Genomic DNA, 100981 nt, shown 5'->3' on the forward strand with positions numbered 1-100981 from the left:
TGGCGAGCGATCGTTTGAAAGTCGCTAGAAACCGTACTTTAGCAGCCGCTTAAATTTTAAAAACAGGAAAAATGGTCCGAAAAACCGTCTACACTTTTTTAAAAGGGCGATTTATGAAATTGATTCAGTTATATTAAATCTATTAAAGACTATAAGAAATTTGTGTATGATTCTGAGTTAAAGGATACTACTGAACCTGATTATAGTGAAGATAGAGAGTTTATTTGGAGTGTCACTGTATATGATGTATTAAATAATAAAGAGTTAAACAAATTAGTAGAATCATTGCATTTATTAAAATATGACGATTACGAAAAAGAAATTTATCTCCGAAGAAAAAAAATGAAAGATTTGCAATATTTTAGACTAGAAATAAATCATACTGGCGGTGGTATTCTAGCACGTATAAATTTCAAAAAACATTTTTATTTTAAAAAGCTTGAAATCAAATATACCCAAATTACCAATCAAACAGTTGCCATTGAATATAAGTTTAGTTTTATAAAAGCAATTGAAAAGTCAGAACGAAGGAAGTTTATATATGACAATATAAGTAACACTTATTTTACAGATTTCACTTCACAATATGATAATAGTAAAATTAAACACACAACTCCCAGTTATATACATCAAATAGAACGAGACTATTTAAGAGACATTTTTCAAGGTTTTATTGTTAAAAAATTATATTCGAATTTTGGTAAAACTTATAAATTACCATTGGGCTATACTTGTAATTATAAAAAAGACGGAAATAAAGAAGAAGAATTTAAAAATCCATTTTTAATGTTATCAATGTATAATAAAGAAAATGATTATTATATCCTAGTTGACATTATAGAAAAAAATACTCTCTATCAATTTTTTAGCAATAAAAATATACCAGACATTCCATTTTTAGATTTCTTTCAATATTTCGGGAATGAGTTCTATTACTATTTATTCAATGAGATAGAAAATACTGAGTTAAATAAGAAAGTAACTAAATATCTTTTAGGAAACTACAAAATAGTTAAGAAAAAAGATTATCTTTGGTTAGTAAATAAACTAAGGGCTTTAAGAGACAGCAATTTTAAACCACTAAACGATGGTTCTGAAAAGAAAAAGTGGGAAGTTCGATGGAGTGGAGAGATTGAAGAAAAAGAGTTTTTTACTGGAGATTTAATTACTCAAAAATACACTAAAATTTATGAAGAGTATTATGAATATATGAAAACCTTATACAGTGCTCAGAATGACTCAATAATTTTACATGTAGGGTTACTTACATTAATATCTACCGTTGTAGGAATAATAATTACACTAGTATTAAATTGACAAAATTCATTAATCCTTTAAGTCACATCTAAATGATGTGACTTTTTCTTAAATATTCGTGAAAGATTCTTCCTGACAGTATTGTAATGATATTCAGAAAGTTTTAAATCAATTTTAAGCTTAAATTCTTTACTGTCTGATTTCATTTTATATTCCTTTCTAATTTAGTAAATCTGAGTCTAAATTTACTTAATACAAAAACCTTTTTTTGATATTCGATTCTAAACAAAGGATTCGATAAAATTTAGTTATTAAAACTTATCTCCGAGAACTTCTATATATGACCATGAAATATATTTAGGTTGGATTCGTAAATCATTTTCTCCAATAGCTGGCAATCCTTCAATACCAGTTGTAATATTAATTTCGGTTTCTACACTTAGAGGATCAATATTTACATCCTTTTGAAGTTGTCTTGTATCAATAATGATGCCGTCATTATTCTTCACATTGATTTCAATAGTAATACTTGTAATGGTAAGATTTGTTCCGTTGTAAATATCAAAGAATGCCTCTCCATGTTCTAAAATGTGTTCATTTGTTTTTAATTTTGAGTATTCTTCTTTAGGTAAAGAAATATCGTAAATTTCAGAAGTAGCACCATCTTCATCTATATAAGTAGAATCACTTACAGAACTTTCGATAATAAATATGAACACAAAAAACATGCATATTATTAAGAAAGAAATTCCTACAATATACCATCTATTATGCGATAGTGGTTTCTTTATTCCTGTAGGATTGAAATTTGAGAAATCACTTCTAGGTTTATTTACTAATTTTTCTTTATAATGTAAGTTTTCCTTTCTAAGATTACGCATTCGTATCTCATCGTATTCAGTTCTTCTATAAGTATCAGATAAAACTTCATATGCCTCTTTAATTAAAATAAATTTTTTATCATCCACATTGGATAAATCAGGATGATACATTTTACTTAACTGCCTGTATGCCACTTTAATAATTTCTGGACTAGCTGTTGGACTTATTTGCAATACATCGTAATAGTCAACAAATCTCACTATTCATGCTCCCGTCTTTCTTTACTCAATACCATCTGTTTATAATATTCCATTTCAGATATTAGCATTGGTTCATGTGGTTTTTTATCAAAAACTTTATCTTGTGAGTTTTGAAGAATAATCATAAATAACAGTGGTAGGAGTAAACTTTTTAAAAGTATGTGTGGATCTTCTATTAACGATAATTTTTCACTGCCAAAGAAAACCATATGTTTTCTTGATAATGAATCTACTACTTTGTTTAAATCCTCTTTTTTTAATTCATACATCAAGTCATGTGCATATTTTCGTCTGATTTTATTGAATTCTCTATATGGTGCTATTTCATCTTTTGTAAATATACCGATAGCTACAAGCAAATCCAATTTCTGAGGGTATTGCATTCTGTTTAGATCGAAAACTGATGAGTCAAAGTATACAGTACTAATTAATCTTTCAATTTCGGTTTCAATTATTAATTGCCCTTTTAAAACTATCGTAAGTATAGATTCTTCTTTGTTGATAAGTTCATAGCTCCTAATCATAGCTGCAACAGCTTCTTCGTTAGAAATCATTCAACTTCCTCCTTAAATTCACTTTACATTTATACATAATTTTAACAGAAATTAGATTTATAAAACAAAAATAATCAGAATAAAAAAATTTATTATTGATTATTTGTTGGATAAAGGGAAGAACAGGTAAATATTTTACTTCCTGTTATATAACGAAACGATTTCGTTAGATTTTCAATTGAATAATTTAATGTTTATGAAATCCTTTATATAAGGTGCTTTAAGCTGCCTTAAATCTGAAAACTAATATTTTACAATATTTAATTGGTATTTATAAAGGTAGTATAATACAGCCTTTACTCGCATTGCATCGAGACTGATATCGAATGCTTTTATATAAAATCTTTATAAATAAGCATTTGAAACTTTTCTAAATACATAAAGAATTGTATGCTTTTAAATTTAATTCAGAATTTTCTATAAAGTGTGATAACATTACTTTTAAAAGGGAGGTAATATTATGTTGAAGGTGAAAAAAGTTTTATGGATATTAATAATTTTTATATTAGCTTTTACAATTCTAAATCCTAGTGTGTTTGCTAAAGGTAAAGAAGGCTTGGCGCATGTTGTTGAAGAACATACACAAAAAATAGCACAACTAGAGAAGGCAATAAAAAATTTAAGCGGTTCTAATGAAGATAAAGAGCAGTTAACACCAGAAGTTAAACAAGCGCTACTTAAAGAGGTTGGAAATATAATTAAACGAATGGACGATTCGAATAGGCCTGATGGAAATGCTGTTGATGTAATGAAGTATGAAATAGAAGAAATTGAGGATGAAAAAACTCTAAAAATATATACTGAAGGTTCTTATGATTGGACTACTGTTGGAGTTTATGACAATCCTGATGGGGCAGGGAGAAGTTTTGCAAGAGGTATTGTATTTAACTTTGATGGAATTGCTAAGATGTACGGAGTAGATTTAAAATATGAATTCTATGAGAATGGTGAGAGGATCACTGTATTCACTAACTTAAATTAAAGGAAGGTATTTTCAGAGGACTGTAATAGTCCTCTTTTTTTATACATAAAAATTATAAGAAATATAATATATTTAAGTTACACAACAAACTTCAATTAGATTGTGTCCAGAAGTTTCAACTTAAATACTAACAAAAAAAGTATCAAATATAACTCGAAACATATGCTACAAAAAGTCTATAAGTTGGTCTATAATATAAAGTATAGAAGATAATTAACTTATAGACAGGAGCGGATATGATGTCACTTATAGGATATGCAAGAGTATCGACAACTAGTCAAGAAAATGGATTAGAAACACAAAAGGCGTTGTTAGAAGAAGCGGGAGCAACTAAAATATTTCATGAGAAGTTAACGGGTACTAGCACAAAGGAAAGAGCAGCATTGAAGGAATGCTTAGATTATTTAAGAGATGGAGATACATTAGTGATAACTAAGATTGATCGGCTTGCACGTTCTATATTCGATTTAAATCAGATTGTAGATCAACTAAAAGATAGAGGTATCAACATAAAGTTTCTAAAAGAAAACATGTTATTCGAAGCTATTGGTCAATCTAACAGTTTAGGTACATTATTATTTAATATATTAGGTTCGTTCGCACAATTTGAGAGAGATTTGATAGTTGAACGGACAACGGAAGGAAGAGTAAGAGCAAAAGCACAAGGTAAACATATGGGAAGGAAGGCAAGCTTCTCTAAAAAATCAATGCAGAAAGCCTTAGAGCAATACAAAAACAGAGAAGAAAATAAGATGAGTGTATCTGATATCTTAAAATTAAATGGAATACCTAAAGCAACTTTCTATATTGAATTAAAGAAACATGACATTAAAGGATAGTAGCAAAGTAAAGGAGCAGTCAACTGACCGCTCCTATTTTATTTATCAATGAAATTACTTACTAAGCCTATAGTTTTTATATGTTATTAGTGGTATTCAGTATTGGTCTTTTGGTATTTGAGTTTAGAATTTTAGAATTTCAAAATTGAATCGGCAATAGTAGTTAGATTCAAATAGCTTAAGATATTTCTTTTATATCTTATATTAACCGCTTCTATGTGTGATCTATTCAAATATAGATTAAATTTTTAATTATCCACTCCATCTAAAACAGATAACAGTCTAGCGATTTAAGAAATTGTCAATTTAATAATTGTAAGAAGCAAATTTTTAAAAGTCCTTTAACCATTGTTCTTTAGAATGTTAAAAAATTTAAGAATGACTTATAGCTTAATTCTTCTTGTAGAATGAAAGGTAACGTAAACTTGCAGTAGTATAATAGTAGAGATAATTTAAATTCCCTCCGAATTCTAGATTTATTCGTAAGGAAATAGTTAAAATCAAAGTTTTTTTTGGAGTATCGACATGCGTTAAAGCCTTTGTACAAGGGGGTTTAGGAATGTCCTATATTTTTACATATTGAAGAATATTGAGTTTTTGAGAGGTTCTATTAATTTAGAGCTTCTTTTTTAATTTTTTTATTTGTTGGGATTGATCATGTGTTGAAAGTAGGAGGGTTTTATATGGGGAGGGGTAGAAAGCGATACTAAACAGTTTTTTCAAGCTGATAGGGGCATACCTGGCATAGAAACACACTAAAATTAAAGTAAATACGATTGGGAAAACTGAGAATATAAATAGAAAGCATAGACTTTTGATTTATTGATAATTTTAGTTTTTGAAATTGAGGAATTATGAGCAAATGGAATTAAATGCAGAGATGAAGAAAAACTAAGTCTTAAGCAATCGGAAACGGTTGCTTTTTATTGTTATAATAGGTGTAAAGCACTTATTGATAAATGGGGAGGGAATAGCATATTGAGCAAAAAAGTAGTCTTGTACACGAGGGTATCTACAAATAAGGAAGAACAAAAGAAATCTATTGCTAATCAAGAAGAAAGATACATTGATTACTGTAATTCAAGAGGTTATGACTTAATTAATATATATGCGGATGAAGGGTTAACAGGTACGAATGCTAGACGTATTAAATTTAAAGAAATGTTGTTAGATGCTGGATTGGATTATGAACGTAATGATCTAGGAACTGACATTTTTAGAGTGAGTAAAAGAAAACCGAAATTTGATTATATTCTTGTAAAAGATGCTACACGTTTTTCACGTTCTACTGAAATAGGAATCAGTGTAGTAGGACTTCTTAGAAGAAATGGTGTTTATGTAATTTTTGAAAATAGCGGTTTTACTACTGATGCTGAAGACTGGGATTTTAGAACAGGGTTGCTTTTTACAATTGCACAAACAGAAAGTTCCAACATGAGTAAGAGGATCAAGTTCTCAAAAAGACATAACGCTGAAAAAGGGAAGTATGCTCCCGCAAGAGTTCCATATGGATATACTAGAAATGAAAAAAATGAGATTGTAATTCATAAAGAACAAGCAGAAACAGTAAAATACGTTTTTGAACGTTATCTAGATGTTGGTGGTTCAATCATTTCTCAAGAGTTGAATATTAAAGGTGTTTTAAGTCAAACAGGTAAACTTTGGACTGATGATAAAGTAACTCGTATAATTCATAACCGAATTTATACTGGAACGGCTATAGTTGGAAAAAGCTATAAACAAAATGTAACAGATACGCAAAGGAGTAAAAATAGTGTCGATCAGTATATTGAAATTCCTAATGCGGTAGAACCAATTATAACAATTGAACAGTATGAAGAAGCTAATTTAATTAGAGAAAAGCGAGTGAACAAGAATAAAAAGGTTGGCAGAAAGCCAGCTAGAAATGATATTTATAATGAGAAACTGTTTTGTAGCAATTGTGGAAGCAGATTTGTCAGGCATCAGGGTTTTGGCGGTAAAACAAACTACATCTGCCAGAACAGAAGAAAGGGACTTGGTTGTAGGGTTAGAGGAATTTCAATTCAGAATTTAAATAACAGTTTAGCGGAGGTAGATTTAAAGTATTTATCTAATGCTATGGGGGATTCTTTCTATTATAAAGAGTTGCTCAATCTTTTGGCTAATCAAAAACTGAAATTGGCTAATACTAAGCTTGATATAAGAAAGCAGATCGATGTATTAGAAGACGAAATAGAAACGATATCAGATAAATTTGCTTTCCTTAAAGATACGGACAAAATGCATGCTAGGCTCGTAAAGAAAGTTGAGGATAGAGAAAATCAAATTACTGAACTTAATCAGCAATTTGGAAAGCTTAATATAGAATCTATAGAATATATTTTAGACAGAGTAGAAGAGAAAAAAATGATGATTGAACTTCTATCGACTTCTAAGTCTATAATAGTAGAAGATAAATTGAAGTTACTTCATAGAATTGAAATCGGTGATTATGAATTAGGCTTTCGATTTGCAATTCCTTCATTTGAGGAAGAAGTAGATTTATATAATAAGCTTTTTCCAATGTCTCCAATTAATTTAGCTATTCCATTTAAACCATTTACAGCAAGCTTCAGAAGGAACCATAAGTCTGCTAGAGAATACTGGGAAGAGTTAAATGGAAAAAGTTAATCAAAAGATCACTTTTTTAGAAGAGTGTTCAGAGAGATTTATTTTGTTAGACTTTAACTTTAATGCTGATTTTAAAAGAAGAGATTGGAGTGAGAAATTTGCCCAAACGAATTTCGGAACAAAAGAGCGAAGATGGAGCAACAGAAAAAGATAAGCGAGATTATTATAAAATAGCAGGTATAATAGTAATTTTATTAGCCTTTATATATCCTTTAGTTGTTCCAATTGTCTTTCCCTTCCTATCTAAATTTTATTCTAGTAATATGACGCTTAACCAATTGGCTGAAATAGGTAGTTTTTTAAATGGGACAACTGGAAGCCTTTTACTTTTGGCAAGTATTCTATTTATTCTTTCCACAATCGAGATACAACGAAAAGATCTAACAGTTCAGATGAAAGAACTAAGTTTAACGAACAAAACATTATCGCAGACTATGGAAGCACATGAAACGTCTAATAATATGTTTGGAGTGCAACAGTTTGAAAATACTTTTTTTAATCTCGTGGCTATGCATGGAACCCTTATTAATGATTTGAAAATGGAAGATGGAAGATATACTGGAAGAGAAGTGATAAATCAGCATTTTAGTAACATAAACACACAATTCAAGACTGCAAGTCTAAAAAGGTACTTTCACGATTATGTCCCAGAATTTTTATTTAAAGAAAATAAAGAAAGTATTTATTTAGAGTTTATTAAGACTATTGAGATTATCTATAAAGAAAACAAACGTAATTTTCCAATTCCTATAAGATCAAATATAGTTGACTTAGAAAGCCACGAACCCCATAAAGTTTTTAATCAACAACTAGAGTTTTTTGCTGATTACACGGATATGGCTTTACTCATGAATGAAATACCTCAGAATGAAATAATACAAGATTACAAAACAACTTTTTTGAACAATGGAGAAAACACATATAAAGTAGATGCTGTAGTTAGAACCAAAAATTACGATAATGGTATACTATCGAATTATTTAAAAAGTACATTTGCTATTTTAAAGTTTGTTGATCAAGCTAAAGCGGTTGATGATAAGGAAACATATATCGAATTTTTTGCTTCGCAGCTATCAGATCAAGAAAATTCTATCTTATTGTGTTACTCTAAAATTCTTAAGGATAAAGAAGTACAGGAATATTTTAATAAATATGCAGTCTTAAGATCTTCGAATTATGCAGATGGAGATATATTCTCTAATCAACTACTTAATTACACTTCAGCGACTCGCTGAAGTGTTTTTTAAAATTATAGGTTAAATAGTTGCAATTGCCTTCTTACTTACAGATGGTTCAAGGCCAAGTTGAATCTTATCGAATGGACTTAAAGGTAATTCCGACTTTGCCGCAGCTTGTATCAGCAGGTTATTTAAAAACTGGAGAAACCGATTGTCCAAATGGCGACGTGATAAGTATTGCAGTTGATGGGGTGGTGACATCTGCCAAACCTTAAAGAACGTGGGTTTACTTTACTAGAAATGTTGCTGGTGCTTACTGTCTTAATGACGATTGTTTCCATTCTGATTCCAAGCTACCAGGCTTTCACTACTCAAAAAGAAGAACAACAATTTTTTGATATTCTTCAACAAGATATCTATTATGCACAAAGTCAAAGTTATTCTTTAGGGAAAACGTCAAAAATTATTTTCAGGGAAGAGAAAGGGACGTACGAAATATTTACAGATCTTCAAATGGTCGTTGTGTCCAGAAAGATGCCAGTGTCGGTGTCTTTGAAGAAAACGAGTAACCTCACTGAAATTTATTTCAATTCAAATGGCTCAGTCGTTCAGTCTGGGACGTTCCGTTTTGCGACGAGTCGCGGAGAAAAGGCATTGGTGGTTCATCTTGGAAGAGGGAGAGTGGTGTTTTCTGAATGATAGAGGAGTTTCTTGGGCAGAAACTATGGTTAGCCTATCCATCGTATTCATCATTTTTGGTAGTTTACTTCCAGTGATGATAGGGGTTCAGCAAAGTCTCCAGGTAAAAAAAGAACGCGTTAGCGCTTATGAAACCTTACATGAAGCAGCAAGAGAAATCTCGACGGGTGTAATTCAAGGGCAGCGCGTCGTTAATGGCATTGTCTATAGTTGGCAAGTAACGGATCAGTTATGTGTTGATTATGCAGATTATAAAGGAGAGCGTGAACAACTATGCATCGATTAGTTCGGCTAGATGAAAAAGGATTTTCATTTTTGACAGCTATTTTTGATTTGCTGGTATTGCTGTTGATGCTGCCGCTAATTGTGTTGTTTTTCGGCTTCGCTATTGGTTTTGCGAAAGACTTGGATCCTCATAGAGCAGAATGGCAGCTTTTCGCGATTGATTTACAAAGTTATTTAAATCGTAGTGACTCGATTGAAATTATCAATGGAGGCAGTGGGATTCGTATTGCCCAAATGGGGGAGGAATTTGACATTGAACTCTACACGGATATGATTCGCAAACAAAAAAATAGAAAAGGTCACGAGGTGATGTTAACTCGTGTTCGTCAGAGTCACTTTTCGCTGGTCGGTAACAAGCTGAAGGTTCAGACCGAATTCTTGAGCGGAAACACGGAAGAGGCTGAATATGTTTTTACGCAACCTAAAAAATGAAAAAGGGGCTGTTTATCCAATTGCAATCGTCTTTTTCATGTTTGCTTTGCTGCTGTTATCTCATACCTTAGCGCTCTATTCCATCCAATATAAAACGTATGATGGTTTGGAAAATGCGCATAGACATGCTACGATACAACTACTAAAGGAATTTGAGCAAAATAAAATACCTGAGTAGAGGTAAGTATCGGGTGGGTAGGATGAACAGAATATATATGATTGGATTTATGGGCTGCGGAAAAAGCGCGGTCGGCAGAAGGCTAAGCTTTCTGCTAAAACTGCCCTTCTATGACATGGACAAGGAAATTGTTCGTCAGACAGGCAAAACGATTCCGGAAATCTTTGAAGAGCATGGCGAAGAATATTTTCGGGAACTAGAAACGCAATTTTTGCAAAATTTTAAAAATGATCATTGCATCATCTCTACAGGTGGTGGCGTCACCATGCGAAAAGCTAATCAAAAAATCATGAGAAACACAGGCTTGGTATTGTTTTTAGATGCGCCGTTTCGGGAAATTTGGCGGCGTATTCATAGGGATCCGAACCGTCCGATTGTCCGCCAATCGACTCGCGAAGAAATTGAGGAATTGCATAAAGCCCGCTATCGTGATTATAAGCAGACGGCGCATATCACGATTCGTACCGAATTTCGAACGTTACGACAAATTACACAATACGCTTCTTTTCAAGTAAAACGTTTAAAAGGCGAATGATTTGATTTTAATTAATCAAATCATTCGCCTTTTGTCCTATTAAAGAAAAAAGATTGCGCTTTCTGACGATCAATGTTAGGATATATTCAAAGTTATACTATTCTGTATAACGGTTTGGACCAATCAATTTTGATTTGGGCGGATGATTGTACGAGGAGAGAACGCGGAAGCGTCGCCGAAGGAGCAAATAACAGAAGTTATGAATCTCTCAGGCAAAAAGACTCGGACAGGACGCATCTCTGGAGAATGCTGCATGTCAGCTACCAACGAGGAAAGCCATTACGGTAAACTTTCAGGTTCCAGGACAGAGATTTCCCTTTATAGGGAAATCTCTGTCCTTTTTTCGTGCCCAGATGTCTCTTGGAACTGGCCGATAGGAAGTTGAGAAATAAGGAGGAAAATCATTGGCACAGTTAAAGCGTACACCTCTGTTTGAAACGTATTCGAAATATGGTGGCAAAACAATTGATTTTGGCGGTTGGGAACTGCCCGTGCAATTTTCGAGCATTAAAGAAGAACATGAAGCAGTTAGAACAAAAGTAGGTCTTTTTGATGTGTCACATATGGGTGAAATTTTTGTCACAGGAGCAGATAGTTTAGACTATCTTCAACACCTTGTCACAAATGATGTCTCTAAAATTCAAGATGGGCAAGCGCAATATACAGCAATGTGTTACGAAGACGGTGGCACAGTAGATGACTTGCTAATTTATAAGTTAGCAGATCAACATTATTTATTGGTTGTGAATGCCTCTAATATAGAGAAGGATTTTGAATGGATGGAAAAAGCGAAAACGGGTGACGTTATATTGGATAATGCCTCTGAACGCTATGGTTTATTGGCTCTGCAAGGTCCTTTAGCTGAAAAGGTACTTCAGCGTTTAACAGAAGAAAATCTTTCAGCCATTAAACCTTTCCGCTTTAAACAAGATATTGAAGTTGCGGGACAACAAGTGATTTTGTCGCGCACTGGTTACACGGGCGAAAATGGTTTTGAACTATACGCAGCTCCCGAATCTCTACTTGTTCTTTGGGATGAAATTTTGTCTGAAGGTGAACCAGAAGGTATTGTGCCTGTAGGTCTTGGTGCACGTGATACATTGCGCTTTGAAGCCTGCCTTGCTTTATACGGCCAAGAATTGACTAAAGACATAACGCCACTAGAAGCCGGTATTAATTTTGTTGTGAAATTGAAAAAAGAGCAAGATTTTATTGGTAAAAAAGCATTGACTGTTCAAAAAGAAGCAGGAGTGCCACGTAAATTAGTAGGTATTGAAATGATTGACAAAGGCATTCCGCGTCATGGCTATACGGTATATGCAGGAGATCAAAAAATTGGTGAAGTGACAACTGGTACTCAATCGCCAACACTTAAGAAGAATATCGGGTTAGCGCTAGTTTCAAGTGACTATGCTGAACTCGGAATTGAATTAGAAGTTGAAATTCGCGGCAAACGACTAAAAGCAACAACAGTACAAACGCCATTTTATAAACGATCCAACTAAATTTAACTTGAAAAGGGGACAGCGCTCAATGAAACATCGCTATTTACCAATGACGGCTCAAGACGAAAAAGAAATGCTGGAAACGATCGGCATCAACTCAATTGATGAATTATTCTCGGACATTCCAGAAAACGTGCGCTTTAAAGGTGAATACAACATTAAGGCCGCCAAATCAGAATCTTCGTTAACGAAAGAATTGGCACAGCTTGCTGCTCGAAATGCTGATACGAACCGCTATGCGTCGTTTTTAGGTGCAGGCGTCTATGACCATTACAAGCCAATTATTGTGGATCACGTTATTTCGCGCTCTGAGTTTTATACAGCATATACACCGTATCAGCCAGAAATCTCACAAGGGGAATTACAAGCTATTTTTGAATTCCAAACAATGATTAGTGAATTGACGGGCATGGATATTGCTAATTCGTCCATGTATGACGGCGGTACAGCGCTTGCCGAAGCGGGTATGCTTGCTGCAGGACACACAAAGCGCAAGAAAATCCTTGTGTCACGTGCAGTTCATCCGGAATCACGTGACGTTGTCCGTACGTATGCTCTTGGTCAGTCGATCGAAGTTATTGAGATTCCATTAAAAGATGGTCATACAGATTTAGACGCATTACAAGAAATGATGGATGAAAACGTTGCAACAGTGATGATTCAATACCCGAACTTTTTCGGACAGGTTGAAAACTTGAAAGAAATTGAGCCGATTGTTCACGCATCAGGCGCATTACTAGCTGTTTCTTCAAATCCATTAGCGCTTGGTGCATTAACTTCACCAGGTCAACTTGGGGCAGATATCACAGTAGGAGACGCACAGCCTTTTGGTATTCCTGAAGCATACGGCGGACCTCATTGTGGCTATTTCGCTGTAACAAAAAAATTAATGCGTAAAGTTCCAGGCCGTTTGGTCGGTGAAACAACAGACGAAGAAGGTCGTCGTGGCTTTGTTTTAACATTGCAGGCACGTGAACAGCATATTCGTCGTGATAAAGCGACATCAAATATTTGTTCAAACCAAGCGTTAAACGCATTAGCGGCTTCTGTTGCTATGACCGCACTTGGCAAAGTGGGGACGCAAGAAATTGCAAAACAAAATATTAAAAAGACACATTATATGAAACAACAATTGAAAAAAGCAGGTCTTGAAATTGCATTTGAAGGCGCACACTTTAACGAAGTCGTGGTTAAAACCGAAGAACCTGTTAAGCAGTTAAATGACCGCTTATTTGAAAAAGGCATGATCGGAGGCTATGACCTTGGGCTCAGCTTTGATGAATTTCAAGATCATATGCTAGTTGCGGTTACAGAACAACGAACTAGAGAAGAGATTGATGCATTCGTACAGGAAATTGCTGCAAAAGTGAAGGAAGCGGGGGCTACTCATGCATAAAGATAACCAAGCGTTAATTTTTGAACTGACTAAAGAAGGCCGCGTTGGTTATAGCTTGCCAACACTTGATGTACCTGAAATTGACTTGAGCGAATTATTACCGAACGATTTAATTCGGACACAAGCAGCAGAACTACCGGAAGTGTCAGAACTGGATATTATGCGTCACTATACAGCGCTATCGAACCGTAACCACGGGGTGGATTCTGGATTTTATCCACTAGGATCTTGCACAATGAAATACAATCCGAAAATCAACGAAACTATCGCTCGTTACCCAGGATTTGCTAATATTCATCCATTACAAGATGAGAAAACTGTTCAAGGTGCTCTTGCGTTGATGTTTGATCTTCAAGAGCATCTAAAAGAAATTACGGGTATGGATGAAGTTACTTTGCAGCCTGCTGCAGGTGCACATGGTGAGTGGACAGGATTAATGATGATTCGGGCTTATCACGAAGCACGTGGGGATTTTAAACGCACAAAAGTTATTGTTCCAGATTCAGCGCACGGCACAAACCCGGCGTCAGCAACTGTTGCCGGATTCGAAACCGTAACGGTAAAATCTAGCGATAAAGGTCTCGTAGATTTGGAAGACTTGAAGCGCGTTGTTGGGGATGACACAGCGGCATTGATGCTGACAAATCCGAATACGCTTGGCTTGTTTGAAGAACAAATTTTGGAAATGGCAGCTATTATTCACGAAGTCGGCGGTAAGCTTTATTATGACGGCGCTAACTTGAATGCAGTTATGTCAAAAGCACGTCCAGGAGACATGGGCTTTGACGTGGTTCACTTGAACTTACACAAAACCTTCACAGGACCCCACGGTGGTGGTGGACCTGGATCTGGCCCAGTTGGTGTGAAAAATGACTTGTTGCCATACTTACCAAAACCAGTATTAGTGAAAAAAGACGATGCTTATACGTTCGATTATGACCGTCCAGATTCAATCGGCCGTGTTAAGCCGTTCTACGGAAATTTCGGAATCAATGTGCGTGCTTATACGTATATTCGTTCTATGGGACCAGACGGCCTGAAGGCTGTAACAGAATACGCGGTATTAAATGCCAACTACATGATGCGCAGATTGCAGCCGCATTTTGATTTGCCATACGACCGTCATTGCAAGCATGAATTTGTTTTAAGTGGTCGTCGTCAAAAGAAACTGGGTGTTCGCACATTAGATATGGCGAAACGCTTACTTGACTTTGGCTATCACCCACCAACAATCTACTTCCCGTTAAATGTTGAAGAAGGCATGATGATCGAACCAACCGAAACAGAATCGAAAGAAACATTGGATGCTTTTATAGACGCGATGATTCAAATTGCGAAAGAAGTAGAAGAAAATCCAGAAATCGTTCAAAATGCACCACATACGACGGTGATCAATCGTCTAGATGAAACAAAAGCAGCACGTCATCCCGTGCTTCGCTACACGAAAGTCGAGTAAATTTTAAAAAGAAGGAGTTGTCTTAAAAGGTCGTGAAAAACGACTTTTTGAGTACAACCCTTTTTTCCTGCTGAAGAACAGTGTGTCAGCCGCTTTTTGTCTCACCCAGTCGAACCGTTTTCATTGTCATCAGCCATGTTGACTCTAAAAATAAAAAAAGCGTTCATTTCTATAAAATGGAAGAAAAAGTAGCACTTGCAGATAGATTGATGAGGTAGATTGGTGACAAATGTAAAATCAACGTAGAAAGTGCCTTCGGTCCCATCAAAAGCAATCGCCCATTTTGGAAATCTCATCTAAAAAATCCGGCAAAGTCGAAATCACCTTTAAGTCCAGTTGATAGGATTTAACTTGCTGTTGAAGCATCTGCACAAATGCTTCACACCCTTTTTCATCTACTGCTGATGATTGTTTCGTAACGCTTGGAATAGCGGTCGCAATTAGCACCGTAATCATCATCATATCTGAAGGTGATTTTAAAAACAGGCAGAGACTTAGGAGCCAGCCCTTTCTTTGCTTCTGACTATATAAGGTACAATCCCTTAAATAATTGCCTGGCCGGCGGGTGAGCTGCTTTCACAGCATATCCTCGTCAATATCTGTAATAAATATAAAAAGGCCTTCCAGCGATGTGGAAGGCCTTTTTAATGATTAGACTTTGGCTTTTATTTTGCCAGTCCATTGTTTGAATCCGCCTTGCAATTGGAACAATTGGTTATAGCCTTTTTTCTTTAGGAAAATGGCGACTCGTCCGCTGCGAGCTCCGTTCTGGTCGTATAAGTAGACCGGCTTGTCTTCGCGAATTTCCTTATAACGCTGGCGCAATTGTGATTGCGGAATATTGCGAGCTCCAAGGATATGACCTGCTGCAAAATCCTTTGGCTCGCGCACGTCGATTAATTGAGCTTTGCGGTAGCCTTCAATAAACTGTTCCTGTGTCAAGTTAGTGACAGTTTTTTTAATGCGAAAATAAGTAATCACCGCGTAAATGATGATGGCTAACAGTATTGCGATCGTAATATACAAAAATTCCAATGGTCTTGCCCCTTTCTACTCTTCTTTTATTATAAGAGAAGAGATGACGGATATTCAATGCCAATGTTACACTAATTATCGGAAATAGGAGGCGATCTTGTGAATTATCCGAAATGGGTTTTTATAAATTCAGGTGCGGGCACCCCTTCTTTTAATATGGCGCTCGATGAATCCTTGCTGACTTGGCATAGTGAAGGGCTTATTCCGCCGATCATTCGTTTTTATGGTTGGCAACCGGCAGCTCTTTCAATTGGTTACTTTCAAAAAGTAGAAAAGGAAATTGATATGGATGTTGTTAATCGATTAGGACTTGGTTTTGTGCGTCGTCCAACAGGGGGCAGAGGTGTACTTCATGAACATGAACTTACATACAGTATCATCGTCAGCGAAGATTATCCACAGATGCCAGAAACTGTTACAGAAGCTTATCGTGTACTGAGCGAAGGGTTATTGGAAGGCTTTAAAAACTTGGGGCTCGATGCTTATTTTTCGGTACCGGATACAGCTGAAAAGCGCGCTGACTTAAAAAAACCAAAATCTGCAGTTTGTTTTGATACGCCGAGCTGGTATGAGATGGTCGTCGAAGGTAAAAAAGTGGCAGGAAGTGCACAAACACGTCAAAAAGGTGTTATTCTACAGCATGGTGCGATTTTAATTGATTTGGATACCGAGAAACTGTTATCTGTTTTCAAATTTCCGAGTGAAGAAGCAAAAGAGCGCATGCGCATGAAGATACCTGAAAAAGCAGTGTCGATTAATTCACTACGAAAAACGCCAGCAACTGCTGAAGAATGCATTGCTGCCTTTAAAAAAGGGTTTGAGCAAGCTTTGTTTATCGATTTAGAGCCCTATGTGTTGACTGAGCAACAATTAGCAGAAGTCAAGGCTTTAGAGGAAAAAAAATACGCGAATCACGAGTGGAATTTCCGAGTGTGAGGTCTTTTGGCTCATTTTACCGAATTTAAAAGCTCGAAACCTTGGTAAATATAGCTTTATAAACTAACAGAATTCTATAAAAAAAACTTGTTATTGAAAATGAGTTTCAACATGTAGTATGATGGGAATCGAAGTAATACTATATATAGTATCCGACTCCATATAACATAAAGGAGGAATTGTCAAATGGTTTCCGCCACACAACAATCCCAGTATTCATTAAATGCATCAGCTTTAAACGAAGATATCAAAACCTTTCCGCAAGTACATGCCATCACTTCAGATATGAAGTTAACGCACAAAGGTGTCTCGCGTCTTGTTATGATTGATCGTTACTCTTTCAAAGATACAGAGAAAAAAACGCTCAAAGCGGGAGATTTTGTTGTATTAACTGTTAAAGAAGATCCGAAATTCCCAGCTCGTGGGCTAGGTTACATCGTTTCGATCGATAAAACTACGAACAAAGCGAAAGTTTGGATTGAGGAAGATTACAGAAGTGCAATCGACAATCCAGAAGAACAAGTAGCAGGCATTGTCAATCGTCCGATCGACGTGATTGAAAAGCCAATGGAAGTGTACTACGAGCAAATTGCGAAACGCAATGCAACAGGCCTTGCCTCAGTAGAAACAACTTCTGAAAAACGTCAAGAATGGTTTGAGAAATTTTATCAGCAATTGGTTAGCTTGAAATTCATTCCAGCTGGACGTGTTCTTTACGGAGCAGGAGCGGATACAGATGTAACGTATTTCAATTGTTACGTAATGCCGTTTGTTGCGGATTCACGCGAAGGTATTTCGGATCACCGTAAACAAGTGATGGAAATTATGAGCCGCGGTGGCGGTGTTGGTACGAACGGTTCGACTCTTCGTCCACGGAATACATTAGCACGTGGAGTTAACGGCAAATCATCAGGTTCTGTATCTTGGTTAGATGATATCGCGAAATTAACACATCTTGTTGAACAAGGTGGATCACGTCGCGGTGCGCAAATGATTATGCTTGCAGACTGGCATCCAGATATTGCGGAATTTATCATTTCAAAAATGCAAAACCCTCGTATTTTGCGTTATTTGATCGAAAACACGCAAGATGAGACGATTAAAAAACTGGCTCATGATAAATTGAAATTCAAACCGTTAACAGCCCAAGAAGAAGCGATGTTCCAAGGAATTTTGAACTACCGCACAATTCCTGGCATGGGCGGATTTAATGAAAAAATCATGCGTGATGCTGACACGAAGTTACGTGACGGTGGAACGTACTCTGTTCATAATGAAGAATTCTTAACCGGTGCAAATATTTCCGTTACGCTAACGAGTGATTTCATGACAGCTGTCGAAAATGATGCAGATTTTGATTTGCGTTTCCCAGCAGTCGAGTCGTACTCAAAAGAAGAAATGGCGATTTATAATGAGAAATGGCAAGAAGTGGGCGACGTTCGTGAATGGGAAAGTATGGGGCATGGTGTCCGCGTTTACCGTACGATGAAAGCTCGTGAGCTATGGAACTTGATCAATATTTGTGCGACATATTCAGCTGAACCAGGTATCTTCTTTATTGATAATGCCAATGAAAAAACCAATGCTGCAGCATACGGTCAAAAAGTTGTTGCGACAAACCCTTGTGGGGAACAGCCGTTAGCACCTTATTCGGTTTGTAACTTGGCTGCGGTTAATTTGGCGCAATTTGCAGATCCAAAAACGAAAATGGTTGATTTTGAAAGCTTGAAAGAAACAGTTCGCGTCGGTGTCCGCATGCAAGATAATGTTATTGACGCAACGCCATACTTCCTCGAAGAAAACCGAGTACAAGCACTTGGTGAGCGCCGTGTAGGTCTTGGCGTTATGGGATTAGCAGATTTGCTAATTTATTGCGATAAAGAATACGGATCACCAGAAGGCAATAAACTTGTTGATGAAATCTTCGAAACTATTGCTACAGCAGCATATGAAGTATCGACAAACTTAGCAGCAGAACGCGGTAGTTTCCCCTTCCTAGTTGGTAAGACGGACGAAGAGACAGTGGCACTTCGCAAAGCATTTACTGAAACTGGCTTTATGCAAGGTATGCCAGAACATGTTCGCGAAGCAATTCTTGAAAAAGGTATCCGTAATTCACATCTGTTGACGGTTGCGCCAACAGGGTCTACAGGAACGATGGTTGGTGTTTCAACGGGACTTGAGCCGTATTATTCATTTACTTACTACCGTAGCGGCCGACTTGGTAAATTTATTGAAGTCAAAGCTGATATCGTTGGAGAATATTTGAGAAATAATCCTGAAGTAAGCGAAGAAAACCTTCCAAAGGCATTTGTAACGTCAATGGACTTGGCTCCAGAAGCGCATGCTGATGTTCAATGCATTATTCAACGCTGGATTGATTCGTCTATCTCAAAAACTGTCAACGCACCACGCGGTTACACAGTAGAACAAGTAGAAGGCGTTTATGAGCGTTTGTATAAAGGTGGAGCAAAAGGCGGTACGGTCTATGTTGATGGCAGCCGTGATTCACAGGTTTTAACATTAAAAGCTGAAGACAATAACTTTGAAGAAGAGCAACAACCAGAAGAAACTGGCAAGCGTCCGATCGTTTTAATCGATACCATCCAGGATCTCCGTTCAACTAACGTTACTATCGGTTCTGAAGTGGGCGATACATGTCCAGTTTGCCGAAAAGGAACAGTAGAAGAAATGGGTGGCTGCAATACATGCACCAACTGTAACGCTCAACTTAAATGCGGATTGTAAAAATAATGAACGCGGTGGCTAACAAGCTACCGCGTTTTTTTATATTCTGTACCAAAACGCCGCTCTGCTGGTCTGTCTTATGCCCGTCGGACTTACACGGGTGCTTGAGCTTTTCTAAATAGTTGCTCGATTGTTCCGATATGTTAAAATAATTAAGAATGTAAAAGGGGAGGGGAAAGTTGAATGCGCGTGCTGATCTTGAACGGTCCTAACTTAAATCGTTTGGGCAAGAGAGAGAAAGAAGCTTATGGAACGTTTACGCTAGAAGAGTTAGAACAAGAATTAGTGGAATTTTCTAACCAACATCATATTGAATTGATTTGTCGGCAGTCGAATCACGAGGGAGAATTGATTGATTGGATTCACGGAGCAGGAGACGATGCATTATCAGGAATTGTATTGAACGCTGGTGCCTATACGCATACGAGCATCGCTATTCGAGATGCGATTGCCGCAATCAAAGTCCCTGTTATTGAAGTACATATATCAAATGTCCACAAACGTGAGGAGTTCCGCCATCATTCATACATCTCCCCAGTTACTTTCGGACAAATTGTTGGCTTTGGTCAGGATGTCTACAAATTAGCACTACAAGCATTGATCTTGAAACAAGAGAGAGGATGAAGATGTTGAAAATTCAAAAACTACGTACGGAAATGAACAGCCGAAATATTGAGGCACTGCTTATTACCAGTTCTTTTAACTTGCGCTATATTACTGGATTTACGGGAACAGCTGGACTGGCAATCGTGACACAGGAAAAGGCGGTTTTTATTACTGATTTTCGTTACACTGAGCAAGCCAATGATCAAGTTGAAGATTTTGTTGTTGTCCAAGCAGAAAAAAACTTGACTGACGAGGCAATCAAAACGGTTAAGTCGTTAGCTATTCAAACACTAGCTTTTGAACAAGATCATATGACTTATGCAACAGCTATGCAGTATAAATCCAAGATGGATATAGAATTACAACCTGTCAGCGATTTGGTTGAAAAAATTCGGATGGTCAAAACACCAGAAGAAATCACAATTTTAAAAGCAGCTGCTAAAATTGCAGATGATGCTTTTGAGCATATTTGCGGATTTATTCGTCCAGGATTGACAGAACTTGAAGTTTCTAATGAACTGGAATTTTTCATGAGAAAACAAGGAGCGACATCATCAAGTTTTGATATTATCGTTGCGTCTGGACTTCGTTCGGCATTGCCTCATGGCGTAGCTACAGATAAAATTATTGAAAAAGGTGACATGGTTACACTTGATTTCGGTGCTTTATACAATGGCTACATTTCAGATATTACCCGCACGGTTGCAGTCGGTCAGCCTTCAGAAAAAATGAAGGAAGTCTATGATGTGGTCTTGAAAGCACAAGAACTAGGTGTAGAGAAAATTGGTCCAGGTATGAGTGGGATAGAAGCGGATGCTATCGCACGAGATTATATTAAATCTAAAGGCTATGGCGACGCATTCGGCCATTCAACGGGTCATGGCATCGGTTTAGAAGTTCACGAAGGTCCGGGATTGTCTTTTAAATCAGAAACAATTCTTGACCCGAACATGGCTGTGACAGTAGAACCGGGAATTTATCTACCGGGAATTGGCGGAGTGCGCATTGAAGATGATATACTGATAACCGAGTCAGGAAATGAACGGTTGACTAACTCCACAAAAGAGCTACGCATTTTATAACAAACGGAGGAACTACTATGATTTCAGTAAACGATTTTAAGACAGGTGTCACAATTGAAGTAGACGGCGGAATTTGGCGCGTTATGGAATTCCAACATGTAAAACCAGGTAAAGGCGCAGCATTTGTGCGTTCAAAACTTCGCAACCTGCGTTCTGGAAGTGTCACTGAAAAGACATTCCGTGCAGGCGAAAAAGTCGCGAAAGCACAAATCGATAATAGCAAAATGCAGTATTTGTATGCTAATGGTGATATGCACGCATTTATGGATATGGAAACATACGATCAAATTGAATTGCCTGAAAAAAACATTGAATACGAATTGAAGTTTCTTCAAGAAAATATGGAAGTTCAAGTTATTCAATTTCAAGGCGAAGTATTAGGTGTTGAATTGCCGAATACGGTTGTTCTAGAAGTAGTTGAAACGGATCCAGGCATTAAAGGAGATACGGCAAGCGGTGGATCAAAACCAGCGAAATTGTCAACTGGCTTGTCTGTTCAAGTGCCGTTCTTCATCAACGAGGGCGATCACTTGATTATCAACACGACAGACTCGTCATACGTATCAAGAGCTCAATAACAAGCGGAAGGCCTCTATTGCTAGAGGCCTTTTTTTAAAAAGTCAGCTTAGCTATTTCAAAATAGAACGAAAAAGTCTAAAATAGAATAGAAATCAATTAACTACATATTAGGGGAGTAGGATGAATATGAAAATTCAAGAAATCCGCGAAATCATCAAATTGGTAGATGGGTCATCAATTGAAGAGTTCTCTTACGAATTTGAAGGCGTTAAAGTGAAAATGAAAAAAAATGGTTTGGGCACTGCTCAACAAACGCTTAACTCAGTAGCACAAACACCTCAACAACCAAAAGCGGTAGAAGCACCAAGTGCATCTGCACCGACAAAAGAGTCAGAAGCAGAAAGACTGGTATCACAAGAAACACCCGAAATTCCCGCTAGCAGCGATTCAGCGTATCACAAAATTCTTTCACCAATGGTCGGTACTTTCTATGAATCTCCATCTCCAGAGGAAGCGGCTTATGTACAAGTAGGATCTAAAGTTACTGCCGATCAAGTAGTGTGTATTGTTGAAGCGATGAAATTATTCAACGAAATCGAAGCAGAAGTGGATGGGGAAATTGCTGAAATACTTGTAAAAGATGGTCAGCTTGTCGAATACGGCCAACCTTTATTCCTCGTGAAAGCAAACTGAGGAAAGGGGAGATAGCGATGAAAAAAGTATTAATTGCAAACCGTGGGGAAATTGCGGTCCGGATTATTCGCGCTTGTAAAGAGATGGGCATTGAGACGGTCGCAGTATATTCAGAAGCAGATAAAGAAGCGCTTCATGTGGAACTTGCAGATGAGGCTTATTGCATCGGTCCAAAATTATCAAAAGATAGTTATTTGAACTTTTCAAATATCATGTCAGTTGCTAAGCTAACAAATTGTGATGGCATTCATCCAGGGTACGGATTTTTAGCTGAAAACGCGAGTTTTGCTGAATTATGCGAAGCTTGCGATATGATGTTTATCGGTCCAACAGCCGACGCTATTTCGCGTATGGGTACTAAAGACGTAGCCCGTGAAACGATGCGCAAAGCCGGTGTCCCTGTTGTTCCAGGTTCCACTGGTATTGTAGCTAGTGAAGAAGACGGCTTACGGATTGCAGATGAAATCGGATTTCCGGTCATCATTAAAGCAACTGCCGGCGGTGGTGGAAAAGGAATTCGTGTGGCCCGAACGCGCGAAGATTTTGTTGCAGGTCTGAAAATGACGCAAAAAGAAGCAGCAGCTGCTTTTGGCAATCCAGGCGTTTATATCGAGAAATTTATCGAAGATTTCCGTCATATTGAAATTCAAGTGTTAGCGGACTCACATGGCAATGCCATTCATTTAGGTGAGCGTGACTGTTCAATTCAGCGCCGCATGCAAAAATTAGTTGAAGAAGCGCCTTCACCGGCTTTGTCTCCTGAGTTGCGCGCAGAAATGGGCGATGCTGCAGTAAAAGCTGCTTTAGCCGTCAATTACCGTGGTGCTGGGACAGTTGAATTTATCTTTGACGCAGTTAACCAGAAATTTTACTTTATGGAAATGAACACACGCATTCAAGTAGAGCATCCAGTAACAGAAATGATTACAGGAATTGATTTGATTCAACAGCAATTAAAAGTTGCTTCGGGCGAAAAACTAGCTTATAAACAAAAAGATGTCGTTTTTAAGGGCTGGTCAATCGAATGCCGTATAAATGCGGAAAACCCAGCGAAAAACTTTATGCCTTCAGCAGGCAAAGTAGAGATGTACCTGCCCCCAGGTGGTATGGGCGTAAGAATAGATTCGGCTATGTACTCGGGATACAGCATTCCCCCGTATTATGATTCCATGGTTGCTAAACTGATTACTTTTGCTGATACGCGCGAAGAAGCGGTAGCGAAAATGAAACGCGCGTTAGATGAGTTTGTCATTGAAGGCGTGTTCACGACGATTCCATTCCATTCAAAATTAATGGATCACGAAGTATTCAAATCAGGCGATTTCAATACGAAATTCCTGGAAAAATACGACGTATTGGAATCTTAAAGGAGGAGCTTTGCAAATGGCAGAAAAAACAGCACCTTATGTACGGATGAAGTCTCATGGAGCACAAAATTTAGGTAACATCGAAGTGGCTCCAGAAGTTTTGGAGATCATTGCGAGCATTGCAGCGACAGATATTGAGGGTGTTGCAAGCATGCGTGGTAATTTTGCTTCTGATGTAGTTGAGCGGTTAGGCAAGAAAGTTCACGGCAAAGGCATCAAAACCGACTTGTCTGAAGAAGGACTAGCGATTGATGTTTATTGCGTCATTAACTATGGTGTATCAATTCCAAAGACAGCTTTAAAAATTCAAGAGCAGGTTCGTCAAACGCTTGAAAATATGACGTCGCTTCAAACACAAGAAGTGAATGTGCACATTACAGGCATTAACTTCGAGTCTCAAGCAACAGAATAGACAGCGAGGCTGTCCTGAAGCGCTAGCATTGGCTTCGGGACAGCCTCGTCTTTTTTGTCTGCTAAGCTCAGAATTTTGTTGTGTTGAACTATTGACCGAACATTTCAAACATGGAAGTTCAGTCTGAAAACCTGTATAATAAGAGGTAATTAGCTGTGAAAAGGAGACCGGACATATTATGAAACGACACGAAGCACGCGAAAAAGCGCTTCAGACCTTATTTCAACTTGAAGGCACTGAACTGACAATTGATGAGGCTATGGACCATGTAATGGCTGGAGAAAATGATAACTTCTATAGTTTATTAGTTCAAGGCACTTACAGCAATATGAAAAAAATTGATGAAAAATTAGTTGGACATTTGGAAAATTGGTCGTTAGAACGGTTACCAAAAATTGAACGAACAATTCTTCGCATGGCAATCTTTGAACTAGACCACATGGAAGATGCACCTGCACGTGTCATCATGAACGAAGCGATTGAACTGTGCAAAACTTTTGGAGACGATAAATCGAGCCGCTTTGTTAACGGCGTTCTTTCGAAATTTACAGACGAAACAGCAAATTAATTGGAGGAGTTAATATGACTGCAACATTGATTGATGGAAAAGCGGTAAGCCAGAAAGTTAAAATCCAGGTAAAAGAGCGCGTGGAAAAATTGGCACAGCAAGGCATCATCCCAGGACTTGCCGTTATATTGGTGGGAGAAAACGCCGCCTCTCTTACATATGTAAAAAACAAGAAAAAAACGTGTGAAGCACTTGGTATGCGTTCAGACCTTCATCAATATCCAGATACATTGACCGAGCAGGAACTGCTGACGAAAATTGAGGAGTTAAATCAAAATCCAGAAATTCACGGCATTCTTGTCCAACTGCCCTTGCCAAAACAAATTGATGAATTTAAAGTTATTTCAGCAATTAGTCCAGAAAAAGATGTCGATGGCTTCCACCCAATTTCGGTCGGTAATATGATGATTGGTAAAGAAGCTTTCCTACCGTGTACACCGCACGGCATAATGGAGCTACTAGCTCATTACAATATTGATCCAGCTGGCAAGCATGCAGTTGTAATTGGACGTAGCAATATCGTGGGCAAGCCAATTGGTCAGCTATTGCTTCAAAAAGATGCGACTGTGACTTACTGCCATTCCAAAACCAAAGATCTAGCGAGCATCACAGCACAAGCGGATATTTTGATTGCTGCTATCGGTAGAGCCAAGTTTATCGATCACACATTTATCAAACCAGATGCAGTTATTATTGATGTAGGAATGAACCGAGATGAAAACGGTAAATTGTGCGGGGATGTTGACTTTCAAGATGTTCAAGAAACAGCTGGCTTTGTAACTCCAGTTCCTGGTGGTGTCGGACCGATGACCATTGCGATGCTGATGGGAAATACACTACAGTCAGCGGAAAAAGGGTTATCAAAGACAAAATAAGCATAAGCATGTAAAATAAAGAGCAATAGGGCTGTTTTTCGAAAGAAAGACAGCTTTTTAAATTCACAGATAGGGGTTGAAAGTGTGTCAACCGACCCGTACTTAAGTGTCAAAGCCTTAACCAAATACATAAAAAAGAAGTTTGATGCCGATCCACATCTTCGCGATGTTTACGTCAAAGGTGAATTATCGAATGTTAAAATCCATACGAGCGGCCATATTTATTTCACATTAAAAGACAATGCCACACGATTACCAGGCGTCATGTTTTCAGCAAGTGCTAAGTCTGTTAAATTCAAGCCCGAAAGCGGCATGACAGTATTGATCCGTGGAGACGTTTCAGTTTACGAAGCATCGGGTCAATATCAATTGTATGCACAATCTATGCAAGTAGACGGCATTGGTGATTACTATTTAGCTTTTGAACAATTAAAAGAAAAGCTAGCCAAAGAAGGCTTGTTCGATGCACTTCATAAAAAACAACTGCCGCGTTTTCCGAAAAGAATTGCAGTAGTGACCGCTCAGACGGGAGCTGCTGTGCGCGATATTATTATTACCTTACATCGTCGTTATCCTTTAGCAGAGGTGGTATTGTATCCTACACTCGTACAAGGGGCAGGTGCAGTCCAATCCATAGTTCAGTCGATACAGGCGGCCAATACAAGCAATTATGACGTCTTAATCGTTGGTCGAGGTGGCGGTTCTATCGAGGATCTATGGGCTTTTAACGAAGAAGCAGTGGCGCGTGTTATTGTCGCTTCGAAAATTCCTATTATCTCAGCCATTGGTCACGAAACGGATACTACGATTGCTGATTTTGTGTCAGATCTACGAGCACCGACACCGACTGCCGCTGCCGAACTAGCCGTACCAAGTCAGGCAGAGCTGCTTGAGAAAATATCAAGCTATCGCAGTCGGATGTACCGGACCGTTTCTATCACGATCAGCCAGCAACAGAAAATGCTAGAACGATTAACTTCATCGTTTCCACTAGCTTACCCAGAACGTCTATACCGTCCATTTATAGAACGTATAGAGCGGGCTACGGACTCTCTGCAGCGTGAGTCTTTACAATATGTGAGTCGTTCAAAAGAACAATACCGCACGTTCGACCACCGATTAAAGTCGCGCATGCCCCTGCAACAAATTCGTCAGTCGGAGACAGATGTAACGGAACTTGGGAGAAGGCTTGATTATCAAGTAAACCAATTGCTAAAAGATCGCCAGCAACAGCTGTCCTCTTCTATTCGGACATTGGATGCGCTAAGTCCACTTAAGATTATGGACCGTGGCTATTCGATTCCTTATATAGAAGGAGCTGTAGTAAAAAGTGTAACGCAGGTAAAAAAAGGTGACAGTTTGACGATCGCAATGCAAGACGGTATGATCCAGGCAACTGTCAATGAAATAAATCCAGCAAGTAAAGGAGACGTAAACGATGGCTGAAAAGAAAATCATGTTTAACGATGCAATGGAACAATTGGAGGAAATTGTTCGTCAACTCGAACAGGGAGACGTTCCACTTGAACAAGCGCTTACCCTTTATCAAAAAGGGATGGAACTGTCAAAAGTATGCCACGATAAATTACAGAATGCAGAAAGTCAATTGGTGACAATGATGAAAGACGGCAAGGAAGTGCCAATCGACATAGAAATGGGCGGGAATGCCAAATGAATTTAACTGAATTTCGTACGCATTACGAACCACTTATCCAACAGGAAATGGCTCAACTAATTTTATCATTGCCGATTCCCGATTCGCTAAGAGAGTCGATGCATTATTCGTTGCAAGCAGGAGGAAAACGAATCCGTCCAATTCTTTTGCTGGCAGTTCTTCATGAGTTAAGCGGACAAGAACATCCCGATGCACTTAAAGTAGCGGCTGCAATTGAAATGATTCATACGTATTCATTGATTCATGACGATTTACCAAGTATGGATGATGACGATTTAAGACGGGGCATGCCAACAAACCATAAAGTATTTGGAGAAGCTGTAGCTATTCTTGCTGGAGATGCACTTTTAACTTATAGCTTCGGTATTGTTGCAAGGTTGTCGAACGTTTCAAGTGATGATAAAGTCCGTTTAATTGATTTGATGAGTGTTTCTGCGGGGGCTGAAGGAATGGTCGGCGGACAAGTATTAGATATTGAAGGTGAAGAAAAACAACTAACACTTGAAGAACTAGAGCAAGTACATCGCTTGAAAACGGGTGCTTTGTTAACGTATAGCATTTTAGCGGGTGGTATTTTAGCACAAGCTTCGAACGAAGAAATGGTAGCACTCAGTCAATTTGGTCAGCATCTTGGGCTTGCGTTCCAAATTCAAGACGATATTCTAGATGTTACGGGAACTTCTCAGGAACTTGGAAAAACTGCTGGAAAAGACGAGTCGAGCGATAAAAGTACCTATCCAGGCATATTGACATTGCCAAAAGCAAAGGAAAAGTTAGACTTTCATGCTTCTGAAGCGATCAATTCACTCGATAAGCTGATGGGAGAAAAAACATTGCTGTTACAACTGACAGACTTAATTGTTCAAAGAAAAAGCTGATTTCTAAGGCTCTGGTTTGTACAATCGCTGTAGACTGATATAATATGAACAGACAGTCTGAAGGAAAATTTTAAAAAAGGTGCGTGATGGCAATGGATCTACAATCGATTACTGGTCCATCTTTCTTAAAAGAGCTGAACACAAAACAGCTTGAAGTATTAAGTGAAGATATAAGACGGTTTCTAATAGAGAATTTATCAAGAACAGGTGGGCATATTGGTCCGAATCTTGGAGTAGTGGAACTAACGGTTGCGCTACACAAAGTATTCGATAGCCCATCAGACAAATTTATTTGGGATGTAGGGCACCAGTCATATGTCCACAAAATTTTAACAGGAAGAGCTAGCCAATTTGACACACTGCGTCAATTTAAAGGTCTTTGTGGATTTCCGAAACGCAATGAAAGCGACCATGACGTATGGGAAACTGGACATAGTTCGACGTCTCTATCAGCTGCAATGGGAATGGCAGCTGCTCGTGATATCAAAAAAACCGACAATTATGTAGTTCCAATTATTGGTGATGGAGCATTAACCGGTGGAATGGCTTTTGAAGCATTAAATCACATTGGTCATACGAAGACCGATATGATCGTTATTTTAAATGACAATGAAATGTCTATTGCTCCAAATGTTGGAGCAATGCACAGTATGCTTGGCCGTATGAGAACAGCTGGGAAGTACAACAAAGTCAAGGATGATTTGGAATATTTACTAAAAAAAGTACCGGCAGTCGGTGGCAGATTAGCCGCAACTGCTGAACGCGTAAAAGATTCTTTGAAATATTTAGTAGTTTCAGGAATGTTCTTTGAAGAAATGGGCTTTACGTATTTAGGGCCAATTGATGGACATGACATAGAAGAACTGGAAGAAAACTTACGTTACGCGAAGAAAACCAAAGGACCGGTTTTACTTCATGTCATAACGAAAAAAGGCAAAGGCTTTTTACCTGCTGAACAAGATACAATTGGAACATGGCATGGTACGGGTCCTTATAAAACGGAGACTGGTGATTTAGTAAAATCATCTTCAAAAGCGCCTTCATGGAGTGGTTTGGTAGCAGAAACTGTCCGTAAACTAGCACGCACAGACGAGCGCATTGTCGCAATTACACCGGCTATGCCAGTTGGTTCGAAATTAGAAGGATTCGCTTCTGAATTTCCTGACCGTATGTTTGATGTCGGAATTGCAGAACAGCATGCGACAACGATGGCGGCTGGACTTGCTACACAAGACATGAAGCCATTCTTAGCGATTTATTCAACGTTCTTACAACGTGCATACGATCAAGTCGTTCATGATATTTGTCGTCAAAATTTAAATGTCTTTATTGGAATTGATCGCTCAGGTCTTGTTGGAGCAGATGGTGAAACGCATCAAGGCGTTTTCGATATTGCATTCTTACGTCATTTGCCGAACATGGTCATTATGATGCCAAAAGACGAAAATGAAGGACAGCATATGGTGAAAACTGCTATTGATTATAATGGTGGCCCAATTGCGCTTCGTTATCCAAGAGGTAACGGCTTAGGTGTACCAATGGATACAGAACTTCACGCGTTGCCAATCGGTTCGTGGGAAGTGTTACAAAAAGGAACAGATGCTGTCATCTTAACGTTCGGTACGACCATTCCAATGGCTATGCGCGCAGCAGAACAATTACTCGAGCAAGGCATTTCGGTGGAAGTGGTAAATGCACGTTTCATTAAACCGATGGACGAGGCAATGCTCCACGAAGTCTTTAAACGTGACATTCCGGTCGTAACGATCGAAGAAGCGGTACTTCAAGGTGGCTTTGGTAGTGCCGTGTTAGAATTTGTACAAGAAAACCAGTACCGCGGATCGATTATTGACCGTTTAGGAATTCCGGATCACTTTATTGAACACGGAGACGTTGCTGAACTTATGGACGAAATTCATTTAAATAGCGATGAAGTCGTGCGTGTCATTAACAAGCGTGCGCAAGCCAAAAAGCAGGCAGGTTCGATTCCTCTATGATCAAGCCCAAAAAAGAACGTATAGATGTCTTGTTGGTTGAACAAGGCATCTGTGAAACACGTGAAAAAGCAAAACGAGCCATCATGGCTGGTATTATCTATTCTGGATCTGAACGCATGAATAAGCCTGGTGAAAAAATTTCAGTAGAATCTCCTTTGCAAATGAAAGGAAATGATTTGAAATATGTTAGCCGAGGCGGTTTAAAGCTTGAAAAAGCTTTAGAAAAGTTTGACTTATCAGTTGCCGACAAACTGATGCTTGATATAGGCTCTTCAACAGGGGGCTTCACTGATTGCGCTCTTCAAAACGGCGCTAAGCACTGCTATGCACTTGATGTTGGTTACAATCAGTTGGCATGGAAGATTAGGCAGGATGAGCGTGTGACTGTCATGGAACGCGTCAATTTCCGCCATTCCAAACCAGAAGATTTTAATCAAGGTCTGCCGGAATTTGCTACAATTGATGTCTCGTTTATTTCTTTGCGCATTATTTTTCCTGTGTTAAAACAAGTTTTGGTCCCAGGGGGCGACGTCATCGCACTGGTCAAACCTCAATTTGAAGCAGGTAGAGAAAATGTTGGGAAAAAAGGCATTATTCGCGACCCCCAAATACACCGTGATGTGTTAGTTAAAGTCGGAAAATTTGCAGTTGAAGCCGGTTTTCATGTGAAGAACATGTCGTTCTCACCGATTACTGGTGGAGAAGGTAATATTGAATTTTTATTTCACCTTCAATCGGCTATTGAAGGCACTGATATAGCAGGGGTTTCTGAGCAGTCCATCGATGAAACTGTCAAGACAGCACATGAATTACTATAAACACATTCCAAAAGGAATGTGTTTTCTTGTCTTGTGTATGAAATAGAGTTAGAATATTAGGTATATGGAATAATTATTCATTCAAGGGGGCACAACATGAATAAAGGACAGCGTCACATTAAAATACGCGATCTTATATCAAATCGCGAAATTGAAACACAAGATGAGTTGGTAGAACTACTAAAATCAGCGGGCTATGAAGTGACACAAGCAACTGTTTCACGTGATATAAAAGAATTGCATTTAGTAAAAGTACCGCTTCAAGATGGGCGTTACAAATACAGTTTGCCAGCTGATCAACGTTTTAACCCAATGCAAAAACTGCATCGTGCATTGACAGATGCTTTTGTTAGCATTGACGGAGCTAGCCATTTCTTAGTAATGAAAACTTTGCCAGGTAATGCTCATGCAATTGGCTCACTCATTGATCATTTGGACTGGGAAGAAATTCTTGGAACAATTTGTGGGGATGATACATGTCTTATTATTTGCCGAGATACCGAACAGCGTGAAATTTTAAAACAACGTTTAATCGAAATGCTTTAAGAAGAGGTGAGCGGATATGCTTCGGGAGTTAGATATACGCAATTTTGCTATTATTGATGCTTTGACAGTTAGCTTTTCTGAAGGATTGACTGTTTTGACTGGAGAAACCGGAGCCGGTAAATCCATTATTATCGATGCGGTTCATCTTTTAGCAGGTGGACGAGGAAGCCAAGAATTTATTCGTCATGGCGCTAAAAAGGCAGAAATCGAAGGCTTGTTTTCATTAGAAAATGAACAACACCCGGTATTTCGCAGATTAGAGGAATTCGGTATCACTTGGAGTGATGGCGATATTTTGTTGCGCAGAGAATTAAATGATAAAGGCAAAAATGTCTGTCGAATAAATGGTAAACTCGTTACCATTTCTATTTTACGTGAAGTTGGAGCTTCTCTAATTGATATTCACGGCCAACACGAAACACAGGAATTGATGGATGAAAAACAGCATCTTTACTTGCTCGATCAGTTTGCCGGTAGAAGCTTAGCGAAGTCAAAAGAAAGCTATAGCCACACATTTGATAAGTACACAAAATTAAAGCGAGAGTTTTCTTCTTATACTGAAAATGAGCAGCAAATTGCACAGCGTATTGATTTATTGACTTTCCAACTGCAAGAAATCGAAGCAGCGGAGTTGGTTATAGGAGAAGAAGAGGAATTTATTCAAGAACGTAAAAAATTACAAAATTTTAATAAGATATACGAGTCAATTTCTGCGGCGCACGAAGCAATTCAAGGAGAAAGCAAAGGACTGGATTGGATTGGATCCGCTATGTCTGAACTTGAACATGCAGCAGCAGTAGATGAAACTTTTATAGGGTCCTCTGAAACTTTATCCGGTGCTTTTTATTTAATCCAAGATACCGGTACGGAAATCAAGCGGATTTTAGATGATATGGAATTCGATCCGGGTAGATTAAATGAAATCGAGCAACGTTTAGCTGCTATTCAATCGTTAAAAAGAAAATACGGGACTTCTGTAGAAGACATTTTGCTGTATCATGAAAAGCAGACAGATGAATTGGATAAATTGGTTAACCGAGATCAGCGTTATCAATTAGATCAAGAAAAGTTAAAAGAATTAACTGAGGATTTGCGTGTGGAAGCGGAAGAGTTAACGATTCTTCGCAAAAAAGCAGCGAAAAGCCTAGGCAAAGCGATTATGGAGCAGTTAAAAGAATTACATATGGCAAAGGCATCGTTTGAAGTAAACTTTACCGTGTTGCCAAGCGGTCGATTTGATCGTCATGGTCATGATGCAATTACTTTTTACATTTCAACAAATCTTGGCGAACCGTTGAAACCTTTAACTAAAGTAGCATCGGGTGGGGAATTGTCCCGTATGATGTTGGCACTAAAAACCATCTTCTCTAAGCATCAAGGCATAACTTCCATTATATTCGACGAAGTGGATACAGGTGTTAGCGGTCGAGTGGCTCAGGCTATTGCTGAGAAAATTGCTGCTATCTCAGTCGATTCTCAAGTGCTTTGTATTTCCCATTTGCCTCAAGTAGCGGCGATGGCAGATCAGCATTTGTTTATTGAGAAAAAAGTCGACAAGCAACGAACAACCACTGCGGTGACCGAGCTTAATGGAAGAGAGCGAACGGAAGAAATGAGTCGTATGCTGTCAGGAGCTGAAATAACAGATCTGACTTTGCAACATGCGGAAGAATTGTTATCACTCGCGGCAGACCGTAAACTATTGATGAAATAAAGTTATAAAGACAGCCAGTAAGGGTAAAGAGAGTCAATTAAGAAGAAAAACAATCCTGCTAGAGTCAGTCACCAAGGAGAGAGAGTCGAATGAAAAAAATAAAAATCGCAATTGCAGATGATAATCGCGAATTGGTCGGACTGATGGAAGATTATTTAAATGCACAAGCTAACATGGAAGTAGTAAAAGTTGCTTATAACGGCAAAACTTGTATCGAAATGCTCCGAAATCACACAATTGATATCTTATTATTGGATATTATTATGCCTTATCTAGACGGCATAGCTGTTTTAGACGCTATCAAAGAAAATGAAGATTTACAGGGAATTGATGTAATTATGCTGTCTGCTTTTGGACAGGAATCGATCATGAGCCAGGCTGCGGAGTACGGAGCTTCCTATTTTATTATGAAACCTTTTGAGGTAGAACGCCTTGCAGTCCAGATTAATCATATTATGAATGCACGAACTGGTAGATCAAAGCAAACTGAAGACAAGCGAACGAAAGATGATTTGATTACGAATATGGTGAAAGATATTGGGATTCCACCTCATCTTAAAGGCTATCTTTATTTAAAAGAAGCCGTTTCGTTAGTACTGGAACAACCAGAAATATTAAATAAAGTCACTAAAGTATTATATCCGGGAATTGCTACTAAATTTGACACGACGTCGTCGAGGGTAGAAAGATCGATTCGCCATGCAATTGAGCAAGTCTGGAATCGTCATGAAACGGTCGATCATATCTCGAAAATTTTCGGCTACAGTGTAGCGCATTTAGAATCAAAACCAACTAATTCGGAATTTATTGCAATGGTCGCAGATAGTTTGCAGCTGAAAATGCGAGACGATTTATAATCGGAGAATTTATCGAAACTTTCTTGTCGCCAAAATGGCGGTAGGGAAGTTTTTTTAGTTAATTCTAAGCACATTTATGGTGTTTGTTGGAGTGAATTGGTAGGTTTAAAAAAAGCACAATAAAGGAAAAGGATAAGACATCGTTTTAAAAAAAAGAGAACTTTCTGAATGATTAAGAATGACGAGACCGGAAAATCAATGGAATGAAAAGAGGCGAGCGCAATTGCAATTGATTCGGCAAATTGATGACTATTTTTTAGGTAATGGTGAAGGAACTGTCACCGACCGGCTGTATTTTTATGGTGTTTATTGCGTTAGCATGTTGATTGCATTTTTTACGATGGCGTCGCTTTAAAAACCTACTATGATCCAATAGATAATCGACCGATGAGACTTTAATTCATCGGTTTTTTTGTTTTAAAGCTTACAATGTATTTTTTTACATAAGGAAGTATACGAAAACAGCAAAACCAAAAAAGTCAGTAAAACGGCAATGCTGTTAGTTTGCCCTAATAAATGATAAAATAGTGATGGAACTGCAAAGAAACGGCTAGTAGAATCGATAGTAAATTCGGTTTTACTCGTTTAGTGGATTTCAGAAATGGAAGAGGATGATTTTATTGTCTGAAGTCAAAGTGTATGCACACCGAGGCGCTTCAGGATATGCACTGGAAAATACATGGGACGCTTTTTTAAAGGCTTGTGAATTTGGTGTTGGGATTGAGCTTGATGTACAAATTACGAAAGACGGCGTTGTTGTTGTCTTTCATGATGACAACTTGCGGCGACTAACTGGTTTTAATGCGGATATTGAGGCACTTGCTTACGAAGACATAAAAGATCTTCGTGTCGGCAAAAAATGGATACGTCCATTTCAGCATTATCAAATCCCATTAGCGTATGAAGTGTTTCAATGGGCAAAAAAAAAGAACATTCCATTGAACGTTGAGTTAAAAGCATCATTTGTGAAAAATCCAAAAGGACCACAAATTCTTGCAGCTATGTTGGAAGGGATTAGGGATATCCATTTGTCTTCGTTTAATCCGCAATTGCTGGAAGAAATGAAGAAATTGATGCCTTCTACTGAAATGGCTCTGATTATTAAAAAGAATAAACAGCTGCCTTACGTGAAAGAAATGGAGTGGGTCGACAGTATTCATCTTCATAAACGCCTTCTTAATAAAGCTTTATGGGCCGATGTCCTAGAGTTGGACAAGAAAGTTCGGTTGTACGGAGTTTTAGGGTCGGAGTCGCTTATCACTCAACTTAATTCACAAACGGTTGGTATTATTACCAATTACCCAGATCGTGTTAAAAGAAAAATTGCGTCTCCCCTTTTTGGGTAGACGCAATTTTTTTATTTCTGGAATCTTTTTGAAACGGTCCCTTTTTTTCGATCGCGATTCAGTAGAAATCCGGCAAAAAAACCGATTCCTAGAACGACAAAAAGAGTGCCGAATGTAAACTGGAGCCAAAGAGCCGGAAAAGGCTCGAGCAATTTATTAAATAACGTATCACGCATTAATTTAATGCCATATGCCGCCATAATTCCAGGAATCAGCAAGATGATAAATGCCACTAGACGACCCATAATTCCACATCCTTCTGCTTCTATTGTTTCTAATTCTATTAAAGTTGTCAAGAAAACCTTCCTGATGTACGCTTAAAATATTATTGCAATTACTTGCATATTGGTGGAAGGGAGTTTGAATGAAATTGCAAACAGTATTAATTGTCGGCGGTGGTGTTGGAGGATCTGCTATTTTAAAGACTCTTCTTGAAACGGATTATTTAGACGTACATGGCGTCGTTGATTTACACATGGATGCGCCTGCTGTTTTAACTGCGCGGTCTCACGGTATTTCGGTTGCGGAGGATTACCGGAAATTCAATAAAGCGGATATTGATATTGTCTTTAATGTCACTGGAAGTGATTCTTTTTATCAAGAGCTAAAAACGTATTTTTTGAAAAAGACGGTTATCGTTCCTGGCAGTCTTGCAAATGTATTGGTTCGTTTGTTGGAAGAAAAAGAGCATTTTATTAATCGGTTAAGTAAAGAAAGTCGTAGAGAAAAAATCATTTTCAATTCAATAGAAGAAGGCATGATTGGTATTGATAAAACAAGCCATATTACATTTATCAATAAAAGTGCAGCGCGAATGCTTGAAGTGACAGTTGATGAAACACTCGGGAAGCATATTCACGAATTTATTTCCTTGAGTGAATTGCCAAGAATCTACGAAACGGGTCGCACCGAATTGAACAAAGAACTGCCGTTAGAAAATGGTTCGAGAATTGTTACTTCCCGGTTCCCAATGATTGGTGATGATGGAGAGATCATCGGTGCCTTTGCGGTGTTTAAAGATATTACGGAAGTGGTTGCGTTAGCAGAAGAAATAACAGATCTGAAAGAAGTGCAGACCATGTTAGAAGCCATTATCCAGTCGAGTGATGATGCTATATCCGTAGTAGATGAAAAGGGCAATGGATTGCTTGTAAATCCAGCGTATACACGAATTACTGGCTTGCAGATGAAGGATGTTATCGGTCAGCCGGCATCGGCAGATATCTCTGAAGGAGAAAGCATGCACTTAAAAGCACTGCAAACACGCAAGCCTGTACGCGGAGTTAATTTAAAAGTAGGTCCGTCAAACCGTGAAGTTATTGTTAACGTCGCACCCATTATCGTCGACAATAAGTTAAAAGGCAGTGTTGGCGTCATTCACGATACGACCGAAATTCGCTCCCTAATGAAAGAGCTAGATCGTGCTCGAAGTATTATTCGTACACTGGAATCGAAGTATACCTTTGATGACATCATCGGGTTGTCGTCAGAAATGCAATTATCTCTTCAACAAGCAAAATTAGCCGCACAAACTTTAGTGACCGTATTATTGCGCGGTGAGTCGGGGACTGGTAAAGAATTATTCGCACACGCCATCCACAGCGCTAGTGAGCGGAAATACAACAAATTCGTCCGCGTCAATTGCGCTGCGCTTTCAGAGGAACTGTTAGAAAGTGAACTTTTCGGTTATGAAGAAGGAGCCATTCCAGGTATTAAAACAGGAGAAAAGCGCGGATTGTTTGAAGAAGCCAATAATGGCAGTATCTTTTTAGATGAAATTGGTGAATTGTCATCGATGCTTCAAAGTAAATTGCTACGTGTACTACAAGAACATGAAACCTTGCGTATAGGTGGGAGTAAACCGATTCCTGTTAACGTGCGTGTGATTGCGTCGACAAATGCAAACATGGAAAAAGCATTGCTTGAAGGGAAGTTTCGTGAGGATTTGTATTATCGGTTAAACAGGATGCCGATTTTAATTCCGCCTTTGCGTAATCGAAAGCAAGACATTCCGAGAATTACTGGGCGTCTATTGTTGAAGTTAAATCAGGAGTACGGGCGCAGTGTTGAATCGATTTCTGACAAAGCCTTACAGTATTTGCGTGTCTATGATTGGCCAGGTAATGTCAGGGAACTGGAAAACGTACTGAGCCGTTCGATGATCTTCATGCAGATGAACGACCGTGTATTAACTGAAGAACACATCCCACTTAGTATGCTACGAGTTGCAGAAGCGAAAAACGAAGTACTCATTCAATCCTCCATGCCTTTGCAAGAACAATTGGATACTGTTGAACGAGGAATTTTACATCATGCTTTGAAACAGGCTAACGGCAATAAATCCAAAACGGCAAAACAATTAGAAATCTCTCTCCGAACCTTGTATTACAAATTAGAGAAATACGGGTTAATGCAATAGTTTTGCAAATTATTGCAGGGTTTTGCAATTAATTGCAATGTTTTACGTGCTAAAAAGCAAATAAAACGCTTTCATCTCTTATATATGACCATTTGTTCTGTTTTAATTAAGAAGAATGAGGTGAGCGGTAATGGCCACATTAAATCAGTTATTCGAGATGGTTTCGGATGAGTCTAATCATACGGTGGCTGTTGCAGCTGCTGCTGATGTGTCCGTTCTCAAAGCCGTAAGTATGGCTATCGAACGCAATATGGCTCATTTCCAACTATACGACAATGAATTGACTATAACAGCAATGCTAAGGGAGCATTTTCCTGAGCTGCTCAATCACCCTAAAGTTCAGTTGTGTCACGTTGATAGTTTGGAAATGGCTGCACAAGAAGCTGTAAAGTCCGTATTCAGGAATGATTCCGATATCTTGATGAAGGGTCAGATTGCGACAGCGGTACTGTTAAAGGCCGTACTAAATCCAACCTATGGTCTGCGGACGGGCTCGGTCATGTCTCATGTAGCTGTTTTTGAAGTCGCCGGGTTTGATCGGTTGATTTTTTTGACAGATGCAGGCATGAATATTAGTCCTGATTTACCTCAAAAAGTACAAATTATTCAAAATGCTGTTCAAATCGCGCGTTCAGTAGGTGTAGAATTACCAATCGTTGCACCACTTGCGGGGGTAGAAGTAATTAATCCGAATATGCAAGTGACACTAGACGCTGCAGCGCTTACTGCGATGAATCGGCGTGGCCAAATCAAAAATTGTATCGTAGACGGGCCATTTGCTCTCGACAATGCGATATCAGTAGATGCGGCCAAACATAAGCGAATAGCAGGAAACAATGCCGGAAACGCCGACATTTTACTTGTTCCAACTATTGAATCCGGAAATATCCTGTATAAATCGCTGGTCTTTTTTGCAAATGCCAAAGTCGGCAGTATTGTAGCTGGTGCTAAAGCGCCAATTGTTTTATCGTCGCGTGCTGATAGTGCAGACAGCAAACTGTATTCATTGGCTTTGGCCATTTGCTCATCATTAACGCTAAGAACATCTACTAGGGGGAATTAACAATGGAAATTTTCAACAGAATGGAACAACACGATTACGAACAATTAGTATTTTGCCAAGATAAAAGCTCGGGCCTTAAAGCTATTATTTGTATTCATGACACGACTCTAGGACCGGCACTTGGCGGTACGCGCATGTGGAATTATGCAACAGAAGAAGAAGCGATTGAAGATGCCATTCGTCTTGCTCGCGGAATGACTTACAAAAATGCTGCAGCAGGCCTTAACTTGGGTGGCGGAAAAACAGTTATTATCGGAGATCCATTGAAAGACAAAAACGAAGAAATGTTCCGTGCATTCGGACGTTTTATTCAAGGATTAAACGGGCGTTATATAACTGCTGAAGACGTTGGAACAACTGTTGCGGATATGGATTTAATCCACGAAGAAACAGATTTCGTAACAGGAATCTCGCCAGCATTTGGTTCTTCAGGTAATCCATCACCTGTTACAGCATACGGCGCTTATATTGGAATGAAAGCCGCGGCTTTAGAAGCATTTGGCGACGATTCTTTAGAAGGCAAAACAGTTGCAGTTCAAGGTGTTGGGAACGTCGCGTACCCACTTTGCGAATATCTTCACAAAGAAGGTGCGAAATTAATCGTTACAGATATTAACCAAGATGCTGTAAATCGGGCAGTAGAAGCATTCGGCGCAACAGCAGTTGCACCAAATGACATCTACTCACAAGAAGCAGATATTTTTGCACCGTGTGCAATGGGCGCAATCATCAACGATGATACGATTCCTCAATTAAAAGTAAAAGTAGTTGCTGGCTCTGCTAACAACCAATTAAAAGAAGAGCGTCACGGCGATGAGCTTGAAGCACGTGGTATCGTATATGCACCTGACTTTGTTATTAACTCAGGCGGTGTTATCAACGTTGCAGATGAATTATATGGTTACAACAATGAACGCGCGATGAAACGCGTTGAAACAATTTATGACAGCATCACGAAAATTTATGCAATTTCTAAACGTGATAACGTACCGAGTTACATCGCTGCAGACCGCATGGCTGAAGAGCGAATCGAACGCGTTCGCAATTCAAGAACTCAGTTTCTTAGAAATGAACACAATATTTTAAGCAGAAGATAATAAAGTAGAATAATCGAAAGAATTTTTTCTTCTATTCCGTTTCAGCCGCATGCTGCATGGCTCCCGTAAGAAGTCAGGCAAACTACGCCTGGCTTCTTGCTTCGTTAAGTCGGTTGTCGGAGATGGAAGAAAAAATCTATTAGTATAAGAAGAAATGAGGGAGCGACGTGCAAAGGCAGTCGAATCGGATCCTGGCCATTAATCCTGCCTCTACATCGACAAAAATTGGTGTTTTCGATAATGATATTTTGATTATGGAAAAAATGATACGCCACACCACAGAAGACCTAAGTAAATTTTCCAGTATTAACGACCAATATCTATTCAGAAAAAATACGATTTTGGAAGCGTTGGACGAAGAGGGTATGAATGTTTCTAATTTAGCCGCAGTTTGTGGCAGGGGCGGGTTATTACGTCCCATTGAAGGTGGAACTTATGAAGTTAACAGTGGAATGCTAGAAGATTTACGCGTAGGGTACTCAGGACAGCATGCTTCTAATCTAGGTGGCATTATTGCATTTGAAATTGCGGATGCACTGAATATACCCGCATTTATAGTAGATCCGGTCGTTGTTGACGAATTAGAGCCACTTGCACGTGTATCTGGATTTTCGTCAATTAAAAGAAAATCTATCTTTCATGCTCTCAATCAAAAAGCGGTTGCGCGTCGATGTGCTGAAAAAAGAGGACGTCGATACGAAGAGGTCAATTTAATTGTTGCGCATATGGGAAATGGCATAACAGTTGGCGCTCATCACAATGGTCGCGTTATTGATGTCAACAACGGTTTGCATGGTGATGGTCCGTTTAGTCCTGAACGTGCTGGAACGGTCCCAACAGGCGATTTGGTCGAACTATGCTTTTCTGGACATTACAGCCACCAAGAAATCATCAAGAAATTGGTGAGACAAAGTGGGTTATTCGCCTATTTGGGAACAAGTGATGTGGTCAAAGTAGAGCAGCGTATTGTTTCGGGAGATAAAAAAGCCGAATTGATCTATCACGCGATGGCGTATCAAATTGCGCGAGAAATTGGCGCAATCAGTGCGGTCTTAAAAGGCCAAGTAGATGCCATCATTTTAACGGGTGGCTTAGCATATGGCGAGAGCTTGGTAGAACTAATATCGGAACGGGTAAGTTGGATTGCCGATGTCGAAATTCAACCCGGTGAAAACGAACTTCAAGCATTAGCTGAAGGTGCAGCACGGGTATTAAATGGAGAAGAACGCGCAAAAGTCTATCCGTTTTAAGTAGTGGACAACAATGTAGCAAGAAATTGGAATAACGGTAGAACAGATAAAGGAGGATACAGCTATGGCTCAAAATTATGATGTTGTTATTTTAGGCGGTGGAACCGGCGGTTATGTAGCAGCAATACGCTCTGCGCAACTTGGATTGAAAACAGCAATCGTTGAAAAGAGTGAACTGGGTGGGACTTGCTTACATAGAGGTTGTATTCCGAGCAAAGCATTGCTTAGAAGTGCAGAAGTTTATTCGACGACTAAAAATCATGCAGCTGATTTTGGTGTTCAGACAGGTGAAGTTACACTAGACTTTGGACGTGTTCAGCAACGCAAACAAGGCATCGTCGACCAATTGCATGCAGGCGTGCAAGGATTGATGAAAAAAGGGAAAATTGATGTCTACGAGGGTATCGGTCGAATTCTTGGACCTTCTATTTTCTCACCAAATGCTGGAACCATTTCTGTTGAAATGAACAATGGTGAAGAAAATGAAATGTTAATTCCTAATAATGTTATTATCGCTACAGGTTCACGTCCGCGTACTTTGCCAGGATTAGCTGTTGATGGCAAGTTCGTTATGACTTCAGATGAAGCCTTGAAGATGGAAACTTTACCACAATCGATTCTAATTGTTGGTGGGGGTGTTATTGGTATCGAGTGGGCTTCAATGCTTAACGATTTTGGTGTGGACGTAACTGTTATTGAATATGCAGACCGTATCGTTCCAACAGAAGATAAAGATATCTCTAAAGAGATGTTGAAACTTTTGAAGAAAAAAGGCGTTAAGTTTGTGACAAGCGCAAAAGTAATGGCAGATACATTAGAAACAGGTGAAAATGGCGTTACCATTCAAGCAGAAATCAGTGGCAAAAACGAAAGTTTTTCTGCTGAAAAAATGCTAGTATCAGTCGGTCGTCAAGCAAATGTTGAAAATATTGGCATTGAAAACACGGACATTATTGTTGAAAAAGGGTTTATTCAAGTGAAGAAATCTTTCCAAACGAAAGAATCTCATATTTACGCAATTGGTGATGTCATTGGTGGTCTTCAATTAGCGCACGTTGCTTCACACGAAGGCATCACGGCAATCGAGCACATTAAAGGCAATAATCCACATGCAATTAACTATGACTTAGTGTCACGTTGCATTTATTCCAATCCAGAAGCAGCAAGTGTTGGTATTACAGAAGAGCAGGCAAAAGAAAAAGGTCATGAGGTAAAAGTTGGTAAATTTTCGTTCAAAGCAATTGGTAAAGCATTGGTTTACGGGGAATCTGATGGTTTCGTTAAAATTATCGCAGACAAAGAAACGAACGACATACTTGGCGTGCACATGATTGGGCCGCATGTAACCGATATGATTTCGGAAGCGGGTCTTGCAATGGTGTTAGATGCAACTCCGTGGGAAATTGCTGAAACAATTCATCCACACCCGACACTATCAGAAGTAATAGGCGAAGCGGCTTTGGCAGTTGATGGAAAAGCAATTCACAGTTAAAGGAGGAAAACATAATGGCTTCTAGACATGAAGAAATTGGTTTAACAAATGAAGATTTACTCAAAATGTATGAAACAATGTTGATGGCTCGACGTGTAGATGAACGGATGTGGCTATTAAACCGCGCAGGAAAAATTCCTTTCGTGATTTCGTGCCAAGGTCAAGAAGCAGCACAAGTAGGCGCTGCTTTTGCTCTTGATAATTCAAAAGATTATATCGCTCCTTACTATCGCGATATTGGTGTCGTCCTTCATTTTGGAATGACACCAAAAGATTTGATGCTGTCTGCTTTCGCTAAAGCAGAAGATCCAAACTCTGGTGGGCGCCAAATGCCTGGTCATTTTGGGCAAAAGAGTAACCGTATTTTGACAGGCTCTTCGCCTGTTACGACACAATTGCCTCACGCAGTGGGCGTTGCTTTAGCAGGAAAAATGAAGAAAAAAGATTTTATCACGTTTACGACGCTGGGTGAAGGATCTTCCAACCAAGGGGATTTCCACGAAGGCATGAACTTTGCCGGCGTTCACAAGTTACCAGTTATCATTATGGTCGAAAACAATAAATATGCAATTTCGGTGCCCGTTGAACGCCAGTTAGCTTGTAAAAACGTATCGGATCGAGCAATCGGCTATGGTATGCCAGGTGTAACAATCGATGGCAACGATCCGATTGAAGTATACAAACATGTTAAAGAAGCTGCTGATCGCGCACGCCGTGGCGAAGGACCAAGCCTGATAGAAACAGTTTGCGAACGAATGACAGCGCACTCGTCAGATGATGATCACCGCCAGTATCGCTCTGCGGATGAATTGGCTGCACAAAAATCAACAGATCCAATTTTGACATTTGGTGCTTATTTGAAAGAAAACGGTGTAATGAACGATGAACTTGAAAAAGAAATTAATGATCGCATCATGGTAATTGTCAATGAAGCAACGGATTATGCAGAAGAGGCACCATATGCAGAACCAGAGCACGCAATGAAGTATGTCTATGCCGAAGAAGGAGGAGACGAATAATGGCTATTATGTCTTATATTGATGCCATCACGCTTGCCATGAAAGAAGAAATGGAACGTGATGAAAACGTCTTTGTTCTCGGAGAAGATGTCGGTAAAAAAGGCGGCGTTTTTAAAGCGACTCAAGGTCTGTACGATCAGTTCGGTGAAGACCGTGTCTTAGATACACCTCTTGCAGAATCAGCGATTGCCGGTGTCGGCATTGGTGCAGCGATGTACGGATTACGCCCAATTGCAGAAATGCAATTTGCGGATTTCATCATGCCCGCTATCAACCAAATTATTTCGGAAGCTTCACGCATTCGTTACCGTTCAAATAACGACTGGACTTGTCCAATCGTTTTCCGCGCACCTTTTGGCGGTGGTGTTCATGGCGCACTTTATCATTCGCAGTCAGTAGAAGCAATATTCGCTAATCAGCCTGGGTTAAAAATCGTTATCCCGTCAACTCCATACGATGCAAAAGGCTTGTTAAAAGCAGCAATTCGCGATGAAGATCCGGTTATGTTTTTTGAGCACAAACGTGCATACCGTCTAATTAAAGGTGAAGTACCAGAAGAAGATTACACAATTGAAATTGGTAAAGCAGATGTGAAACGCGAAGGTGAAGATATTACAGTCATCACTTATGGTTTAGCAGTCCACTTTGCACTTCAAGCAGCAGAACGTCTAGCCGAAGATGGTATTTCTGCGCACATCCTTGATTTGCGCACAATTTATCCATTGGACAAAGAAGGCATTATCGAAGCTGCGAAAAAGACAGGTAAAGTTCTTCTAGTTACAGAAGACAATAAAGAAGGAAGTATCATCGGAGAAGTAGCAGCGATCATCGCTGAAAACTGCCTATTCGACCTAGATGCTCCGATTAAACGTCTAGCTGGACCTGATATCCCAGCAATGGCATATGCACCAACAATGGAGAAATTCTTCATGATCAACCCAGACAAAGTAGAAAAAGCAATGAGAGAACTAGCTGAATTTTAAAAAGAAAAGCGTAAGCGCCCATCTAGATTCGACGGGCGTAAGACACACTGGCGAAGCGGCGTTTTTTGCCGCACAGCCAGAGTGGCTTATGACCCTAGAATCTGGGCGCTGAAGCTAGACAAAAGAAAAGTTGAACCGGCCGCAAAGTCAGAGTGGCTTATGACCCTAGAATCTGGGCGCTGAAGCTAGACAAAAGAAAAGTTGAACCGGCCGCAAAGTCAGAGTGGCTTATTACTTAAAGAGTAAGAAACATAAAACCGAACAACAAGTAAAGGAGGAATTCCCTTGGCTATTGAAAACATCAAAATGCCCCAGCTGGGTGAAAGTGTCACAGAAGGCACCATTGAAAAATGGCTTGTCCAGCCAGGTGATCATGTAAATAAATATGATCCACTCGCTGAAGTTAATACAGATAAAGTGACAGCGGAAGTTCCATCATCGTTCACAGGAGTTGTTAAAGAATTAATTGCTTCAGAAGGTGAAACTCTAGCAGTCGGTGAAATTGTCTGCACGATTGAAACTGAAGGCGGCAACTCTGCACCTGTAAAAGAAGAAAAAAACGCACCTGACGAACAATCAGCAGCACCGTCAGCAGGCAAAAAAGAAGAAACAAAAACGGCAGCTCAACCTGCGAAACCAGCTGGCTCAAAAGGCCGTTATTCACCAGCTGTCTTGCGCTTGGCTCAAGACAACGATATCGACTTAACGCAAGTGGACGGTTCAGGAAACGAAGGCCGTATTACGCGTAAAGATTTAATGAAGTTGATTGACAGTGGAACTATTCCAAAAGCTGGAGATGTGCCTGCAGCACAGACACCAACGCAACAAGAACAACCGGCAGCTCAGCAAGCAATAGCAACTCCAGAAGCACCAAAAGCCGCACCTGCTCCAATCGAAAGTGCTCCGGGAGATATTGAAATTCCAGTCACGGGTGTTCGTAGAGCGATTGCAGCAAATATGCTGAAGAGTAAACACGAAGCACCGCACGCATGGATGATGATTGAAGTGGATGTTACGAACCTTGTTCAATACCGTGATTCGATCAAAGGCGAATTTAAGAAAAAAGAAGGCTTTAATATTACGTATTTTGCTTTCTTCGTAAAAGCTGTATCACAAGCTTTGAAAGAATTCCCAATGATGAACTCGATGTGGGCTGGAGATAAAATTATCCAGAAAAAAGATATCAATATTTCAATTGCAGTTGCTTCTGACAGTGCTTTGTTTGTTCCGGTTATCAGAAATTCTGATGAAAAATCGGTTAAAGGCATTGGCAAAGAAGTAAACGAATTGGCATTAAAAGCACGTTCAGGCAAAATAAAATCAGTTGATATGCAAGGTGGAACATTCACTGTAAACAATACAGGATCATTTGGTTCTGTTCAGTCAATGGGCATCATCAACCATCCGCAAGCAGCAATTATGCAAGTTGAGTCAATTGTTAAACGTCCGGTTATTATGGATAACGGAATGATTGCAGCGCGTGACATGGTGAACCTTTGTCTATCACTCGATCACCGTGTACTTGATGGTCTTGTTTGCGGTCAATTCTTGGCTCGCGTGAAAGAAATATTAGAGAATATGTCAAAAGAAAATACATCTGTTTACTAAGAAAAGCTGGAGTCTTCGGACTTCAAGCTTTTTTTGCTTTAATGTCGGCGTCGAGTCGGTTAAAATGGAGACAGATAGCCTTTGAGGAGGGAATAGTTTGACAATCGAATCGATGAAGAACATACAATTTCCAAAGCGTACATATAGTGAATGGCAGCATGCAGCTGTAAAAGCGATTAAAGGCAAACCTTTCGAGAAAACGTTGAAAACTTCAACAATCGAAGATATTACACTTGAACCGCTATACACCAAAAACATGCTCGATCAATTAGGGAGTTATGTACCGGCACAAGTTGGGGCTATCCAACATGGCAAATATCAGCCGAGTTGGTTGGTGGCACAAGAAGTGATGGCCGAGTCGGCAGAACAATATTTAACTTTGGTGAAAGACGATATACTTCGCGGAAATGAAACCGTTGTCTATACAGGATTCGGCAAATTTGATTGGACAGATGAGCAATTGAGTGAGTTGGCAGAATTGATCATCGAGAAACCGTTGTACTTTAAATTGACAAGTGACGATCAAGACATTTTGCGTGTTTTTGATTTTGTGGCACCGGAACAGCTAGCACACGTACAAGGTGTTGTTTTTTCTGAAGAAGCTGTGAAAGCCCCAGAAAACGTTCGGACTCAATTGGTAGATACCATTCCAATTCATCATGCTGGAGGAACAGCCGTACACGAACTAGGCGTTGCACTGAGTATTCTGTCAGAACGAATGGCAGAGAGTGATTTTTCGGAAACTGCTAAAAATACGTGGATTCGCTTTGCTGTAGATACACAATTCTTCCAAGAAATCGCAAAGTTGCGTGCATTCCGTGTATTATGGCAAGCTTTCAGTTCTGCTTTTGGAGAAGAAGCGCCGATGATTCCATTATTTACAGAAACGTCTGTCCGTTCTTACTCAAAGCTAGATCCTTATGTGAATTTATTGCGTGCAGGAAATTCCACATTTGCGGCTGTTCTTGGTGGAACAGATGCGCATACGGTCCATCCGCATGATTTTTTGACCAAACCGGATTTATCAAGTAGACGTATCGCGCGCAACGTCCAATTGGTCATAAAAGAAGAGGCTCATGTGTCTCATGTGGTGGATCCTTCAGCCGGCTCGTATTTTGTTGAAACTTTAACGAAAGAGTACGTAGAAGCTGGATGGAATTATTTCCTGGAAATCGAACAAGCAGGTGGCTATTCCGAAGTTATTAAATCAGGCTGGTTGACAGACGATATTCAAGCAAAATGGGTTGATCGAGAAAACAATACCGCAACGCGTCAACAGTCGCTGATTGGCACGAATATTTATGCCAATCCACAAGAACCCGTGAGAGACTCGAAAATAGGTGACAGTCACTTGGAATACATGACAGCTAAACGTTTGGCAACACCATTTGAAAATCTTCGTGCACAAAGTAAAGTAGTGAACTTGAAATCTGCAATCATTCTTCTCGAGCCAGTAAAGAACATAAAAGCACAAGTTGACTTTGTTTCAGGCTTTTTAGCAGTAGGGGGAATAGAGCCTCTAGTAAGTTCACATTTAGCGACGGCTAAAGAAATTAATCAATTTTTAGCAAATGAAGCGATTGATTATGGTGTGTTGTGTGGATCAAAAGAGGCAGTTGAGGCAGTTGTAACTGGATTGGATACAAAGGCGAGTATTGATCTCGCAGGTAGGTATCCAAAAGAACAGCTATCAGAGTGGGCACAATTTGGTATTAATGAAACGCTCTATTCGGGTAAGCATATGACTACAAAACTCGACAAAATTCTCGCTTTAGGAAAGGAGGCGTTCTAATGGCTAAACCCGATTTTTCAAAAGTAACGCTTGATCAATTAGCTACCGCGACTCAAACGGTCGAACAACAAAGCGTCTTTACAACAAATGAAGGAATTGCTATTAAGCCAGTTTATACGGCAAAAGATATCGATTTTCTAGAAGAAAGCATGCCAGGATTTGCTCCAAATGTTCGCGGTCCGTATCCAACGATGTACGTTTCGCGTCCTTGGACTGTGCGCCAGTACGCTGGATTTTCAACTGCAGAGGAAAGTAATGCCTTTTATCGTCGCAATTTAGCGATGGGGCAAAAAGGCTTATCCGTTGCTTTTGATTTGGCGACACACCGTGGCTATGACTCAGACCACGAGCGCGTTGTTGGAGACGTTGGTAAAGCAGGCGTTGCCATTGACAGCGTTGAAGACATGAAAATTTTGTTTGATGGCATTCCATTGGATCAGATGTCAGTATCTATGACGATGAATGGTGCAGTTGTGCCGATTATGGCGTTTTTTATTGTCGCAGCTGAAGAACAAGGTGTATCTCCTGACCAACTAGCGGGGACAATTCAAAATGATATTTTAAAGGAATATATGGTACGTAATACGTATATATATCCGCCAGCCATGTCGATGCAAATTATCGCAGATATTTTTAAATATACTTCAGATCATATGCCAAAATTTAATTCAATTTCGATTTCTGGTTATCATATTCAAGAAGCAGGCGCAACGGCAGATCTTGAACTAGCTTATACACTAGCAGACGGGCTTGAATACGTTCGGACAGGACTTGCGGCAGGCATAGATATCGATCATTTCGCACCGCGGTTGTCATTTTTCTGGGGCATTGGCATGAATTATTTCATGGAAATTGCAAAAATGCGTGCAGGACGAGAAATCTGGGCAAAAATGATGAAAACTTTCGATCCGAAAAATGACAAGGCATTGGCTTTGCGGACACATTCGCAAACATCAGGATGGAGTTTGACTGAGCAAGATCCGTTTAATAACGTCACACGCACATTGATCGAAGCCAATGCAGCGGCAATGGGTCATACGCAATCGCTTCATACGAATGCACTCGATGAAGCCATTGCCTTACCGACAGATTTTTCTGCAAGAATTGCCCGCAATACACAATTATTCCTTCAAGAAGAAACGATGATGACCAATGTTATCGATCCATGGGGCGGTTCTTACTACGTTGAAACCTTAACGAATGAATTAATGGAAAAAGCGTGGGAATTGATAGAAGAAGTTGAAGAACTAGGTGGAATGGCGAAAGCTATCGAAACGGGTTTACCTAAAATGCGTATTGAGGAAGCCGCAGCGAAAAAGCAGGCGCAAATCGATTCCAATGAAGAAGTCATTATTGGTGTCAACAAGTACCGTCTCGATCAAGAAGATCCGATCGATATTTTGAATATCGATAATACAATGGTTCGTAAAACGCAGATTGAACGATTAGATCGGATGAAAGCTGAGCGCGATAGTGACAAAGTTGCAACAGCTCTAGAAACATTGACCAAAGCAGCACAAAGCGGGAAAGACAATATTTTAGCTTGTGCCATTGAAGCGGCACGTCACCGCGCATCTCTTGGTGAAATCTCCGACGCCATTGAAAAAGCATCCGGAAGGCATAAGGCGGTGATTCGTTCAGTGAGTGGGGTTTATAGTTCAAATTTTTCAAATCAGCAAGAAATGGAAATCGTCAAAAAAATGACAGAAGACTTTATTGAGAATGAAGGGCGTCGTCCACGTATTTTAATTGCTAAAATGGGCCAAGACGGCCATGATCGCGGAGCAAAAGTTATTGCCACGGCATTTGCTGATTTGGGCTTTGACGTTGACATTGGCCCATTATTCCAAACACCAGCCGAAACAGCGCAACAAGCAGTGGAAAATGATGTTCACGTTATTGGTGTGAGTTCACTAGCAGCTGGACATATGACATTGGTTCCAGATTTAAAAGCAGAGCTTACGAAAATTGGACGAGAAGATATTTTGATTGTTGTTGGGGGAGTTATTCCCGCGCAAGATTATGAGTTTTTGCGCAACAATGGAGCTAGTGCTATTTTTGGTCCTGGAACAGTCATCCCAGTAGCGGCACAAAAAGTTATCGAAGAAATTTACGTGCGTTTAGGTTATGAGGAAGTGGCAGACTGATGAGCCATGAAAAAAATTTCAGACGTGTCATGGAAGGTGTTCATGAAGCGCATGACGGCATGAAACCTTTGCCACGGAAAAAGTTCAAGAAACCGGATACTGGAAATTTGGATATTGAAACCATTGCACGAGGCGTACAGAGCGGATCGCGGCTGTATCTTGGAAAAGCAATTACCTTACTTGAAAGCTCAAATCCAGAACATAAACAAAACGGTCAGGAATTGCTCAACCAATTGCTGCCGTTTACAGGCGACAGTCTGCGTATTGGCATTACCGGCGTACCCGGAGCTGGGAAAAGTACCTTTATTGAAACCTTTGGTGAAATGCTAACAAGTCTTGGCCACCGTGTTGCGGTACTGGCGATTGATCCAAGTTCATCGCTTACTGGTGGCAGTATTCTCGGAGACAAAACCCGTATGGAGGAGCTAGCGCGAAATCCGAATGCCTTTATCCGGCCGTCACCTACAGCCGGCACGCTTGGTGGTGTTCATAAAAAGACGCGCGAAACGATGTTACTCTGTGAAGCGGCAGGATACGATATAATTTTAGTGGAAACAGTCGGAGTTGGTCAAAGTGAAACTTTAGTTCGTGGTATGGTCGACATGTTCTTGTTATTAGTGTTGACAGGTGCTGGGGATGAATTACAGGGGATGAAAAAAGGGATATTGGAATTGGCAGATGCGATTGTCGTCCATAAAGCGGACGGAGATAATGTCCGACTGGCAAAACGAACAGTGGCAGAGTACAAGCAAATGCTGCATTTTCTGCAGCCGGCAACTGAAAGTTGGACAACTAGACCGATTGCTGCTTCTTCTGTAGAAAGTACGGGTATTCCAGGCGTTTGGGAAATGATTCAGGAATTTGAAATAGCAGTAAAAAATAGCGGGTTTTGGAAGCGGCGTCGTCAAGAACAAACAAAAGATTGGTTCCGTTCGATGATTACAGACGAGTTACATAGTCGCTTTTTTGACGATGTGAATCGCCGTCAATTGGTGACCGTGTTAGAAAAGCAAGTATTGAGCGATGAATTGACTGTAGCGCAGGCAATCGTCCGGCTTTTTGAGTAAGCTTTTTTTGCAAGTCGACAGAACAACTGCTATGATAAAAGAAGCAATAATAAGGAGTGGTATTTGATGAGCATGGATTTTAACTTCCTAATGAACGATATAGCAACACAAGCTCGCCAAGAATTGATTGATGGTGGATATACACAGCTCGAAACAGCTGAAGCTGTAAATGAAGCATTTTCACAAAAAGGAACTAGTCTTGTCATGATTAACTCGGTATGTGGATGTGCAGGCGGCATTGCTCGTCCAGCAGCGTTGCATTCGATTCACTACGATAAGCGTCCAGGTAGTTTGTTTACCGTTTTTGCTGGGCAAGATAAAGAAGCAACTGCTCAAGCACGCGCAATTTTCGGTGACGATCACTTACCGTCTTCGCCATCATTCGTTTTTATGAAAGACGGAAAAATGGTTGACGAGATCGGCCGTCATGAAATTGAAGGACATGATCCTATGTCTGTTATTACGCATATCCAAGCGATATTTGAACAGCATTGCGAAGAAGTTTAAAAAAGGTGCCTCTTTATGGAGGCATCTTTTTCATGTCTAAATTTGGAGGGGACAATGAAGCTAAATTTTAAGCCTTATTCAATTGGTTATCGTACGTTGAAAACCGCGCTAGGTGTAGCCGTTGCTATTTCGTTAGCTCAATTGCTCCAGCTTGATTATTATGTATCGGCTGGAATTTTAACGATTCTTTGTATACAACCGACGAAGAGAAAGTCGATTCGTGCAGCGTTTTCTCGGTTTATCGCCAGTTTGATTGGTATCCTTTATGCGTTCATCTTTTTTGAAGGGATTTCTTACCATCCTGTTATGATTGGTGTTCTCATTGTCCTCTTTATTCCTTTGTTGGTAACCTTACGTTTTCAAGATGGTTTTGTGTCAAGTGCCGTAATTTTGCTGCATATATACGATGCCAAAAATCTAGATATGGATTTGCTGACAAATGAATTGATTCTGATGCTTGTGGGTTTTGGTACAGCGTTGGTCGTCAATATGTACATGCCGAGCATTGAAAAAAAGCTGAAAAGCTATCGTTACGAAATTGAAAATCTATACGCCTCTATTTTTCGTGAAATTGTTATTTATTTGAGGGAAAGAGAATCTGTATGGAGCGGCAAAGAATTGATGGATGCCCGAAAGTTACTGGAAAAAGCAAAAGCGTTGGCGTATCAAGACGTTGAAAATCACATTAGACGCCATGAAAACAAATACTATCATTACTTTGAAATGCGTGAACAGCAACTTGAAATTATTGAGCGAATTTTACCGAAAATTACAGCGTTGCCAGTAATCGTGGATCAAACAGATTTGGTCGCTGACTTTCTGCAAGATTTGTCAGAGCACGTTCACTCAGGCAATACAGCGTATCGCTATATATCTAAATTAAATAAAGTCAAAGAAAACTTTGCTGCACTGCCACTACCTGACAGTCACGAAAAATTCCTCGCCATGGCGGAACTTTACCAAGTGATTCATGAAATGGAAACGTATTTGGAAATCAAGCAATCCTATAAAGGCTTTCAAACAAGAAAAACAGAAGCAGCCGGCTAACTCTATTCGTTTCCCAAAAATGAAAATCAAAAAGACAGCAAGAGCGATTTAGCTCTTGCTGTCTTTTAAAATCCATTAAAGAATAAAGCTCAAACCAAACATAAAGCTTGATAGTAGCATGATGCCAATCATCGCATAAACGATAAACTTGCGAAAAGCTGCATTTCTCATTAGTGGTAAACTCCTTTATCAATCAAATCCTTGAGGAAATCATATCATATATTGAGTAGAAGTTGAAGAGACACGCTACGGTTTTCCAAATATTCGCTAACAACTAGAGTTTTTAACAGCGAATCTGTACAATAAGAGAGAAGATAAAAAAGGAAGTGAAACTAGGATGAAAAAAGTAGATCATATCGGAATCGCAGTGCGGGATTTGAATGCTGTCCTTCCTTATTACACGGATACACTCGGACTGTCACTGATGAAAATCGAAGAAGTAGAGTCTCAGAAAGTACGCGTCGCATTTATCGATGCGGGAAATGTCAAACTAGAATTACTGGAACCGATGGATGAACAAAGTGCCATTTTCAAATTTTTAGAGAAAAAGGGTGAAGGCATTCACCATATTGCATTTGGTGTCGTCAATATTGAACAGCGAATGGAAGAACTGCGTGACAAAGGTGTCCAACTACTAAACGAACAGCCAAAGCCGGGTGCAGGTGGAGCAATGATAGCCTTTTTGCATCCGAAATCATCAAATGGGGTATTGTACGAACTTTGCGAAAAAGAGTGATTGGGAGTGGGGAAATGGATATTTACGAGAGAATCAATGAATTGTACGACCGTAAACGCGAGATCGAACTTGGTGGTGGCGAAGAGCGCATCAAAAAGCAGCACGATAAAGGCAAGCTGACAGCGCGTGAACGAATTGATTTATTAGTCGATGAGGGAACATTTGTTGAACTGAGCCCGTTTGTTGAACATCGCACAACCGATTTCGGTATGGCAGAAGGTCCTGGTGAAGGGGTAGTCACGGGGTACGGTAAAGTAAATGGCAGAGCGATTTACTTGTTTTCGCAGGACTTTACTGTTTTTGGTGGAGCTTTAGGGGAAATGCATGCGAAAAAAATTGCCAATGTCATGGATTTAGCTGCGCGAAACGGCGCACCTTTTATCGGGTTAAACGATTCCGGTGGTGCACGTATTCAAGAAGGTGTCTTGTCCCTAGATGGCTATGGCCAAATTTTTTATCGCAACTCGATTTATTCTGGAGTTATTCCGCAAATCTCTGTTATTATGGGACCTTCTGCAGGTGGCGCAGTTTATTCGCCAGCGATTACGGACTTTGTGTTTATGGTCGATAAAACGAGCCAAATGTTTATTACTGGACCGAAAGTCATTGAAACCGTTACTGGTGAGAAAATTTCCTCTGAAGACCTTGGAGGATCGAAAGTACATACAGCAATTAGCGGCAATGCGCACTTCCGTGGGGATTCAGAACAAAAAGTGCTGGAAATGGTACGTCAATTGATTAGCTATTTGCCGCAGAATAATACGGAAATGCCTCCACGTCTGGATGGTGGAGAAGAAGATGATTACCGTCCAGATTTAGCTGACGTCGTCCCTTTTGAAGCGATTCGGCCATATGACGTGCGTAAGGTAGTTGAGCAAGTTGTCGATAAAGACAGTTTCATGGAAGTGCAACCAGAATTTGCGCGTAACATTGTTATTGGCCTGGCACGCATCAAAGGGGAAACGGTTGGGTTAATCTGTAACCAACCGAAAGTCATGGCAGGCGGGCTTGATATCGATTCTTCTGATAAAGCAGCCCGTTTTATTCGCTTCTGTGATTCGTTTAATATTCCGCTGATTACATTTGAAGATGTTACAGGATTTTTCCCAGGTATTAAGCAAGAACACGGCGGTATTATCCGTCACGGAGCGAAAATTTTATATGCTTATTCAGAAGCAACTGTGCCTAAAATGACTGTGATCCTAAGAAAAGCATACGGCGGTGCTTACGTTGCACTTAACTCTAAATCTATCGGTGCAGATTTGGTTTATTCATGGCCAAATGCAGAAATTGCGGTTATGGGTCCAAATGGCGCAGCGAATATCATTTTTGCACGCGAAATCGCGGCAAGCGACAACCCAGAAGAAACGCGTGCAGCAAAAATTGAGGAATACCGTGTTAAGTTCGCGAATCCTTATGTTGCGGCTGCTCGTGGCATGGTCGATGATGTTATTGACCCACGCGAAACGCGCATCAAATTGATTCAAGCATTAGAAATGATGCGCAATAAAAAAGATACGCGTCCTGCAAAAAAACACGGCAATATGCCGCTGTAAGATATAGAAGGAGTGTTTTAGATGAATAGCGAAAGATTAATGGATGAATTTTTGGAATTGCTTCAAATTGATTCTGAAACAAAACACGAAGGCGTCATTTCTCTAATTTTAAAAACTAAGCTTGAAGCGATGGGTTTTCATGTTGTAATAGACAATACAGCTGAAGTTACAGGTCATGGTGCAGGTAATATTATTGCTACACTGCGGGGAACATTAAGTCATGTTGCGCCTATATATTTCACAGTTCACATGGACACCGTTACACCGGGAGTAGGTGTTAAACCTGAAATTCGTGACGGCTACGTTTATTCAGACGGCACGACGATTTTAGGTGCAGATGACAAAGCAGGTATTGCTGCTTTGTTTGAAATGATCCGGGTGCTTCAGGAACAGCAAATTGAGCATGGCGATATTCAATTGGTTATTACAGCTGGAGAAGAAAGTGGCTTGGTCGGTGCGAAAGAAATGGATCCTTCGCTATTAATTGCAAAATACGGCTATGCCGTAGACAGCGACGGTAAAGTTGGGGGTATTGTTACAGCTGCACCAAACCAAGCGAAATTGTGGACGACCATTTATGGGAAAACAGCACATGCTGGAATTGCACCAGAAAAAGGAATTTCAGCTATTAGTATTGCTGCAAAAGCGATTGCTAAAATGACCTTAGGCCGTATAGATGAAGAAACAACAGCAAATATCGGACATTTTGAAGGTGGCGGTGCTACTAATATTGTTTGTGATGAAGTCCATATTTTGTCAGAAGCACGTTCAATTAGCGAAGACAAACTAGCTGCACAAACTATCCACATGGAAACTGTTTTTGAACAAGTAGCAGAAAACCTAGGTGGACGTGCAAAAACAGAAGTTAAACTAATGTATCCAGGATTCTACTTTGATGACATGGATCCAGTTGTTGAAATTGCTCAAAAAGCAGCAGCTAAAATCGGTCGTCCGTCGCCAATCCTAACAAGTGGAGGCGGTAGTGATGCTAATATTTTCAACGGTTTTGGTGTCCCTACTGTTAACTTATGTGTAGGCTATGAAGAAATCCATACAAAAAATGAACGGATGCCAATCGAAGAACTTGAAAAATTGACGGAATTACTCGTTGAAATTGTTAAAGAATCAACTACCAACTAACTAATAGAAGCTTCACAGAAAAGAGAGAACAGGATGTATGTTCTCTCTTTTTTTGATACACTGAAAAGAAAAGAAAAGTGGAGAGCGCTTTATGGCTAGCCGAGTTATTTTTCATATTGATATGAATAGTTTTTATGCTTCCGTTGAACAATCACACAATCCGGAACTAAAAGGCAAAGCGATTGCTATTGCTGGAAATCCCAAAGAACGTAAAGGCATTATCGTTACGTGTTCCTACGAAGCGAGAGCCTATGGCATTTACACGACGATGCAAGTACATGAAGCCAAACGTAAGTTTCCTGGACTTTTAGTATTGCCACCGAATTTTGAACGTTACCGGACAGCCTCTAAAGCAATGTTCGAGATTTTGCGTTCCTATACGGAGATGGTCGAACCCGTATCGATTGACGAGGGCTATGTGGACGTCACGGAATTGACACAACAACAGCATGCACTTGAAATTGCTAAAAACATTCAACAACGTTTGCTTGCCGAATTAGACTTGCCTTGCTCTATTGGCATTGCTCCTAATAAATTTTTAGCCAAAACGGCTTCCGATATGAAAAAACCGATGGGCATTACGATATTGCGAAAACGCGATATTCAAACTTTACTATGGCCAAATCCCGTCATTGATATGCATGGTATTGGTGACAGTACAGCAACGAGGCTAAAAAATTTGAAAATCGAAACGATCGGTGAGTTGGCTCTAGCAAATGAAGGGTTGATTAAAGAAAAGATGGGTAAAAATGGAGTTCGCCTGCAGGCACGTGCCAATGGTATCGATGACCGTCAAGTTGATCCCGATTCGATTTATGATACAAAAAGTGTGGGTACGTCAACTACCCTACCGGTAGATGAAACAGATGAACAAAATTTAAAAGCCTTATTTCGTCAGCTCAGTGAAAAAGTGGCTAACCGTCTAGAAGCTAAAGAATTAGCGGGTCCCACCGTCAGCATTCAAACCCGCAGCTCTGATTGGAAAAACAGAACGCGCAGCGTTACGCTAAACAACACGGTTTGGAAAGCCGATGATATTCACCGCAATGCATGGCAATTGTTTACGAAGCATTGGAACGGTGAGCCTTTGCGGCTGATTGGCGTGACGGTGTCGAATGTGGCTGCTAAAGTCGATATGACAGAACAATTGTCGATTTTCAATTTCCAAGAACATGCTAAAGAAGAACCCATCCTCGATTTGATGGCTAAACTGGAAAGTCGTTTTGGGAAAAGTGTCTTAACACGAGGAACAAAAATAAAAAAAGCAAACTACGATTCCCAAACAAGCTTTAGTAAAGATTTTCTTGACGATCATGAACATGACAGAAAGTAGGAGACATATGCAATTATTATTTCTTGGTACCGGTGCTGGAATGCCTTCTAAACAACGTAATACTTCTGCATTAGTACTAAAATTGCTGGAAGAAAGGGGAACTGTTTGGTTATTTGACTGCGGAGAAGCGACGCAGCACCAAATTCTCCATACAACCATTAAGCCGCGCAAAATCGAAAAAATCTTTATTACTCATATGCATGGAGATCATATTTTCGGCTTGCCTGGCCTTCTTGGGTCTCGGTCATTCCAAGGAGGGGATGAAGCACTTGAAATTTATGGTCCCTCGGGAATTAAAGAATACATCGAAATGACGTTAAAATTGAGTCGTACGCATTTAACTTACTCGGTTGTTTATCATGAATTAGTAGAAGGTTTGTTATTTGAGGATGAGCTAATGACAGTAGAAACCCGGTTGCTAGATCATGTTATTCCGTCCTATGGTTTTAGAATTACCCAAAAACCATTGCCGCCGAAGTTACTTATTAACAAAGCACTAGCTCTTGGTGTTCCAAAAGGTCCGTTACTAGCGAAGTTAAAAAATGGGGAAGATGTGGAAACCCTTACTGGTCAATTAGTCCGTAGTGAAGATGTAACTGAGCCAGAAGAGCGAGGATTTGTTGTTGCAATTCTGGGAGATACGCGGTTTTGTCACGCTGCTGTCGAGTTGAGTCAAGGGGCTGATGTTTTAGTGCATGAGGCAACCTTCGATGGAACTGCTAAAAAGATGGCTGGCGAATATGGCCATTCAACCGTATATGATGCTGCTAAAACAGCTCGTTTAGCTGGTGCTACTACATTAATCATGAATCATATTAGTGCACGTTTTTTACCAGAAGACGACAAATTTTTGTTGAAACAAATGAGGGAAATACAGCCACATGGATTTATCGCTCACGATTTTTTAGAGTTGGAATGGCTACAGCACGCTAAAAAAATTAGGAAAAAACAGCCAAGTCATTCCTAGGGAATGGCTTTTTTTGGTTAATGATAAAATTATTTTTGGAAATAATAGAACATACGTTCTTTTTGTGTTAAAATAAAGTTACAGTTGTATGAGGGCGGTTTGGCCATTCCCGTTGAAAGGGGGTGGTATCATGACCATCACAGAATCATTCGGTCTCGTTTTTGCGAGTATCGGATTAACGATCAGCGCGTTAACACTTGTCGTTTCCATGATTTTGGTCATTAACAAAAAAAAATAACCGTCCCATGTGGCGTGGAATGACGGTTATTTTTAAGCCTATATTCCAGCCAACCGCTCTCGTGGCGGCATACAGCTGGCCGAATGCGAAAGCATTCGGTTTTTTACGTTATCTTAAGTATACTAAATCTGAAGTATTTTGCAACCGCCTTATACCCAACCACGTTCATACGGCACTGGAGCGGTGATTTCCGCTTTAAGTTCTTTAGCAGCAGTATATGCCCAATAAGGGTCGCGAAGCAGCTCACGTGCCAGGAAGACCATATCTGCACGCTCATTTTGGAGAATCTCTTCTGCTTGCAACGGACTAGTGATCAAGCCAACTGCACCAGTCGCAATTGGTGTGAGCTTTTTGATGGTTTCTGCAAATGGTACTTGGTAGCCAGGGAATACCGATATGCGGGCTGGTACCACAGCACCAGAACTAACATCGATTAAATCGACGCCTTGCTGTTTCATCCATTGCGACATTTCTACATATTGCTCTGGTGTCATGCCCCCATCACTGTAATCGTGCGCAGAAATTCGAACGAATAGCGGGCCATTCCATATTTCATTGACAACATCTATGACTTGTTTCAAAAGACGATAACGGTTTTCAGCGTTACCGCCGTATAAGTCGCTCCGTTTATTGATTAAAGGAGACAAGAATTGGTTGATTAAGTATCCATGTGCTGCATGAATTTCGATGACATCGAATCCGGCTTTTTTCGCGCGGATCGCTCCGTTTTTAAACGCTTCAATTGTTTCTTCAATGTCTCTTAAAGACATTTCTTTGGGTGTTTGATAGCTGTCATCAAAAGCAATAGCACTTGCAGAATAGATAATGCCGTCAACTGTTGCTTTTCTACCAGCGTGTGCCAATTGAATGCCAGTTTTGGCACCGTTTTGTTTCATCAACCGGACAACTTCTGCTTGTCCATCAATCTGGTAATCATTCCAAATGCCAAGATCTCTTGATGAAATGCGACCTTGTGGTTGAACTGCTGTTGCTTCTGTAATAATGAGACCGACGCCTCCGACTGCACGACTTGGATAATGAACGCGGTGCCAGTCTGTTATTTTGCCATCTTCTTGATCGCTTTGGTACATACACATCGGTGCCATAACGATACGATTTTTAAAAACAGTTTCTTTGATTGTAAATGATTCAAATAGCTTTGCCATGGAATGCCCTCCTCATATAGATACAACTACAAATTATACAGCAGCATTTATTTAAATTCTTTTCCAAGCGCTTGAGATCGTTGGGAGGCTTTCGTGACACATTGTCCGACAATGTCTTTAAAGTTATTTTCTGCCAGTGAGTTCAGACCTGCTGCAGTTGTGCCGTTTGGACTGGTTACTTTTATTCGCAACTCAGCAAAATCTTCTTGTTGCAGCATTTCAGCAGCACCTGCAAAAGTTTGGCGTACTAGTTTTTTTGCATCGGCAGGGGACAATCCATTTTCAATAGCCGCTTCAGTCATTGCTTCAGCAAAATAATAAATATAAGCTGGTCCACTTCCTGCAACTCCAGTAACGGCATGCAATTGTTCTTCTTCAACGACTGTGACACCGCCAATCGACGACAGTAGATCTCGTAATTCATGTTGCTGTTCCAGCGAAACGTGTTTGCTCCATGCGACGCCGGTCGCCGATTTCCCGATTTTCGCAGAAGTATTTGGCATTGCACGTGCGACTGGAAAATCTCCGACATGTTTTTGAATCGTTGCGATTGAAACGCCTGCTGCGACAGACAAGATAACCGTGTTCCCCGTCAATTTTTCTTTAATTCCACTGAGTGCTGCTTCTACATCTTTTGGTTTCATCGCAAGTAAGACGAAATTGGCATCTTTTAATTCTGTTTGTTCCTCGCAAACGATATTTACACCATATTCGTCACTTAGAAATTCAAGTCGGTCCTGATCTGATCGGTTCATCACCGAAATTTCTTCTGGTTTCATAATTCGCTTATTGATCCAGCCATGAATCATGGATTCAGCCATGGATCCGGCTCCAACACAGACAATTTTCATTGGTATCACTCTCTTTCCTCATAATAAAAAGCGCATTCGTCCCTGTTTATACAAGGACGAAAACGCTTTGTTTCCGCGGTACCACCTAAGTTTGCCATGAAGACACCACTCAATATCCATAACGCGGACAGACGGCCGTGTTTTCACGGCAGCTCAAAAGCAGGTTCTACAAAGGAGAGGGGGCGTGCATTTCAGCTAAAGCAACACTCTCTTGACACCTTCACTTTGTGTACTAATCTTTATCTTCGCTCACATATGTTAATAAATTATAGAGGATAGCTTGACTCTTTGTCAAATAGCGTAAAGAAGTGACGATTTCAAATTTTCCATGTATGATAGATGAATAGTGATTCACTTAGAGGAGAGGGTTAATTTGACTTTACATAAGATTATTATTCCGACACCGTTTGCTGTAGGAGATGTTAATTCTTACTTGATACAAGGTGACATGCTAACTTTGATCGATGCCGGACCTAAAACTCCCGAAGCTTGGCTCGCTTTAAAAGCGGGACTTAAAGAATTTGGTGCAGAACCAAAAGATGTTGACCAAGTTGTACTAACGCATCATCACCCGGATCATTCGGGGTGGGTAGACGGCTTTGAGAACGCGAAATTATACGGACATCCTTATAATGATCCTTGGCTTCGCCGTGACCAAGATTTTTTTGATTACCATGACGCATTTTACTTGGAAAGATTAAAGGAAGAAGGAGTTCCAGGCGATTTGCATTTTTGGGTTAAAAAAATGAAACGGCCCTTAAATTTAATGGGCAATCGTCCACTAGATATGTTCATTAATGAAGGAGATACGCTACCAGGACACACTGAGTGGCAAGTTCTTGAAACACTGGGACATGCACAGAGCCACTTATCATTTTGGAATGCACAGACGCGTGAAATGATTGGAGGCGATCATGTGATCGCGACTGTATCTTCCAATCCATTAATAGAACCACCACTAGATCCTGCACTCGGCCGCCCGAAATCGTTGCTTCAATATAATGCTTCGCTCAGACGCTTACTAAAAATGCCGATTGATGTGATTTACAGTGGTCATGGTGAAGAAGTACGCAATGTCAACGAATTGATTACTTCTCGTTTAACAAAGCAACATCAACGTGCCATGAAAACGCTTGGCATTATTGGGAAAGGTCAGTGCACGGTTTATGAACTGACAAAAGAACTGTTTGCTCATGCTTACGAAAAAGAATTAGGACTTACCTTATCGGAAACCATTGGCCAAATTGACTACTTGTTAGAAGACGGTTCCATCATAGAGCAGTTGAGTAAAGATGGCATTTTCTACTACAGTAAAGTATAGCTCGGCGGATAATTGCAACTATTTCGTATAACAGGTAAAATTAATTGAACAGTGTAGACATCACGAATTTACAGGAAAAGGAATGGGTAGCTTTGAAAAAATGGAGTTTATTTTTAGCTAGTATCCTGCTACTTGCAGCATGCTCAAATGAAGAAACTGAACCGGCTAAAACAAAAGAAAAAGACGAACCGGAGATGGCAGTCGAACAAAAAAGTATGACAGAAGAAGGATTTATCACTCAAGTCGATGGAGAAAGCATCCTTGTCAATAATATCTATTTCAGCATTCCTGAAGATGTTAACGTTCAGTTAAGTGATGGCGCTAAAACGACTGAAGGTGTAATTCGTGATATTCGTACAGGGATGAAAGTTAGCATGGACTATCAAGGTCCGCTTGCAGAGTCTTTTCCTATGCAAGGAGAGGCGGAAACCATTACGATTCTAACGGACGAGGATTCTGTCAAACAATCAGAAGCACTTGAAGCATTTATCAATGGCGAGCAATTGCCAAAATTGATTATGATGGGGCAACCAATTGTTCGCGACAACGAAATCGGATTTTTGTTCAGCAATATGGAGGCAGGAAAAATGTCTGAAGTGCGTATCGATCTTGATACGCATGAATATACTATAAGTGGAGAACTAAATGAGTAATCAAAAAGTAGCTGCGGCTGCTTTTTTTTTTTGAAAATTTCTGCTCGTATGTGTTGCACTTACTAAATATCCATGATATTATGTGTATATTAATATAATAAGTTGCATAAAAATACATTGGAGGTTTTCATATTGACTAAAAAGATTGTACTCGCATACTCAGGTGGATTAGATACATCGGTGGCCATCCCGTGGCTCAAAGAAGAAGGCTACGACGTTGTCGCTGTGTGCCTGGATATCGGGGAAGGAAAAGATTTGGATTTTATTAAACAAAAAGCGCTTCAAGTGGGAGCGGTTGAAAGTTATATGATTGATGCAAGAGACGAATTTGCAGATGAATATGCATTAATCTCGTTGCAAGCTCATACATTGTATGAAGGGAAATATCCATTGGTGTCTGCCTTGTCTCGTCCACTGATTTCAAAAAAATTAGTTGAAATTGCAGAAGCAACTGGATCAACTGCAGTAGCACATGGGTGTACGGGCAAAGGCAATGATCAAGTACGTTTTGAAGTTTCGATCAAGTCGTTAAACCCGAATCTTGAAGTTGTAGCACCAGTTAGACAATGGGGATGGTCACGTGATGAAGAAATCGCTTATGCAAAACTGCATAATATTCCAATCCCAGTGAATTTGGATAGCCCATTTTCAATCGATCAAAATCTATGGGGACGTGCCAACGAATGTGGCGTATTGGAAAACCCATGGACTACTCCACCAGAAGAAGCTTATGACATTACAAATTCTCTTGAAACAACACCAGATACAGCGGATATTGTTGAAATCGAATTCGTTAACGGAGTTCCAACTCAATTAAACGGTATTTCGTACTCATTTTCTAAATTGATCTTAGAACTAAATGAGATTGCTGGGAAACATGGTGTCGGCAGAATTGACCATATTGAAAACCGTTTAGTCGGGATCAAATCTCGTGAGGTATATGAAGCTCCTGCAGCGATGACATTAATCGCAGCGCATAAAGAGTTGGAAGATATTACGTTGGTGAAAGAAATGGCTCATTTCAAACCAGTAATCGAGAAAAAATTGACTGAATTAATTTATGAAGGTTTGTGGTTCTCTCCGTTACGTGTTGCACTTGAAGCGTTCTTAAAAGAAACGCAAGTGTTTGTTAACGGAACTGTGCGTGTGAAGTTGTTTAAAGGTCATGCCATAATCGAAGGACGTAAGTCAGCAAATTCACTTTACAATGAACAATTAGCGACGTACTCGACAGATGATACATTTAACCACGCGTCTGCAGTTGGCTTTATTGAGTTATGGGGTCTTCCGACAGTTGTGAACTCTATGGTCAACAAAAAAGAAGTGGCAGTTCCTGAAGACTTAAAAGAGAAGGTGAAAGCATGACCAAACTGTGGGGCGGCCGTTTTCAAAAATCGGCCGAACAGTGGGTCGATGAATTTGGTGCTTCCATTGCTTATGACCAAAAGTTGGTCATGGAAGATTTGGAAGGCAGCACGGCGCATGTAAAAATGCTGTCTGCTTGCGAAATTCTTTCTAAAGAAGATGCAAAGCTTATTTTGTCTGGTCTTGCGACACTTAAACAAAAAGCGCAAGACGGGGATTTGGAGTTTAGCGTATCAAATGAAGACATCCACTTAAACTTAGAAAAACAGTTGATCGATGAAATAGGTCCAGTTGGCGGTAAATTGCATACAGCCAGAAGTCGGAATGACCAAGTAGCGACAGATATGCATTTGTATTTGAAAAATCGTGTTGGCGAAATTATTGATGCCGTTACGGCTTTCCAAGATGCGATTGTCACGCAAGCGGAAGCGCATGTGGAAACGATTGTCCCAGGTTATACGCATCTTCAACGTGCACAACCCATTTCTTTTGGTCATCACTTGATGACGTATTTTTGGATGTTGCAGCGCGATAAAGAACGGTTAACAGAATCGTTGAAACGCATCGATATTTCACCGCTTGGAGCGGGAGCGATGTCGGGAACAACTTTTCCGATTGACCGCGAAATGTCAGCAAAACTGCTAGGATTTTCAACTGTTTATCAAAATAGTTTAGACGCTGTCAGTGACCGTGACTTTATTTTGGAATTTCTTAGCAATTCGTCGATGTTGATGATGCACATGTCGCGTTTTGCGGAAGAAATTATTCTATGGTCGAGTGAGGAATTTCGTTTTATCGAGTTAGATGATACGTTCTCTACAGGATCAAGTATTATGCCGCAGAAGAAAAATCCCGATATGGCAGAATTAATACGTGGAAAAACGGGACGTGTTTACGGCAATTTATTTGGCTTGCTGACGACATTGAAAGGCCTGCCACTGGCTTATAACAAAGACTTGCAAGAAGACAAAGAAGGTATGTTTGATACGGTCCATACCTTACTGGGTTCTTTGCCGATTTTTGAAGGCATGATCCGGACCATGACAGTGCGTACAGAATCTATGGAAAAAGCGGTACACATGGATTTTTCGAATGCTACCGAATTGGCGGACTATCTTGCTGCCAAAGGGATGCCGTTTAGAGAAGCGCATGACGTGACCGGGAAACTCGTTTTCACTTGCATTCAGCGTGGATATTTCTTAAAAGATTTGCCACTTGCTGACCTTCAACAAGCAAGTTCGCTAATCGATGAAGACATTTACCATACCTTAAAGCCGAGAACTGCAGTCGAGAGAAGAAACTCACTGGGAGGCACAGGTTTTGAACAAGTACATCATCAATTGGGACTTGCCAAGCAACTCATCGGGTAAACAGTCCATTCCCTATAGAGCCGCTAGCGATTGGTACTCGCTGTCGGTCCATAGAAGTCGATTTTCCTCTTCCCCTTGGAAAATCGGCTTCTATTTTTTGTGTAATACGCGTATTTTTGGAATTAGGCGGGTTTTTTAAAGAACGGAAAAAACAATATGCTCTAGGAATATTTTTATTGAAGATTGTCGCATTCCTCGGTGTGTTGCCTCCGCGCATTATTAGTTGGGTAGTAATGAAGAAACTCTAACACCCGAATATTTGGTGTGACCAAAATACTTCATAAAGTAGCTGTATTTTTACTTACTATGTAGTAAATTACATAAGTATAATAGCAAAAAACCAAAAAACGCTAACAACAAAAAATCAGAATTACTTGCGAATAAGACGAGAGCTTGCTTACTTTTCTTAGAAGTAAGCAAGCAGCAAGTAATCTCGTGGAAAAAATAGAGGGTTGTAATAGATTATTTGTCCACAAAGATTTCACAGGTGCTAGAGCAGTGTTTCATCTTTAAATTTGGTAAGATGAGAAGAACACAGGAAGGAGAATTACTAGTGGCATCTGATATTAATTTATTTTTGGCTTTTGGTGCTGGCTTTTTAAGTTTTATTTCGCCATGTACATTGCCCTTGTATCCTGCATTTTTATCCTATATAACGGGTATGACGATGGATGAAATAAAGAACGATAAAAAAGTTATGCAACGACGAGGGATGTATCATACTCTATTTTTCTTACTAGGATTTTCAACAATATTCATTGCACTCGGTTTCAGTACATCGTTTTTCTATGAATGGTTTGTCCTTTATGATGACTTGATCCGTCAAATAGGTGCTATCTTTATTGTTCTATTTGGGTTGATGATTGTGGGTGTCTTTTCACCGAAATTCCTTATGCAAGATCGCAAGTTTTCGTTTAAGAATCGTCCGTCTGGATTTTTAGGAACATTCGTTATCGGGTTAGCGTTTGCTGCCGGATGGACACCGTGTACGGGGCCTATCACTGCAGCTATTTATGCTCTTGCTGCCACTAATCCAGGATCTGGTGTTTGGTATATGTTGGCCTATGTTCTTGGCTTTGCTATTCCGTTTTTCGTCTTATCGTTCTTTGTCGCCCGCATGGGTTGGTTACGTAAGCATAACCAAAAAATCATGAAAATTGGTGGCTATGTTATGATTGGTGTGGGCATACTATTGTTTTTTGATGGTATGACGTATCTAATTCGTATTCTAAGTCCAATTTTTGGTGATTTCCAAGGGTTTTAAATTGACGTTAGGCAGGTGGAAATGATGGAAACCATTACAAAGATAGAAGAATATCAATCTAAAATTAGTGAAGAACAGTCATTTTTACTTTTTGTCAAAACAGACAATTGCTCAGTTTGTGAAGGCTTACGTCCTCAAGTTGAAGATTTTGAAGATGATTATAAAACGCCTTTCTATTTGGTCAATGCTGCCGAAATGCCAGAATTGGCAGGACAGCTGATGCTTTTTACAGCACCTGTCGTTTTATTGTTCCGACAAGGAAAAGAAATAAACCGTTTTGCACGATTTGTGCCAATCGATGAGTTACGTCACCGATTAAATGGGTTGGAGGAGAGTTTAAATGTTTGATCAAATCCCTGCCGAAGTGTATTTGATCGTTTCAACGGTCGGTGCTTTTGCGATGGGTTTGCTGGCAATGTTTATCCGTACAAAATCGGCAAAAAAACCGGCGACGGTCAAGAAAATCATTTTGCCGCCATTTTTTATGTCAACCGGTGCATTGATGTTCATCTTTCCGTTTTTTCGCGTTCCGCCCATGCAGATTCTCGAGGCGCTAGCAGTAGGCATTCTTTTTTCAACTGTCTTAATATGGACTTCCCGATTTGAAGTCCGTGATGGAGATATTTACTTGAAAAAGTCAAAAGCCTTTGTCTTTATCTTGTTCGGGCTATTGCTAGTACGAGTTATTGGGAAAGTCGTTTTGAGTTCGAGTATAGACATTGGCGAACTAGCAGGCATGTTCTGGATTTTGGCCTTTGGTATGCTTTGGCCGTGGCGAATTTCAATGCTTTGGCAATATAAAAAAATCGCAGCAAAAAACAAAAGCGCTATTCCCACTTAAGGGAGTAGCGCTTTTTACTGTTCAAAATATTGTTCGTACGGACTTACATCAATTTTAAGTTCTGCTAGTTTTTTTCGCAGAAATTTATGATCTCGCTTTGGGGTTGCTAGGATATACCCACGGATAATATGCTCGAGTTTCATTTTTTTAGCTTTTTCTTCAAGTAAAACCTGACCGATTCTGCCGGCGATTTTCTGTTTTGCTACCGGACGAAATAAATCAGGAACCGGCTGAACCAGCTCGTTTAACATTGCCTTTTCTTCGTCGCCCCATAAATGAATCGTTTTATCAACGTAGTATTCTTCCCAGTTCAAATCTGAAAGTCCGTCTTCTTTCGGCATAGACTTCAGAAACTTTCTGAACATGAAATATCCACCAATGGCAAAAAGTCCTACCAGTACGAATACCCAAAATAGGATAAACCACAAAAACCAGCCATTCAGTTCCATATTGTTTCACCTCATTTTTCCATTACTTCTATTATAGAAGGATTTAGAAAGAAATTCATCAAAAATGTATCTCTTTTTTCTATCTGTGTCTATATAGCGAATGAAAGGAGGTGAAGAACATGGCCTTTAGTGATTTTAAGAACGCTAGCATTCGTTTTACCTACGATAATGGGTTGGATGTTAACGGCAAAGTAAAGAGAAAGTTTAAATCGTACCATAATGTCAAAGAAGCAGCAGCTGCAGATGGAATCTTTGAAACAGCCGCTGTCTTGACGAATTTCGGAACGAAGACATTGATGGATGTTGAAAAACAATCCGCAATGACAATCTATCAGTAATTATTTTGAGGAGGAGTACAGATGGCAAAAACATTAGAATTGATTTTCACAACTGCTGCAGGAAAAGATGTGACGTTGACCGTAGATGAGCCGCGTGCGAATGTGACAGATGCGGAATTGCTGACAGGTATGCAAGCAATCATCACACAAAACGTCTTTGAAGTCGAAGGTTCTTCTTTCACTTCGATAAAAGGTGCACGAGTCATCGAACGAAATGTATTAGAATACGAAGTATAATCACGAAGCTCTCCTAATTTGGGAGAGCTTTTTTTATCAGATGAATGAGGAGGTAAAGCTTATGGCTGAGTGGATGCAATGGGTTCAAGAACTTGGTTTCCCTATTTTTGTATCTTTTTATTTGATGCACCGTGTGGAAGCGAAATTAGTCGCCATTCACGATGCACTCATCACATTAAAGCTGTCTTGATTTCACAAAATCGTGACAATGGCGGTTTAACATGTATTGTGCTGTTTCTATACTTTCGCTATGATGAAAGAGATGAAAGAGTGGAGGCAGTTTTATGCGATTTATTTCTTTTTCAGCATTAGTAAGTTTGGTGCTGCTATTATCAGCATGTGGTAGTTCTACAATTGAAGATTTTTCTTATACAGATCAACGTGGAGATTCAGTGAGCTTAGAAGATTTAAAAGGAACGCCTTGGCTAGCGACTTTTGTTTTTACAAATTGTACGACGGTTTGTCCACCGATGACCTTCAATTTAAGCGATATTCAACAAGAGTTGGCTGCATCGGGTTTGGAAGATTATAAAATTGTAGCATTTAGCGTTGATCCGGTCGTGGATACACCTGAAACGCTGCAAAACTATTTGGCTCAGTATTCGGTTCCAGATGAATCGAAATGGCATTTGCTAACAGGCTATACCCAACTGGAAATCACTGATTTTGCAAAAAATAACTTTAGTTCATTTGTCCGAAATGACCCTGAGAGTGATCAGGTCATACACGGTACTAATTTTTATCTAGTGGACCAAAAAGGAGTTGTCGTTAATAACTACGACGGCTTTGAAGATGTACCCGTTGAAGATATTAAAAAAGACTTAGGCAAATTAATCGAAGAAAATTAAAGCTTTAAAACATATCAATTCTTGAAGAATTCTGGATACTCAGGACTTTAGAGAAGGTATGTTTTTTGTTGAAAATAATAAAGTTAAATTAAAATTTTGTTGTTTAGCTTGTTTTGACGTTGGCTATACGGTGAGATTTAGTGGGGCTGAAAATAAGTGGACTTACTTTTAAAAAATCTTTTTGAAGCAACGATTAATATAAAAGGAGTGCCCATTCACAAACGAATGGGCACTCCTTTTGTGTTCTGAATTTAGTGTTTGTGACTTTATAGATCAAGGCTTAGTCAAAGTTCTTTTTTTTCTTTACCTAAGAGATCTCTAATTTCTAAAAGGATTTCCTGCGTTTTGTCCAACACTTCTGGTTCTTCCTCAGCAGGTACATCTTTCTTGCGTTTCATTTTTGTAAAGAGACGGATCACCATAAAGATAGAGAAAGCAATAATGAAAAAGTCAATAATCGATTGGATAAATAAACCGTAATTTAAAACAACATCGTTAAATGTATAACTCCAATTTTCAACGCTTATTCCGCCTACTAATATGCCAACTACTGGCATAATGATGTCTTCAACTAAAGAAGAAACGACTTTCCCAAAAGCAGCTCCAATAACCACCGCTACAGCAAGGTCGAGAACATTTCCTTTCAAAGCAAATTTCTTGAAATCTTCCCACATAATTTTCACCTCCTGTCCTAATGAATAATTCTATCAGAAGTATTCAGAAAATTAAAGTTATTTTCAGCTTTTATATAAGCAGTCTATTGACGAGAAAAGGCATTGCAACAGCAGATATGCTACACTAAAACAAAGGAATGATTAGGTGTGGAGAAATGAAAAAAAAGAAAATACCCAAAAAATACAAGCGTCAACTAGGTTGTCTGATTTTGTTTATCCCTGCAGCGGTCGTTATAGCGACGGTTGGGGTCCTCCTGTTTATGCTTTTTAATGCAACTTCAGTAGTTGACAAAATAAAAGAAGCACCAAGCCATTTGATCGAACTCAAAGTACCGGAAGAAAACATTCCGCTTTATCAAGAAGCGGCAGACGCCTATAACATCCCCTGGACGTTACTGGCAGCTCATCACCGGATTGAAACTAGGTTTTCAACGATGGATCCGTTATTATCGCCAGTTGGTGCAGAAGGACATTTGCAATTTATGCCTTGTACATTTGTCGGGTGGAGCCATCCCAGTTGTTCAGGTCAAGGCCAAGGCGATATTAGTGAAGAAGATAAAACAAATCTCGACGTCATTGCCTATTATGGTGGATACGGAGTTGATGGCAATGGAGACGGCATTGCCGATCCATATAATTTAGCGGACTCTCTTTACAGTGCTGCGAATTATTTATCACAAAATGGTGCGGCTGAAGGCGATTTAGAGAATGCTATTTTTCAATACAATCACAGTGATGAATATGTAGCGGATGTCCTTCATTATTATCGGTTATATGAAGAAGAATTTAATTAAAGAAAAAAAGAGTGGACAATTGTCCACTCTTTTTTAGTAAGTTTTATGATCTTTTTCTCATAGAACCCATAATCAGGCTTAGTACAAATACGAAGATCAAAGCACCAATTAATGCTGGGATGATCGCTACGCCCCAAATAGCTGGACCTAAATCTCCAAGAATCAATCCGCCTAACCAAGCACCGACGATACCTGCGATAATGTTACCAATGATGCCGCCTGGTACATCTTTACCAAGAATCATTCCTGCGATCCAACCGATGATACCACCCATAATTAGATATAAAATAAAACCCATTTTTTCCAGCTCCTTTTAAGGTAATGTATAATTGCTACACTTTAGATATAACCTTATTCAGGACATTTGAAACATAAAAACATAAAAAACTTATAAAAGATGCGCGCCTAAGGTTGTGCTGAAGTGGCGCAAAGCCCAGTCATGCCCCGCTTGATCAAAACTTGCAACCCCTTTTTCATGAATATAAATGGTGAAACCTTTGTTGTACGCATCGACTGCTGTATGTAATACGCAGATATCCGTACAGACGCCAACAATATGAATTTCTTCAATTTTTCGTTCGCGTAGAAGTAACTCCAAATGAGTACCAGCAAAAGCACTATACCTAGTTTTATCCATCCAAACGATCTTTTCACTATGTGTTTCATAAATATCTGCAAGACGTCCATATAATTTGCGACCGTAAGTTCCTCTTATGTTATGAGGAGGAAACAGTTTTGCTTCTGGGTGAAAGGCATCATTTTCTTCGTGCAAATCCACCGGCATGATTACTAACTCGCCATCTTCTAGAAATTCCTCAGTCAAGGAACAAATTTTCTCTTCAATAACTTGCCCGGGTTTTCCACATGTTAAGGCCCCATCATCTGCTACAAAATCTACTGTGTAATCTACTACCAACAATGCTTTTTTCATAGTATGCACTCCTTTCGCAAGTAACTATAAGTATACCGCAAGCTTGCGAACAACACTCAAATAGTTAATTTTTGCAGCTCGCTTTGGAGAAAAAATCCTTGCTATTGTAATCACTTTTCAGTATAATCAGACTATTAAGAAGAGAGGGTGGTCCATATGCAATACGAAAATGTTGAGAAATTGAATAGACAAGCAATGGTTTTTGTCGCAATTCATACATTGCTTATTTTAAATTTTGCTTTGGACTTTGGTTTTTTCACATGATTGGAACTAGTAAAACAGCCTATCCCTATTTACACGGGGATAGGCTGTTTTAATTTGTGCCACTTTCTCTTTTTTTCAGTCGAACGAGCGAGTCTTTGAGGATACGCGATGCTGAGTCAATCGAGACGCCAAGTATTTCTTGAATGTCTTCCAAGTTTTTATGTTTCACTGAATAGAGATAATGAACATAAGCAAAGCGGATATCGCCAGAGCGCATGGGCATGCCAACAAAAGAGGATAGTGCTTCTGTGTAATCAGATAGCGAGCCCATCTGAAATAAGGTGTATTCGTTTTTCACTTTAGATGACAATAAATACGGCGTACCACGAAATACAGCACGTTCGATTCCATCAAGCATGACAGGAATCTCTTTGTCTAAAAATTCTAGGCGGCATTGATAGCCGTCTTTTTTCTCGACGATTAAAGTCAGTTGTCCATTGCGGTCATCAAAATTATCAACATCGATGGTAACCATATCTCGAAGGCGAAGGCCACGTAGATATAAAATATAGAGAATTTTGGCGTTTAACGACAAACTGTCAGTTTGCAGCACAGCGTCTTTCTTTTTCAGCAAATCTTCATAATTTAAATAGATATCAGAAGGCGTCAAGTCAAGCTTTCGATTAAATTTAAATTTGGGCATAAAATCGTTTGGTATGCGTCCAATTTGCCACATATAATCAAACCATCTTCTAATGTAAATTAGTTTGCGGTTCAACGTACTGTCTTTAATACCTGATGCATGCTGGTCCTGGAGAAACTGTTGGATATCAGAAGGACGGATGTCATGCGGTTCTACCGGTTTTTTATAGGTATGTCTCAGAAAAGCGAAGAGCGAGCGAATCAATTGGACTTCATGAACAACCGTATTCGGACTAATGCCGTTATCCAGTCGGAATTTTTCATAACCATAAGGCATTATGCGTCACCTCTTCTAAATGGATTTCCTTAAATTATACCATTAATTCAGAAAAATAGAACGTATTTTCCCTAGTTGATCGCAGTACCACGATCAACTAGGGAAAATGTATCGCGTTGTTGTAGGTAACAAGGAAATCGTTCCGAAACAATGTATATAATTCGAATAGATTAGGGTATGTTAAGAGAGATAGGCAATCAGACAAAAAAGGTGGAAAAAACATGTTCAAAGAAGATAATGCGAAAATCAGAAATCAAATTCTTCAGGCAGTAGAAGGGATGACGGATGAAAAACTAAACCAGAAACCATCAGCGGAAGAATGGTCAGCTCTTCAGATTTTAGATCATCTTCAACTTATGGAAACGACAGTTGCAAAAGGTGTTTCCCTAGAACTTAAAAACGATGCCAGTGAAAAAGCTCTTAAAAAACCAATTGCATTAACAGCCAATCGGTCGTTTAAAGTGGAGGCGCCCAAAAATGTTATTCCTACGAGCGATTTTGTCACACTAGAAGAAATGAAAAAACGATTAAATGACTCGCATAATTTCTTGTACGAAGTATATGGCTTAGCAACGCCGGAACAACTTGCACAAAAATCAATGGATCATCCGGTATTCGGAAAAGTTCCACTGAGCCAATGGTTTCCATTTGTTGGACTGCATGAAAAGCGCCACTTTAAGCAGTTAGAGAAGACCTTAAGAAAACTTGATGGCGAAAAAGAATAGTCATTCAAAAAACTTATCACATTCTATAATTTTAATGTAATTTACTTATGCTCCTGCATTCGGTATGATAGAAGAGGAGAGAAGCGCTACCACGGGCTTTTCAGAAGATTCAAAGGAGGAACACACATATGGCAAAGAGCAGCTTGCACAACAGCCGCACTTCTTTTGAGCTTAACGGCAAAACGTATAATTATTATCGTTTAGCTGCATTAGAAGAAGCAGGGATCGCTAAAGTATCACGCCTTCCTTATTCGATTAAAGTTCTATTGGAATCTGTATTGCGTCAGCATGATGGATATGTTATCAAAGACGAGCACGTTGAAGAATTAGCAAAATGGGGCAAAGATGCGAACAAAGAGGCAGAAGTTCCATTCAAACCTTCACGCGTTATCTTGCAAGATTTCACAGGCGTACCAGTAGTCGTTGATTTGGCTGCACTTCGTTCAGCTATGGCTGAAATGGGTGGAGACCCGGACAAAATCAACCCTGAAATTCCAGTTGATCTTGTAATTGATCACTCGGTACAAGTTGATAACTACGGGACACAAGATGCACTTCGTATCAACATGGAGCTTGAATTTGAGCGCAACGCCGAGCGTTACCAGTTCCTTAGCTGGGCTCAAAAAGCATACGATAACTACCGTGCAGTTCCACCAGCAACTGGTATCGTTCACCAAGTAAACCTTGAGTACTTGGCAAACGTTGTTCATGCTGTAGAAAACTCAGATGGCACATTCGAAACTTTCCCTGATACATTGTTTGGTACAGATTCTCATACAACAATGATTAACGGAATCGGAGTTCTTGGATGGGGCGTTGGTGGTATTGAAGCTGAAGCGGGAATGCTTGGACAACCTTCTTACTTCCCAATTCCAGAAGTTATCGGCGTTAAAATGACAGGCGAACTTCCAAACGGTGCAACAGCTACCGATTTGGCATTAAAAGTGACGCAAACATTACGTAAAAAAGGTGTAGTTGGTAAATTTGTTGAGTTCTTCGGCCCTGGTGTTACAACACTGCCACTTGCCGACCGTGCAACAATTGCCAACATGGCTCCAGAATACGGCGCTACTTGCGGATTCTTCCCAGTAGACGAAGAAGCACTTGATTACATGCGTTTAACTGCACGTGATGCAGATCAAATTGCTGTAACAAAAACCTATTTGCAAGCAAACGACATGTTCTTTACAGTCGATAACGAAGAACCAATCTACACAGACCTTGTGGAAATTGACCTTACTGAAATCGAACCAAACCTTGCAGGACCGAAACGTCCACAAGATTTGATTCCGTTATCTCAAATGAAAACTGAGTTCAACAAAGCTGTAACAGGCGAAGAAGGGCCACATGGTTTTGCATTAGATGAAGCTGAAATTGCGAAAACAGCAACGGTTAACTTTAAAGACGGCAGAACTGCTGAAATGAAGACCGGTGCACTGGCAATTGCAGCGATTACGTCTTGTACAAACACTTCTAACCCATACGTAATGCTAGGTGCTGGATTAGTAGCGAAAAAAGCAGTAGAAAAAGGATTAACGCCACCTGCTTATGTGAAAACTTCATTAGCTCCAGGATCTAAAGTCGTTACTGGTTACTTGAACGATTCTGGTTTACTAGATTACATGAACCAAATCGGCTTTAACTTAGTCGGATATGGCTGCACAACATGTATCGGTAACTCAGGACCATTGCTTCCAGAAATCGAAGAAGCAATTCTTGATAACGATTTACTGGTATCGTCTGTATTGTCTGGTAACCGTAACTTTGAAGGACGTATTCACCCACTTGTCAAAGCAAACTACTTGGCATCTCCAATGCTAGTTGTAGCTTATGCACTTGCTGGAACAGTGGATATCGACTTTGCAGTAGATCCAATTGGTAAAGACAAAGAAGGTAAAGATGTCTTCTTCAAAGACATCTGGCCAACAACTGAAGAAATCAAGAAAACAGTGAAAGATACGGTTACTCCAGAATTGTTCCGTAAAGAATACGAGCATGTATTTAACGAAAACGAAGCATGGAATGCGATTGAAACAAATGACGATTCATTGTATGCATTTGATTCAAACTCAACATATATCCAAAACCCGCCATTCTTTGAAGGACTTTCTAAAGAACCGGCTCCAATCCAAGCGTTGTCTGGCTTACGTGTAGTTGCGAAATTTGCAGATTCTATCACGACTGACCATATTTCACCAGCTGGTGCGATTGGTAAAGATACGCCAGCAGGTTTATATCTTCGCGAGAACGGCGTTGAGCCTCGTAACTTTAACTCTTACGGATCTCGTCGTGGTAACCACGAAGTTATGATGCGCGGAACATTTGCGAACATCCGTATCCGTAACCAAGTAGCACCAGATACAACTGGTGGGTACACAACTTACTGGCCAACGGGCGAAACAATGGCGATTTATGACGCAGCGATGAAGTATCAGGAGCAAGGCACAGGACTTGTAGTCTTGACTGGTAAAGATTACGGCATGGGTTCTTCTCGTGACTGGGCAGCTAAAGGAACCTTCCTTTTAGGCATCAAAACAGTTATCGCAGAAAGCTATGAGCGTATTCACCGTTCAAACCTTGTAATGATGGGAGTTCTACCATTACAATTCGTTAACGGCGAAAGCGCAGATTCTCTTGGATTAACTGGACGCGAAACAATCAGTGTTAACTTGACTGATGACGTGAAACCACGCGACGTTCTTACGGTTACAGCTACTGCTGAAGACGGTAATGTAACGGAGTTCCAAGTACTCGCACGCTTTGATTCTGAAGTGGAAGTAGATTATTTCCGTCACGGCGGTATCTTGCAAATGGTGCTACGTAACAAATTACTAGAAGTATAAGAACCAACTCAATAAGCTGCCGGGGAATTTCCCGACAGCTTATTTCTCTTTGTAATCGGTTATTTGCTGTAGCCAAGGAGTTAAAGAAATTGATTTGGTACAACCAAAAAGAAATTTCTTGTATACTGATAAAGAGGTGAAATAGACATGTTTATAAGTGAAAAAGAAATTGAAATCCGTTACGCAGAAACCGATCAAATGGGCGTCGTCTATCATGCCAATTATATTATTTGGCTAGAGATAGGACGTACCAAGTTGATTGAAGATATAGGCTTTACATACGCTGGTATGGAGAAAGATGGATACCTATCACCCGTAATGGATATCTCCATTCAATACAAGGCAGCTCTACGATATGGCCAAAAAGCGTTTGTGCGAACATGGGTAGAGGAGCACGGCCGTTTGCGGACAAAATACGGCTATGAAATCATTCACGAAGACGGAACAATTGCCGCAACCGCAATGTCTGAGCATATTGTTGTTAAAAAAGAGTCATTCCGACCGATTTCTATTCAAAAAGTTAACCCCGAATGGCATAAAAAATACGAAGAAATCAAAAAGCAGGTGCCAGATGGCGTTCGGAATTAAACGATACGAACTAGAATGTTGGAAACAAGGAGTCGAGAGCGGTGAAATTTCATTTTTGACTCATTATTGGGTAGATGATCGTTTCCCAGGATGCAGTACGGTCACAAAAGTGGGGTGCTGCGACTTAAATAAGTTGGAAAATTGGGGGAAACAGTACGGGTTGCAACGTCAATGGATGGATTTACGGGGGGATTATCCGCATTTTGATTTGTTTGGCGAACGCCAACGTGAAATTTTGCAACGTGAGGGCCATTTAGAGCAACTGAATAAACTGCAAAATAAAAAAGCATGAATAGCTCATGCTTTTTTATTTTGTGTATGAATAATCGAGTTCGTGTAAGTCATCGTTAACACTGACATCAAGATTGTGTCCATCAAAATACCAAACATCGTTTTGTTCAACAAAGTAAATAACTTTATCTTGCTCTACTTTGGCTGCTATTTCATTTGGTTGATCTTTTGTGACTCCCAATGAAAAACCAGGCTGCAGTTTGCTTGAACCGCCGTACCGGACAAAAAAGCGAACAGCTTCCCCCGATACGACTTCCATTTCTTTCTTAAACCAATCGAGAGCGTCGTTGCTAATGTTAATTTGCATATTACACGTCCTTCCACTGGTTACATCCAGCTGATTTTGGGTTCCGTGCCAGCTCGAATTCGGGTAATGTTGGCGCGGTGACGGAAAATAATGAATAGCGCTAAAACATAAATCACGGCCATAAACAAGTAATCTGCTGAAAAAATTGTGTAAATGGAAATGTAAACGATAAAAACGACCGCCAATATAATTGAAGATAATGATACCATTTTTGTGATTTTTAATGCAACTAAGAACACAGCAACCGCCATAATAAACAATGGCCATTGATAACCGATCAAAATGCCGCCAGAAGTGGCAACTGCTTTGCCTCCTTTAAACTTAGCAAACACGGGATAAATGTGACCAATAACAGCAATGACACCAAGTAATAAGGGGTGAATATCAGTAGCGATATAAAAAGGAATTAGTGTAGCCGCTGTTCCTTTTAAGATATCTAGTATTGTTACAACAATTCCTGCTTTTTTTCCGAGTGTCCGAAAGGTATTTGTAGCTCCTAAATTGCCACTTCCTTTTGTACGGATGTCTGTGTTATAGAATAATTTTCCGATCCATAAGGCAGAAGGAATCGAGCCAAGCAGGTAAGCTAATAGAATAGGCAGCAATATCGTCATGAGGAACTCCTTTACAACAAGCTTATTTTGTAGTTTTAGTTTACCATGACTGAAGTTCTTTAAACAATAGACGACACATTATTCAACAGACAGAACAAAATCGTGTATGATAGAATAAAAAGGACAGGTGATGATTTTGAACAACCCTAGCCGTGTAGAAATTAAAAAAATACTCGATCAGGCAAAAACCATTGCGGTTGTTGGCCTTAGCCCAAACCCTAGCAGAACTTCCTATATCGTCTCAGAATCTATGCAACGAGCAGGATATCGTATCATTCCGGTAAATCCACTAGCAGATGTTGTGCTGGGTGAGAAAAGTTATGCTTCGTTAAGTGACATTCCGGGCAAAGTAGATATCGTTAACGTGTTTAGGCGCAGTGAGTTTCTAGAAGATATCGCAAATGAATTTATGAAAATGGAGTGTCCTGTATTTTGGACACAACTAAATGTAGTAGATGAAAATGTCTTTAATCGACTCAGCGATGCAGGCTATACTGTCATTATGGATCGTTGTGTCAAAGTGGAACACGCCATTCTGAAATAAGGCATCACCGCTAAAGGGCGCTTGGCGCTCTTTTTCTATGAAGTTTGACAGATGACCTGAAAATAGAATACGATAAAGAGAGATTAAAAAGCGAACAAATGTTTGTTGGAGGGAATTAGATGGCTAAAATTCAAAATACGGCATACAACGAAGAAGCAATTCAAGTACTCGAAGGCTTAGATGCCGTTCGAAAACGTCCGGGTATGTATATCGGTTCTACAGATACGCGAGGACTACACCATTTGGTCTATGAAATTGTTGACAACTCGGTAGATGAAGCGCTTGCAGGACACGGAGATAAAATTGCCGTTACGATTCACGAAGATAACAGCATCAGTGTGAGGGATTTTGGGCGTGGTATGCCTACCGGTATGCACCGGAGCGGAAAACCTACACCTGAAGTAATTCTGACAGTCTTGCATGCAGGCGGCAAGTTCGGACAAGGTGGCTATAAAACAAGTGGTGGTTTGCATGGTGTTGGCGCATCTGTTGTCAACGCCTTATCCAGTTTTTTAGAAGTGACCATTTACCGTGACGGCAAAAAATATCGTCAGCGCTTTGAAAAGGGTGGCAAGCCTGCCACAACTTTAGAGGAAATTGGTTCGACAAAAGAAACAGGCACAATGATTCATTTCTTGCCAGATGAGTCTATTTTCTCTGTCTCTAAATACAATTATGAAACGCTTTCTGAACGATTGCGTGAGTCTGCTTTCTTATTAAAGGGACTAAAAATCGAGTTAGTCGATCAACGAACACAATCCAAAGACATTTTTCATTACGAAACAGGAATTGAGGCATTTGTCGCTTACCTCAACGAAGAAAAAGATGTGCTGCATCCAGTAGCTTACATCGAAGGTCAGCAGGACGAAATGGAAATCGAATTTTCGTTCCAGTTTAACGATGGCTATTCTGAAACCATCTTATCGTTCGTTAACAACGTCCGGACTCGTGATGGTGGTACGCATGAAACTGGTGCAAAAGCAGCTATGACACGTGTCTTTAATGACTACGCTAGAAAGATTAATTTATTAAAAGACAAAGATAAAAACTTAGAAGGCTCTGATATTCGCGAAGGATTAGCAGCGATTATTTCAGTGCGTATTCCAGAAGCAATGCTACAGTTTGAAGGTCAAACAAAAAGTAAACTAGGGACGAGTGAAGCCCGCAGCATTGTCGATTCAGTCGTTTCACAAAAGTTAATGTACTTTTTGGAAGAAAATGCAGATCTTAGTGCTTCGCTTGTGCGGAAAGCAATTCGTGCGTCTCAAGCTCGTTTGGCAGCTCGAAAAGCACGAGAAGACGCGCGAAACGGCAAAAAACGCAAAAAATCAGATGCATTACTATCTGGCAAATTAACACCTGCCCAATCCCGTAACGCTTCTAAAAATGAACTGTACCTTGTGGAGGGAGACTCTGCCGGTGGTTCTGCAAAACAAGGACGCGACAGAACTTTCCAAGCCATTCTGCCACTGCGCGGTAAGGTTGTAAATACCGAAAAAGCCAAATTGGAAGAAATTATGAAAAACGAAGAGATTTCGACGATTATCCATGCAATTGGTGGGGGTGTTTCTTCCGACTTTTCAATCGATGACATTGCCTACAATAAAGTCATTATCATGACCGATGCTGATACTGATGGCGCGCATATCCAAGTGCTACTTTTGACGTTTTTCTTCCGTTACATGAAGCCATTAATAGAGGCGGGCAAAGTGTTTATCGCCTTGCCGCCGTTATACAAAGTTTCTCGAGGTGTCGGTAAAAAAGAAGTAATCGACTATGCCTGGACGGAAGCCGATCTAGATGCATCGATTAAAAAAGTTGGTAAAGGCTACACCTTGCAGCGCTATAAAGGTTTGGGCGAGATGAACGCAGACCAATTATGGGAAACGACGATGAACCCCGAAACCCGTACACTTATTCGTGTAACGATTGAAGATAGTGCGCGTGCAGAGCGTGGCATTACTACGTTGATGGGGGATAAAGTTGAACCAAGAAGACGATGGATTGAAAACAACGTCGACTTTGGATTAGAAGATGACAGCAACATACTTGAAAATGATTTGATTCACGCTGAGGAGGAAGTTGTATGACACAAACCGAACGATTTCAAGATTTGCCATTAGAAGAAGTAATTGGCGATCGGTTTGGCCGGTATAGTAAATACATTATCCAGGACCGAGCACTTCCAGATGCTCGTGATGGATTAAAACCTGTTCAGCGCCGCATTTTATACGCAATGTATCATGAAGGCAATACCAACGATAAAGCGTTTCGTAAATCGGCCAAAACTGTCGGTAATGTTATAGGTAACTACCATCCACACGGAGACAGCTCTGTTTACGAAGCGATGGTGCGTTTAAGCCAGGACTGGAAAATCCGTCACATGCTCGTTGAAATGCATGGAAATAACGGGTCAATGGACGGTGACTCGCCAGCTGCGATGCGTTATACGGAAGCTCGTTTGTCTGCTATTTCTTCTGAGTTGCTGCGCGACATTGATAAACGCACAGTGGATTTTATCCCAAATTTTGATGATTCGGACATGGAACCAACCGTTTTACCAGCACGTTTTCCGAACCTTTTAGTTAACGGATCGACAGGAATTTCTGCTGGATACGCGACCGATATTCCGCCGCATGCGCTGCATGAAGCTCTTGACGCTGTATTGATGCGCATAGATAATCCGCAAGCGACTGTTGCTGAACTAATGACTGTCATAAAAGGTCCAGATTTTCCAACAGGTGGTATTATCCAAGGAATCGACGGGATTAAAAAAGCTTATGAGACCGGAAAAGGTAAAATTATCGTTCGTTCAAAAGCTCGAATAGAACCGTTAAAAGGTGGCAAGGAACAAATTGTCATTACGGAAATTCCGTTTGAAGTAAATAAAGCGACAATGATTAAAAAAATTGACGATCATCGCTTTGATCGTAAGCTCGAAGGTATTTCGGAAGTGCGCGACGAATCCGACAGAACGGGATTGCGCATTGTAATTGAATTGAAAAAAGATGTACAAGCACAAGGGATTTTGAGCTATCTTTATAAAAACACGGATTTACAAGTCAGCTACAACTTTAACATGGTAGCAATCTACAAGCGTCGTCCAACGATGATGACTTTGCAGACTATGTTAGATGCTTATATTGAACACCAGAAAGAAGTTATTACGAAACGTTCTGAATTTGATTTGCAAAAAGCTAGTGACCGCATGCACATTGTCGAAGGCTTGATGAAAGCTCTGTCGATTCTTGATAAAGTTATTAAAACCATCCGTTCTTCAACAGACAAGCGCGATGCCAAAAATAATTTAATTGCGTCTTATGATTTTTCAGAGGCACAAGCGGAAGCGATTGTTTCTTTGCAACTATACCGATTGACCAATACCGATATTACCGACCTGCAAAAAGAAGAAAGCGATTTAAAAAAACTGATTGCTGAACTAACGGGAATCTTAACTAGTTCAACTAAATTAAAAAATATTATCAAAAAAGAATTGGCCAGTATTCGAAAGCAATTTGCAGAGCCGCGTCGTTCGGTTATTGAAGATAAAATCGAAGAGATTACCATTACACGTGAAATCATGATTCCGAGCGAAGAAGTGGTGGTAACTGTTACTAGAGAAGGGTATGTAAAACGTACGAGTACACGTTCACACGCCGCTTCGAATGGCAAAGATTTTGCAATGAAAGAGTCAGATCGATTGCTATTTGAAGGCAATCTGAATACACAGCATACGATTCTAATTTTTACTACAGCAGGTAACTTTGTTTTCCAGCCAATTAACGAGTTGCCTGATATCAAATGGAAAGACTTGGGCCAACATTTATCAAGTATTATTCAACTAGAGGCGAATGAATCTATACTTGCTGTTTACCCATTTGAGAATTTTGAAACAGATGGCAGTATTTTAACTGTCTCAAAAATGGGTCAAGTCAAACGGTCAGCATTGAAAGATTATCAGATTCAACGGTATTCAAGAACGGTTAAAACCATGAATCTTAAATCTGGTGATTCTATGATTTATGCAGCATTGGTTACAAAAGAAACTGAATTATTTATTGGTACGAAACAAGCTTACGGTGTTCGTTTCCCATTAGACGAAGTGCCACTTACTGGACTTCGAACAGGGGGCGTTAAAGGCATCAGCTTGAAAGATGATGACGAAGCTGTATCTGCTGTTCTAATCGATCCAGAAGTTAAACAGGAACTTGTCCTCATTACTCATCGTGGTTCAGCGAAGAAAATGAAGCTACAGGAGTTTGAAAGTGGCAGTCGTGCGAAGCGTGGCGTAGTTATGCTACGTGAACTAAAGTCGAACCCTCATCGTGTAGTTGCCGTTATTGGTGCAACAGGAAAAGAGGGAATTATTTTAGAAACTAACAAAGGCATTCGAATTCCGCTGGTCGCTAACGCATTGAAAAATGTGGATCGGTATTCAAATGGTTCATTTATAGCTGATGAAGCAACAGATGGCGAAGTAACTACAGCTTATCGAGTAGCAGTAAAAGAATAAATTGGAACCCCTCTTGTAAATAGCAAGAGGGGTTTTCTATTCATCAGCTTAACTGCATGCTAAGTCCAACTAAACTAAATAACAGCTTATAAGTTTGGATTATTCAGCTATTCTACTTGCTGTAGGAGCAACTTCAATCTTACTGTCACTGAAACCAATCTTTTGAATAGCGGGATTCGAAATGAATATAATAACGGATATTCATCATTCAATCTTTTTATTCATACTTGCATTAACGAATAATATGTATTGTTGCAAGCAATTGAATAATTAGAAGAACGACTTCTGGGATCGATTGATGAAATGATATGAATAATATTTATCTTTAATAATAGTTGATGAATAATTTTTTTAGAAGATGTTCAACTGTCTGATGATGCATGCAGTCGGCAATTATTAAGGATGTTAAATAAATAGAATCCAATGTCAAGAGACGCATAAACTTGTAGAAGCTATATATTCATCCGTTAACTTTTTGTTTAATTGTCGCAATTTTCTCTCCAATTTGACGCTTCGATGTGGTAGAGTAGTGAGATAAATTAAAAAAAGAGGGTGACAACTATGACTAAGAGCAACATCAAAGAGCTTGAGAGAGAAGTGACGTTAACAAAAGTATCGGTAGAAGAAATTATGGTAGCCAACCAGGCGCTCAAAGATGTTGTCATCAAGACACCTTTGCAAAAAAACGAATTGCTGTCTGCACGGTATGAATGCAATGTGTATTTAAAACGAGAAGATCTTCAAATTGTTCGTTCATTTAAGTTGCGCGGTGCTTACAATTTTATCCGTAGTCTAAATGCTTCTGAACGTGCTAAAGGCGTTGTTTGTGCCAGTGCGGGCAACCATGCACAAGGTGTTGCATATTCGTGCTTTGCCCTTGGCATCGAAGGGAAAATCTTTATGCCTTTAACAACACCACGCCAAAAAATTTCTCAAGTAAAACGTTTTGGCGGTGACCAAGTATCGGTTGAATTGGTAGGAGATACGTTTGATGACTCGTTCACAGCAGCAATGGCATATTGTAACGCTGAAGAAAAAATATTTGTCCATCCCTTTAATGACAACCGAATCATTGCCGGACAAGGAACCGTTGCGGTGGAAATTTTAAATGATATGCAAGAATCAATCGACTACATGTTTTGTGCAATTGGCGGAGGGGGATTAGCTTCAGGGGTTGGTTCTTATTTAAAAGGCATTAGCCCAAAAACAAAACTGATCGGTGTCGAACCCGAAGGTGCTCCGGGTATGAAAACATCTATAACTCACGGTAAAGTCACGCGTCTTGATACAATTGACACGTTTGTTGACGGTGCAGCAGTTAAACAAGTAGGCGATCTATCTATGGCTATCTGTTCAGAAGTTTTAGATGATATTGTATTGATTCCAGAAGGCAAAGTTTGTACAACGATTTTACAGCTATATAACGAAAATGCAATTGTCGCGGAACCCGCAGGCGCTTTGTCCGTGGCCGCTCTTGACTTTTATAAAGAAGAGATCAAAGGAAAAAACATTGTCTGCGTCATTAGTGGAGGCAATAACGACATCGAGCGGATGCAAGAAATTAAAGAAAAGTCCTTGATTTATGAAGGTTTGAAACATTATTTCATCGTCACTTTCCCGCAACGGGCAGGTGCGCTACGTAAATTTATGGGTGAGGTACTGGGCGATACCGACGACATCACGCATTTTGAATACACAAAACGAACAAATCGTGAACAAGGTCCGGTTTTAGTGGGCATTGAATTGAAATGCCAAGAGGACTATGAGCCACTTGTTAAACGTATGGCAGAAAACGGCTTTCCTTATAAAGACATTAACAATGATTCCTTATTATTTAACTTGTTAATTTAAGTACACTACATAAAAGGACGCCTGCCCTAGTAGATGGGCAAGTGTCCTTTTATGTGTTTTGGATAGAGGAATGTCCCAACTAGTAACTGTGCGAGAATACTAAAGTTCACGAAAAGAATGGAGGGAGAAAATGGGGAATCGGTGTTTGTGGGCGCAGCGTAACGCACTTATGCAGGACTATCATGATAAAGAATGGTGCAGAGTGAGCTCAGATGATCGGTACATTTTTGAGATGCTGGTACTTGAAGGTGCACAGGCAGGATTGTCGTGGAATATCGTTTTATCAAAGAGAGACGCTTATCGCGAAGCGTTTCACCAATTTGACGTCGCGTATTGTGCGGAGCTAACGGACGAAGAGTTGTCTTTTATAAAAGAAAACTTTGCGGTGATCAAGCATGGGTCCAAACTTCAATCAGTACGAACTAATGCACTAGCCATTTTAGATCTCTCTAGAGAATGGGGTAGTTTTGCAGCATTTCTTTGGAGTTTTACAGATGGCAAGTCAATCGACAATAAGTGGGATACCGATGCGCAGATTCCTGCGCAGTCGGCTTTGTCTGTAAAGCTCAGTAAAGAATTAAAAAAACGGGGCTTTAAATTTGTAGGACCGGTAACGACTTATTCTTTTATGCAAGCTATCGGCATGGTCAATGATCATATTAAAAGTTGCGACTACCGGATGCGGAGTTAATGAAACACAACAAAAAACAGAGAAGTCGCACCATGCTTCTCTGTTTTTTTGTCATTTCACAAGGAATTTTTAGATAAATGAAGAATAGAGGTAGATAAGGGTGTTAGCATGACTGTAACAGAATATGCGAAGTTGTTAATCTCTTTCAGAAAGCTATTAAAACTAGTATAAAATAGTGAAATCAGACGAATTTAAAACAAAAAATTGAGTAGGACAAAAGAATTCCTATTGATTTTTGGCAAAAATTCCAAAGGTTTTTTTATCACCTAGAGATTGCGGTGTTTCTGGGGTAAACTGAGGTATAAGACACAACTCTTTTTGAACAAGATTTAGTGAGCTGTATGGTAAACCTTAAAGTCAAATTAAATACACACAGTCTAGCTGCATTGCAAAGTAGTTAGTTATTCTTTTCGAACTGGTCGATGCCCGAATTACTAGGGGGCATTTTAATGGTTCTCATCAGCACAATAGCTAAACGATAAAAAATAGACAAGGAGAGGATGCATGGTGTTGAACTTAAAATATTTGGATTTGTTAGCGCAAAAATACGATTGCGAAGAAAAAGTGGCTACCGAAATCATTAACCTCGAATCAATCTTAGATTTGCCAAAAGGAACAGAGCATTTCGTTAGCGATTTGCACGGAGAGTTTCAGGCATTTCAACATGTATTACGCAATGGTTCCGGAAACGTAAAAGTAAAAATAAAGGATTTATTTAAAAATGAACTGAGTGAAGAAGAACTAAACGAATTTGCGACTTTGGTTTTCTACCCTGAAGAAAAATTACAGTTGATTAAAAGCCATTTTAGCAGTAAAGCAGAATTGCAGGAATGGTACATAGAAGTTATCGAGCGGCTATTAAAATTGATTTCTTATGCTTCTTCCAAATACACACGCTCAAAACTGCGTAAAGCTTTGCCAAAACAATTTGTCTATATTATAGAAGAACTGCTATATAAGACTGACGAGTTTAAGAACAAAAAGGATTATTACGCCAAAATGGTGACACAAATCATTTCCTTAGGACAGGCAGACAAGCTAATTATTGGCTTGGCTTATACGACACAACGTTTAGTGGTCGACCATCTTCATGTAGTGGGTGATATTTACGACCGAGGTTCGGATCCGCATAAGATTGTGGATACACTTATTGATTACCATTCCGTTGACATTCAGTGGGGAAATCATGACGTACTTTGGATTGGAGCATTTGCTGGATCGAAAGTGTGCTTAGCGAATATTTTACGGATATGTGCGCGTTATAATAACCTAGATATTATTGAAGACGTGTATGGCATCAACTTGAGGCCGTTGTTGAATTTAGCGGAGAAATACTATGAAGACAATGTAGCTTTTCGCCCAAAAAGAATTTCAGATGAAAAAATGACAGAGCAAGAACAGTTGCAAATCACTAAAATCCATCAGGCCATTTCAATTATCCAATTCAAGCTGGAAAGCCCAATTATCAAAAGAAGAGCTTGTTTCGATATGACGGATCGCTTAGTGCTTGAAAAAGTTGATTATGAAAAAAATACGGCAACGATTCATGGAAACACGTATTCATTAGATGGAACGTGTTTTACGACCATTAATCCGGAACAGCCAGACGAATTGCTTGAAGAAGAAAGACAAGTTATGGACAAGTTACTTTTTTCAGTTCAACATTCAGAAAAACTAGCAAGACACATGAAATTTTTGATGAAAAAAGGGAGTCTTTATTTAAAGTATAATGGTAATTTATTGATTCATGGTTGTATTCCATTAGATGAAGACGGCAATATGGAGAAAATGGAGATCGAAGGGAAATCCTATGCTGGACGAGAACTGCTAGATGTCTTTGAACGTTACCTCCGTTACTCTTTTGCTCATCCGGAAGAAACTGATGACTTTGCGACAGATATGGTTTGGTATTTGTGGACCGGAGAGTATTCGTCACTCTTTGGGAAACGAGAAATGACTACATTTGAACGTTACTTTATCAAAGACAAAGAAACGCACAAAGAGCGCAAAAATCCTTATTATTATTTGCGGGAAGACGAGGAAATTTGTCGCAAAATATTGACGGAGTTTGACATGAATCCGGATTATGGACGTATTATTAATGGCCATACGCCTGTTAAAGAGCGAGATGGAGAAAACCCAATCAAAGCGAACGGCAAAATGCTGGTTATCGATGGAGGGTTTTCGAAAGCTTACCAATCGACTACAGGGATAGCCGGATATACGTTGCTTTACAACTCCTATGGCATGCAATTGGTCGCTCATCAATTGTTCAATTCAAAAGAAGAAGTTTTGCAAAATGGTACAGATGTACTATCAGCTAAGCGCTTAGTTGATGAAGAGTTAGAGCGTAAAAAAGTTAGAGAAACCAATATTGGAAATGGTTTGATGCAAGAAATTTTTAATTTAAACAGTTTGAGGGAATACCGCTACATGAAGTAACGACCGAGCAAAATAAAAAAGGAAGAGATTTAGCTAAAACGCTGTCTCTTCCTTTTTTAAATTTTTGACTAGAAAAATCAATTTTGTAGCAAAAACATCAGAAATTGTTAGCCGGCGCAATATTTTTTATGATAAGCTACAGAAATAATAGACGAATGAAATAGAGAAGTTTATCCAATGCAACTGGTATTCTTTACTTCATCAAGATTAAGAGTGGAGCGAATAGCCATGTTAAAAGAACAAAATAGATATTCCAGACTAGCAGAACTAACGAGAATTGTTAATACAAAGCTTGAATTGAGTGATATGTTGCAACATGTTTCGGTAGCCATATCAGAAGAAATTGTGCAATGTGACTCGATTGGTATATATTTACCTGATAGTGATGGAGTATTTAGCGCCGTAGCTGGGAAACCGCAATTCATCAACGGACAGTCTCTCACTTCACAGAAAATCAATTTTAGCACAGATCGATTTTCGCATGATATCGCAACTAAAAAGCAAGTTATTTACATTCCGGATACATCAGTAGATCCACGTCCAGATCCTGCAGCGATCGCCGCGTTTAACATTCATTCGCTGCTCGGTCTTCCCATTATTTATGAGCAAAATTTATTCGGACTGGTTTTTTTGTTTGATCGTGGAAAGCCGATGAATTTAACAGAATTGCAAATACAAAGTGTGGAAGCATACGTCAATATGGCAGCTGTTGCAGTTCAAAATGCCAATAATTTAAAACAAAAAGAGCAGCTGCTTGCTGAGAAACAATTGTTACTAGATGCTAACCGTGATCTTTCTAGATGTTCAACTGTGAAAGAAAGTTTGGACACTTGTTTTTATTATTTAGAAAAGGCTGTGAAGTGCAAAAATGTTGCAGTTTACTTAAGAAATCCCAATGATATGGAGACTATTTGTTTCAAAGAAATGAGCAAAAAATCCGAATGGACAGAATCCGAATGGGAAAATATACTAGACGAAATTCAGCCTCATGACGGCAAAGTAACAATTATTGAAGAAATATTTATCCAAAAGAATACCAAATTTATTCCGAGTGAAGACAACTGTCAATTACTTCTCATTCCACTTATTTCCAAAGGCGACGTTTTTGGCGTTGTCATGATCGCTTGTTTACTGGAAAATCTTCAATCAGATGAGAGATCGCAGGTCTATCTAGCACAGTCTATTATTGATACGACAGCACTTACTTATTCGAATTTAACTTATATGGATCAGTTAGAACTTCGTGTCCAAAGACGAACTAAAGAATTGGCAAATGCCAACGACAAAGTCACCAGTGTAATTGAAAGTATTATGGATGGTTTTTTTGCGCTAAACAAAGACTGGGAATTTATATACATCAATCAATACCAAGAACTGCCGATAGGAAAAACGGCTGAAAATGTACTAGGCGAGAAATTATGGTCTATTTTTCCAGATGATTTCAATAAGATTTTGTACAAAGAATTTTCTCAAGCCATGGTTAATAGAGAGCCCGTACATTTTGAAATTTCATCTACAGAAGACGGCTATTGCTACGATTTAGTTGCCTACCCTTTTGATGACGGCATTTGTTGTTTATGTAAAAATACTACAGAGAAAAAGAATTATGAGAACGAACTAAAGCGTTTATCCAATTTGGAATTGATCGGGCAGATGGCTGCAGGAATAAGCCATGAAATTCGAAATCCAATGACGACTGTTCGAGGATTTTTGCAATTACTTACCGACAACAATGAATTACAGAAATTCAATCCTTATTTTGATTTAATGATCGATGAATTGGACCGTGCCAACGCAATCATTTCGGAGTTTTTATCGATGGGAAATACCCGATCGTCAGATTTGGAGATGCAAAATTTAAATGACATCATCTACGACATCTCTCCGTTATTAAAGATTGATACGTTTAATCAAAACAAATTTATCGAATTTGAGACATTGGAAATTCCCGAATTATTATTAAACCGAGATGAAATTCGTCAATTATTAATTAATTTATGTCGAAATGGTTTAGAGGCGATGAAGCCAGAAAAGCTGCTGTCTATTCGAACGTATATAGAAGACGGAAAAAAGGTCGTACTTGAAATAGAAGATCAAGGTACCGGCATGGACAAGGAAGTCATGCAAAAAATCGGCACACCCTTTTATACAACAAAAGATAACGGAACAGGTTTAGGATTGGGTATTTCGTACGCAATCGCGGCACGTCATAAGGCAAAAATTGAAGTAGAATCTAGCGAGCAAGGAACCATTTTCTACGTTAAATTCCAATTTTGAAACTTAGTATTCTTGCTATAGCTTGTCGCAATAAAAGGAATAGAGCTGGCGATTTGTGTGGTCTGTTCCTTTTGTTGGAAGTTGTAATCTGCGATTGAAAGACAGAATAAACAGAAGGTAGAGAAACCAGTCTTATGGAAATTTGGGATTTAGTTGATGGAGCAAGAAAACCACTTGGCAAGAAACATGTCCGCGGTGAACTCGTGGAGCAAGATGAATATCATATTGTCGTTGAAATTTTAACACTCAATAAAGACGGAAAACTATTAGTTACTCAAAGAGATGAGGCAAAAACGTATCCATTGCTATGGGAATTTACAGGTGGATCTATTACGACTGGAGAAACCAGTCGAATCGGAGCAGTTCGTGAACTGGAAGAAGAAACAGGCATATTCGCTGAACCAAGCAAGTTGCATCACATTAGCAGCATGAAGAAACATCCTTATTATTTAGATAGCTATGTATGGAAAAGTCCAAATCTGCTCAACCTGACAGACTTAAAATTACAAGCAGGTGAGGTGTGTGGTGCTAAATTTGCAACGTTAGCAGAGTGGGAAGAAATGAACAGTCAACAATTAGTTATTCCGACCGTATGGGAGCGATATAAACGTCATCGTTGGTCAATAGAAAAAATAGCTGGAAATGAATTGTAAAGAGTTACTTTGGCTAAGTAAACTTATTCAGGTTCTATCTAAATTTAAGGAGTGAAGTTACATGGTTCTACGTAATGAAGATGAGACACCAGCTTTCTTACCTCCGAGTCATATCTTGTCTGCGGCAGCAATTGTTCTAAATGACGAAGGCGAGATATTACTGATAAAAGGACCACGTAGAGGATGGGAAATGCCAGGCGGACAAGTAGAAGAAAGAGAATCGCTTGAAATGGCTGCGATTCGAGAAGTAAAAGAAGAAACGGGTATTGATATTGAAATCCAGAAATTTTGCGGTGTGTTTCAAAATGTGGAAAATTCAATTTGCAATATGCTTTTTTTAGCAAAACCTGTCGGTGGTCAAGCAACAACATCTGCTGAAAGTCTACTAGTAGGTTTTTATCCAATTGCCGAAGCTTTGGCAATGGTTACTTGGGGAAACTTTAGAGAAAGAATTGAGTATTGTTTAGATGATCGTAAACAGCCATTTGTTATTGCCTTTTAATAAGGAACTAGCAATAGAAAAAGCCAAGAGCATCCAATCTGCTCTTGGCTTTTCTGGTTAATTGACTTTGATCATTCTTCGTCTTCAAGATCTTTAATCAGCTTTTTCATTTCGGCAATTTCTTTACGTTGTGCTTCGATAATTGAGTCTGCCAGTTCACGAACACGAGGATCTGAAATGTTGGCGCGTTCACTCGTCAAGTTAACATCTTCTACAAGTAGTTGGCTACGGACGAGCCATAGCGAAAGCGCGAATATAACTGCACTTCCTCCGAGAATCACGGTATTGGTTTTTTTGTTTTTGTACATTGGCCACATGAACAGCAGCATGACAATTGCCATCACCGATCCCATGATCAAGGCCATATAAACGCGAGTCTCACTGTAGAAAATAGGGTCAAGTTGAAAAACATTCAAGAACATTAACCAATACATCAAAAAAGTTGAAGTCAAAATCATTATACCGAATTTCGCATAAGCATTCACAAATAATTCTCCACCTTCTCTCGTGAGTCTGCTAACAAGCTGAACTTAGTATGTGTATACCTTCATTTACTCAGAATAAGCTCCATAAAAAATACACAATTGGTTAATTATCTAACCGAGTAAGCAAGTTACTGATTCAGATTAATTTAACTAGTATAAATTTTCAATGTGAATAATGGTATGCTTATTCTACTGATCTGATTTAAACGGAGGAGCAATAAATGGATATAACAACAATTCTTACCCAACTGAATGGAGACAAACTGGATTGGACGTGCACAGCTTTGAGTGGTGGAACAAGGAGTGAGGTTTATCTGCTTACTAAAGAAAATGACAAAGCTCATGTCCTCAAAATAAATAAAGCCGAAACAACTCAAGCAGAAGTAGATTTTTTGTCTACTTATCAGTCCATTCCCTTACTACCAGATCTCACGCTTGTCGATCCCGGTTTTCAGTTCATGGTCTATACACATATTCCTGGTGCGATTGCTACATCCTTTAACAGTAGTAAAAATAAACTTATGCAACATCTGGTTTCGGGTTTACTCAATCGCTATCAGCCTACTTCCACACACGAACAGTGGGGCTGGCAAGGGGCAACTGTGAGCACGTGGGAACAATTTTTAACAGCAGAAGTAGAAGCAGCAAAAGAAATGTTGGCGCCTTGTTTTAAAAGAGCAGGCCTACATATAGAAGCTCCGGTACCAACAAAGCGAGAACAAGCGAACTTGCAGCCAATTCCGTATTTGCTTCACGGTGATTGTGGATTTCATAACTTTTTAGTCAGTGAAGAACAATTAACAGGTATTATCGATCCAACCCCGATTTTCGGCTGGCCACATTATGATTTAATTTACGCTTTCTTTTCTTCACCGTATGATTTAACAAAAGAGGGATTTGATGCGGCAGCTGCCAAGTTAACTGTTAACACATCTAATACGAAGCAGCTCTATGAAGAAGTACGAATAGGGTTGTATCAACGGTTAGCTATTTGTTTAAAGCATCATCCAGCTGATTGGCTAGCTTATTTAGAAGTTTGGGATTACTGGACTGAAATCGTCGACAACCATTAGCAAACACTGAAGTAAACTAGTCTTTAACAAAAATAAACAAGAAACAACGCACCCTTAAAAAAGGAGAGTGGCACATTGAAAGACAAATTACTGTTCTCTTTTTTAGTCATTCTGACCACGGGTTTAATGGGTTCTTCCTTTGTAGTAGCTAAAATTGGCTTACTCTACATATCCCCCTTGTTATTAGCAGGCATCCGGTTTACGATTGCAGGTAGTATCATGATGTTGTTTGTCAGATTGTTTAAAAGAAATCACCCTCAAACTGTAACTACGTGGGGAAAAATCATCATTATCGGTGCCGTTCAAACTGCTGGTGTCATGGGTGCTATTTTTCTAAGCTTGCGAACCATCACTTCCGGCGAATCGGCTATTTTAACTTTTATGAATCCTTTGCTCGTGGTATTAATCGGTACACTCGCACTGGGTATGCGTTACCGAGTCATTCAATGGTTAGGCGTGCTTGTTGGCTTTTTGGGTGTTTTTGTGACAATGGGAAGTCATTTAGATCTTCAAATCGGTACCTTATTTGGATTTTCAAGCGCTGTTTTTTGGTCAGTCGGCACACTGTTGATTAAGAAATGGGGAGGCTCCATTGATATGTGGGTCTTGACCGCTTACCAGATGTTATTCGGAGGTATTATTTTACTGGTTGGCTCCTTTTTCTTGGAAGTCTCTTACCTTGTCATCAACCCGACATCTATTTCCATTTTATTGTGGCTCTCTATTCCAGCTTCAATTGTTCAAATTACTATTTGGTTTTATTTATTGCAAAAAGGAGATTCTGGAAAAGTGAGTGCTTTTCTCTTTTTAGCTCCTTTTTTTGGCATTGTATCCGGATGGTTCGTGTTAGGAGAAGATGTTGGATTGCCGCTTTTTATTGGGGGGAGTTTGATTTTTGCAGGGATTTTTCTTGTGAACTGGCCAGAAAAGCGAAGAGCCGTGAAAGTGCCCGTTACAAAAAATCTAGAATAATGATCGTATAAGAAAGGTCAATATATTGTAAGAGGCACAATTTAACGATGCCATTACGCGAAAGTCTCTAACTGACTAATTGAATACATATGAAAAACCCCTTGAAGGAGTTCACTTACGAGTGATTCCATTCAAGGGGTTTTATAAAGCTTATTTCAATTTGAAGTTAAATGGTGACTCGAAACTAATATCAAAATCACTCACAACAAAGTGACCCGCTTTTCCAGTTAAGTTTTGCTTCGTATGTCCAATGGTCAACACCAAACGATCCGTAGATAATTTGAACGAAGTTGGTTCTACAGGTACTTCAGTTCCATCTTCGAGAATCACCATAAATTCCAATAAGTCAGCTATTTCAGTAGCTGTGTAATCAGCCAATGCTGGTTCTGTTAACGTGACCGTAGTAGAAGTCACTGTAGTCACTTTAACATCAGCAACCTCTGGATAATATAACCAATCTGTAGTTGTTTCGATTGTTTTATAAAGCAAGTTTGCAAATTCTCCACGAGTAATTTGTGTATGTGTTCCATAAGTTGATGGTGTTTTACCGGCAGTAATTTGTGCGCCATACAATGACTCGATGTAAGGCTTAAATACGCCGCCTACATCAGAAAATGGTGTTTGCTGTTGGTATTCTTCTAATTCAAATGCTAAAGATAAAAACTTTGCCATCGCGCCTCGGCTTAACGGGGCTCCAGGTTGAAATTCAGTTGGAGTTACTCCAGATACAATTCCTACTTCTGCAAGAGCATTTACAGAGGCACGTACACGAGTATTCAGATCTTTAAATCCTGCATCTTTTGGATTTTCAATAGTTGAAAACAACGTATTTGCGAGGATAACAGCAGCGTCTCCGCGCGTCAAAGGATCATTGGTACCAAATTTCGTTGGGCTTTTTCCGTTAATAAGTTCTACCGCATATAAGAAATCTACTGCTTTTGCGTAGCGGTCTCCGACATCAGTAAAAGAATGTGAAGAAGTAGTTAATGCAGCTGATGCGGGTGAAGCAAGAGCGACGACAGCAAGTACGACAGCTGTAGTTGTGTATAAGAATTTTTTAATGTTCAATGATATATCCCCAATCTCAATATAATAAATGCAAATTACTAATTAATGATAAAATCAGATGCCCTTTCCGTTCAAATTATCAAACTGAAATTATTATAGCTTTATTACCTCTCTTTTGTATAGTAATTTTTTCAAAAAAACACGAATTATTAGTATAAAATTGTTGTCTAAATTAAAAACTATTCAAGACAATGTAAAATACTCAATTTAGAAAGAACTAGTTCAAAAAAATCCCCTAAAGTTATTCCATAGAATAACTTTGGGGGATAGAAATATCAAACGATAAAATACGTAAGAATCGACAGCAAAATTGACGTAATAGTCATGGCGGCGAGCGGCAGTAATGCACGTTCTCGCAAATCTCGCAAACTGACGTTCAAGCCGAGCCCGACCATTGCAGCCGTCAATAACCAGGTTGTCAATGTCGATACAAAGTCACGCAATGCATCGGGGAAAGGAATAACGGGACCAAAGACATAACTTCCTAAAATGCTCAACAAGATAAAGCCAAGCAAGAACCATGGAAATTCAATCTTTGCAGTTGTTTCTTCACCTTTGTTTTTGCGTTTCATCATAAAAATAAAGATAAAGCAAAGAGGGACAAGTAAAAAGACGCGCCCTAGTTTTCCAAGTAAAGCCATAGCTAATCCGTCTTCTCCAGCTGGCGCACCTGCTAATGCAACATGGGCGATTTCATGCAGGCTTATGCCGACCCACATGCCATATTCAATGTCGTCAAGCGGTAAAAAAGGACGAATAACTGTATAAGAAATCGCGAATACTGTCCCCATTAACGCAATAATTCCAACCCCAATAGCTGTATCTTCGTCTTTTGCTTTAATAATTGGTGCAATCGCTGCAATCGCAGCTGCTCCGCACACGCCGGTACCAACACCAAGCAATAACGAAATGGTCTTATCGGCTTTAAAGCGTTTCGCTAGCCATACCGTCATTAAAATAGCGAAAGTAATAACACCAAGATCACGCACTAAAAGCCAAAGTCCATCACTTAAAACTGTATCAATGTTTAATTTTAGTCCGTATAAGATAATGGCAACACGCAATAAACGTTTGGACGAAAATGTGATACCTGAACGAATGGCATTCGGATAACCAAAAATCTGACGGTAGAAAACCGCAATGATAATCGCGCAGGCTAACTGACCAATTTGATCAAATCCAGGTACTTGTGCTAACAGATATCCGAGAAAAGCAATTAAAAATGTGAATGCCACGCCGCCTAACCAAGCAGTTTTAGGGGATGACGAATTCAAGTTGAAACGATTTAATTTTTGATAATAAGCAGACATGATAAAACCTCCTGTAGTAAGTATAGAAAAGCACTATACATTAGTAAAATAAATAAGTAGAATAGTGATAATAAGTAAAACTGTATGTAAGAGTGGAGGATAGAGATGGATCAACGATTGGAAGTATTTCTCAAGGTAGTTGAAAAGAAAAATTTTTCCAAAGCAGCCGAAGCGTTGCATATGACACAACCTGCCGTTAGTCAGTATATCCGGTCATTAGAAGAATTGACAGGGGTCAAGTTGTTAGAACGAACCAATAAATACGTCAGGTTAAACAAAGCAGGCGAAATTGTTTATCATCATGCTATTGAAATCAAAGAACTTTATACAAAAATGAATCACCTTCTTGAAGACTTGACTCATAAAGCCAGCGGGTCGATTGCGATCGGGGCTAGTTATACATTTGGAGAATACTTATTACCACGCATTATTGCAGAAGCAAAAGAACAATACCCAGACATTAAACCAACTGTGACGATTGGCAACACAACAACGATTGCAGCACTTGTACTCAGTCATCAGTTAGATGTGGGGATAGTAGAAGGTCATTTTAAAGAGGTGCCAGAATTGAAAACCGAACCATTTGCAGAAGATCGAATGGTAGTCGTTGCTTGTGCAGATCATGTGCTAACGCGCCAACAGAAGTCAATTACCATGCCAGACTTAATAGAAGAAACATGGATTTTAAGAGAACTTGGCTCGGGTACGAGAGAAGCAGCTGAAAATGTCTTCAAGCAATTTTCAATGTCTCCACAATCCATTATGCATTTCAGTAGTACACAGCCAATCAAAGCGATGATTGAAGCTGGTATGGGCATCAGTTTACTATCCGAGTGGGCGATTCAAAAAGAGCTGCGTTATGGCGATTTAAAAATCTTAAACATTAAAGAAATGCCGTATACCAGAGACTTTTCAATTGTCACGAGATCACCTTTTCAAACAAAAGCACTTTCTGCTTTTCTTGATTTATTGAGAAGACACAGAGGATTGAACGATTTCAAAATTCGTTAGAGAGAGTCGTGATTTAATAGCAAAGATAGCTGTAAGTAAAAAAATGATTCTGCAGCTAATCGCAGAATCATTTTTGTTACTTAAATTAATTGATAATATTGATTTGCTCTTTATTGACGAGTGGATACGCAGTCAATTGAGCACCATCCAAATCTTCGTTGTTCATTTGTACGGCCGTAATTTGGCTATTTTCATAAGTTGTGTAATAATAAATTCCTTTATCCACATTGCAACAAGAAGAATAAATCGTGTATTCAAATTTTCCTTCGTCTGCTTCGCACAACCCTTTTGCATAGGCGACCGATTTTAAGAGATGAAAAAATTGACCGACGCTTTCTGCTTCTGAACTACCCGCTACCGAATTTGATTTCGCAAAAGCCGCTCGGACAAAGCGAGAAGGTGACGATAAGTCTCCCGGAAGCCCAAGTCCTCCCATGCCAAGGCTGTGTATACCCAGCTCTAGTTGTGAGGAAAACGTATTTGCAGGTGTAGTTGTAGAGAGATGGCGGTAGTTTGTTAAATTCAGCAAGTGATAATCAAAAGGCGGGTTGTTTGTCAGCACGCCCACTGGGTTGTCGTAAATCTGTAATCCTTCCGCTACCGATTCCACAACAATGGACTGGGTTTGATCTGCAATGATCCAATGGAGCGGCGACAGCGGTAAGTCCTCACTAAAATTAATGTTCACAAGGTTCAAGTTTGCTAATAGCTTTTTTGCATCTGTAATCGATGCGCATTGCCCAAGAATCCACGGGATAAACTCAAATGGAGACACATTGTCTTTGCCTTCTACTGCTGAAAAGAAATACGCATTGTCCGGAAAGTTTAACCCCGCCATGCTCAACCCTTTTTCATTCGTAGCATCAAAATAAAAAGGATAGTTGTCCACTACAACCGCCATCCCAATCAAAGCGTAATGATGTGGTACAGCCTTCACTTTTCTAAATTCAAATGGGAAATGTCTAGGTGTGATCGTGACCGATTCACCATACGATAAATTCAAATCCAAGTTACGCCCAAAATAATGATCTTTCGTTGAATACGTTAGGGATGTGCACATAGCCATGACCTCCTCGTCGTTAAAGTTCAATTTTACACGGTTCGTTTTAGTTAGTCCAAAATAAAAGTGATTCATACAATTATAGAAAAAACGTGTTTTCATCCATTCTATCTTAAACAAATCAGACCGCAAAAGTAGCTGTAAACATGCGAACGTTCATAACGGATTTCGATATGTTTACGAATGGTTTAATTTCCAAAATTAGCTAGCTATCTTCTTGTGGTATATGTATATTTGAAGTAACAATTAATGGATTCCCAGTTTTCAAATGAAAATTTTGTTAGCGACCTACGCTTAGAACCAATCCTTTTTATTGCTAAAGACTTTCAAGTCGTCCAAGTTGATATTGAACATCGTCTTTTATAAAAAAGGGAAGCCATCAGTTTCCTAGTAGTTTATCCTACTGGTTCATTTTAACTATAAAATTTGGGTGCAATAAACCATCCTATTATATAGCTGAGTCTTTTGATTGAAGAACATATAATAGCGCAAGCCATTAAATGCAACAGATGTTTAGAAAAGTTACATCTAAACCTATGATATCGGGCCCATTAGCAACTTAAAGCCCGAGAATCATGAACAGGATGTTTTGTTTTGGTTATCGGATGTAATGGGTCCAGCTTTTTGGCAAGAAGATCGAGATGCGAAAAATAATACGCGTTGAAAGCGATTGAGAACGATGGAAACAAAATGTAGCTGAAGATGAAGTAAGTTACATTCAAAATCCGAAGAATAAATCGAGGAGGTGAACTTTATGAATTACAATGCTTTTTTGTTTGCTGGAGTCGCAGGTATATTGACTTTAATTCTTATCGTTTCGAATATGCCTCTGAGCGCCCTTATAATTACTAATATGTTATTAGCTTTAATTGCTGGTCAATTAACTGGTAAAAACTACAGGGAATAATAAGATTAATGTTCTTTAAAATTCTCCATTGCTAAAAAGCTATACTTTATGCTCACTAGACTGAGAGCTTAGCAATTAGTCACCTCCTGTAACCAATAGATTGTACTGTACGTCTAAAGTTGAGCTAAGGAGGAGGATGAAGATGAAATCCAAATTATTATTTTTAAGCATGCTAATGATTGTTGTATTAGCTGGTTGCTCTCAAGAAAAGGAAGCTACAGAAAACGAAAAAAACATGAGTGATTCTGTGGGAAATGTAAAATATACTGAAAAAAAACCTCCTCAATTAAAAATAGAAGTGAATGAAGAGGAGTTTTCTGCTGCTTTAGGTGGTTATGCCTGGAGTTACTTTGATCAAGAAGAAAATTCTATGGTTGAGATAGAGGCAGAAGCTATCGGTGTTTCTGAATTAGTTGGTGATCGAAACGGGCCAATCGTAAATACAAGTACATCCATTGAACTTCAGTTTGAGGAAGAACCAATCTCTTACCAGGTTAATATTTGGGATTCTACAGATAATCTAAAAGGTTCTTTCAAAGATGTAGTGCTGGATGGACAAAGTGGGAAAACAATCTATGAAGTTGTCGCCACTTGGGAACGAGGAACAGGATATTATGTTTTCCCTTTAACTATTAAATAGGCACTCTCACCATTAATTCATGTTATTGTTTATTTTTTGAGGTTCTTACGCTTTTTTGGTGAAATTGATTGTGACCTTGAGTAAAAAATCAGGCCATTATTTCAAAATAGTTACCACTGGTAAAGAATCCGATTCTTCAATACTTGAAATCCAGCTCGTCCATACA

General features: G+C 39.5%; 101 protein-coding genes and 1 riboswitch. Of the genes, 82 read left to right on the top strand and 19 right to left on the bottom strand.

Annotation, left to right across the window (positions count from 1 at the left end; genetic code table 11):
* Positions 1–162 precede the first annotated feature (162 nt).
* Positions 163–1317: a hypothetical protein gene (locus tag QMF37_RS11280; RefSeq protein WP_283478368.1), complete on the top strand. Its 1155-nt coding sequence runs from the start codon at positions 163–165 to the stop codon at positions 1315–1317.
* Between the two features lie 251 nt (positions 1318–1568).
* On the opposite strand, the gene QMF37_RS11285 is transcribed toward QMF37_RS11280, so the two are convergent.
* Both QMF37_RS11285 and QMF37_RS11290 read right to left on the bottom strand, forming a co-directional pair.
* On the bottom strand, positions 1569–2339 hold the full coding sequence (locus QMF37_RS11285; protein ID WP_283478369.1) for a J domain-containing protein: 771 nt from the start codon (positions 2337–2339) through the stop codon (positions 1569–1571).
* Positions 2339–2893, bottom strand: coding sequence for a hypothetical protein (locus QMF37_RS11290; protein ID WP_283478370.1), 555 nt, complete (start codon positions 2891–2893; stop codon positions 2339–2341). The genes QMF37_RS11285 and QMF37_RS11290 overlap by 1 nt, the downstream gene beginning before the upstream one ends.
* Before the next feature lie 460 nt (positions 2894–3353).
* Between QMF37_RS11290 and QMF37_RS11295 the strand changes: the two genes are divergently transcribed.
* From QMF37_RS11295 to gcvPB, 13 genes are all read left to right on the top strand, one after another.
* Positions 3354–3875 carry a hypothetical protein gene (locus QMF37_RS11295; RefSeq protein ID WP_283478371.1) on the top strand — a complete coding sequence of 174 codons (522 nt, stop codon included), beginning with the start codon at positions 3354–3356 and terminating at the stop codon, positions 3873–3875.
* A 239-nt stretch (positions 3876–4114) separates the two neighbouring features.
* Entirely contained in the window at positions 4115–4714 is a 600-nt protein-coding gene (locus QMF37_RS11300; protein WP_283478372.1) for a recombinase family protein, read from the top strand.
* Between the two features lie 978 nt (positions 4715–5692).
* Positions 5693–7366: a recombinase family protein gene (locus QMF37_RS11305; RefSeq protein ID WP_283478373.1), complete on the top strand. Its 1674-nt coding sequence runs from the start codon at positions 5693–5695 to the stop codon at positions 7364–7366.
* A 98-nt stretch (positions 7367–7464) separates the two neighbouring features.
* A complete protein-coding gene (locus tag QMF37_RS11310; protein WP_283478374.1) occupies positions 7465–8601 on the top strand; it encodes a putative phage abortive infection protein in 1137 nt (378 codons plus the stop codon).
* 29 nt (positions 8602–8630) lie between these two features.
* A complete protein-coding gene (locus tag QMF37_RS11315; protein WP_283478375.1) occupies positions 8631–8819 on the top strand; it encodes a competence type IV pilus major pilin ComGC in 189 nt (62 codons plus the stop codon).
* The gene (comGD, locus tag QMF37_RS11320; protein ID WP_256204404.1) at positions 8806–9243 is read left to right on the top strand and encodes a competence type IV pilus minor pilin ComGD; all 438 of its coding nucleotides are present in this window, start codon (positions 8806–8808) and stop codon (positions 9241–9243) included. Before QMF37_RS11315 ends, comGD begins: the two co-directional genes overlap by 14 nt.
* A 25-nt stretch (positions 9244–9268) precedes the next feature.
* A complete protein-coding gene (locus QMF37_RS11325) occupies positions 9269–9529 on the top strand; it encodes a hypothetical protein (RefSeq protein WP_071154391.1) in 261 nt (86 codons plus the stop codon).
* Positions 9517–9960, top strand: coding sequence for a competence type IV pilus minor pilin ComGF (gene comGF / locus QMF37_RS11330; RefSeq protein ID WP_071154392.1), 444 nt, complete (start codon positions 9517–9519; stop codon positions 9958–9960). Before QMF37_RS11325 ends, comGF begins: the two co-directional genes overlap by 13 nt.
* Positions 9935–10138: a hypothetical protein gene (locus QMF37_RS11335; RefSeq protein ID WP_071154393.1), complete on the top strand. Its 204-nt coding sequence runs from the start codon at positions 9935–9937 to the stop codon at positions 10136–10138. The genes comGF and QMF37_RS11335 overlap by 26 nt, the downstream gene beginning before the upstream one ends.
* 22 nt (positions 10139–10160) lie before the next feature.
* Positions 10161–10673 carry a shikimate kinase gene (locus QMF37_RS11340; protein WP_071154394.1) on the top strand — a complete coding sequence of 171 codons (513 nt, stop codon included), beginning with the start codon at positions 10161–10163 and terminating at the stop codon, positions 10671–10673.
* A gap of 142 nt (positions 10674–10815) precedes the next feature.
* Positions 10816–10907, top strand: a riboswitch (glycine riboswitch).
* Between the two features lie 170 nt (positions 10908–11077).
* Positions 11078–12178: a glycine cleavage system aminomethyltransferase GcvT gene (gene gcvT, locus QMF37_RS11345; protein ID WP_071154395.1), complete on the top strand. Its 1101-nt coding sequence runs from the start codon at positions 11078–11080 to the stop codon at positions 12176–12178.
* Positions 12179–12206: 28 nt separating this feature from the next.
* Positions 12207–13574: an aminomethyl-transferring glycine dehydrogenase subunit GcvPA gene (gene gcvPA / locus QMF37_RS11350; protein ID WP_071154396.1), complete on the top strand. Its 1368-nt coding sequence runs from the start codon at positions 12207–12209 to the stop codon at positions 13572–13574.
* On the top strand, positions 13567–15030 hold the full coding sequence (gene gcvPB, locus QMF37_RS11355; protein WP_071154397.1) for an aminomethyl-transferring glycine dehydrogenase subunit GcvPB: 1464 nt from the start codon (positions 13567–13569) through the stop codon (positions 15028–15030). Before gcvPA ends, gcvPB begins: the two co-directional genes overlap by 8 nt.
* A gap of 264 nt (positions 15031–15294) precedes the next feature.
* On the opposite strand, the gene QMF37_RS11360 is transcribed toward gcvPB, so the two are convergent.
* Together QMF37_RS11360 and QMF37_RS11365 are read right to left on the bottom strand one after the other, a co-directional pair.
* Complete coding sequence (locus QMF37_RS11360) at positions 15295–15492, bottom strand: hypothetical protein (RefSeq protein WP_177167599.1); 198 nt, start codon at positions 15490–15492, stop codon at positions 15295–15297.
* A gap of 189 nt (positions 15493–15681) precedes the next feature.
* The gene (locus QMF37_RS11365; protein ID WP_058385509.1) at positions 15682–16065 is read right to left on the bottom strand and encodes a rhodanese-like domain-containing protein; all 384 of its coding nucleotides are present in this window, start codon (positions 16063–16065) and stop codon (positions 15682–15684) included.
* A gap of 156 nt (positions 16066–16221) precedes the next feature.
* On the opposite strand from QMF37_RS11365, the gene QMF37_RS11370 reads away from it, so the two are divergent.
* The 20 genes from QMF37_RS11370 (at position 16222) to QMF37_RS11465 (ending at position 35702) form a co-directional block, all read left to right on the top strand.
* Positions 16222–17001 carry a lipoate--protein ligase family protein gene (locus QMF37_RS11370; protein WP_211272193.1) on the top strand — a complete coding sequence of 260 codons (780 nt, stop codon included), beginning with the start codon at positions 16222–16224 and terminating at the stop codon, positions 16999–17001.
* Positions 17002–17187: 186 nt separating this feature from the next.
* Positions 17188–19749: a vitamin B12-dependent ribonucleotide reductase gene (locus QMF37_RS11375; protein WP_078080356.1), complete on the top strand. Its 2562-nt coding sequence runs from the start codon at positions 17188–17190 to the stop codon at positions 19747–19749.
* Positions 19750–19932: 183 nt separating this feature from the next.
* Positions 19933–20373: a type II 3-dehydroquinate dehydratase gene (aroQ, locus tag QMF37_RS11380; RefSeq protein WP_071154008.1), complete on the top strand. Its 441-nt coding sequence runs from the start codon at positions 19933–19935 to the stop codon at positions 20371–20373.
* 2 nt (positions 20374–20375) lie between these two features.
* Positions 20376–21437, top strand: coding sequence for a M24 family metallopeptidase (locus tag QMF37_RS11385; protein ID WP_211272188.1), 1062 nt, complete (start codon positions 20376–20378; stop codon positions 21435–21437).
* Positions 21438–21454: 17 nt separating this feature from the next.
* Positions 21455–22015 carry an elongation factor P gene (gene efp / locus QMF37_RS11390; protein ID WP_058385505.1) on the top strand — a complete coding sequence of 187 codons (561 nt, stop codon included), beginning with the start codon at positions 21455–21457 and terminating at the stop codon, positions 22013–22015.
* 127 nt (positions 22016–22142) lie between these two features.
* The gene (gene accB / locus QMF37_RS11395) at positions 22143–22649 is read left to right on the top strand and encodes an acetyl-CoA carboxylase biotin carboxyl carrier protein (RefSeq protein ID WP_071154065.1); all 507 of its coding nucleotides are present in this window, start codon (positions 22143–22145) and stop codon (positions 22647–22649) included.
* 17 nt (positions 22650–22666) lie between these two features.
* Positions 22667–24016: an acetyl-CoA carboxylase biotin carboxylase subunit gene (accC, locus tag QMF37_RS11400; protein WP_078080824.1), complete on the top strand. Its 1350-nt coding sequence runs from the start codon at positions 22667–22669 to the stop codon at positions 24014–24016.
* 16 nt (positions 24017–24032) lie between these two features.
* Positions 24033–24428, top strand: coding sequence for an Asp23/Gls24 family envelope stress response protein (locus tag QMF37_RS11405; protein ID WP_058385504.1), 396 nt, complete (start codon positions 24033–24035; stop codon positions 24426–24428).
* Between the two features lie 178 nt (positions 24429–24606).
* Entirely contained in the window at positions 24607–24996 is a 390-nt protein-coding gene (gene nusB / locus QMF37_RS11410) for a transcription antitermination factor NusB (protein ID WP_071154009.1), read from the top strand.
* A gap of 14 nt (positions 24997–25010) precedes the next feature.
* Positions 25011–25871 (top strand): bifunctional methylenetetrahydrofolate dehydrogenase/methenyltetrahydrofolate cyclohydrolase FolD, encoded by an 861-nt coding sequence (gene folD / locus QMF37_RS11415; protein ID WP_078080357.1) that lies wholly within the window; start codon positions 25011–25013, stop codon positions 25869–25871.
* An 84-nt stretch (positions 25872–25955) separates the two neighbouring features.
* Positions 25956–27317 (top strand): exodeoxyribonuclease VII large subunit, encoded by a 1362-nt coding sequence (gene xseA, locus QMF37_RS11420; protein WP_078080358.1) that lies wholly within the window; start codon positions 25956–25958, stop codon positions 27315–27317.
* On the top strand, positions 27310–27546 hold the full coding sequence (gene xseB, locus QMF37_RS11425) for an exodeoxyribonuclease VII small subunit (RefSeq protein ID WP_058385500.1): 237 nt from the start codon (positions 27310–27312) through the stop codon (positions 27544–27546). Before xseA ends, xseB begins: the two co-directional genes overlap by 8 nt.
* On the top strand, positions 27543–28424 hold the full coding sequence (locus tag QMF37_RS11430) for a polyprenyl synthetase family protein (RefSeq protein WP_071154010.1): 882 nt from the start codon (positions 27543–27545) through the stop codon (positions 28422–28424). The genes xseB and QMF37_RS11430 overlap by 4 nt, the downstream gene beginning before the upstream one ends.
* Positions 28425–28516: 92 nt before the next feature.
* A complete protein-coding gene (gene dxs / locus QMF37_RS11435) occupies positions 28517–30421 on the top strand; it encodes a 1-deoxy-D-xylulose-5-phosphate synthase (RefSeq protein ID WP_071154066.1) in 1905 nt (634 codons plus the stop codon).
* Positions 30421–31239, top strand: a complete 819-nt coding sequence (locus QMF37_RS11440; protein WP_283478386.1) for a TlyA family RNA methyltransferase — start codon at positions 30421–30423, stop codon at positions 31237–31239. The genes dxs and QMF37_RS11440 overlap by 1 nt, the downstream gene beginning before the upstream one ends.
* A gap of 96 nt (positions 31240–31335) precedes the next feature.
* Positions 31336–31785, top strand: a complete 450-nt coding sequence (ahrC, locus tag QMF37_RS11445) for a transcriptional regulator AhrC/ArgR (protein ID WP_058385497.1) — start codon at positions 31336–31338, stop codon at positions 31783–31785.
* A gap of 16 nt (positions 31786–31801) precedes the next feature.
* The gene (gene recN, locus QMF37_RS11450; protein WP_071154011.1) at positions 31802–33499 is read left to right on the top strand and encodes a DNA repair protein RecN; all 1698 of its coding nucleotides are present in this window, start codon (positions 31802–31804) and stop codon (positions 33497–33499) included.
* 89 nt (positions 33500–33588) lie between these two features.
* Positions 33589–34356 carry a sporulation transcription factor Spo0A gene (gene spo0A, locus QMF37_RS11455; protein ID WP_071154012.1) on the top strand — a complete coding sequence of 256 codons (768 nt, stop codon included), beginning with the start codon at positions 33589–33591 and terminating at the stop codon, positions 34354–34356.
* Between the two features lie 223 nt (positions 34357–34579).
* The gene (locus tag QMF37_RS11460) at positions 34580–34711 is read left to right on the top strand and encodes a hypothetical protein (protein WP_283478376.1); all 132 of its coding nucleotides are present in this window, start codon (positions 34580–34582) and stop codon (positions 34709–34711) included.
* 256 nt (positions 34712–34967) lie between these two features.
* Positions 34968–35702, top strand: a complete 735-nt coding sequence (locus QMF37_RS11465) for a glycerophosphodiester phosphodiesterase (RefSeq protein WP_245830258.1) — start codon at positions 34968–34970, stop codon at positions 35700–35702.
* A gap of 11 nt (positions 35703–35713) precedes the next feature.
* Here the strand turns inward: QMF37_RS11465 and QMF37_RS11470 are convergent, their stop codons facing one another.
* A complete protein-coding gene (locus QMF37_RS11470) occupies positions 35714–35947 on the bottom strand; it encodes a DUF2627 domain-containing protein (protein ID WP_058386914.1) in 234 nt (77 codons plus the stop codon).
* Between the two features lie 125 nt (positions 35948–36072).
* Between QMF37_RS11470 and QMF37_RS11475 the strand changes: the two genes are divergently transcribed.
* The 13 genes from QMF37_RS11475 to QMF37_RS11535 all read left to right on the top strand — a co-directional run bounded on the left by QMF37_RS11475 (position 36073) and on the right by QMF37_RS11535 (position 53193).
* Complete coding sequence (locus QMF37_RS11475; RefSeq protein WP_071154067.1) at positions 36073–38121, top strand: sigma-54 interaction domain-containing protein; 2049 nt, start codon at positions 36073–36075, stop codon at positions 38119–38121.
* A gap of 130 nt (positions 38122–38251) precedes the next feature.
* Positions 38252–39184: a phosphate butyryltransferase gene (gene yqiS, locus QMF37_RS11480; protein ID WP_071154014.1), complete on the top strand. Its 933-nt coding sequence runs from the start codon at positions 38252–38254 to the stop codon at positions 39182–39184.
* Positions 39185–39186: 2 nt separating this feature from the next.
* A complete protein-coding gene (locus QMF37_RS11485; protein WP_058385492.1) occupies positions 39187–40281 on the top strand; it encodes a Leu/Phe/Val dehydrogenase in 1095 nt (364 codons plus the stop codon).
* Between the two features lie 167 nt (positions 40282–40448).
* Positions 40449–41531 (top strand): butyrate kinase, encoded by a 1083-nt coding sequence (gene buk, locus QMF37_RS11490; RefSeq protein ID WP_071154015.1) that lies wholly within the window; start codon positions 40449–40451, stop codon positions 41529–41531.
* A 64-nt stretch (positions 41532–41595) separates the two neighbouring features.
* Positions 41596–43023 (top strand): dihydrolipoyl dehydrogenase, encoded by a 1428-nt coding sequence (lpdA, locus tag QMF37_RS11495; protein ID WP_283478377.1) that lies wholly within the window; start codon positions 41596–41598, stop codon positions 43021–43023.
* A 14-nt stretch (positions 43024–43037) separates the two neighbouring features.
* Positions 43038–44042: a thiamine pyrophosphate-dependent dehydrogenase E1 component subunit alpha gene (locus QMF37_RS11500; protein WP_058385489.1), complete on the top strand. Its 1005-nt coding sequence runs from the start codon at positions 43038–43040 to the stop codon at positions 44040–44042.
* Positions 44042–45025 (top strand): alpha-ketoacid dehydrogenase subunit beta, encoded by a 984-nt coding sequence (locus tag QMF37_RS11505; protein WP_058385488.1) that lies wholly within the window; start codon positions 44042–44044, stop codon positions 45023–45025. The genes QMF37_RS11500 and QMF37_RS11505 overlap by 1 nt, the downstream gene beginning before the upstream one ends.
* A 285-nt stretch (positions 45026–45310) precedes the next feature.
* Positions 45311–46633 (top strand): dihydrolipoamide acetyltransferase family protein, encoded by a 1323-nt coding sequence (locus QMF37_RS11510; protein ID WP_078080361.1) that lies wholly within the window; start codon positions 45311–45313, stop codon positions 46631–46633.
* Positions 46634–46730: 97 nt separating this feature from the next.
* Positions 46731–48425 carry a methylmalonyl-CoA mutase family protein gene (locus tag QMF37_RS11515; protein WP_078080362.1) on the top strand — a complete coding sequence of 565 codons (1695 nt, stop codon included), beginning with the start codon at positions 46731–46733 and terminating at the stop codon, positions 48423–48425.
* Positions 48425–50572, top strand: coding sequence for a methylmalonyl-CoA mutase (scpA, locus tag QMF37_RS11520; RefSeq protein ID WP_078080363.1), 2148 nt, complete (start codon positions 48425–48427; stop codon positions 50570–50572). The genes QMF37_RS11515 and scpA overlap by 1 nt, the downstream gene beginning before the upstream one ends.
* Positions 50572–51639, top strand: coding sequence for a methylmalonyl Co-A mutase-associated GTPase MeaB (gene meaB, locus QMF37_RS11525; RefSeq protein WP_071154017.1), 1068 nt, complete (start codon positions 50572–50574; stop codon positions 51637–51639). The genes scpA and meaB overlap by 1 nt, the downstream gene beginning before the upstream one ends.
* Before the next feature lie 66 nt (positions 51640–51705).
* Complete coding sequence (locus QMF37_RS11530) at positions 51706–52146, top strand: BrxA/BrxB family bacilliredoxin (RefSeq protein WP_283478378.1); 441 nt, start codon at positions 51706–51708, stop codon at positions 52144–52146.
* Between the two features lie 54 nt (positions 52147–52200).
* Complete coding sequence (locus QMF37_RS11535) at positions 52201–53193, top strand: aromatic acid exporter family protein (RefSeq protein ID WP_058385482.1); 993 nt, start codon at positions 52201–52203, stop codon at positions 53191–53193.
* Between the two features lie 75 nt (positions 53194–53268).
* On the opposite strand, the gene prli42 is transcribed toward QMF37_RS11535, so the two are convergent.
* Positions 53269–53364 (bottom strand): stressosome-associated protein Prli42, encoded by a 96-nt coding sequence (gene prli42, locus QMF37_RS11540; protein ID WP_149456201.1) that lies wholly within the window; start codon positions 53362–53364, stop codon positions 53269–53271.
* A 166-nt stretch (positions 53365–53530) separates the two neighbouring features.
* Here prli42 and mce point away from each other — a divergent pair, with 166 nt between their 5' ends.
* The 5 genes from mce to rnz all read left to right on the top strand — a co-directional run bounded on the left by mce (position 53531) and on the right by rnz (position 58925).
* Complete coding sequence (gene mce, locus QMF37_RS11545) at positions 53531–53929, top strand: methylmalonyl-CoA epimerase (RefSeq protein ID WP_071154018.1); 399 nt, start codon at positions 53531–53533, stop codon at positions 53927–53929.
* 14 nt (positions 53930–53943) lie between these two features.
* Positions 53944–55485, top strand: coding sequence for an acyl-CoA carboxylase subunit beta (locus QMF37_RS11550; protein WP_058385480.1), 1542 nt, complete (start codon positions 53944–53946; stop codon positions 55483–55485).
* A gap of 21 nt (positions 55486–55506) precedes the next feature.
* Positions 55507–56625: a M20/M25/M40 family metallo-hydrolase gene (locus tag QMF37_RS11555; RefSeq protein ID WP_058385479.1), complete on the top strand. Its 1119-nt coding sequence runs from the start codon at positions 55507–55509 to the stop codon at positions 56623–56625.
* Positions 56626–56716: 91 nt separating this feature from the next.
* Positions 56717–57958, top strand: a complete 1242-nt coding sequence (locus QMF37_RS11560) for a DNA polymerase IV (RefSeq protein ID WP_071154019.1) — start codon at positions 56717–56719, stop codon at positions 57956–57958.
* Between the two features lie 7 nt (positions 57959–57965).
* Positions 57966–58925 carry a ribonuclease Z gene (gene rnz, locus QMF37_RS11565; RefSeq protein ID WP_078080364.1) on the top strand — a complete coding sequence of 320 codons (960 nt, stop codon included), beginning with the start codon at positions 57966–57968 and terminating at the stop codon, positions 58923–58925.
* Positions 58926–59312: 387 nt separating this feature from the next.
* Here rnz and namA read toward each other — a convergent pair whose 3' ends face one another.
* Positions 59313–60329 carry an NADPH dehydrogenase NamA gene (namA, locus tag QMF37_RS11570; protein WP_078080365.1) on the bottom strand — a complete coding sequence of 339 codons (1017 nt, stop codon included), beginning with the start codon at positions 60327–60329 and terminating at the stop codon, positions 59313–59315.
* A 47-nt stretch (positions 60330–60376) separates the two neighbouring features.
* Positions 60377–61180, bottom strand: a complete 804-nt coding sequence (gene proC / locus QMF37_RS11575) for a pyrroline-5-carboxylate reductase (protein ID WP_078080366.1) — start codon at positions 61178–61180, stop codon at positions 60377–60379.
* 373 nt (positions 61181–61553) lie between these two features.
* On the opposite strand from proC, the gene QMF37_RS11580 reads away from it, so the two are divergent.
* The 7 genes from QMF37_RS11580 (at position 61554) to QMF37_RS11610 (ending at position 67994) form a co-directional block, all read left to right on the top strand.
* The gene (locus QMF37_RS11580) at positions 61554–62501 is read left to right on the top strand and encodes an MBL fold metallo-hydrolase (RefSeq protein ID WP_078080367.1); all 948 of its coding nucleotides are present in this window, start codon (positions 61554–61556) and stop codon (positions 62499–62501) included.
* 92 nt (positions 62502–62593) lie between these two features.
* The gene (locus QMF37_RS11585) at positions 62594–63154 is read left to right on the top strand and encodes a DUF3221 domain-containing protein (RefSeq protein ID WP_058386911.1); all 561 of its coding nucleotides are present in this window, start codon (positions 62594–62596) and stop codon (positions 63152–63154) included.
* A 132-nt stretch (positions 63155–63286) separates the two neighbouring features.
* Positions 63287–64519: an argininosuccinate synthase gene (locus QMF37_RS11590; RefSeq protein ID WP_058385474.1), complete on the top strand. Its 1233-nt coding sequence runs from the start codon at positions 63287–63289 to the stop codon at positions 64517–64519.
* Complete coding sequence (gene argH, locus QMF37_RS11595; RefSeq protein ID WP_071154020.1) at positions 64516–65889, top strand: argininosuccinate lyase; 1374 nt, start codon at positions 64516–64518, stop codon at positions 65887–65889. Before QMF37_RS11590 ends, argH begins: the two co-directional genes overlap by 4 nt.
* A 553-nt stretch (positions 65890–66442) precedes the next feature.
* Positions 66443–67153 carry a cytochrome c biogenesis CcdA family protein gene (locus QMF37_RS11600; protein ID WP_058385472.1) on the top strand — a complete coding sequence of 237 codons (711 nt, stop codon included), beginning with the start codon at positions 66443–66445 and terminating at the stop codon, positions 67151–67153.
* A gap of 24 nt (positions 67154–67177) precedes the next feature.
* Entirely contained in the window at positions 67178–67501 is a 324-nt protein-coding gene (locus QMF37_RS11605; RefSeq protein WP_071154021.1) for a thioredoxin family protein, read from the top strand.
* Positions 67494–67994 (top strand): CcdC family protein, encoded by a 501-nt coding sequence (locus QMF37_RS11610; RefSeq protein ID WP_071154022.1) that lies wholly within the window; start codon positions 67494–67496, stop codon positions 67992–67994. The genes QMF37_RS11605 and QMF37_RS11610 overlap by 8 nt, the downstream gene beginning before the upstream one ends.
* A gap of 14 nt (positions 67995–68008) precedes the next feature.
* On the opposite strand, the gene QMF37_RS11615 is transcribed toward QMF37_RS11610, so the two are convergent.
* Positions 68009–68443 (bottom strand): DUF2621 domain-containing protein, encoded by a 435-nt coding sequence (locus QMF37_RS11615; protein ID WP_058385469.1) that lies wholly within the window; start codon positions 68441–68443, stop codon positions 68009–68011.
* Positions 68444–68562: 119 nt separating this feature from the next.
* Here QMF37_RS11615 and QMF37_RS11620 point away from each other — a divergent pair, with 119 nt between their 5' ends.
* The 4 genes from QMF37_RS11620 to QMF37_RS11635 all read left to right on the top strand — a co-directional run bounded on the left by QMF37_RS11620 (position 68563) and on the right by QMF37_RS11635 (position 69866).
* Positions 68563–68781: a DUF1659 domain-containing protein gene (locus QMF37_RS11620; protein ID WP_058385468.1), complete on the top strand. Its 219-nt coding sequence runs from the start codon at positions 68563–68565 to the stop codon at positions 68779–68781.
* Positions 68782–68802: 21 nt separating this feature from the next.
* Positions 68803–69018 carry a DUF2922 domain-containing protein gene (locus QMF37_RS11625; RefSeq protein ID WP_058385467.1) on the top strand — a complete coding sequence of 72 codons (216 nt, stop codon included), beginning with the start codon at positions 68803–68805 and terminating at the stop codon, positions 69016–69018.
* Positions 69019–69079: 61 nt separating this feature from the next.
* Entirely contained in the window at positions 69080–69208 is a 129-nt protein-coding gene (locus tag QMF37_RS11630; RefSeq protein WP_078080368.1) for a YvrJ family protein, read from the top strand.
* Positions 69209–69302: 94 nt separating this feature from the next.
* Complete coding sequence (locus QMF37_RS11635; protein ID WP_071154023.1) at positions 69303–69866, top strand: SCO family protein; 564 nt, start codon at positions 69303–69305, stop codon at positions 69864–69866.
* Between the two features lie 284 nt (positions 69867–70150).
* On the opposite strand, the gene mscL is transcribed toward QMF37_RS11635, so the two are convergent.
* Positions 70151–70540: a large conductance mechanosensitive channel protein MscL gene (mscL, locus tag QMF37_RS11640; RefSeq protein ID WP_058385465.1), complete on the bottom strand. Its 390-nt coding sequence runs from the start codon at positions 70538–70540 to the stop codon at positions 70151–70153.
* A 155-nt stretch (positions 70541–70695) separates the two neighbouring features.
* On the opposite strand from mscL, the gene QMF37_RS11645 reads away from it, so the two are divergent.
* Complete coding sequence (locus QMF37_RS11645) at positions 70696–71334, top strand: lytic transglycosylase domain-containing protein (protein WP_071154024.1); 639 nt, start codon at positions 70696–70698, stop codon at positions 71332–71334.
* A gap of 43 nt (positions 71335–71377) precedes the next feature.
* Here the strand turns inward: QMF37_RS11645 and QMF37_RS11650 are convergent, their stop codons facing one another.
* The 3 genes from QMF37_RS11650 to QMF37_RS11660 all read right to left on the bottom strand — a co-directional run bounded on the left by QMF37_RS11650 (position 71378) and on the right by QMF37_RS11660 (position 73448).
* Positions 71378–71632, bottom strand: coding sequence for a GlsB/YeaQ/YmgE family stress response membrane protein (locus QMF37_RS11650; protein WP_071154025.1), 255 nt, complete (start codon positions 71630–71632; stop codon positions 71378–71380).
* A 90-nt stretch (positions 71633–71722) separates the two neighbouring features.
* Positions 71723–72265: a cysteine hydrolase family protein gene (locus tag QMF37_RS11655; protein WP_071154026.1), complete on the bottom strand. Its 543-nt coding sequence runs from the start codon at positions 72263–72265 to the stop codon at positions 71723–71725.
* A gap of 313 nt (positions 72266–72578) precedes the next feature.
* Positions 72579–73448 (bottom strand): tyrosine-type recombinase/integrase, encoded by an 870-nt coding sequence (locus QMF37_RS11660; protein WP_071154027.1) that lies wholly within the window; start codon positions 73446–73448, stop codon positions 72579–72581.
* 221 nt (positions 73449–73669) lie between these two features.
* Between QMF37_RS11660 and QMF37_RS11665 the strand changes: the two genes are divergently transcribed.
* The 4 genes from QMF37_RS11665 to QMF37_RS11680 all read left to right on the top strand — a co-directional run bounded on the left by QMF37_RS11665 (position 73670) and on the right by QMF37_RS11680 (position 77896).
* Entirely contained in the window at positions 73670–74173 is a 504-nt protein-coding gene (locus tag QMF37_RS11665) for a DinB family protein (protein WP_071154028.1), read from the top strand.
* Between the two features lie 128 nt (positions 74174–74301).
* Entirely contained in the window at positions 74302–77016 is a 2715-nt protein-coding gene (acnA, locus tag QMF37_RS11670; protein ID WP_071154029.1) for an aconitate hydratase AcnA, read from the top strand.
* Between the two features lie 147 nt (positions 77017–77163).
* Entirely contained in the window at positions 77164–77604 is a 441-nt protein-coding gene (locus QMF37_RS11675; protein WP_058385458.1) for an acyl-CoA thioesterase, read from the top strand.
* Entirely contained in the window at positions 77588–77896 is a 309-nt protein-coding gene (locus QMF37_RS11680) for a hypothetical protein (RefSeq protein ID WP_071154030.1), read from the top strand. Before QMF37_RS11675 ends, QMF37_RS11680 begins: the two co-directional genes overlap by 17 nt.
* 15 nt (positions 77897–77911) lie before the next feature.
* Here the strand turns inward: QMF37_RS11680 and QMF37_RS11685 are convergent, their stop codons facing one another.
* Positions 77912–78202: a HesB/YadR/YfhF family protein gene (locus tag QMF37_RS11685; RefSeq protein WP_058385456.1), complete on the bottom strand. Its 291-nt coding sequence runs from the start codon at positions 78200–78202 to the stop codon at positions 77912–77914.
* 20 nt (positions 78203–78222) lie between these two features.
* Positions 78223–78816 carry a glycerol-3-phosphate 1-O-acyltransferase PlsY gene (gene plsY / locus QMF37_RS11690; protein ID WP_058385455.1) on the bottom strand — a complete coding sequence of 198 codons (594 nt, stop codon included), beginning with the start codon at positions 78814–78816 and terminating at the stop codon, positions 78223–78225.
* Positions 78817–78946: 130 nt separating this feature from the next.
* Between plsY and QMF37_RS11695 the strand changes: the two genes are divergently transcribed.
* The 9 genes from QMF37_RS11695 to QMF37_RS11735 all read left to right on the top strand — a co-directional run bounded on the left by QMF37_RS11695 (position 78947) and on the right by QMF37_RS11735 (position 92289).
* On the top strand, positions 78947–79360 hold the full coding sequence (locus tag QMF37_RS11695) for a CoA-binding protein (RefSeq protein ID WP_058385454.1): 414 nt from the start codon (positions 78947–78949) through the stop codon (positions 79358–79360).
* A gap of 119 nt (positions 79361–79479) precedes the next feature.
* On the top strand, positions 79480–81450 hold the full coding sequence (gene parE, locus QMF37_RS11700) for a DNA topoisomerase IV subunit B (RefSeq protein ID WP_078080369.1): 1971 nt from the start codon (positions 79480–79482) through the stop codon (positions 81448–81450).
* On the top strand, positions 81447–83873 hold the full coding sequence (parC, locus tag QMF37_RS11705; protein WP_078080370.1) for a DNA topoisomerase IV subunit A: 2427 nt from the start codon (positions 81447–81449) through the stop codon (positions 83871–83873). Before parE ends, parC begins: the two co-directional genes overlap by 4 nt.
* A gap of 561 nt (positions 83874–84434) precedes the next feature.
* Entirely contained in the window at positions 84435–85724 is a 1290-nt protein-coding gene (gene ilvA / locus QMF37_RS11710) for a threonine ammonia-lyase IlvA (protein WP_058385451.1), read from the top strand.
* 130 nt (positions 85725–85854) lie between these two features.
* On the top strand, positions 85855–86415 hold the full coding sequence (locus QMF37_RS11715) for a DNA-3-methyladenine glycosylase I (RefSeq protein WP_071154031.1): 561 nt from the start codon (positions 85855–85857) through the stop codon (positions 86413–86415).
* A gap of 510 nt (positions 86416–86925) precedes the next feature.
* On the top strand, positions 86926–88857 hold the full coding sequence (locus QMF37_RS11720; RefSeq protein WP_058386910.1) for a fructose-bisphosphatase class III: 1932 nt from the start codon (positions 86926–86928) through the stop codon (positions 88855–88857).
* Positions 88858–89085: 228 nt separating this feature from the next.
* Positions 89086–91134 carry a GAF domain-containing sensor histidine kinase gene (locus tag QMF37_RS11725; RefSeq protein WP_283478379.1) on the top strand — a complete coding sequence of 683 codons (2049 nt, stop codon included), beginning with the start codon at positions 89086–89088 and terminating at the stop codon, positions 91132–91134.
* 134 nt (positions 91135–91268) lie between these two features.
* A complete protein-coding gene (locus tag QMF37_RS11730) occupies positions 91269–91787 on the top strand; it encodes an NUDIX hydrolase (protein WP_283478380.1) in 519 nt (172 codons plus the stop codon).
* A 61-nt stretch (positions 91788–91848) separates the two neighbouring features.
* On the top strand, positions 91849–92289 hold the full coding sequence (locus QMF37_RS11735; protein ID WP_071154033.1) for an NUDIX hydrolase: 441 nt from the start codon (positions 91849–91851) through the stop codon (positions 92287–92289).
* Between the two features lie 71 nt (positions 92290–92360).
* Here the strand turns inward: QMF37_RS11735 and QMF37_RS11740 are convergent, their stop codons facing one another.
* Positions 92361–92774 (bottom strand): DUF305 domain-containing protein, encoded by a 414-nt coding sequence (locus QMF37_RS11740; RefSeq protein WP_283478381.1) that lies wholly within the window; start codon positions 92772–92774, stop codon positions 92361–92363.
* A 221-nt stretch (positions 92775–92995) separates the two neighbouring features.
* Between QMF37_RS11740 and QMF37_RS11745 the strand changes: the two genes are divergently transcribed.
* Together QMF37_RS11745 and QMF37_RS11750 are read left to right on the top strand one after the other, a co-directional pair.
* Entirely contained in the window at positions 92996–93847 is an 852-nt protein-coding gene (locus QMF37_RS11745; RefSeq protein ID WP_283478382.1) for an aminoglycoside phosphotransferase family protein, read from the top strand.
* A 75-nt stretch (positions 93848–93922) separates the two neighbouring features.
* Positions 93923–94819, top strand: a complete 897-nt coding sequence (locus tag QMF37_RS11750) for a DMT family transporter (protein ID WP_283478383.1) — start codon at positions 93923–93925, stop codon at positions 94817–94819.
* 150 nt (positions 94820–94969) lie between these two features.
* On the opposite strand, the gene QMF37_RS11755 is transcribed toward QMF37_RS11750, so the two are convergent.
* The gene (locus QMF37_RS11755; RefSeq protein ID WP_283478384.1) at positions 94970–95887 is read right to left on the bottom strand and encodes an S-layer homology domain-containing protein; all 918 of its coding nucleotides are present in this window, start codon (positions 95885–95887) and stop codon (positions 94970–94972) included.
* A 275-nt stretch (positions 95888–96162) separates the two neighbouring features.
* Positions 96163–97197, bottom strand: coding sequence for a YeiH family protein (locus QMF37_RS11760; RefSeq protein ID WP_071154037.1), 1035 nt, complete (start codon positions 97195–97197; stop codon positions 96163–96165).
* A 105-nt stretch (positions 97198–97302) separates the two neighbouring features.
* Here QMF37_RS11760 and QMF37_RS11765 point away from each other — a divergent pair, with 105 nt between their 5' ends.
* Complete coding sequence (locus QMF37_RS11765; protein ID WP_071154038.1) at positions 97303–98208, top strand: LysR family transcriptional regulator; 906 nt, start codon at positions 97303–97305, stop codon at positions 98206–98208.
* A gap of 85 nt (positions 98209–98293) precedes the next feature.
* On the opposite strand, the gene bsh is transcribed toward QMF37_RS11765, so the two are convergent.
* Positions 98294–99268 (bottom strand): choloylglycine hydrolase, encoded by a 975-nt coding sequence (gene bsh, locus QMF37_RS11770; RefSeq protein ID WP_283478385.1) that lies wholly within the window; start codon positions 99266–99268, stop codon positions 98294–98296.
* Positions 99269–100022: 754 nt separating this feature from the next.
* Here bsh and QMF37_RS11775 point away from each other — a divergent pair.
* Both QMF37_RS11775 and QMF37_RS11780 read left to right on the top strand, forming a co-directional pair.
* Positions 100023–100175 (top strand): hypothetical protein, encoded by a 153-nt coding sequence (locus QMF37_RS11775; RefSeq protein ID WP_156423921.1) that lies wholly within the window; start codon positions 100023–100025, stop codon positions 100173–100175.
* A 142-nt stretch (positions 100176–100317) separates the two neighbouring features.
* Entirely contained in the window at positions 100318–100815 is a 498-nt protein-coding gene (locus QMF37_RS11780; protein WP_071154039.1) for a hypothetical protein, read from the top strand.
* Positions 100816–100981: the final 166 nt, after the last annotated feature.

The organism is Planococcus sp. S3-L1, from assembly GCF_030063085.1.
GTDB lineage: Bacteria > Bacillota > Bacilli > Bacillales_A > Planococcaceae > Planococcus > Planococcus kocurii.

What these genes read in the sequence shown, in the direction of transcription:
- QMF37_RS11290 (WP_283478370.1), bottom strand. Translation starts at nt 2,893, where the DNA reads ATGATTTCTAACGAAGAAGCTGTTGCAGCTATGATTAGGAGCTATGAA.
- QMF37_RS11295 (WP_283478371.1), top strand. Translation starts at nt 3,354, where the DNA reads ATGTTGAAGGTGAAAAAAGTTTTATGGATATTAATAATTTTTATATTA.
- QMF37_RS11300 (WP_283478372.1), top strand. Translation starts at nt 4,115, where the DNA reads ATGTCACTTATAGGATATGCAAGAGTATCGACAACTAGTCAAGAAAAT.
- QMF37_RS11325 (WP_071154391.1), top strand. Translation starts at nt 9,269, where the DNA reads ATGGTTAGCCTATCCATCGTATTCATCATTTTTGGTAGTTTACTTCCA.
- comGF (WP_071154392.1), top strand. Translation starts at nt 9,517, where the DNA reads ATGCATCGATTAGTTCGGCTAGATGAAAAAGGATTTTCATTTTTGACA.
- QMF37_RS11335 (WP_071154393.1), top strand. Translation starts at nt 9,935, where the DNA reads ATGTTTTTACGCAACCTAAAAAATGAAAAAGGGGCTGTTTATCCAATT.
- QMF37_RS11340 (WP_071154394.1), top strand. Translation starts at nt 10,161, where the DNA reads ATGAACAGAATATATATGATTGGATTTATGGGCTGCGGAAAAAGCGCG.
- gcvPA (WP_071154396.1), top strand. Translation starts at nt 12,207, where the DNA reads ATGAAACATCGCTATTTACCAATGACGGCTCAAGACGAAAAAGAAATG.
- gcvPB (WP_071154397.1), top strand. Translation starts at nt 13,567, where the DNA reads ATGCATAAAGATAACCAAGCGTTAATTTTTGAACTGACTAAAGAAGGC.
- QMF37_RS11360 (WP_177167599.1), bottom strand. Translation starts at nt 15,492, where the DNA reads ATGATGATGATTACGGTGCTAATTGCGACCGCTATTCCAAGCGTTACG.
- QMF37_RS11370 (WP_211272193.1), top strand. Translation starts at nt 16,222, where the DNA reads ATGGCGCTCGATGAATCCTTGCTGACTTGGCATAGTGAAGGGCTTATT.
- QMF37_RS11375 (WP_078080356.1), top strand. Translation starts at nt 17,188, where the DNA reads ATGGTTTCCGCCACACAACAATCCCAGTATTCATTAAATGCATCAGCT.
- aroQ (WP_071154008.1), top strand. Translation starts at nt 19,933, where the DNA reads ATGCGCGTGCTGATCTTGAACGGTCCTAACTTAAATCGTTTGGGCAAG.
- QMF37_RS11385 (WP_211272188.1), top strand. Translation starts at nt 20,376, where the DNA reads ATGTTGAAAATTCAAAAACTACGTACGGAAATGAACAGCCGAAATATT.
- efp (WP_058385505.1), top strand. Translation starts at nt 21,455, where the DNA reads ATGATTTCAGTAAACGATTTTAAGACAGGTGTCACAATTGAAGTAGAC.
- accB (WP_071154065.1), top strand. Translation starts at nt 22,143, where the DNA reads ATGAAAATTCAAGAAATCCGCGAAATCATCAAATTGGTAGATGGGTCA.
- accC (WP_078080824.1), top strand. Translation starts at nt 22,667, where the DNA reads ATGAAAAAAGTATTAATTGCAAACCGTGGGGAAATTGCGGTCCGGATT.
- QMF37_RS11405 (WP_058385504.1), top strand. Translation starts at nt 24,033, where the DNA reads ATGGCAGAAAAAACAGCACCTTATGTACGGATGAAGTCTCATGGAGCA.
- nusB (WP_071154009.1), top strand. Translation starts at nt 24,607, where the DNA reads ATGAAACGACACGAAGCACGCGAAAAAGCGCTTCAGACCTTATTTCAA.
- folD (WP_078080357.1), top strand. Translation starts at nt 25,011, where the DNA reads ATGACTGCAACATTGATTGATGGAAAAGCGGTAAGCCAGAAAGTTAAA.
- xseB (WP_058385500.1), top strand. Translation starts at nt 27,310, where the DNA reads ATGGCTGAAAAGAAAATCATGTTTAACGATGCAATGGAACAATTGGAG.
- QMF37_RS11430 (WP_071154010.1), top strand. Translation starts at nt 27,543, where the DNA reads ATGAATTTAACTGAATTTCGTACGCATTACGAACCACTTATCCAACAG.
- dxs (WP_071154066.1), top strand. Translation starts at nt 28,517, where the DNA reads ATGGATCTACAATCGATTACTGGTCCATCTTTCTTAAAAGAGCTGAAC.
- ahrC (WP_058385497.1), top strand. Translation starts at nt 31,336, where the DNA reads ATGAATAAAGGACAGCGTCACATTAAAATACGCGATCTTATATCAAAT.
- recN (WP_071154011.1), top strand. Translation starts at nt 31,802, where the DNA reads ATGCTTCGGGAGTTAGATATACGCAATTTTGCTATTATTGATGCTTTG.
- spo0A (WP_071154012.1), top strand. Translation starts at nt 33,589, where the DNA reads ATGAAAAAAATAAAAATCGCAATTGCAGATGATAATCGCGAATTGGTC.
- QMF37_RS11465 (WP_245830258.1), top strand. Translation starts at nt 34,968, where the DNA reads ATGATTTTATTGTCTGAAGTCAAAGTGTATGCACACCGAGGCGCTTCA.
- QMF37_RS11470 (WP_058386914.1), bottom strand. Translation starts at nt 35,947, where the DNA reads ATGGGTCGTCTAGTGGCATTTATCATCTTGCTGATTCCTGGAATTATG.
- yqiS (WP_071154014.1), top strand. Translation starts at nt 38,252, where the DNA reads ATGGCCACATTAAATCAGTTATTCGAGATGGTTTCGGATGAGTCTAAT.
- QMF37_RS11485 (WP_058385492.1), top strand. Translation starts at nt 39,187, where the DNA reads ATGGAAATTTTCAACAGAATGGAACAACACGATTACGAACAATTAGTA.
- lpdA (WP_283478377.1), top strand. Translation starts at nt 41,596, where the DNA reads ATGGCTCAAAATTATGATGTTGTTATTTTAGGCGGTGGAACCGGCGGT.
- QMF37_RS11500 (WP_058385489.1), top strand. Translation starts at nt 43,038, where the DNA reads ATGGCTTCTAGACATGAAGAAATTGGTTTAACAAATGAAGATTTACTC.
- QMF37_RS11505 (WP_058385488.1), top strand. Translation starts at nt 44,042, where the DNA reads ATGGCTATTATGTCTTATATTGATGCCATCACGCTTGCCATGAAAGAA.
- scpA (WP_078080363.1), top strand. Translation starts at nt 48,425, where the DNA reads ATGGCTAAACCCGATTTTTCAAAAGTAACGCTTGATCAATTAGCTACC.
- meaB (WP_071154017.1), top strand. Translation starts at nt 50,572, where the DNA reads ATGAGCCATGAAAAAAATTTCAGACGTGTCATGGAAGGTGTTCATGAA.
- QMF37_RS11530 (WP_283478378.1), top strand. Translation starts at nt 51,706, where the DNA reads ATGAGCATGGATTTTAACTTCCTAATGAACGATATAGCAACACAAGCT.
- QMF37_RS11535 (WP_058385482.1), top strand. Translation starts at nt 52,201, where the DNA reads ATGAAGCTAAATTTTAAGCCTTATTCAATTGGTTATCGTACGTTGAAA.
- prli42 (WP_149456201.1), bottom strand. Translation starts at nt 53,364, where the DNA reads ATGAGAAATGCAGCTTTTCGCAAGTTTATCGTTTATGCGATGATTGGC.
- mce (WP_071154018.1), top strand. Translation starts at nt 53,531, where the DNA reads ATGAAAAAAGTAGATCATATCGGAATCGCAGTGCGGGATTTGAATGCT.
- QMF37_RS11550 (WP_058385480.1), top strand. Translation starts at nt 53,944, where the DNA reads ATGGATATTTACGAGAGAATCAATGAATTGTACGACCGTAAACGCGAG.
- QMF37_RS11555 (WP_058385479.1), top strand. Translation starts at nt 55,507, where the DNA reads ATGAATAGCGAAAGATTAATGGATGAATTTTTGGAATTGCTTCAAATT.
- QMF37_RS11560 (WP_071154019.1), top strand. Translation starts at nt 56,717, where the DNA reads ATGGCTAGCCGAGTTATTTTTCATATTGATATGAATAGTTTTTATGCT.
- rnz (WP_078080364.1), top strand. Translation starts at nt 57,966, where the DNA reads ATGCAATTATTATTTCTTGGTACCGGTGCTGGAATGCCTTCTAAACAA.
- namA (WP_078080365.1), bottom strand. Translation starts at nt 60,329, where the DNA reads ATGGCAAAGCTATTTGAATCATTTACAATCAAAGAAACTGTTTTTAAA.
- proC (WP_078080366.1), bottom strand. Translation starts at nt 61,180, where the DNA reads ATGAAAATTGTCTGTGTTGGAGCCGGATCCATGGCTGAATCCATGATT.
- argH (WP_071154020.1), top strand. Translation starts at nt 64,516, where the DNA reads ATGACCAAACTGTGGGGCGGCCGTTTTCAAAAATCGGCCGAACAGTGG.
- QMF37_RS11605 (WP_071154021.1), top strand. Translation starts at nt 67,178, where the DNA reads ATGGAAACCATTACAAAGATAGAAGAATATCAATCTAAAATTAGTGAA.
- QMF37_RS11610 (WP_071154022.1), top strand. Translation starts at nt 67,494, where the DNA reads ATGTTTGATCAAATCCCTGCCGAAGTGTATTTGATCGTTTCAACGGTC.
- QMF37_RS11615 (WP_058385469.1), bottom strand. Translation starts at nt 68,443, where the DNA reads ATGGAACTGAATGGCTGGTTTTTGTGGTTTATCCTATTTTGGGTATTC.
- QMF37_RS11620 (WP_058385468.1), top strand. Translation starts at nt 68,563, where the DNA reads ATGGCCTTTAGTGATTTTAAGAACGCTAGCATTCGTTTTACCTACGAT.
- QMF37_RS11625 (WP_058385467.1), top strand. Translation starts at nt 68,803, where the DNA reads ATGGCAAAAACATTAGAATTGATTTTCACAACTGCTGCAGGAAAAGAT.
- QMF37_RS11630 (WP_078080368.1), top strand. Translation starts at nt 69,080, where the DNA reads ATGGCTGAGTGGATGCAATGGGTTCAAGAACTTGGTTTCCCTATTTTT.
- QMF37_RS11635 (WP_071154023.1), top strand. Translation starts at nt 69,303, where the DNA reads ATGCGATTTATTTCTTTTTCAGCATTAGTAAGTTTGGTGCTGCTATTA.
- mscL (WP_058385465.1), bottom strand. Translation starts at nt 70,540, where the DNA reads ATGTGGGAAGATTTCAAGAAATTTGCTTTGAAAGGAAATGTTCTCGAC.
- QMF37_RS11645 (WP_071154024.1), top strand. Translation starts at nt 70,696, where the DNA reads ATGAAAAAAAAGAAAATACCCAAAAAATACAAGCGTCAACTAGGTTGT.
- QMF37_RS11650 (WP_071154025.1), bottom strand. Translation starts at nt 71,632, where the DNA reads ATGGGTTTTATTTTATATCTAATTATGGGTGGTATCATCGGTTGGATC.
- QMF37_RS11655 (WP_071154026.1), bottom strand. Translation starts at nt 72,265, where the DNA reads ATGAAAAAAGCATTGTTGGTAGTAGATTACACAGTAGATTTTGTAGCA.
- QMF37_RS11660 (WP_071154027.1), bottom strand. Translation starts at nt 73,448, where the DNA reads ATGCCTTATGGTTATGAAAAATTCCGACTGGATAACGGCATTAGTCCG.
- QMF37_RS11665 (WP_071154028.1), top strand. Translation starts at nt 73,670, where the DNA reads ATGTTCAAAGAAGATAATGCGAAAATCAGAAATCAAATTCTTCAGGCA.
- acnA (WP_071154029.1), top strand. Translation starts at nt 74,302, where the DNA reads ATGGCAAAGAGCAGCTTGCACAACAGCCGCACTTCTTTTGAGCTTAAC.
- QMF37_RS11675 (WP_058385458.1), top strand. Translation starts at nt 77,164, where the DNA reads ATGTTTATAAGTGAAAAAGAAATTGAAATCCGTTACGCAGAAACCGAT.
- QMF37_RS11680 (WP_071154030.1), top strand. Translation starts at nt 77,588, where the DNA reads ATGGCGTTCGGAATTAAACGATACGAACTAGAATGTTGGAAACAAGGA.
- QMF37_RS11685 (WP_058385456.1), bottom strand. Translation starts at nt 78,202, where the DNA reads ATGCAAATTAACATTAGCAACGACGCTCTCGATTGGTTTAAGAAAGAA.
- plsY (WP_058385455.1), bottom strand. Translation starts at nt 78,816, where the DNA reads ATGACGATATTGCTGCCTATTCTATTAGCTTACCTGCTTGGCTCGATT.
- QMF37_RS11695 (WP_058385454.1), top strand. Translation starts at nt 78,947, where the DNA reads ATGATTTTGAACAACCCTAGCCGTGTAGAAATTAAAAAAATACTCGAT.
- parE (WP_078080369.1), top strand. Translation starts at nt 79,480, where the DNA reads ATGGCTAAAATTCAAAATACGGCATACAACGAAGAAGCAATTCAAGTA.
- parC (WP_078080370.1), top strand. Translation starts at nt 81,447, where the DNA reads ATGACACAAACCGAACGATTTCAAGATTTGCCATTAGAAGAAGTAATT.
- ilvA (WP_058385451.1), top strand. Translation starts at nt 84,435, where the DNA reads ATGACTAAGAGCAACATCAAAGAGCTTGAGAGAGAAGTGACGTTAACA.
- QMF37_RS11715 (WP_071154031.1), top strand. Translation starts at nt 85,855, where the DNA reads ATGGGGAATCGGTGTTTGTGGGCGCAGCGTAACGCACTTATGCAGGAC.
- QMF37_RS11725 (WP_283478379.1), top strand. Translation starts at nt 89,086, where the DNA reads ATGTTAAAAGAACAAAATAGATATTCCAGACTAGCAGAACTAACGAGA.
- QMF37_RS11730 (WP_283478380.1), top strand. Translation starts at nt 91,269, where the DNA reads ATGGAAATTTGGGATTTAGTTGATGGAGCAAGAAAACCACTTGGCAAG.
- QMF37_RS11735 (WP_071154033.1), top strand. Translation starts at nt 91,849, where the DNA reads ATGGTTCTACGTAATGAAGATGAGACACCAGCTTTCTTACCTCCGAGT.
- QMF37_RS11745 (WP_283478382.1), top strand. Translation starts at nt 92,996, where the DNA reads ATGGATATAACAACAATTCTTACCCAACTGAATGGAGACAAACTGGAT.
- QMF37_RS11760 (WP_071154037.1), bottom strand. Translation starts at nt 97,197, where the DNA reads ATGTCTGCTTATTATCAAAAATTAAATCGTTTCAACTTGAATTCGTCA.
- QMF37_RS11765 (WP_071154038.1), top strand. Translation starts at nt 97,303, where the DNA reads ATGGATCAACGATTGGAAGTATTTCTCAAGGTAGTTGAAAAGAAAAAT.
- bsh (WP_283478385.1), bottom strand. Translation starts at nt 99,268, where the DNA reads ATGTGCACATCCCTAACGTATTCAACGAAAGATCATTATTTTGGGCGT.
- QMF37_RS11775 (WP_156423921.1), top strand. Translation starts at nt 100,023, where the DNA reads ATGAATTACAATGCTTTTTTGTTTGCTGGAGTCGCAGGTATATTGACT.
- QMF37_RS11780 (WP_071154039.1), top strand. Translation starts at nt 100,318, where the DNA reads ATGAAATCCAAATTATTATTTTTAAGCATGCTAATGATTGTTGTATTA.